Source organism: Fictibacillus sp. 7GRE50, from assembly GCF_015903875.1.
GTDB lineage: Bacteria > Bacillota > Bacilli > Bacillales > Fictibacillaceae > Fictibacillus > Fictibacillus phosphorivorans.
In genome coordinates this window covers 631593-746935 of sequence record NZ_JACZDW010000002.1, presented here as the reverse complement: position 1 = coordinate 746935, position 115343 = coordinate 631593, and the positions used below count along the sequence as shown (strand labels likewise).

The 115343-nt window shown below is 39.0% G+C and carries 114 protein-coding genes and 1 riboswitch (1 of these 115 only partly in view); of the genes, 69 read left to right on the top strand and 45 right to left on the bottom strand.

What is annotated here, in order from left to right; translation table 11 throughout:
- The 9 genes from IHV12_RS10960 to IHV12_RS10920 all read left to right on the top strand — a co-directional run.
- On the top strand, window positions 1-779 hold the 3' portion of the coding sequence (locus IHV12_RS10960; RefSeq protein ID WP_197126799.1) for a SpoVR family protein. 631 nt of this gene lie to the left of the window's left edge; only the last 779 of its 1410 coding nucleotides appear in the window; its start codon lies off the left edge, out of view; it ends in the stop codon at window positions 777-779.
- 258 nt (window positions 780-1037) lie between these two features.
- Window positions 1038-1613 carry a LysE family translocator gene (locus IHV12_RS10955; RefSeq protein WP_197126800.1) on the top strand — a complete coding sequence of 192 codons (576 nt, stop codon included), beginning with the start codon at window positions 1038-1040 and terminating at the stop codon, window positions 1611-1613.
- A 16-nt stretch (window positions 1614-1629) separates the two neighbouring features.
- The gene (locus IHV12_RS10950; protein WP_197126801.1) at window positions 1630-2406 is read left to right on the top strand and encodes an AraC family transcriptional regulator; all 777 of its coding nucleotides are present in this window, start codon (window positions 1630-1632) and stop codon (window positions 2404-2406) included.
- Window positions 2407-2580: 174 nt separating this feature from the next.
- A complete protein-coding gene (locus IHV12_RS10945) occupies window positions 2581-3447 on the top strand; it encodes an ABC transporter permease subunit (RefSeq protein WP_197190856.1) in 867 nt (288 codons plus the stop codon).
- A complete protein-coding gene (locus IHV12_RS10940) occupies window positions 3447-4448 on the top strand; it encodes an ABC transporter permease (RefSeq protein WP_197190855.1) in 1002 nt (333 codons plus the stop codon). Before IHV12_RS10945 ends, IHV12_RS10940 begins: the two co-directional genes overlap by 1 nt.
- Before the next feature lie 329 nt (window positions 4449-4777).
- Entirely contained in the window at window positions 4778-5188 is a 411-nt protein-coding gene (locus IHV12_RS10935) for a MerR family transcriptional regulator (protein WP_197126805.1), read from the top strand.
- Between the two features lie 109 nt (window positions 5189-5297).
- Complete coding sequence (locus IHV12_RS10930) at window positions 5298-6608, top strand: hemolysin family protein (protein WP_197126806.1); 1311 nt, start codon at window positions 5298-5300, stop codon at window positions 6606-6608.
- 91 nt (window positions 6609-6699) lie between these two features.
- Window positions 6700-7311 (top strand): DedA family protein, encoded by a 612-nt coding sequence (locus IHV12_RS10925; protein ID WP_197126807.1) that lies wholly within the window; start codon window positions 6700-6702, stop codon window positions 7309-7311.
- A gap of 82 nt (window positions 7312-7393) precedes the next feature.
- A complete protein-coding gene (locus IHV12_RS10920; protein WP_197126808.1) occupies window positions 7394-8164 on the top strand; it encodes a zeta toxin family protein in 771 nt (256 codons plus the stop codon).
- A gap of 2 nt (window positions 8165-8166) precedes the next feature.
- Here the strand turns inward: IHV12_RS10920 and IHV12_RS10915 are convergent, their stop codons facing one another.
- On the bottom strand, window positions 8167-8982 hold the full coding sequence (locus tag IHV12_RS10915; RefSeq protein WP_197190854.1) for a DUF3990 domain-containing protein: 816 nt from the start codon (window positions 8980-8982) through the stop codon (window positions 8167-8169).
- Window positions 8983-9200: 218 nt separating this feature from the next.
- Here IHV12_RS10915 and IHV12_RS10910 point away from each other — a divergent pair, with 218 nt between their 5' ends.
- From IHV12_RS10910 to IHV12_RS10890, 5 genes are all read left to right on the top strand, one after another.
- Window positions 9201-9788 carry a TetR/AcrR family transcriptional regulator gene (locus IHV12_RS10910; protein ID WP_197126810.1) on the top strand — a complete coding sequence of 196 codons (588 nt, stop codon included), beginning with the start codon at window positions 9201-9203 and terminating at the stop codon, window positions 9786-9788.
- A 12-nt stretch (window positions 9789-9800) separates the two neighbouring features.
- Window positions 9801-10496 (top strand): SGNH/GDSL hydrolase family protein, encoded by a 696-nt coding sequence (locus tag IHV12_RS10905; RefSeq protein WP_197190853.1) that lies wholly within the window; start codon window positions 9801-9803, stop codon window positions 10494-10496.
- 38 nt (window positions 10497-10534) lie between these two features.
- Window positions 10535-11350, top strand: a complete 816-nt coding sequence (locus IHV12_RS10900) for an SDR family NAD(P)-dependent oxidoreductase (RefSeq protein WP_197190852.1) — start codon at window positions 10535-10537, stop codon at window positions 11348-11350.
- Between the two features lie 101 nt (window positions 11351-11451).
- On the top strand, window positions 11452-12147 hold the full coding sequence (locus IHV12_RS10895) for a response regulator transcription factor (RefSeq protein WP_197126813.1): 696 nt from the start codon (window positions 11452-11454) through the stop codon (window positions 12145-12147).
- Complete coding sequence (locus tag IHV12_RS10890) at window positions 12140-13210, top strand: sensor histidine kinase (protein WP_197190851.1); 1071 nt, start codon at window positions 12140-12142, stop codon at window positions 13208-13210. Before IHV12_RS10895 ends, IHV12_RS10890 begins: the two co-directional genes overlap by 8 nt.
- A gap of 176 nt (window positions 13211-13386) precedes the next feature.
- Here IHV12_RS10890 and IHV12_RS10885 read toward each other — a convergent pair whose 3' ends face one another.
- The 3 genes from IHV12_RS10885 to IHV12_RS10875 form a co-directional block, all read right to left on the bottom strand.
- The gene (locus IHV12_RS10885) at window positions 13387-13947 is read right to left on the bottom strand and encodes a YdhK family protein (RefSeq protein WP_197190850.1); all 561 of its coding nucleotides are present in this window, start codon (window positions 13945-13947) and stop codon (window positions 13387-13389) included.
- A 193-nt stretch (window positions 13948-14140) separates the two neighbouring features.
- Window positions 14141-15328: a chromate transporter gene (locus tag IHV12_RS10880; RefSeq protein WP_197190849.1), complete on the bottom strand. Its 1188-nt coding sequence runs from the start codon at window positions 15326-15328 to the stop codon at window positions 14141-14143.
- Between the two features lie 13 nt (window positions 15329-15341).
- Entirely contained in the window at window positions 15342-15650 is a 309-nt protein-coding gene (locus IHV12_RS10875; protein WP_197190848.1) for a PadR family transcriptional regulator, read from the bottom strand.
- A 232-nt stretch (window positions 15651-15882) separates the two neighbouring features.
- Between IHV12_RS10875 and IHV12_RS23075 the strand changes: the two genes are divergently transcribed.
- On the top strand, window positions 15883-16716 hold the full coding sequence (locus tag IHV12_RS23075; RefSeq protein WP_370568797.1) for an STAS domain-containing protein: 834 nt from the start codon (window positions 15883-15885) through the stop codon (window positions 16714-16716).
- Window positions 16717-16736: 20 nt separating this feature from the next.
- Here IHV12_RS23075 and IHV12_RS10865 read toward each other — a convergent pair whose 3' ends face one another.
- The 8 genes from IHV12_RS10865 to IHV12_RS10830 all read right to left on the bottom strand — a co-directional run bounded on the left by IHV12_RS10865 (window position 16737) and on the right by IHV12_RS10830 (window position 25485).
- A complete protein-coding gene (locus IHV12_RS10865) occupies window positions 16737-17858 on the bottom strand; it encodes a Ger(x)C family spore germination protein (RefSeq protein WP_197190847.1) in 1122 nt (373 codons plus the stop codon).
- Entirely contained in the window at window positions 17848-19329 is a 1482-nt protein-coding gene (locus IHV12_RS10860; RefSeq protein WP_197190846.1) for a spore germination protein, read from the bottom strand. The genes IHV12_RS10865 and IHV12_RS10860 overlap by 11 nt, the downstream gene beginning before the upstream one ends.
- Before the next feature lie 10 nt (window positions 19330-19339).
- Window positions 19340-20404 carry a GerAB/ArcD/ProY family transporter gene (locus tag IHV12_RS10855; protein WP_197190845.1) on the bottom strand — a complete coding sequence of 355 codons (1065 nt, stop codon included), beginning with the start codon at window positions 20402-20404 and terminating at the stop codon, window positions 19340-19342.
- A 198-nt stretch (window positions 20405-20602) separates the two neighbouring features.
- Complete coding sequence (locus tag IHV12_RS10850) at window positions 20603-20887, bottom strand: hypothetical protein (RefSeq protein WP_197190844.1); 285 nt, start codon at window positions 20885-20887, stop codon at window positions 20603-20605.
- Window positions 20888-20955: 68 nt separating this feature from the next.
- Window positions 20956-21534 (bottom strand): 5' nucleotidase, NT5C type, encoded by a 579-nt coding sequence (locus IHV12_RS10845; RefSeq protein WP_197190843.1) that lies wholly within the window; start codon window positions 21532-21534, stop codon window positions 20956-20958.
- Between the two features lie 12 nt (window positions 21535-21546).
- Entirely contained in the window at window positions 21547-22635 is a 1089-nt protein-coding gene (ribD, locus tag IHV12_RS10840; protein WP_197190842.1) for a bifunctional diaminohydroxyphosphoribosylaminopyrimidine deaminase/5-amino-6-(5-phosphoribosylamino)uracil reductase RibD, read from the bottom strand.
- The gene (locus tag IHV12_RS10835; RefSeq protein ID WP_191754694.1) at window positions 22628-23383 is read right to left on the bottom strand and encodes a GTP cyclohydrolase II; all 756 of its coding nucleotides are present in this window, start codon (window positions 23381-23383) and stop codon (window positions 22628-22630) included. Before IHV12_RS10835 ends, ribD begins: the two co-directional genes overlap by 8 nt.
- A 635-nt stretch (window positions 23384-24018) precedes the next feature.
- Window positions 24019-25485: a SulP family inorganic anion transporter gene (locus IHV12_RS10830; RefSeq protein ID WP_197190841.1), complete on the bottom strand. Its 1467-nt coding sequence runs from the start codon at window positions 25483-25485 to the stop codon at window positions 24019-24021.
- Window positions 25486-25719: 234 nt separating this feature from the next.
- Between IHV12_RS10830 and IHV12_RS10825 the strand changes: the two genes are divergently transcribed.
- Window positions 25720-26241, top strand: a complete 522-nt coding sequence (locus IHV12_RS10825) for a DinB family protein (protein WP_197190840.1) — start codon at window positions 25720-25722, stop codon at window positions 26239-26241.
- Window positions 26242-26300: 59 nt separating this feature from the next.
- On the opposite strand, the gene IHV12_RS10820 is transcribed toward IHV12_RS10825, so the two are convergent.
- Window positions 26301-27758, bottom strand: a complete 1458-nt coding sequence (locus IHV12_RS10820) for a flavin monoamine oxidase family protein (protein ID WP_197126826.1) — start codon at window positions 27756-27758, stop codon at window positions 26301-26303.
- Between the two features lie 120 nt (window positions 27759-27878).
- Window positions 27879-28235, bottom strand: a complete 357-nt coding sequence (locus tag IHV12_RS10815; RefSeq protein ID WP_191754703.1) for a winged helix-turn-helix transcriptional regulator — start codon at window positions 28233-28235, stop codon at window positions 27879-27881.
- 155 nt (window positions 28236-28390) lie between these two features.
- On the opposite strand from IHV12_RS10815, the gene IHV12_RS10810 reads away from it, so the two are divergent.
- The gene (locus IHV12_RS10810; protein ID WP_197126827.1) at window positions 28391-29599 is read left to right on the top strand and encodes an MFS transporter; all 1209 of its coding nucleotides are present in this window, start codon (window positions 28391-28393) and stop codon (window positions 29597-29599) included.
- A gap of 40 nt (window positions 29600-29639) precedes the next feature.
- Here IHV12_RS10810 and IHV12_RS10805 read toward each other — a convergent pair whose 3' ends face one another.
- From IHV12_RS10805 to IHV12_RS10780, 6 genes are all read right to left on the bottom strand, one after another.
- Complete coding sequence (locus tag IHV12_RS10805) at window positions 29640-30731, bottom strand: GerAB/ArcD/ProY family transporter (RefSeq protein WP_197126828.1); 1092 nt, start codon at window positions 30729-30731, stop codon at window positions 29640-29642.
- 11 nt (window positions 30732-30742) lie between these two features.
- Window positions 30743-30976, bottom strand: coding sequence for a hypothetical protein (locus IHV12_RS10800; RefSeq protein ID WP_197126829.1), 234 nt, complete (start codon window positions 30974-30976; stop codon window positions 30743-30745).
- A 17-nt stretch (window positions 30977-30993) separates the two neighbouring features.
- The gene (locus IHV12_RS10795; RefSeq protein WP_197190839.1) at window positions 30994-32139 is read right to left on the bottom strand and encodes a Ger(x)C family spore germination protein; all 1146 of its coding nucleotides are present in this window, start codon (window positions 32137-32139) and stop codon (window positions 30994-30996) included.
- A gap of 30 nt (window positions 32140-32169) precedes the next feature.
- Complete coding sequence (locus IHV12_RS10790) at window positions 32170-33651, bottom strand: spore germination protein (protein ID WP_197126831.1); 1482 nt, start codon at window positions 33649-33651, stop codon at window positions 32170-32172.
- 197 nt (window positions 33652-33848) lie between these two features.
- Window positions 33849-34634, bottom strand: coding sequence for a polymer-forming cytoskeletal protein (locus IHV12_RS10785; protein WP_197126832.1), 786 nt, complete (start codon window positions 34632-34634; stop codon window positions 33849-33851).
- Between the two features lie 20 nt (window positions 34635-34654).
- Window positions 34655-35275, bottom strand: coding sequence for a YhbD family protein (locus IHV12_RS10780; protein WP_231620704.1), 621 nt, complete (start codon window positions 35273-35275; stop codon window positions 34655-34657).
- A 123-nt stretch (window positions 35276-35398) separates the two neighbouring features.
- Here IHV12_RS10780 and IHV12_RS10775 point away from each other — a divergent pair, with 123 nt between their 5' ends.
- The 8 genes from IHV12_RS10775 to IHV12_RS10740 all read left to right on the top strand — a co-directional run bounded on the left by IHV12_RS10775 (window position 35399) and on the right by IHV12_RS10740 (window position 46063).
- Entirely contained in the window at window positions 35399-36127 is a 729-nt protein-coding gene (locus IHV12_RS10775; protein ID WP_197126833.1) for a TIGR02206 family membrane protein, read from the top strand.
- An 88-nt stretch (window positions 36128-36215) separates the two neighbouring features.
- Window positions 36216-37292, top strand: coding sequence for a hypothetical protein (locus IHV12_RS10770; protein ID WP_197190838.1), 1077 nt, complete (start codon window positions 36216-36218; stop codon window positions 37290-37292).
- 103 nt (window positions 37293-37395) lie between these two features.
- Window positions 37396-38763 (top strand): TrkH family potassium uptake protein, encoded by a 1368-nt coding sequence (locus IHV12_RS10765; RefSeq protein ID WP_197126835.1) that lies wholly within the window; start codon window positions 37396-37398, stop codon window positions 38761-38763.
- Window positions 38764-38817: 54 nt separating this feature from the next.
- Window positions 38818-38965, top strand: a riboswitch (FMN riboswitch).
- 182 nt (window positions 38966-39147) lie between these two features.
- Window positions 39148-39795, top strand: coding sequence for a riboflavin synthase (ribE, locus tag IHV12_RS10760; RefSeq protein ID WP_197190837.1), 648 nt, complete (start codon window positions 39148-39150; stop codon window positions 39793-39795).
- Between the two features lie 11 nt (window positions 39796-39806).
- The gene (locus tag IHV12_RS10755) at window positions 39807-41000 is read left to right on the top strand and encodes a bifunctional 3,4-dihydroxy-2-butanone-4-phosphate synthase/GTP cyclohydrolase II (protein WP_197126837.1); all 1194 of its coding nucleotides are present in this window, start codon (window positions 39807-39809) and stop codon (window positions 40998-41000) included.
- A 16-nt stretch (window positions 41001-41016) separates the two neighbouring features.
- Window positions 41017-41484, top strand: coding sequence for a 6,7-dimethyl-8-ribityllumazine synthase (ribH, locus tag IHV12_RS10750; protein ID WP_066239884.1), 468 nt, complete (start codon window positions 41017-41019; stop codon window positions 41482-41484).
- Between the two features lie 794 nt (window positions 41485-42278).
- Window positions 42279-44036 (top strand): ABC transporter ATP-binding protein, encoded by a 1758-nt coding sequence (locus tag IHV12_RS10745; RefSeq protein WP_197190836.1) that lies wholly within the window; start codon window positions 42279-42281, stop codon window positions 44034-44036.
- Window positions 44037-44038: 2 nt separating this feature from the next.
- Window positions 44039-46063 (top strand): ABC transporter ATP-binding protein, encoded by a 2025-nt coding sequence (locus IHV12_RS10740; RefSeq protein WP_197190835.1) that lies wholly within the window; start codon window positions 44039-44041, stop codon window positions 46061-46063.
- A gap of 58 nt (window positions 46064-46121) precedes the next feature.
- Here the strand turns inward: IHV12_RS10740 and IHV12_RS10735 are convergent, their stop codons facing one another.
- Window positions 46122-46274 (bottom strand): hypothetical protein, encoded by a 153-nt coding sequence (locus IHV12_RS10735; RefSeq protein WP_197128254.1) that lies wholly within the window; start codon window positions 46272-46274, stop codon window positions 46122-46124.
- A 167-nt stretch (window positions 46275-46441) separates the two neighbouring features.
- On the opposite strand from IHV12_RS10735, the gene IHV12_RS10730 reads away from it, so the two are divergent.
- Window positions 46442-47764, top strand: a complete 1323-nt coding sequence (locus IHV12_RS10730; RefSeq protein WP_197190834.1) for a globin-coupled sensor protein — start codon at window positions 46442-46444, stop codon at window positions 47762-47764.
- A 26-nt stretch (window positions 47765-47790) separates the two neighbouring features.
- Here IHV12_RS10730 and IHV12_RS10725 read toward each other — a convergent pair whose 3' ends face one another.
- The 4 genes from IHV12_RS10725 to IHV12_RS10710 all read right to left on the bottom strand — a co-directional run bounded on the left by IHV12_RS10725 (window position 47791) and on the right by IHV12_RS10710 (window position 51221).
- On the bottom strand, window positions 47791-48123 hold the full coding sequence (locus IHV12_RS10725; RefSeq protein ID WP_197126841.1) for a hypothetical protein: 333 nt from the start codon (window positions 48121-48123) through the stop codon (window positions 47791-47793).
- Between the two features lie 364 nt (window positions 48124-48487).
- On the bottom strand, window positions 48488-49009 hold the full coding sequence (locus IHV12_RS10720; protein WP_197190833.1) for a GDYXXLXY domain-containing protein: 522 nt from the start codon (window positions 49007-49009) through the stop codon (window positions 48488-48490).
- Window positions 49002-50240: a DUF2157 domain-containing protein gene (locus IHV12_RS10715; protein WP_197190832.1), complete on the bottom strand. Its 1239-nt coding sequence runs from the start codon at window positions 50238-50240 to the stop codon at window positions 49002-49004. Before IHV12_RS10715 ends, IHV12_RS10720 begins: the two co-directional genes overlap by 8 nt.
- A gap of 198 nt (window positions 50241-50438) precedes the next feature.
- A complete protein-coding gene (locus tag IHV12_RS10710; RefSeq protein ID WP_231618090.1) occupies window positions 50439-51221 on the bottom strand; it encodes an SDR family NAD(P)-dependent oxidoreductase in 783 nt (260 codons plus the stop codon).
- Window positions 51222-51364: 143 nt separating this feature from the next.
- Here IHV12_RS10710 and IHV12_RS10705 point away from each other — a divergent pair, with 143 nt between their 5' ends.
- Window positions 51365-52882, top strand: coding sequence for an aldehyde dehydrogenase family protein (locus IHV12_RS10705; protein WP_197190831.1), 1518 nt, complete (start codon window positions 51365-51367; stop codon window positions 52880-52882).
- Between the two features lie 363 nt (window positions 52883-53245).
- Here the strand turns inward: IHV12_RS10705 and IHV12_RS10700 are convergent, their stop codons facing one another.
- Window positions 53246-53554: an ArsR/SmtB family transcription factor gene (locus IHV12_RS10700; RefSeq protein ID WP_066391336.1), complete on the bottom strand. Its 309-nt coding sequence runs from the start codon at window positions 53552-53554 to the stop codon at window positions 53246-53248.
- A 186-nt stretch (window positions 53555-53740) separates the two neighbouring features.
- On the opposite strand from IHV12_RS10700, the gene IHV12_RS10695 reads away from it, so the two are divergent.
- Complete coding sequence (locus IHV12_RS10695; RefSeq protein ID WP_066239924.1) at window positions 53741-53935, top strand: alpha/beta-type small acid-soluble spore protein; 195 nt, start codon at window positions 53741-53743, stop codon at window positions 53933-53935.
- A gap of 73 nt (window positions 53936-54008) precedes the next feature.
- Window positions 54009-54257, top strand: a complete 249-nt coding sequence (locus IHV12_RS10690; protein WP_197126845.1) for a hypothetical protein — start codon at window positions 54009-54011, stop codon at window positions 54255-54257.
- A 34-nt stretch (window positions 54258-54291) separates the two neighbouring features.
- On the opposite strand, the gene IHV12_RS10685 is transcribed toward IHV12_RS10690, so the two are convergent.
- The 6 genes from IHV12_RS10685 to IHV12_RS10660 form a co-directional block, all read right to left on the bottom strand.
- Window positions 54292-54945 carry an amino acid ABC transporter permease gene (locus tag IHV12_RS10685; RefSeq protein WP_197126846.1) on the bottom strand — a complete coding sequence of 218 codons (654 nt, stop codon included), beginning with the start codon at window positions 54943-54945 and terminating at the stop codon, window positions 54292-54294.
- Complete coding sequence (locus IHV12_RS10680; protein WP_231619394.1) at window positions 54938-55717, bottom strand: transporter substrate-binding domain-containing protein; 780 nt, start codon at window positions 55715-55717, stop codon at window positions 54938-54940. The genes IHV12_RS10685 and IHV12_RS10680 overlap by 8 nt, the downstream gene beginning before the upstream one ends.
- A gap of 317 nt (window positions 55718-56034) precedes the next feature.
- Window positions 56035-57132, bottom strand: a complete 1098-nt coding sequence (locus IHV12_RS10675; protein ID WP_197190830.1) for an ABC transporter ATP-binding protein — start codon at window positions 57130-57132, stop codon at window positions 56035-56037.
- A gap of 137 nt (window positions 57133-57269) precedes the next feature.
- Window positions 57270-58202 (bottom strand): ABC transporter permease subunit, encoded by a 933-nt coding sequence (locus IHV12_RS10670; protein ID WP_197126848.1) that lies wholly within the window; start codon window positions 58200-58202, stop codon window positions 57270-57272.
- A complete protein-coding gene (locus IHV12_RS10665) occupies window positions 58199-59218 on the bottom strand; it encodes a hypothetical protein (RefSeq protein WP_197190829.1) in 1020 nt (339 codons plus the stop codon). The genes IHV12_RS10670 and IHV12_RS10665 overlap by 4 nt, the downstream gene beginning before the upstream one ends.
- Window positions 59219-59394: 176 nt before the next feature.
- Window positions 59395-60291, bottom strand: coding sequence for a PucR family transcriptional regulator (locus IHV12_RS10660; RefSeq protein WP_197190828.1), 897 nt, complete (start codon window positions 60289-60291; stop codon window positions 59395-59397).
- A 130-nt stretch (window positions 60292-60421) separates the two neighbouring features.
- Here IHV12_RS10660 and IHV12_RS10655 point away from each other — a divergent pair, with 130 nt between their 5' ends.
- The 6 genes from IHV12_RS10655 (at window position 60422) to IHV12_RS10630 (ending at window position 66252) form a co-directional block, all read left to right on the top strand.
- A complete protein-coding gene (locus IHV12_RS10655; protein WP_370568796.1) occupies window positions 60422-61039 on the top strand; it encodes a polysaccharide deacetylase family protein in 618 nt (205 codons plus the stop codon).
- Window positions 61040-61059: 20 nt separating this feature from the next.
- The gene (locus IHV12_RS10650) at window positions 61060-61749 is read left to right on the top strand and encodes a diphthine--ammonia ligase (RefSeq protein ID WP_197190827.1); all 690 of its coding nucleotides are present in this window, start codon (window positions 61060-61062) and stop codon (window positions 61747-61749) included.
- 71 nt (window positions 61750-61820) lie between these two features.
- A complete protein-coding gene (locus tag IHV12_RS10645) occupies window positions 61821-62957 on the top strand; it encodes a DUF445 domain-containing protein (protein ID WP_197126852.1) in 1137 nt (378 codons plus the stop codon).
- Between the two features lie 49 nt (window positions 62958-63006).
- Window positions 63007-63375 (top strand): YlbF family regulator, encoded by a 369-nt coding sequence (locus IHV12_RS10640; RefSeq protein ID WP_137790553.1) that lies wholly within the window; start codon window positions 63007-63009, stop codon window positions 63373-63375.
- 156 nt (window positions 63376-63531) lie between these two features.
- The gene (locus IHV12_RS10635; protein WP_197126853.1) at window positions 63532-64383 is read left to right on the top strand and encodes a Cof-type HAD-IIB family hydrolase; all 852 of its coding nucleotides are present in this window, start codon (window positions 63532-63534) and stop codon (window positions 64381-64383) included.
- Between the two features lie 384 nt (window positions 64384-64767).
- Window positions 64768-66252, top strand: a complete 1485-nt coding sequence (locus IHV12_RS10630; protein WP_197126854.1) for an aldehyde dehydrogenase family protein — start codon at window positions 64768-64770, stop codon at window positions 66250-66252.
- A 251-nt stretch (window positions 66253-66503) separates the two neighbouring features.
- On the opposite strand, the gene IHV12_RS10625 is transcribed toward IHV12_RS10630, so the two are convergent.
- Both IHV12_RS10625 and IHV12_RS10620 read right to left on the bottom strand, forming a co-directional pair.
- On the bottom strand, window positions 66504-66938 hold the full coding sequence (locus IHV12_RS10625) for a GNAT family N-acetyltransferase (RefSeq protein ID WP_197190826.1): 435 nt from the start codon (window positions 66936-66938) through the stop codon (window positions 66504-66506).
- Window positions 66939-66967: 29 nt separating this feature from the next.
- Complete coding sequence (locus IHV12_RS10620) at window positions 66968-67153, bottom strand: YhzD family protein (protein WP_197126855.1); 186 nt, start codon at window positions 67151-67153, stop codon at window positions 66968-66970.
- A 147-nt stretch (window positions 67154-67300) separates the two neighbouring features.
- On the opposite strand from IHV12_RS10620, the gene IHV12_RS10615 reads away from it, so the two are divergent.
- The 9 genes from IHV12_RS10615 (at window position 67301) to IHV12_RS10575 (ending at window position 79100) form a co-directional block, all read left to right on the top strand.
- Window positions 67301-68197, top strand: a complete 897-nt coding sequence (locus tag IHV12_RS10615) for an ABC transporter ATP-binding protein (RefSeq protein WP_197190825.1) — start codon at window positions 67301-67303, stop codon at window positions 68195-68197.
- Complete coding sequence (locus tag IHV12_RS10610) at window positions 68190-69464, top strand: ABC transporter permease (protein ID WP_197126857.1); 1275 nt, start codon at window positions 68190-68192, stop codon at window positions 69462-69464. Before IHV12_RS10615 ends, IHV12_RS10610 begins: the two co-directional genes overlap by 8 nt.
- 113 nt (window positions 69465-69577) lie before the next feature.
- The gene (locus IHV12_RS10605; RefSeq protein WP_197190824.1) at window positions 69578-70795 is read left to right on the top strand and encodes a metallophosphoesterase family protein; all 1218 of its coding nucleotides are present in this window, start codon (window positions 69578-69580) and stop codon (window positions 70793-70795) included.
- Between the two features lie 8 nt (window positions 70796-70803).
- On the top strand, window positions 70804-73659 hold the full coding sequence (locus IHV12_RS10600; RefSeq protein WP_197190823.1) for an ATP-binding protein: 2856 nt from the start codon (window positions 70804-70806) through the stop codon (window positions 73657-73659).
- A 20-nt stretch (window positions 73660-73679) separates the two neighbouring features.
- Window positions 73680-74357 carry a response regulator transcription factor gene (locus IHV12_RS10595; protein ID WP_197190822.1) on the top strand — a complete coding sequence of 226 codons (678 nt, stop codon included), beginning with the start codon at window positions 73680-73682 and terminating at the stop codon, window positions 74355-74357.
- Window positions 74354-75718 (top strand): sensor histidine kinase, encoded by a 1365-nt coding sequence (locus IHV12_RS10590; RefSeq protein ID WP_197190821.1) that lies wholly within the window; start codon window positions 74354-74356, stop codon window positions 75716-75718. The genes IHV12_RS10595 and IHV12_RS10590 overlap by 4 nt, the downstream gene beginning before the upstream one ends.
- A 103-nt stretch (window positions 75719-75821) precedes the next feature.
- Complete coding sequence (yhaM, locus tag IHV12_RS10585) at window positions 75822-76781, top strand: 3'-5' exoribonuclease YhaM (RefSeq protein WP_197190820.1); 960 nt, start codon at window positions 75822-75824, stop codon at window positions 76779-76781.
- 596 nt (window positions 76782-77377) lie between these two features.
- Window positions 77378-78688 (top strand): MDR family MFS transporter, encoded by a 1311-nt coding sequence (locus tag IHV12_RS10580; RefSeq protein WP_197190819.1) that lies wholly within the window; start codon window positions 77378-77380, stop codon window positions 78686-78688.
- 64 nt (window positions 78689-78752) lie between these two features.
- Complete coding sequence (locus IHV12_RS10575) at window positions 78753-79100, top strand: sporulation YhaL family protein (RefSeq protein WP_197126863.1); 348 nt, start codon at window positions 78753-78755, stop codon at window positions 79098-79100.
- A gap of 297 nt (window positions 79101-79397) precedes the next feature.
- On the opposite strand, the gene IHV12_RS10570 is transcribed toward IHV12_RS10575, so the two are convergent.
- Window positions 79398-80291 (bottom strand): peptidylprolyl isomerase, encoded by an 894-nt coding sequence (locus IHV12_RS10570; protein ID WP_197126864.1) that lies wholly within the window; start codon window positions 80289-80291, stop codon window positions 79398-79400.
- Between the two features lie 205 nt (window positions 80292-80496).
- On the opposite strand from IHV12_RS10570, the gene IHV12_RS10565 reads away from it, so the two are divergent.
- On the top strand, window positions 80497-80622 hold the full coding sequence (locus tag IHV12_RS10565) for a YjcZ family sporulation protein (RefSeq protein ID WP_305069366.1): 126 nt from the start codon (window positions 80497-80499) through the stop codon (window positions 80620-80622).
- A 101-nt stretch (window positions 80623-80723) separates the two neighbouring features.
- Window positions 80724-80819 (top strand): YjcZ family sporulation protein, encoded by a 96-nt coding sequence (locus IHV12_RS10560; protein ID WP_082861266.1) that lies wholly within the window; start codon window positions 80724-80726, stop codon window positions 80817-80819.
- Window positions 80820-80992: 173 nt separating this feature from the next.
- Here IHV12_RS10560 and IHV12_RS10555 read toward each other — a convergent pair whose 3' ends face one another.
- The gene (locus IHV12_RS10555) at window positions 80993-81172 is read right to left on the bottom strand and encodes a hypothetical protein (RefSeq protein ID WP_066239985.1); all 180 of its coding nucleotides are present in this window, start codon (window positions 81170-81172) and stop codon (window positions 80993-80995) included.
- Window positions 81173-81272: 100 nt separating this feature from the next.
- On the opposite strand from IHV12_RS10555, the gene IHV12_RS10550 reads away from it, so the two are divergent.
- A complete protein-coding gene (locus IHV12_RS10550) occupies window positions 81273-81851 on the top strand; it encodes a YpmS family protein (RefSeq protein WP_197190818.1) in 579 nt (192 codons plus the stop codon).
- 132 nt (window positions 81852-81983) lie between these two features.
- A complete protein-coding gene (locus IHV12_RS10545; RefSeq protein ID WP_197190817.1) occupies window positions 81984-82325 on the top strand; it encodes a DUF1878 family protein in 342 nt (113 codons plus the stop codon).
- On the opposite strand, the gene IHV12_RS10540 is transcribed toward IHV12_RS10545, so the two are convergent.
- Window positions 82316-82897: an HTH-type transcriptional regulator Hpr gene (locus IHV12_RS10540; protein ID WP_066391382.1), complete on the bottom strand. Its 582-nt coding sequence runs from the start codon at window positions 82895-82897 to the stop codon at window positions 82316-82318. The two genes, IHV12_RS10545 and IHV12_RS10540, sit on opposite strands and share 10 nt — an antisense overlap.
- A 211-nt stretch (window positions 82898-83108) precedes the next feature.
- Window positions 83109-83390: a YtxH domain-containing protein gene (locus tag IHV12_RS10535; RefSeq protein WP_197126866.1), complete on the bottom strand. Its 282-nt coding sequence runs from the start codon at window positions 83388-83390 to the stop codon at window positions 83109-83111.
- A 361-nt stretch (window positions 83391-83751) separates the two neighbouring features.
- On the opposite strand from IHV12_RS10535, the gene IHV12_RS10530 reads away from it, so the two are divergent.
- Window positions 83752-84177, top strand: a complete 426-nt coding sequence (locus tag IHV12_RS10530) for a YkvA family protein (protein ID WP_197126867.1) — start codon at window positions 83752-83754, stop codon at window positions 84175-84177.
- 37 nt (window positions 84178-84214) lie between these two features.
- Here IHV12_RS10530 and IHV12_RS10525 read toward each other — a convergent pair whose 3' ends face one another.
- The 3 genes from IHV12_RS10525 to IHV12_RS10515 all read right to left on the bottom strand — a co-directional run bounded on the left by IHV12_RS10525 (window position 84215) and on the right by IHV12_RS10515 (window position 86652).
- Window positions 84215-84733, bottom strand: a complete 519-nt coding sequence (locus IHV12_RS10525) for a tryptophan transporter (RefSeq protein ID WP_197126868.1) — start codon at window positions 84731-84733, stop codon at window positions 84215-84217.
- 117 nt (window positions 84734-84850) lie between these two features.
- The gene (gene serC, locus IHV12_RS10520) at window positions 84851-85930 is read right to left on the bottom strand and encodes a 3-phosphoserine/phosphohydroxythreonine transaminase (protein ID WP_197190816.1); all 1080 of its coding nucleotides are present in this window, start codon (window positions 85928-85930) and stop codon (window positions 84851-84853) included.
- Window positions 85931-86223: 293 nt separating this feature from the next.
- On the bottom strand, window positions 86224-86652 hold the full coding sequence (locus IHV12_RS10515; protein WP_231618092.1) for an HIT family protein: 429 nt from the start codon (window positions 86650-86652) through the stop codon (window positions 86224-86226).
- A 615-nt stretch (window positions 86653-87267) separates the two neighbouring features.
- Between IHV12_RS10515 and IHV12_RS10510 the strand changes: the two genes are divergently transcribed.
- The 5 genes from IHV12_RS10510 (at window position 87268) to IHV12_RS10490 (ending at window position 92515) form a co-directional block, all read left to right on the top strand.
- Window positions 87268-87804 (top strand): PCYCGC motif-containing (lipo)protein, encoded by a 537-nt coding sequence (locus tag IHV12_RS10510; protein WP_370568795.1) that lies wholly within the window; start codon window positions 87268-87270, stop codon window positions 87802-87804.
- A 63-nt stretch (window positions 87805-87867) separates the two neighbouring features.
- Entirely contained in the window at window positions 87868-88611 is a 744-nt protein-coding gene (locus IHV12_RS10505) for an ABC transporter ATP-binding protein (RefSeq protein WP_197126871.1), read from the top strand.
- A complete protein-coding gene (locus IHV12_RS10500) occupies window positions 88608-89825 on the top strand; it encodes an ABC transporter permease (RefSeq protein ID WP_197126872.1) in 1218 nt (405 codons plus the stop codon). The genes IHV12_RS10505 and IHV12_RS10500 overlap by 4 nt, the downstream gene beginning before the upstream one ends.
- Before the next feature lie 475 nt (window positions 89826-90300).
- Window positions 90301-91671 (top strand): FAD-binding oxidoreductase, encoded by a 1371-nt coding sequence (locus tag IHV12_RS10495; RefSeq protein ID WP_197190815.1) that lies wholly within the window; start codon window positions 90301-90303, stop codon window positions 91669-91671.
- Between the two features lie 70 nt (window positions 91672-91741).
- Window positions 91742-92515: an EcsC family protein gene (locus tag IHV12_RS10490; RefSeq protein WP_370568794.1), complete on the top strand. Its 774-nt coding sequence runs from the start codon at window positions 91742-91744 to the stop codon at window positions 92513-92515.
- 32 nt (window positions 92516-92547) lie between these two features.
- Here IHV12_RS10490 and IHV12_RS10485 read toward each other — a convergent pair whose 3' ends face one another.
- Window positions 92548-92979: a ferritin-like domain-containing protein gene (locus IHV12_RS10485; protein ID WP_066391396.1), complete on the bottom strand. Its 432-nt coding sequence runs from the start codon at window positions 92977-92979 to the stop codon at window positions 92548-92550.
- A gap of 217 nt (window positions 92980-93196) precedes the next feature.
- Here IHV12_RS10485 and IHV12_RS10480 point away from each other — a divergent pair, with 217 nt between their 5' ends.
- Window positions 93197-93514: a DUF3243 domain-containing protein gene (locus IHV12_RS10480; protein WP_066399706.1), complete on the top strand. Its 318-nt coding sequence runs from the start codon at window positions 93197-93199 to the stop codon at window positions 93512-93514.
- Between the two features lie 299 nt (window positions 93515-93813).
- Window positions 93814-94521 carry a phosphatase PAP2 family protein gene (locus IHV12_RS10475; protein WP_197126875.1) on the top strand — a complete coding sequence of 236 codons (708 nt, stop codon included), beginning with the start codon at window positions 93814-93816 and terminating at the stop codon, window positions 94519-94521.
- On the opposite strand, the gene IHV12_RS10470 is transcribed toward IHV12_RS10475, so the two are convergent.
- On the bottom strand, window positions 94499-95413 hold the full coding sequence (locus IHV12_RS10470) for a diacylglycerol/lipid kinase family protein (RefSeq protein ID WP_197126876.1): 915 nt from the start codon (window positions 95411-95413) through the stop codon (window positions 94499-94501). The genes IHV12_RS10475 and IHV12_RS10470 overlap by 23 nt on opposite strands.
- Window positions 95410-95901 carry an antibiotic biosynthesis monooxygenase family protein gene (locus tag IHV12_RS10465; RefSeq protein ID WP_197126877.1) on the bottom strand — a complete coding sequence of 164 codons (492 nt, stop codon included), beginning with the start codon at window positions 95899-95901 and terminating at the stop codon, window positions 95410-95412. Before IHV12_RS10465 ends, IHV12_RS10470 begins: the two co-directional genes overlap by 4 nt.
- Window positions 95902-96058: 157 nt before the next feature.
- Between IHV12_RS10465 and IHV12_RS10460 the strand changes: the two genes are divergently transcribed.
- From IHV12_RS10460 to IHV12_RS10420, 9 genes are all read left to right on the top strand, one after another.
- Complete coding sequence (locus IHV12_RS10460) at window positions 96059-98287, top strand: transglycosylase domain-containing protein (protein ID WP_197190814.1); 2229 nt, start codon at window positions 96059-96061, stop codon at window positions 98285-98287.
- A 449-nt stretch (window positions 98288-98736) separates the two neighbouring features.
- Window positions 98737-99765: a uroporphyrinogen decarboxylase gene (gene hemE / locus IHV12_RS10455; RefSeq protein WP_137790805.1), complete on the top strand. Its 1029-nt coding sequence runs from the start codon at window positions 98737-98739 to the stop codon at window positions 99763-99765.
- A gap of 6 nt (window positions 99766-99771) precedes the next feature.
- Window positions 99772-100713, top strand: a complete 942-nt coding sequence (gene hemH, locus IHV12_RS10450; RefSeq protein WP_197126879.1) for a ferrochelatase — start codon at window positions 99772-99774, stop codon at window positions 100711-100713.
- A 5-nt stretch (window positions 100714-100718) separates the two neighbouring features.
- Window positions 100719-102125: a protoporphyrinogen oxidase gene (hemY, locus tag IHV12_RS10445; RefSeq protein WP_197190813.1), complete on the top strand. Its 1407-nt coding sequence runs from the start codon at window positions 100719-100721 to the stop codon at window positions 102123-102125.
- A gap of 151 nt (window positions 102126-102276) precedes the next feature.
- Window positions 102277-103554 (top strand): ATP-binding protein, encoded by a 1278-nt coding sequence (locus tag IHV12_RS10440; protein WP_197190812.1) that lies wholly within the window; start codon window positions 102277-102279, stop codon window positions 103552-103554.
- Window positions 103551-104123 (top strand): TetR/AcrR family transcriptional regulator, encoded by a 573-nt coding sequence (locus IHV12_RS10435; protein WP_197126882.1) that lies wholly within the window; start codon window positions 103551-103553, stop codon window positions 104121-104123. The genes IHV12_RS10440 and IHV12_RS10435 overlap by 4 nt, the downstream gene beginning before the upstream one ends.
- 154 nt (window positions 104124-104277) lie before the next feature.
- Window positions 104278-106416, top strand: coding sequence for a YhgE/Pip family protein (locus tag IHV12_RS10430; RefSeq protein WP_197190811.1), 2139 nt, complete (start codon window positions 104278-104280; stop codon window positions 106414-106416).
- Between the two features lie 210 nt (window positions 106417-106626).
- Window positions 106627-107781 carry an ABC transporter ATP-binding protein gene (locus IHV12_RS10425; protein WP_197190810.1) on the top strand — a complete coding sequence of 385 codons (1155 nt, stop codon included), beginning with the start codon at window positions 106627-106629 and terminating at the stop codon, window positions 107779-107781.
- Window positions 107765-109327 (top strand): glycine betaine ABC transporter substrate-binding protein, encoded by a 1563-nt coding sequence (locus IHV12_RS10420; RefSeq protein WP_370568793.1) that lies wholly within the window; start codon window positions 107765-107767, stop codon window positions 109325-109327. Before IHV12_RS10425 ends, IHV12_RS10420 begins: the two co-directional genes overlap by 17 nt.
- A gap of 255 nt (window positions 109328-109582) precedes the next feature.
- On the opposite strand, the gene IHV12_RS10415 is transcribed toward IHV12_RS10420, so the two are convergent.
- Window positions 109583-110305 carry an amino acid ABC transporter ATP-binding protein gene (locus IHV12_RS10415; RefSeq protein ID WP_144702836.1) on the bottom strand — a complete coding sequence of 241 codons (723 nt, stop codon included), beginning with the start codon at window positions 110303-110305 and terminating at the stop codon, window positions 109583-109585.
- A gap of 210 nt (window positions 110306-110515) precedes the next feature.
- On the opposite strand from IHV12_RS10415, the gene IHV12_RS10410 reads away from it, so the two are divergent.
- The 4 genes from IHV12_RS10410 (at window position 110516) to IHV12_RS10395 (ending at window position 115213) form a co-directional block, all read left to right on the top strand.
- Window positions 110516-111502, top strand: coding sequence for a LacI family DNA-binding transcriptional regulator (locus IHV12_RS10410; protein ID WP_197126885.1), 987 nt, complete (start codon window positions 110516-110518; stop codon window positions 111500-111502).
- A gap of 54 nt (window positions 111503-111556) precedes the next feature.
- Window positions 111557-112864 carry an ABC transporter substrate-binding protein gene (locus IHV12_RS10405; protein WP_197190809.1) on the top strand — a complete coding sequence of 436 codons (1308 nt, stop codon included), beginning with the start codon at window positions 111557-111559 and terminating at the stop codon, window positions 112862-112864.
- Between the two features lie 162 nt (window positions 112865-113026).
- Window positions 113027-114355: an ABC transporter permease subunit gene (locus IHV12_RS10400; protein ID WP_197190912.1), complete on the top strand. Its 1329-nt coding sequence runs from the start codon at window positions 113027-113029 to the stop codon at window positions 114353-114355.
- Window positions 114356-114385: 30 nt separating this feature from the next.
- The gene (locus IHV12_RS10395) at window positions 114386-115213 is read left to right on the top strand and encodes a carbohydrate ABC transporter permease (protein WP_197126887.1); all 828 of its coding nucleotides are present in this window, start codon (window positions 114386-114388) and stop codon (window positions 115211-115213) included.
- Window positions 115214-115343: the final 130 nt, after the last annotated feature.

The following is a 115343-nucleotide window of genomic DNA, read 5'->3' as shown; positions in this document are numbered from 1 at the left end:
CATTTCCACCGCAGCCTGAAAAGGACATTTTGTTATTTATTGAACAATATAGCCGCGAGCTTGAAGAATGGCAGCGCGATATTTTATCCATGATGCGAGAGGAAATGCTCTATTTCTGGCCACAGCTTGAAACAAAAATCATGAACGAAGGCTGGGCATCTTATTGGCACGCGAAGATCCTGCAAGAAATGGATTTGACTTCTCACGAAACAATTGAGTTCGCGAAACTAAACGCAGGAGTCGTTCAACCGTCCAAGACATCGATAAATCCATATTATCTTGGCTTACAGATATTTAAAGACATCGAAGAACGCTATAACAACCCTGATGAAGAGCTGATCAGGCAAGGCGTGAAACCAGGCTCTGGACGAGAGAAGATGTTCGAAGTACGCGAACTAGAATCTGACATGTCATTTATCCGAAATTATTTAACGAAAGATCTTGCTCAGCGTGAAGACATGTACCTATTTCAAAAGCAGGGCAAGGAATATAAGGTAGTCGATAAGCAGTGGGAAGAAGTACGTGATCAACTTGTGAGTATGCGAGTAAATGGCGGATTTCCTTACATCACAGTGAACGACGCCGATTATATGAAGAACGGAGAGCTCTACCTTAATCATAGCTTTGAAGATATGGAACTCGATGTGAAATATCTTGAAAAAGTGCTTCCACATCTTCATTATCTATGGGGTCGTCCTGTTCATATGGAGACGAGGATTGAGCAAAAGCCTGTTTTGTTTACGTATGATGGGAAGACGGTGCATCGGAAGTATCTATAGGTTAAACAAGTGTTTAAAAAGCACTCCATCTGGGGTGCTTTTAACTGTATTTAAAGGGGCTTTTTAAATTCTAATATTGAAATAAAATTTATTTTTCTTTTTACTTAGTCTCTAAAAATTTATTCTATAAACCCACCACATAAAGTGAGATAAAAAATATCTAGCGTTAGCTTTATATGCAACTGCAATAACATACTATATGCTGATTAATTTTAGGATGTATATTTATGAGGAAATAGGTCGGAGGGGGTTTTCTTCATGAATATTACATCTTTTTTAGTATATTGTTTTGTTGTTACGTTTACACCAGGACCGACGAATATCGTTATATTATCCACAGTACATAACTTTGGTACAAGGAAAGCAATGAATTATACTTATGGAGCTACCTTCGCTTTTGGTGTATTACTTGTTGTTTCAGCTATGCTAAACACAATTCTTCTATCAATTATTCCAAGAATATTAATAGTTATGAAGTTAATCGGTAGTTTCTATATGTTCTATCTCGCTTTTCAAATTTACAAAATGGGTTCATCAAAGCCAACCGGAAATCAAACTGCTACCTTTATGTCAGGATTTCTTATGCAGTTTTTGAATCCAAAGGTTGTCTTATTTACAATGACTGTAATCCCCAGTTTTATTTTGCCGTACTATATCTCCAAGTTTGCAGTGGCGCTAAGCGTTTTATCTATTACTCTTATAGGATTTTTAGCATTCTTAACTTGGGTTCTTTTCGGTACAATTTTCAAGGCGTTTTTACATAAGCATAACAAGCCTGTTAATATAATGATGGCGTTATTTTTAGTGTGTTCTGCAACTATGATATGGCTGTAGGTTAGAGGTGAATAAGGTGGATCAATTTATCTATAAAAAATCAGCAGGAATAACTGCGTTGTCAGCAAGTTTCACTGATTTTACTTATAAAAAGCATTCTCACATGGAGTATGCCATTGGTGTAACATTGCGTGGGATTCAACGATATAACTTGGATGGCAGTCTACAATTATCCTATCAAAATGGAGTTATGCTTTTTAATCCAGAACAGGCGCATGACGGAATGGCACATGACGAGACAGGCCTTGATTATGTAATGTTATATATTGAGCCGCAATTGCTTTTAGAGGTTATTGAGAAAAAGGATATCGTACGTTTTCAGACGCCTATTGTGTATGATCGAAGACTTGAACAAAAAATATTGAATCTTTCAGGTGCAATATTAAGCGGAAAAGATGAAGCAGTGTGCAGTGAGTTATTCTTGTCCCTCACCGATAGCCTTATTCAAACTAATCTTTCTACTGACAATAAGAAAGATCACGCAATGATTAAGAGAATAAAGGATAGACTTCATACAGATTTAGAAAAAGTATTTAAACTTGAAGAGATATGTAAGGATCTTAATTTGTCCAAATATCAGTTTATCCGATTATTCAAGGCTCATACTGGCATTTCACCCTACCAATACTTTCTTAACTGCAAGGTAGAGCATGCAAAGCAGTTAATAGAAAAAAATAGAGATGTTTATTCAGCAGTTACTGAGTGTGGCTTTGTAGATTTAACCCATTTAAATAAACATTTTAAAAGTGTATATGGAACAACTGCATTTGAATATCTGTCACATATACATTGAGAGAAGGTCAAGTGAATACTACGTAGATGCAAAAATATTGAAGCTAACAGCTGCAACGTTCTAATACCATATATTCACCAAAAACATTCCTGCTACAGGGATGTTTTTTTTTATGAATAAGAACATACATGACATACGTCTTACTAATAAAGTTTTGTTAGAAAGGATGTGTGAATGAAAGTGGGACTTTTAAAAAATGCTGTTCCAGTATTTCTAACGATTTGTATGATTATATTGTTCGGAGCTTTACCTATCCTGATTGTAGGAACTGAGATTCACGTTAGTGCTTATCTCATAGAAACGAAGAATCTGATTCTTAGTCTGCTGCATCCACATGAAATTACCTATTACATTACCAAACCAGAACGCCTACTATTCCCTGAAATCTTTAATCCATATCTCTATAGCCTGGCAGTTTATTTTTCAGCTTTTTTTCTTTCCATTTTGCTAGGACTACTACTGAGTTTTGTTACTATAAACTTATTTTCTAAGTCGGCAAAAAGATTCGTATCGTTTCTTGTATTTGTTCTAGAATCTTTGCCTGACCTGTTTATCGTTGCCGTGATACAAATGGGGATTGTTTGGTTTTTTAAGAAAACCGGAATACTTGTGATGTCATTTACCTCTCTCCCTGATGAACGATCTTATTTCATTCCTATCATAGCGTTATCGATTCTACCTACCGTCCAATTCTTCAAAATGTTTATGCTTTCTTTAGAAGAAGAAATAAAAATGGACTATGTAGTTTTTGCACGAGCAAAAGGGATTCCGTTCATCGCGATTCTACCTTTCCATGTTTATCGAAACACATTGATGAGCATCTTTTATCAATCAAAATCGATATTATGGATGATGCTTTCAAACCTGTTAGTATTGGAATATATCCTAAATATGAATGGGTTTACTTCATTTCTTTTTATGTACTTGTCTCCTGAACTTTTTGTTGTAGGACTCATTATGCTACTTTTACCAACTTATTTGTTATTGCTTGTTTTTAAAATTTGTATCAAAAAACTCAATAACGAAGAGGTGGTCCTATAGTGAAAACATTTTTTGTGCGTAATTTTTATATCCTATTAGGATCTAGTTTTATAGTTGGGATTTTGCTAGCAAGCTGTATAAATGGGATTTTCTTTGATGGGGAGATTAAACAGACGCAGGCTATTTATATAGATGCTTATCCTGTAGATGCAGCTCCCTTTAAACCGTCGCAGAGTTTCTGGCTAGGAACAGATACGAACGGAAGGCACTTGTTACATGTCATCATAGAAGGAGCAAAGTATACAATCGGTTTGAGTCTATTTATTGCGGGCATTAGAATGTTTTTTTCCTTTGTGTTAGGAACGATTTATGCGTTTTACCTGCAAAAATACCAAAGGGTTCTATCCGCATTAAGTAATGCTTTTCAGTATATTCCGGTTGTGTTATTGGCTTACTTTTTATTAAGGCCGGTCTTGAACCAAGCTTTTGAAGGTTTTCAGTACTCATTTGCAACTAGAGTGTGGTATGAGATCATTTTGTTAACATTATTAGCTCTTCCAACAGTATCTTTAGTAATCGGAAACGAAATCTCGATCATCCTAAAAAAAGAGTTTATCCAGAGTGCTAGGACGCTTGGAGCAAGTTCTTTTTTCATCCTTCGTAAGCATGTCATCGTACACGTATATCGTCGATTGCTGATCATTTTCACTCAGCAAGTTATCCAGGTCTTATTAATTTTAGCCCATCTCGGGTTGTTCGAACTTTATCTTGGTGGAACGAAAATTGATTATAGCATCATGCAAGCTGCTCCGATTACCACTACATATGAATGGTCAGGGCTAATTGGTGATTATTTTGATCTATTCATTGTATATCCGTGGATTCCACTTGTTCCAATCTGCGCTTTTACCTTAACGATTCTTTCCTTGAATCTTATTGTAAAAGGTCTAGAAAAGAATATGAATTCTGAGCCAGCCACTCAAACAAAGAGGTTAAAGCAAAAGGAAATCAAAAAGGTAGCACTTAAAGAATTTAACTTCAAAGTAGTAACACGAGATTAACAAACGTATGCAGTTTTTCTAATATATAATTACTTTCAAAATTTATCTCCTTTGATAGTTGATTGAAGTGGAAGATGCGAGACTCTTGGCTAGGGCAAGTTGCCAGGTGAGACACTTAAGAGTGAAACGAACGAATGTGGCTTACCGCTTGCCCTCGGAAAGCGAGTATCTGAAACGGAAATCAACTTTTTTCACACAAGAAAGTTTACGAAACAGCCATTCTTTTTTGAACGTTTAGTGACATGTAAAACTGTCCAGTTGACTGTATGGTTTTCTCTATTGTACATTGTATGTAATTATCAAGAGGAAGAGGTGAGGAAATTGGGAAGGTGTATCGCATTGGTGAGCTAGCAGAGGTAACAAATGTATCTAAAAGAACCATCGACTATTATTCCCAGATCGGTTTACTCCAGCCTCTTCGAACGGATTCGAATTATCGATTATATGATGAAGAGACGATTCATGTCTTAGGGTTGATTGAACATTATAAGAAACTCAACATGCCCTTACATGAGATCAAGTCTGTGATTGGACTAGTTAAATTGAAAAGTACTGAAAATGAACAGGTCGAGAAGTACGTGGACCAGATTACTGAGCTCATGAAACACCTAGAGGCAGAGATTAAGGAGATCAAGCCGATCATGGAGAGCTTAAACGATAAGCAAAGAGAGCTGCTCTTAAATAAAGTCTCTCCTCAAGGCATGACTTTAGCGCATTCATTACTTTTACTTTTCGGGTAAATAATAGTTGAGAGATATCTTTTGGATTAATGAACTAAAAGAAAATAAAACTATTTATACAACCTGGGAGGTGTATTCCTTGTGGTTAATGTAGCCATAAGGAGAACATTTGGAGATTATTAACTTAATTATGGTAGCTATTTTAATTGCGTTGACTGCTTTTTTCGTAGCTACCGAATTCGCGATTGTAAAGATTCGTACAACAAGACTGGATCAACTCGTTGCAGAAGGAAATACGAAAGCGGTAGCTGCTAGAAAGGTTGTCGGAAACCTCGACGAGTACCTTTCAGCCTGTCAGCTTGGTATAACCATTACAGCATTAGGATTAGGGTGGTTAGGAGAGCCGACGGTAGAGCACTTGTTGCATCCTCTTTTTGTAGAGTTTGATCTGTCTGAGTCTGTTTCAAGTATCTTATCGTTTATTATCGCCTTTGCTTTAATTACATTCTTACACGTAGTTATTGGAGAGCTTGCACCAAAAACACTCGCTATTCAAAAGGCGGAAGCCGTTACGTTAAGAATTGCAAAGCCAATCATGTTTTTCTATAAAATCATGTATCCGTTTATTAAAACATTGAACGGATCTGCGCGTATCTTTACAGGATGGTTTGGTTTGAAGCCTGCATCTGAACATGAACTAGCTCACTCGGAGGAAGAGTTGAGACTCATTCTTTCTGAGAGCTATAAAAGCGGTGAAATCAACCAGTCAGAGTTTAAATATGTAAATAATATCTTCCAATTCGACGACCGTACCGCTAAAGAAATAATGGTACCTCGCGTTGATATGGTAACACTGGATAAATCAGAAACAGTTAGAGAAAGCATTGCTGTTGTAACAGAAGAGAACTATACTCGATATCCGATCATAGATGGAGATAAAGACAGTGTTATCGGTATGGTAAACATGAAGCAAGTATTAACAGACTTCGTTAACGGCAAGAATCCAGATGCTTCACTCGAAGAGTATGTAAGACCTGTTATTCAGGTTTTTGAAACGATGCCTATTCATGATCTATTATTAAAAATGCAGAAAGAACGTGTTCATATGGCGATCTTGATCGATGAATATGGTGGTACTTCAGGACTTGTTACGGTTGAAGATATTCTTGAAGAAATCGTAGGCGAAATTCGAGATGAATTTGATGAGGATGAAGTGCCTGATATCAAAAAGGTTGATGAAAACAGAACAATTCTTGACGGTAAAGTATTGATTTCAGAAGTGAACGATCTTTTTGGTCTAAACATTAACGATGAAGATGTTGATACGATTGGTGGATGGATTCTTTCTGAAAAGATGGAGATCAAAATGGGCGATGAGGTTTCAGTGGAAAACTATCGTTTCAAGATTTTAGAAATCGATGGGTATCATGTTAAGTCACTTGAAGTATTAAATGTGAAGAACGAAGAATTTATTAACTAATCAAAGAAGACGTGCAAGCTCTGCACGTCTTTTTTATAAAAAAGCAGTAGTTGTTCTTAGCAATTTAGATATAGAAACAAAGGAGTTAGTTATGGAGAATTGGTTAATCAATATTATGAACGAATTTGGATACTGGGGGATTCTGCTGTTAATCGCATTAGAAAACGTATTTCCTCCGATTCCATCTGAAATCATCCTAACCTTTGGAGGGTTCATGACGAACTCTTCAGATTTAAATATAGTAGGAGTCATCTTAGCAGCAACAGTGGGTTCTGTTCTAGGAGCGGTGATTCTATATGGTGTAGGATTGCAACTAGATGTTGAACGAATGGAGAAGATTATTGATAGGTGGGGGCATATCCTTCGATTAACGAAAAAGGATATTCATAAGGCAGATGCATGGTTTGATAAATATGGCCCATGGACGGTATTCTTTTGCCGATTCATTCCTTTGATAAGAAGTCTAATCTCCATTCCAGCGGGCATGTCTAATATGAATTTCGGTTTATTCCTTGTACTTACAACATTCGGAACATTGATCTGGAACATTGCTCTCGTTAATTTGGGTGCGTATTTTGGAGCGTCATGGGAAGTAATTGTAGGGTATATGGACGTTTACTCCAAAATCATCTATGCTGTTTTGGCGTTACTTTTTGTATCTGTTATCATTCTTTATGTACGCAAACGCAGACAAAATAGCTAATTTTACTCTCTTTTAAAAACATAATTGGACGTTTTGAAGAATCTCCTAGTGATAGGGGATTCTTTTTTTGGAGGTGAAAAAGATGTGGAGTAGGTTGGTTTCAAAGATTCTATACACTTCGAGGGTTAGAGGTCTCCCGTTCAAAGAAACCAAAGTGGTCTTTACAGACAAAAACAATAAGTATATACAGGAACGAGAAGCTCTGCATCAAAAAATTATAGATACGCTCATTAAACGATCAAAAATGGATAATTTTCAACCTCCGATCGCCGTGTTAGTTGGGGGAGGGAGTGCTTCTGGTAAGACATCTTTGTGTGAAAGTATCGTGAAACAAAACATCAAAAAGAAGAGAAGACATTTGATCACAATTGATCCGGACGAAATAAAAAAATTAATACCTGAGTATCAATCCTTTCAAAAAAAATTCCCTAGTTCAGCCGCTGCACTTGTTCATAAAGAATCGGTTGATGTATCAGAAAAGTTAGTCCAACACATAGTAGAAACAAAAAGGTCGTTCCTGCTAGAAGGAACGATGGCGAAAACAGGAAAATATGTATCTCTTGTGAACAGCTTACAAAAAAGAAGATATGAAGTAGTCGTATATATCGTAGATGTTCCTGTTAATGTTGCAATCGAAAGAGAAGCAATTAGAGCTAAAAAAACGGGGCGATCTGTACCTCGGCATGTTATTGAACATACACATCGGCGTATTCCAAGAACGTTTTTAGCTATTAAAGAGGATGTGTCATTTTTTGAGGGGTATGACAATCAAAATGGATTAAAGCTCTTTATCTCTAACCATTTTACAGATGAAAATAGATATAATGAATTTTTGAGAAAAGAGTACGATTAGAGCTAAATGAAGGAATCGAGACAGCGTTCGTATTCGTCAATCCATATCCGTTTGGATTGATAGAAGGTAGAGAATGCCCAGTAAAGTGCTGTTTCATGGAAATGAAGATCTGAGAATGAATGAGTTATCAAATACTTTTTTATGAAGGAATAGGCTTGTTTCTCTTTCATTGTACTTATTATCATAAGGTTTTTACCGATTTCTGATATAAAAGCTTCTTGATCGTGATTTTTGAATTCTGAACTGTTCATCCACTTTTTTGGTGGGAGCTTGATAATCATCGGACTCGATAAACAATGTAGAGCTCTATTGTTATGAAACGAAAGTTGTTCTTTAAATGGAGATGCTTTTATTTCACCTGTACTGTTAAAATGTCCACTCCAAACAGGACCATATACAAAGTCGTAACCATGCTTAATTCCTTTACGAGATGTTTTTACAAAGTCTTTCCAAGCATCCTTATTTAATTGCCATTTCACCTCGTGTGGCAAAGGGAAAATCCTGCCCTGTAATCTTCGCAGGGCATGTAAATCCACTGAGAATGCTAAATAAGCTGGAATTTTTGTATCTGGGTGGTTTAGATAATCTGACTCAGTGAGGTTTAATAAATTTAGTATATGGGGTGAAAGCTGCTTGTTCTTCGCTCTAAAATAAGACCAGGATTTAGCCTGTTCTCTACTGAAAGTTACGTAAAAGCCTTGGCCAAAATCAGTTCTCAATCTTTGTGCTTCTATCCAGATACCGTTTTGTTGGATAAGCTTAGCAGCAAATAATGTAGTACCATGATAGACTGTACGATATCGATCGTTTGAAAGCAAAGTGATCGCCCCCCTTATACATGTAATATGTAAAATGGAAAAGAAGGTTACAGATGGAGATTTTAATAGTACATATTTGGCAAACACACTCCTTTGGGGTGTTTTTTTGTTAATATTTACAATTTTGTGAATGTGTAAGAAAATGCATTTCATTATCTGTTAAAATATGTATAATAAAATTAGAACGGCCGTTCAAATTAAAGGAAGGAAATAAATCATTGAGCAAAAGAAGATACAACAGTGAATCAGCAAAACTAGAAATCATGGAAAAAGCCTTTTTACTTTTTTCACAAAAAGGGTACACACAAACATCAGTTTCCGATATCTCAAAAGCTTCTGGATATAGCAAAGGACACATTTATTATCATTTTGAGAATAAAGAAAAGTTGTTTGTATTATTAGCTCAACGAACGATGAAGGAATGGTATTTGAAGTGGATGAATAAAGAACCTGAATTTACTTGTGCATCCGATAAGCTTTATGGAATGGCTATGCATGTTCTTTATAATTACCAAACTCCTCTCTTAAAAGGGGGACAGGAACTTGCTTCCAATCCTGAATCTAGTCCAGAATCCATTAAGCAGCTGTATGAATTAGCGGTCATTCCCATGGGTGCCTATCGAGCCATACTCGTTCAAGGGATAGAAGAAGGCGAATTTAAGAAAGGCAACGTGGAAGAATGGACGGTGTTGATCGGCACATGGCTTGGTGGACTTTGTCAGCTTACAAATACTCAAGAACTTCACAGCTTAGAGCCGCTTTTTAAGAATGCTGTACGTATATTTTTAGAGTCCATTCAAAAATAGGGAGGAAATGGTATGAGAATCGGATTAATCGGTGACAGTCTGACAGAAGGAAGACCTGGTGTTTCTTTTTTAAAACTCTTACAGAATCAATATCCACACATGACGTTTGTGAACCTCGGCAAACCAGGGGAGTCTGTTAAAAGCTTGCATAGCCGTCTAACAAAAAAGAAATTAGAAACCTTTGATCTTGCTTTCCTTTGGATCGGTGTTAATGATGTCTATTCAAAATTACTAAGTGTTCAAGCCCAGCCTGTTGCAAAAGATCATGAAGAGTTTAAAGCGTATTATCAAAAAGTTTTAGAGTGTGTCTTGTCTTCCTCAAAAGTTGTAATTACGGTTACCCCAGCAATAGTTGGTGAGGACCTGAATAATGTCTCGAATCAAGAGATTAAACAATTATGTACCCTCATCACATCCATCGCTCACAAACATAGAAATGTTTCCACACTTAATCTACAGACTGTTTTTGAACAACACCTTTCTTCCATAAAGAGTTCCGACTATATCAGTACAAAAGTATTAACCGTTATGAAAGATGTTCTTTTTTATAAAAAACCATCAAGAATCGATCAGTTGTCAAAGAAACGTGGGTTGCATCTCACATTAGATGGCATTCATTTGAACAGTAAAGGCGCTCAAATTGTTGCAGATGAATATGCAGCGATTATCGATCAACATCGATCTACCAATAAGAACGCTATACTTTAAGGATTATAGACTATTTAATACAAGAGGTGGTTGATTTGATGGAAAAACGGAGAGTTGCGATTGTAACGGGTGGAGCTTCAGGTATCGGTTACGCCCTTTGTGAGAAGCTCGTCTCACAAAACGTGTTTGTGGTCATCACAGATATCAATCATGAATTAGGCAGACAAGTTGAAGAAAAGTTAAACAAAGAGACAATAAATGCTAGATATCTACACTTAGACGTAACCGATGCAGAAAGTGTAGAGAATGTTGTCAAAGAAGTATATCAGGAGTTCGGAAGATTAGATTATCTTTTTAACAATGCTGGCATCGCGATGTACGGTGAATTGTATGATACGACCTTGGATGACTGGAAAACAATAATGAATGTTAACCTTTGGGGAGTCATCCATGGAACTAACGCAGGATATCGAGTAATGAAACAACAAGGATTTGGTCATATCGTTAACACAGCTTCAGCTGCAGGCTTAGGTCCATCTCCCGTATCTGCAGCTTACGGAACTACGAAACACGCAGTAGTTGGATTAACAACTTCCCTTCATTATGAGGCAGAAGAATTCGGTATTAAAGTGAGCGCACTTTGCCCAACGTTTGTGGACACACCAATCTTCGAGAAAGCAAAAGCAATTCAGATAGATAAAGATGTGATTATGAAGCAATTTCAAAAACAAAAGATGATGTCTCCAGAAAAACTAGCAAAATTAACAATAGACGGCATACATAAAAATAAGGTTATTATATGCCCCATGCCGATGCGAAGAACGATGGACATTTTTTTCACGTTATTCCCTGTAGCACATAGAGGATTTATGAGGTTGGTCTGTAGAGTAAGCCGAAAAGCTAGGCTAGTTTAAAGAGTTAAGATGAACTGCTAATGTTCTAGGGCAGTTCATTTTTTATTTAATCGTACATACTTCGTTATAATAAAAGTAATCTAAGTTTTGGAGGAGTAATCGTGAAAACCATTTTGATCGTGGAGGATGAACCAAAGCTATTGGAAGTTGTTTCTTCTTATTTGAAGAAGGAAGGGCACAATACGCTAGAAGCTCTTACTGCTAAGGAAGCTATTAATTATCTAATCAATTACTCTATAGATTTCGTAATTCTTGACCTTATGTTGCCAGATATGAGTGGGGAAGCACTCTGTCAGAGAATTAGGCAAACACATACGTTACCGATATTAATGCTGACTGCAAAGGTGAGTGAGGAAGATCGCATCAACGGATTAGCCATCGGCGCTGATGATTATATGGTGAAACCTTTTAGTCCGCGCGAACTTGTTCAACGAGTTAAAACGATTTTACGCCGATCAGGAGATGAGGGCTTGTTGGCTGAGCATATTACCTATAACGAAGGAGAACTTAAAGTCGATGCTCGTAAACAAGAAGTATACATACACGGAAACCTTGTCAACCTTACACCAATTGAGCTTAAGCTACTGCTGACATTTGGCAGGCACCCAAATCGTGTTTTTTCAAGAGATGAATTAGTGGAGAAGATTTTAGGATTCGATTATGAAGGTGACACCAGGACTATCGATCAACACGTAAAAAACTTAAGGTCTAAACTAGAGACTGATCCTAAGAACCCACGCTATATCGTTACAGTGTTTGGGGTAGGATATAAGTTTACTGGAGGCAGCCATGTTTAAAGGTCTGCATGCAAGGCTGACACTCATTTTTATTTTGGCTGCGTCATCCATTCTCATCATTGCAGGTCTTATCATCATGTATGAAGTTCATTATCACTTTACGATGTTTCAAAAAGATGTACCTGAATTTCAAAGTATAGAGCCTTTAACACATCACTTTGAAAAGGCTTTGTTAAGTTCTGTTCTTTGGACGTCGATTGGCGCTATTCTATTAGTCGGCATTATTAGTTATTTCGTCGCGAAGAATTTATCGAGACCCATGGTAGAGATGAGGAAAGCTGCAGAAAAGATGGCGAAAGGCGAACTTCAAGTCAGAGTAAAGGTGCTTGGGAATCATGAACTAAATGACTTGGGAACATCTCTTAATCAACTTGCTGCAAAACTACAATTACAGGAAACTTCTCGTAAGAATATGACTTCAGATATTGCACATGAACTTAGAACACCTTTAGCAACGATAAAAAGTCATCTTGAGGCTTTCGAAGATGGTGTTTTCGAACCAACCACAGCTAGAATTCAGTCACTTAAAACTGAAATTGAACAGTTAATCTCTTTAGTGCAAGATCTTGAGTATTTAACAGCTATGGAATCACCTGAGTTCTCACTTAATAAAAAGTCTGAACAACTAAACGACATCATTATAAAAAGTATAGATGCTTTTTCTGGAGCGTTTGTTCAAAAGGACATTACATTAAGAAAGGAACTGGATAAGGACGTTGTACTAAATTTAGATGCAAAACGTATTACCCAAGTGTTCATGAATCTGTTCAGCAATGCTCTAAGGTATACACCTAGAGGAGGGGAAGTGTTGGTTAACACCTATGTTGATGATGAATCAGTTATTATTTCAATACGTGATACAGGAATCGGCATTTCTGAAGAAGAGATTAAACAAGTGTTTGAACGCTTTTATCGTGGAGAAAAATCAAGAAACAGGGAACATGGAGGCAGCGGAATAGGTCTAACGATTGTAAAAAGAATTGTTGAAGCTCACGAAGGACAGATTTGGGTAAATGGGGAGTACAAGCAAGGTACTGAGATGAAAATAAAGTTTTTCAGATAAGGAAGCCGGCGTGATTTGGGACGCCGGCTTTTTTTGATATTCATGTGTGCTTTTGTCGAAAAGCCTATAAACTTATTTGAAGGACTATAAATGGAGATTTAGGGGCTATAACTGTAGATTAAGGGTCCATAAAATTTTTCCTGGGCCTATAAATCCAAATCGACGGCCCATAAAAATTATTTGTCCTTAGATAACTCGCTTTCTGTTACCCATTTGTGGTTCTTAATGCGTTCTCCACCTGTTGTAGGCGTATAGTCGACCATATAGACGGTCGTTTGTTCAGCAGAATCAATTGTAGCTTTTGCGCCTTTCATACCTTTCATATGGTCTGCTTCAAGAGTAACTTCTGTTCCTTGAGTTAGCGGTTTATCACCTGCATCCTTGATCTCTTCGTGTATGACCCACTTATGATTCTTTACTTTTTTTCCACCTGTTGTAGGTGTGTAACTTACGGTATATACGGTTGTATCATATGCACCTGTGATTGTAGCTTCTGCGCCGTCCATACCTTTCATATGATCTGCTTTTATAACCGTTTTACTTCCAACTTTATATGTTGGGTTTTCTGCCTTTTTTAGTTCTTCAGGAACTTCGCCTGTGCCTGAATGATTCATTTCTCCGTGATCTGCATGGTCTTGACTTTCTTCATTCTTTTTTGTTGGCTCATCTTTTCCACATGCTGAAAGAACGAGTGAGAATGAGAGCAACATCGTAATAAATAGTTTGTTTTTTACCATTAATAAAACCTCCTCTATGGGCTAGTGTTAGTATTCTTCTTCATAAGAACTTTATGAACATATGACTAGCATAAAGGACACTTATGTAGAAGTTGTGAAGAGAGTGATTGTTACAATAGAAAAGAAACTGCTGCGTTCATAAGAACTCAAGCAGTTTCTTTTTCAAAAATTTAAACAAATGTTTAATTAATATTTATATAAATGACATCAATAAACCACCAAGTGCACCAGTTACAACGACCACCCATGGAGGAAGCTTCCAATACACCAACATGCTGAACAATACAGCTGCAAACGCAAAGTCGATTGGTTTTATAATCGTACTTGTCCATATAGGCTGATAGAAGGCGGAGATTAAAATTCCAACCACAGCAGCGTTTACTCCCATTAAAGCACCTTTGATTTTAGCGTTCTGCCTAAGCATGTTCCAAAAGGGGAGCGTGCCTAGAATTAAAAGAAAAGCAGGTAAAAAGATTGCAACCGTAGCAAGTAATCCACCTTGCCATCCATTCATCACTGCTCCAATATAGGCTGCAAACGTGAACAGAGGACCAGGTACGGCTTGTGCTGCTCCATAACCAGCCAAAAATGCTTCTTCACTGATCCAACCAGATGGTACGAATTCTCGCTCAAGTAACGGAAGAACCACATGGCCGCCTCCGAATACCAGTGATCCAGAACGATAGAAGCTGTCAAAAATAGCGATCCAACTGTTAGAAGTCGCATCTCTTAAGAGCGGCAACAGAAGAAGTAACGCAAAGAATAAACTCAAACAGATAACAGCAAACTTTTTTGAGATAGGAAATTCATATTTTGTTTCATCGTTATTTGTCTGATCTTTATATAATAAAAACCCTAATACGCCTGCAAGCAGGATTACGCCTACTTGAGAGAACGCAGTCTGCCACAATAGCGTTCCGATTAAAGCTAACAACGCGATGGTTTTTCTTTTTAAATCTGGTGTTAGTTTTTCAGCCATCCCTAGAATAGCGTGTGCCACAACTGCAACGGCTACGAGCTTTAATCCGTGAATCCAGCTTAGATCAGAAACATTTAATCCCTGCAGAATAAGTGCGAAAACGATGAGCGCGATAACGGAAGGGAGAGTAAAGCCGATAAAGGATACAATTCCTCCTAATACGCCACCTCGCATAACACCGATTCCGATTCCTACTTGGCTACTAGCAGGACCAGGGAGGAACTGACAGAGAGCTACAAGGTCTGCGTAACTTTTTTCATCCATCCATTTGCGCTTTCTTACATATTCTTCATGAAAATAGCCTAGGTGCGCAATTGGACCACCAAAAGAAGTGAGACCAAGCCTTGTTGATACGATAAGTATTTCTATTAATATTTGTAGTCGGCTTTTATTTTGTGTCATTTATGATCACCTCTTACTCTTTTATTTCTTTAAAAAGTTCATAAGCTTTTGTTCTTGCTTCAGTTAAGACAATCTGTCCTTTTTCAGTTGCGGTGTAGTACTTTCTGATCTTTCCATCCACTTTTTTCTCTGCCTTGATTAATAGACCATCTGCTTCCATAGAATGAAGAATGGGATACAGTGTACCAGTACTGATGTTGTATCCATGTTCCTTTAGCTCTTCAAGCATCCATACGCCATAGATCGGGTGTTCAAGCGCGTGATGCAAAATGTGTATTTGAATAAATCCAAGAAACAATTTCCGCAGCACTTTATCTTCCAAGGATGAACTCCCCCTTATACAACTAATATCGAAAGCCAATATCGATTTTCGATATCAATTTAACATGATTAGTGTAGCCTAACAACCCCTTGGAAATAAGCTTTACAAAATCTTAATAATCTTTTTTTGTTACCGTTATTGTTTTAATAATTTCACAGTTTAGTCATTTCCTGTTTTTTTAATGTTACAATTATTGAAGAAGCTGTAACTTGAAACTAAATGGTGAGATGGAGTGAAAAAAGTGAGATCTACATTAACGGTTGCTCATTACTTAAATGAAAACGCTGAATATTTAGCTAATAAAATCGTTGATGATATTATTGAGAAATTCGGTTTTCAAGTAAGTAGGGAAGATATTGAACAAGCTAGACAGATGTATGTGGAATTCTTAACGTTTCTAAGCGATTCAATCGATTGTGATGAAGGATCTATACCCCAGGAGCTATTGAATTGGAGCAGACAGAACGGTGAGAGGTCTGCCGCTAAACATCATCGAATCTCAGAAATATTAATTCGATATCCAGATACTCGAATGGTGTTCGCTGATTTCATTCTGAAGATTAGTTTAGACCACGAACTTTCAACAGCGGATGTTGTTTTAATCCTGAAGCGGGTTCATCACATGTTAGATGTAAGTATTAATGAAACGGTTCTTGCCTTTGAACGAAAGTCAGAGGAAATTCTAGAGAAAACAAGATCTGAACTCCGAGAGCTGTCTACACCGGTAGTCCCTATTGAGAATGGACTAGCTGTACTACCCCTAATCGGTTCAATAGATGCTGATCGCACAGAACACCTGATGAACGCAGTTCTCCCAAAAATTCCTGAACTTCAAGTGGAATATTTGATTATGGACTTTTCAGGAATTGTTGTCATGGATTCAGAGGTTGCGGGACACATCTTTAATGTATACCGTGTTCTTGGATTACTTGGTATCGATGTTTCAGTAACAGGTTTACGTCCAGAGCTAGCTATTAGTGCCGTATCAGAAGGTATTGATTTCTCTTCTATTAAAACATTCGCAAACGTCAAACAGGCGATTGAGAGCATCAAACAAAAAAACTAGCACGCTTTTTGCATGCTAGTTTATTTTTTATACTTTTGACTGCCAGAATGAATGATTTGAACGGATACTTTTACTGAATCTAATGAGTCACTCTGCAATGCATACTTTTTAACGAGTGAGGGTGATCTTCGATAAGTAGAACGAGTTAAATTGTAAAGATCACTATCGATGGAAAGACCATTCGCATACGTTTCTTTAATATCTTTTTTTATCTTTTCTGCGAGCTGCTTCTCAAGTTCTTGTTTAGGGTCCACCTCTAGATTTTCATCAATGGTTGCTTTTGCCTTAACCTCTAAGGTGTATTTCAATTCATTTTTAACTGGCTTTTTCAAACGCACTTTGTATCCTTTTACTTCTAACTCAACTACCGTGTCTCCTAGAGGGATTTCCATCTTGTTCTCTTTCTTTCGTTTCGTTACCCATTCTAACCCGAGTAACTCTGTATGTGTAAGCTTACCTTTTGGCTTCATCTTTTGTACGACAAATCCTCCGCTGATGTTTGGAAAATGCGGGCTGTCCTCATCTTCATTCCACTTACCCTTAGTCATTTTGATGTTAGGAATAATAGCTGACCCAAAAGGCTCGTTTCCATCTCTAAAGAGCATTTGCATACTTATTGGATTTACAGAATGGTTTCGAACCAGCATGTTTTCTGGATGAAACATAACTTTATATAAGGGTGCTTGTTTAAATGGCGCTTTTGTGATCAATACATCATCAAGATCTTCTGATGTTCCAAATATCCAAGAGGTTTGTCTAATAAGCGGATCATGACCTAGGTGAGAAATGACTACATTCAGCTTCTCCTTGATAACTCTTTCGCTCAGTAGGATGAACTGTACATGACCGTAATAAAGAGGATATTGAGAAGTTTTCTCTAATTTTCTGAAAGCCATTGTAATACTGTCCCCTTCTTCTTTACCCACTAAAACTGGCTGCTCACCACTCTGTCCACCACCGCCTTCTTGTTTTGCGATAGAAGAAAAAACAGCAGATTCTGTGTAGACAATAAATTTACCATCTTTATAGTCAATCCCTAGCCCCTCAATATAAAGCTGATCTCCTATTCCTGTCGCGCCCCAACATCCTGTAAGTAGAAGAGTCATAATTGATAGTACAATCAAGATCTTCTTATTTTTCATTGTCATCACCTTGACGTGTTTTGTCTTTTGGAAACATAGATGCTGAACGTTTCTTATTGAGTGGGAATGGAGCTTTTAAAATCGTTTTGAAGGTATCCGCCACGTTCGGTGTAGCAAATGAAGCCAAGTATGGATAATCAAAGGAACGGAGAGAACTCAGCATTAAAAACAAACTTAACATTGCTATAAAAAAACCAAATAGACCGAACATGCCACACATGACTAATGTGAAAATTCTTAAGTATAACAGATTACCGCTTAGAGATTGGTTTACAAAGGTATAGCTTGCAATCATGGTAATCGCAACGATTACGAGTGTTGTAGGAGAGGTAAGCCCCGCGCGAATAGCAGCGTCCCCTACGATTAATCCACCTAAAACGGCGACGGTCTGACCTACGGCTCTTGGTAATCTTGCTCCAGCTTCTTTAAAAAGTTCAAATAAGGTGACCATAATAAACATTTCCAATGGTAAAGATAGAGGAAGCCCTGTTCGGGAAAGGGTCAATGTAGCAAGCAACGGGTAGGGAAGCTGATCTTGATGAAATGTAGTTAAAGCCACCCATAGTCCTGGTAAAGTTATCGTTGTAAACAGACCCGTGAAACGTAACAATCGTTCAAACGAAACCATGTAAAAACTAGCATGAGCATCTTCTGGTGATTTTAAGGTGATCCCAAGTGAAGCTGGACCAATTAAAACAGTGGGTGAACCATCCACAATAATAATAAATCTTCCTTGTATAAGGGATTGGACGGCTAGGTCCGGTCTTCCTGTGTTATGAAGCAAGGGTAAGAGAGAGAACATGCTATCAGACAATTGTTCCTCTAGTTCACTGCTTGAAACTAAAGCATCGATATCGATCTTTGAGAGCCTTTGCTCCACACGTTTAAGCAGATCAGGATCAATAATATCATTTATATAAAGTAAGGAAACAGACGTTTGAGTTCTTCTCCCAATCGTAAAGGATTTACTGTGCAAGGACGATGTTTTAAGGCGTTTTCTAATGAGCGCAAAATTCGTCTCTAAGTCTTCAATAAATCCATCTCGTGCACCTCTGATCGAGATTTCAGTATTGGATTCTTCTGGTGAACGATTAGGTGTTTTCGCAAGGTTTACAGTGAAGAGCGTTTTTGTGTTAGCGATCATGATGAGAACTTGACCTGAAAAAATAGCATGTTCAATTTTTTGTTTGTGTTCAGCATGGATCACCATCTCGTGAACTACATACCGTGCGCCTAGTGTGCTAAGATCCACTGGTTCATTACGGGTTAGCACACTTTTTAAATAGGGAAGCAGGCTTTCTTCGAGTAAATAAATATCTGTTACACCTTTACAGAACATGACGATGAGAGAAGTGTCTATCGATTCATTACATATTTCTTTTTTTATGATGATATCGTGGTTTTCATTAAACCAAGATAAAAGTTCATTTGTTTTTGAAGAATCTTTTTCTTTTTTGTTTAAAAATTTCATGATGGACTCCTCATTTCTTCAGCAATACAGCAATACAAATCGTAGAGATCAAAGGCAAAATGATAAATAGTTGTACAGGAAAAAAGTAATCATATAAAAAGTTAAAGATCGTAATATTTGAAACAGGTGCGAGTGCATATGCAACTGCAGATCCATACATGGCAGCAATGATCCAAATCTTGTGTTTTTTTGTTTCAAATAGCTTCCAAACTAAGAGCATGAGCAAGCTTATCCGGATGAAAGCCCCTGAAATCCATTGGAATATAGACAAAAAATCCATTCGAGTAATTTCTTTTGAGATAGTTAATAGTTTCCATTGTTCAAATGCTGGATAACGCAGGTTATTCGCTTCATACGGACCAAACTCTGCGATGGCTGCCATCGTTGGCCCAAGCATCAAACCCATAAGGACAAAGGCAACAAGAAAGATGTGACGCCACTTTAGTTGCTTTTTTGTTGAATGTACAAGGAACAAGAGGGTACTTAGCTCGGTTAAACCCGATAGAACATATGTCCCGCCTTTCACTATTGGAGTCCAACCATGTTCGGCTATCGGAAGAAGCATTGAATAGTCTTTATGTTGAAGATTTCCAACCGCAATAAAAATACCTAACGTTGCGACCAACGGTAAAAGGAGCATAGACACGATCCCTAGCTCTTGAAGTCCTTTAAAGGTGCCAAAGAAACAAAGAATTCCTAATAATAGGGCAAGAACAATGATAGGCGTATCAGCTAAGTAGTTTGTTTTTGTCCATGTGATTGTGTCCCGAAATGTTATGATTGCATTCAAATAGAAGTAAAGAATAAAAAGAACAGTAAGCAGATAAAAAGTGAACGGACCGAGCTGCGCTTTTACGTATGCTGTAAAATTTTGATTGCCTAACTTCTTTAAAACAGATCCAATAAGCAAAATAAATAATAGATAAGGAACAATGGATATGAGGATACTGACCCAAGCGTCTCTTCCAGAAGCTGAAAGAATAACAGGTATAATCAGCACATGGTTAACTAAACCGGAAGAAAGGATGAGCAGAAAGTAAATATGTATAGGTGCTACACCAGGCTGTATTCTCATGCTTTTCCCACCTCCTTGAATATGAGTTAGTATTCTAAAATCTGTTAAGGTTTATGCGAAATCAAAACTGTCAAAAGAAGTGGAAGTAGAACCAAGCGAAGTTTCCTTTCTAAAGGATTGCGAATTCTCGCTTAAGACGAATAGAAGGGGAAGCTTGGGCAAAAAAAAAGAGGCATAACCTAAATAGGCAGACCTCCTTTAATCCATTTTTGATTTTATGTATTGAATATAACCTTCACGATGCCCGGGTTTGTCTATCACTTTTCGAACGTAATAGGGATCTTTCAATAAACCATTCTTTTTGTCGAGCTCGATCCATTCAGCTATTTCAGAATCTCTGATCAAAATGTTGTACCAATCTTGTTTGTCTAGCTCTTCCCAAAGTGAACGAATATCAGGTTCTTTTATTTTAAGAATGTGTTTTTGAAAGATTTCTATAAAAAAACCTGCAGTCAGTAAACAAAGCAATAGAAATAGCAGCATACGGTAAACCTCCATTTTTTCTAACATATCAAATATAAGCCAAAAAAAATAGACGCAGCGGCTGCGTGCTATTTTTTGTCAGTATGTTTTTCGATGATCTCTTTTAATTCAGACCAATTCGTCAAACGAGGCATGTCTAAATCTTTGTTGTAATTCTGATGTCTAACATAAAGCTGAACAGGTTCTTCCGTTAGCGTATTTAAGACATTAGGCTTATCATCAAAGTAAAAGTCCAGCTTCAAATCTTTGATCGTATGGATTTTCTCCTCATCTTTCATTCCACAGAAAAAGCGTCCTTCTTGCACAGGGAATCCAGCATTCTCGACCCATTTCTTTGTTTCTTCGCAATGATTGGCAGGTCTCGCTGTAATGTAGAAGATTTCATGGCCCTCTTTATGAAGTTCTTGCAACACTTCAATGGCATCAGGATAAGCAGGACAATCTGTAAAATAAATCTCTTCCATAGAATCAATCCACATCTGATTGCCTTCCTTTTTGGAAAGACCAAACGGTTCGTGAATCTCCAGAGTTTCAATCGTGTCAAAAACATCGATCGGAACATCTTTCTTTAATTTTTTATTGTAGATACGAAAAGCATGTTGTCGTAGGTTAATCAGTGTATCATCAATGTCAAAACCAAATCTCATTATATATACCTCTTATTCGTATTTAGGATAACTTGTAAATTTATAGTCAGGTCCAATAGGGTTAACCGTAAGATCGTGCAGCTGGATGGCATCAGACATCTTTTCGATCCCAGTCCCACCAAAAAATGAAGGTGAATCCTGTCCGCCGATCAGCTTAGGTGCGATGTAGAAAACCGCTTTATCAACAAGCTTGTTTTCTAGAAAAGCTGCGTTAATCGTACCTCCACCTTCGATTAAAAGGGAAGAGATCAAATTGCTTCCTAGTATTTTTAAAACTTCGAGCGGGTTAACTTGTGATTCACCAGCAATAAAGACTTTTACATCATGAGCTTCAAGTTGAAGCTTTTTTTGCTTGTCATACTTTTCGGTAGTAAATACCCAGGTTTCAGCTTGATTGTCGCTTACAACTTTAGATTCTATAGGAATCTTAAGTGTCGAGTCCATAATCACTCGTAGCGGATTTCGACCATTCGGAATTCTAGTCGTTAGTTCAGGGTCATCATGAATGACCGTATTAACACCAACAAGTATAGCTCGATTTTCATTTCTCATTTTATGCACATCTTCACGCGATTCTGGTGATGTAATCCATTTGCTGTTGTTCGCATGGCTTGCAATCTTTCCATCAAGCGTGATGCCTGACTTTAAAGTTACAAAAGGAACCTTCTGGACAATGAACTTGTTGAACACTTCATTCATTCTTTCTGATTCTTCTTGAAGCACTCCAGTCTCTACTTCAATTCCAGCTTCTTTTAAAATCTGCACGCCTTTTCCAGAGACAAGAGGGTTCGGATCTAATGCGGCGATAACCACTTTTTTAATTCCTGCTTCTACAATCGCTATAGCACACGGTCCCGTTCTCCCATGGTGAGAGCAAGGTTCTAGTGTAACATAAATCGTACCACCTTTCGCCTTATCTCCAGCCATACGAATGGCATGGATTTCTGCATGTGGTTCTCCTGCCTTTAGATGTGTACCTACTCCGACGATTTCATTGTGGTTTACGATCACAGACCCTACTAACGGATTAGGGTCTGTTTGACCTTTCATTGCTTTAGCATTATTTAAGGCGAGCTGCATGTAGAATTCATGACTACTCATTTGTAAATACTCCTTCATCTAGATGCCCAGATCGATTGATCTTGGTTTGCAAATACTTCTCATTGTATTCAGATACATCACCCCAGATGGGTGCTCGTGCTGTAACAGAAAGACCCGCCTGATGGAGTGCTTCTAATTTTTTCGGATTGTTTGTAATAAGTGTAACAGGCTTTGAACGAAGTGCTTTCAGTACTTCTATAGCATCTTCATAATTCCTAGAATCATCTACAAATCCAAGGCTTTCATTAGCCTCAACTGTATCTTGTCCATTTTCCTGAAGCAGATAAGCCATTGCTTTACTAAATAGACCGATACCACGGCCTTCATGGTTTGCTAAATAAAAGAGTGCACCTGTACCATGTTCTACGATCATTTTCATCGACTGCTTGAGCTGATAACCGCAGTCACATCGCTTGCTGCCGAATATATCACCAGTATGGCAAATCGAGTGCATACGAATAAGAGCTTCCTCATTGTATGCAAAGTCACCATAAACCAAAACGCTGGACTGCTGATATTCTGCTAAGTTGGCAGAGGAAAGCTTATCGATCACTTCTTCAAAGTTTTCAGTCTGCTCACAGCCTTCTAACCAGCAGTACCAATTGAAAACAACGGTTTCTCCATATAGGTTAACAGGAAGTTTGATAGGTCCTACCAAATAGATAGCACCTTCGTCTTTTTTTATGAGTTGTATTTTATCTTCAAGGATAGAGAGAACTTTTTCTTTTAAGTTTTTACTTTGTAACATACTTATACCCCTTTTATAGTTCATACGTATTTTGTCGGTTACTTAGGTGAATATGTTTATTTTATACCAGATAAATCAATTGAAAGTAGTCTTTTGCTCTCAATGGAAAAAAAAAGCATCGAACTCATCAGAAGATGGTTCAATCCTTATGTTTAAGTAGGGTTAAGAGAAAATGCCGACCTCTATATGACAGACATAGATTTCTTCATATATTATATGGAATAATTCAATGATAGCGTGTATGTTAGACTATTCTGCTTGAAAATTTTGGTATTGATTTAAAAGTCAGAGCGATTAAGCGAACAGAAAACTCAAGATTCTCTAGAAATATTTAGTAAGAATGATAGTGAGTACTCCTAAAAGGGCAATGCCATAATTGAAGATCAAATGATTATTATCGTTTTTCTCCACTTCGGGATGGAAGAGCTGATCAAAGGCTTTATGACGATATTTTGTTTCGTTAATCATCAAGTGCTCAGCGTCCTTTCAACGTTTTAATGGCAGTTCTACCTAAAAGTATACGCCTTCAACAATAATTATTCAAAATATTCAAACTATTTAAGGCGGCAATAAAGGTACACCATGAAGTGTACCTTCTTGAAGATTTTTGTTTATGTTTATTAAGAACACGTTTTTTAGTGTGCTGTCATTTTTACCTCTGTTTTATCATGTATGGCAAGTTTCTTTATCAGTGATTGACTAGATGCATTGAGTCCAGTGATTTGAACTTCTGTTCCATTCTGGCGATATTTTAAGATAACTTTATCGATAGCACCTACTGCAGAATCATCCCATACATGAGATTGCGACAAGTCGATTGTAACAAGCTCTACATCTTCTGAAAAGTCAAACTGTGAAACAAAATCTGTTACAGATGCAAAGAATAACTGTCCTTTTACGATATATAATTTATTATTGTTATCAACCTTAGAGGAAATCTCAACTTTTGAAATTTTAGCGGCAAAGAACAGTGCACTTAAGATAACACCGGCTAGAACTCCTTTTGAAAGATCATGAGTAAGCACCACTGTAACGACGGTCACGATCATAACAGCAGCATCAGTTCTAGGCATTTTATGAAGCTTTGTTAAAGAAGACCAATCAAAAGTGCCGATGGATACCATGATCATAACTCCTACTAACGCGGCCATTGGAATCATCGATAGCAGGTCGTTGAGCAGGATGATTAGTATCATTAAGAATGCTCCAGCAACAAATGTAGAAAGTCTTCCTCTGCCACCAGATTTAACGTTGATAACCGATTGACCAATCATTGCACAGCCGGCCATCCCTCCAAAGAATCCTGTAACAATATTCGCGATTCCTTGTCCTTTTGCTTCTCTATTTTTATCGCTATCCGTATCTGTCATATCATCTACGATCTGAGCAGTAAGTAGAGACTCTAAAAGTCCAACCAGAGCTAAAGCAAATGAGTATGGAAAAATGATCTGTAATGTTTCAAATGTTAATGGGATATCAGGTATTAAAAACATTGGAAGAGCTTGAGTTAATTTACCCATATCGCCTACCGTTCGTACCGTTGAACCTGACATAACAGCTATGATGGTGATCACGATAATGGCGATCAGAGGAGAAGGCACAGCTTTTGTGACTCTCGGGAAAAGATAAATAATAGCTAAAGCTCCTGCAACCATAGCGTACATTACCCATGACTCTCCAACAAAATGAGGAAGCTGGGCACTAAATATTAGAATGGCGAGTGCATTAACAAATCCGACCATCACTGAACGAGGTATGAACTTCATATATTTCCCGAGCTTTAATACTCCGATCAGTATTTGGATTACACCTGTCAGCACGGTTGCTGCTAAAAGGTATTGCAGTCCGTGTTCTGCAACAAGGGTGACCATGACAAGAGCCATAGCTCCGGTTGCGGCTGAAATCATTCCAGGTCTTCCGCCTAGAAAGGCAATTACAACGGCAATACAAAATGAGGCGTATAAACCTACCATAGGGTCTACACCTGCAATGATGGAGAAAGCGATCGCCTCTGGAATAAGAGCCAATCCGACTACAAGGCCGGCAAGAACATCTCCGCGAATGTTCCCAAACCACTCCTGTTTTATTTTATTAAGATCCAACAGAAACACACCTCTTTCTTTATGATGAAAACTGTTTTTTGACTTTCAACTCTCATGAAAGTCGGGGTCCGATGTCAACGCGTTTGATTATAACATGGATAGTAAAAATGAAGTAACAGAATGTAAGCGTATAAATAAGTTTTATTCTTTCATTTTTATTGAATTTCTTGTTTTTTTGGAGCATTAGTAGAAAAATACAATTATATGATTTGCATAAGGGGAAGGGATGAGGATATGGAGAAGATAACAGAAGGTTATGATTACGCCGATTACTATAAGGCGTATGTAAGCTTAGTACCTGAAGGGGATATCGTTCAAGTACTAACGAATCAAATGCAAGAAACAGTTGGAATCGTAAGCATGTTAAATGATGAACAGCTTTCCTATCGCTATGTAACAGGGAAGTGGAGCATTAAAGAAGTGATCGGCCATATTACAGATACGGAGAGAATCATGAGTTATCGTTTACTTTCCATCGCACGAGGAGAAACAACCTCACTTCCTGGATATGATGAAAATGCTTATGTACAGGAAGCCGGCTTCGATGAAATCGAGGTGAGAGATTTGCTAGAAAATTTTGTTGCAGTGCGTTTGGCTACCATACAACTTATTCAAAGTTTGAACAAGAAGGCTTTAGAAAGGAAAGGAACGGCAAATGGGCATCCTGTTACCACTCGTGCTCTAATGATGATCATAGCCGGTCATGAGATACACCATCGTCATATTATTGTAGAGCGATACTTAACCAAAAATTAAACACATGTTTAAAAGAGAGTCGATGTCATCCTGATATCGGCTCTCTTCTGTGAATAGAATTACTCATTCATCTCAATTGCAGCTCTGATGCCTGACTCCACAGCTCCTTCAACCCAGCCGTGCTTGAGTGTAGTATGTTCGCCGGCAAAGTGCAGTCTTCCCTCCGGAGCTTTAATCGCTTCAAACAATTCTAATTCCTGGTATGGCTTAAACATTGTAAAGCATCCACCTGCATTTGGATCTGTGGACCAATCGTGGCTAAATCCTGTAACAAAATGCTGATAGATGGAGTCACCATGAAACTGAGCAATATATTTTAATGTTTCTTTAATCTTCATTTCGTTGGATGAGCTTCTCCAAGGGAACGTATCATCTTCCCACGTATAACTTCCGATCACGACACCTGAAGGGATGTCTTCTCTGATACGGCTCGGATAATGAGTGAAGCGCGATGCCAGGTCCGTGACGGTTTTCCCTCCAGATAGACCGTTCTTTTCCCAGAAACGATGTTTGAATTCAATTCCGATCTTAATCGAGGGCACATAATGAAGCTCCCGAATAGCTTTCCTTTTAAGATAGGAGAGGGAATTATATGGTTCGAATTCAACAAAATTAAGTACCGAGAACGGAAGTGTAAGTAATACCTTGTCAGCTTCAAAAGAAAAACGATGTAAGGTTTGCGGACTTTCTGTATACAGTTTAACGGATGATTCTGTCTGCACTAGTCTTGTTAACTTTTGACCAAAATAGATGTGGTGCCGTAAATCTCTAAGAAAAGCACGAGGTAGCTGGTCGTAACCACCTGTAACTTCAAAGTATTTAAGAGGAGGTTTTTTGAAAATGATTAAGATATCTCGAAGCATCTCTAAAAGTGAGAGCTCGGGAAGACCTTCTAGTGATAGAAGCACTTTAATCATATCAATCGCTCCAGCAGATAATGATCTTCCGTAAGGGTTGTTGCGCAAATAATTATCAAGTGAGTATGATTGAAAATTTTGAATGATGATCGGCCAGTTTTTATCAGGATCACGATCAATAAAATCTGCTATCGGCTGTACAGCATAAGCGATAAGCTCTTCAGCAGTTTTTCCTTTTTCATTTTCTAAGACAGGAAAACCTAAGATATCAGGATTTTTCTCATAAGCATCATAAGTGGTTCGAATGCCATTGACCAAAAGAAGGTCATGAGGATTGCTGTTAACAAATTCATTAATGGCAAGGTTGTATTTCTTGATATATGCCAAAACAAGCCTATGCATCTCAGGGATACGCATAGCACCTGCTTCAAAATAGTTACCGTGGGTAAAAGGTGATCTGACTGTGTAAATACGCCCACCAACTCTGTGGGTAGATTCTAGAAGGATGATCTCGTGTCCAGCGTTCTTTAAAAGTGTGGCTGCAACAAGTCCAGCCATTCCTGCACCGACGACAATCATCCTCTTTGGAGAGCTTGTCATGGGTAAACCGTTCTGTATAATATCCAGCATTCCCTCAACTGTTAAACGGTTCGAATTCATCACAAATCCCCCTAAATGAACGTTCATTCCTTTTAACAATGTATTAAAAATTATTAAAGAATATTATTTTGTAATTAAAACTAAAAACGACAGCCAATGATGGCTGCCATTTCTCTAAATTTATACTAGTTCTTCTGTCTGAACTAAAACATCCTCTTTATTCGGATAAGTCTTCTCAATATGCTGCTCACCCCAAGCGCATAGTGAATCTAATATTCCTTTTAACGACCAACCGTAGTCAGTAAGAGAATATTCAACTCGTGGAGGAACCTGATTGTATACTTCTCGGAGGATAACTCCATCATCTTCAAGTTCTCTAAGCTGCTGTGTGAGCATCTTTTGTGTAATTCCTGGCATTAACCGCTTCAACTCACCGGTTCTTCTTTTATCTTTAATAAGATGGCAGAGGATGACGACTTTCCACTTTCCACCGATCACTTCAAGTGCAGCTTCTACAGGTATATTGTATTTTTTCATCCCAAAATCACCTCTATATCGTAATTGTTACTTTTAAGTACCTACATTACTTTAAAGTGCGTACTTACTTTTAGTTTGCGTATATTTCATAATAACATCAAGTCAACCGAATGACTAGTTCATTCACCAACTAAAATCAATGGAGGGATTTATAGATGAATTCAACAGCCGTTCAAACGGAAAGCGGGTCGAAGTCAAAAGGTGGTTTTCCGGCATTATTAGCATTAGCCATTTCGGCATTTGGTATTGGTACAACTGAGTTTGTACCTGTAGGACTTTTATCTTCATTAGCATCTGATCTAAACATATCGATCACATTAGCAGGTTTACTCATATCAGGATATGCGATGGGTGTTGCATTTGGAGCACCGGTCCTTACAGCGTTAACGAATAAAATGAACAGAAAGTCGTTGTTACTTCTGTTAATGGTCGTTTTTATCGCAGGTAACATGGTTGCAGCAGTTTCAACAAGTTTTACGCTGCTTCTGATCGCGCGATTCATCACAGCATTTTCTCACGGTGTATTCTTTTCTATAGGTGCAACAATCGCTGCGGATCTAGTTCCCGAACATAAACGTGCAAGTGCGATCGCATTCATGTTTACGGGGCTTACTGTTGCAACCGTAACAGGGGTTCCGCTTGGAACATTTATCGGACAAACCTTCGGATGGAGAGCTACGTTTTGGGCAGTTGCACTCTTAGGTGTTGTTGCCATCATCGCTAGTGCCATCTTAGTTCCGAAGAATTTGAAAGAAGCACCACCATCAAGTTTAAAAGATCAACTCAAGATTATTAAAAACGGTCGATTATTATTAGCATTTGCGATCACAGCTCTTGGTTACGGTGGAACGTTTGTAGCATTTACGTATTTAGCACCGATCTTAGAAGATGTAACAGGCTACGCTCCTAAAGCGGTCACCTGGATTTTGTTAGGCTACGGTATTGCTGTTGCGATTGGGAATACAGTAGGAGGCAAAGCGGCAGATAAAAATCCGATCAAAGCTTTGTTTTGGATGTTCGTTATTCAAGCTGTTATTTTAGTGATCTTAACATTTACAGCACCTTTTAAAGTAGCTGGAACGATTACTATCTTCTTATTAGGACTTTTAGCGTTTATGAATGTTCCGGGTCTACAAGTTTATGTTGTGAAACTTGCTGAAAGATATGTACCTTCTGCAGTAAATGTTGCGTCAGCTATTAATATCGCCGCATTTAATTTAGGTATCGCTATTGGTGCATTTGTTGGAGGGCTCATTGTCGATTCCATCGGCATCATTCATACACCTTGGATCGGCGGAGTAATGGTGTTTGGTGCAGTTCTCTTAACGGCATGGAGCGCGTCACTTGAAAAAAGAACAATTTAAGAGTGGAAAAGAAGGCAGCTACTTTGGTTGCCTTCTTTTTTTAAGCAGTTTTTTTATTTTTCACTTTAGCTATTATGACTACAAGTAAAAGGGGCAAGAACCCAAAGAAAAATGTTACAGTGGTCTGCAAAAAGGATCCAGATTCTCCTAGTTCAATTTCGTTTTTGTACATCGTAAGAGAGAGTAAGAGCACAACCGCTGAGATTATATAAATAAAATGTGTAGCTTTTACTTTAAATAGAGTGGAGAGAGCTTGATCAAGTATGAACAACAATAAAGAGATCTTCATGTATGTTCCTAGAATTAGTGCGATGCCAAAGATCGCTTCTACACGCTCAACAATCTCTCCAATGCTAATCAGCTGAGCCAGAACATGAAGCGGGAATTTCTTAAGAAATACTAAAGGTCCGAGCCCCATTAATGAACAGAGAATTGTTAATGTGAGTACGATTCCATTTATGAACAAACCTAAATAAAGCCATTTATTAATGGACTGCCCGGGCTTTTGCTTTACCAAGTATATAATCATAGCGAAGAATAATACATCCATGTAAGGAAATCCAAAACCGACATAAACCCCATGTAATATCGGCTTAAAGCCTTGTGGAGCTAAAGGAAGCAGATTAGTGATCTCATACGTGTTGTAGGGCAGGATTAACATGATGATAAAGATGAAAAACAGAATATACATCAATAGGTGAAACATGCGACCCATTACTTCAATTCCAGCTTTTGCAGTTAGACTGGAAGTGATTAAGATGAGTAGATGAAAGATGAAGAGCGGTGTTTCTCTCATCATCGAGGTTGTAAAATATTGTCCCATTCCATATACAATGTTTGCTGTGATATACAACATGACTAAGAACAGAGGGATGATGAGTAGATAGGTCATCACGTTTCCGAGTGTTAGGCGAACTTGGTTCACATAACATTGATCAGGATATTCGTTGTGAAGAGTTAATACGAGATATAAGATGACAAAACCAACTAAGTTAGCAAGAAGCATGGCGATCCAAGCACTGTTTTGAGCAGCAGCCAGCATCGGCCCTTGGATATTGATAAGGGCTGAACCCGTCATATACACTTGAAATAACACTGCCATTTGCCAATAACTAATTTTTCCTGTGTGCATAAAGGGACTCCTTATGATTTTACTTGCAGCCATGAAGTGATAACTTCAGCAATAGGACCAAGTATTAACTGAAATCCTTCATCTAAGTTAGGAAGGTTCCGCCCGGAAAGATAAGAGTAGAGCATGTACCCTGCCGGAATAGACATCATTAAATAGATTTTTTTTGACTTTTTATCTTGTTTCAACGTTTGATAGTCGAAGTATAATAATACGACTAAGCTCCCTAAAATGAGTTTTTCAATCATAGTGATTCCTCATCATCCTATTGTTTTTTATGAAAAGGTTTGCTTATATCAGTTCCTGTGTTTAGGATGTTAACTTCCGATTTAACATGAAATACGACGTCTTTGTAATAAGGTATCTTTTCTTTTTTTATTCTCTGCCATTCTTTCGGATTACTGCGATAGATATGGTTTCCTAATCCGATAATATCTATATTCTTTTTTTGTGAGTGCTTTAATAATGTCATTAAGTTACTGTTCACTTGTTTTTCTAACTTTGCATGAAGAACTTCTAGTTGTTGTTTTGTTTCAATGTTTGTACATTCTAATTCACCTATACTAGCTTGAAGCTTTGGTCTAAGTGAGTAATGTATAACATCGTTTTTTATCGCAAAAGATGTGTTTGTATGTGATTCTGTGATTTCAAATGACTCCTGCAGCTTACTCCCTTTACAAGGAATACCAATGATTCCATACTGAAAATTATTAAGAGCGAGCATGAGCGATTTTGTGTCTTTGTTTGTAATAGTCGTCTTCAGCTTCCCACCTAGAAAGATAGAAAGCCCATCTACAAAGATACTGTTCTCTTTTTCTTTTTCCTTTCTTAGATAGGGAGCATACACCGTATCCACCTCGCTATGTAGCTGTTTTCCAATTGTAAATAAATTAGCGGGATAGGTTTTCGCACTAAATTTGCTCCCTGTTTTAGTGACTTCGTTTAATTGTTCACTCACCGTATTTTCTACATGTGGTTTTTCTTTTAAATAGTCTGCCGCAGCTCCTTCAGTTACTGCAACACCTGTTAAGAGTCTCGGTTCATGATCACGGTAAAAGAAATCTAAAACAGAACCGAGATAATATTTTTTGGCGACTTTCTCACTAATCACAATAAAACGAACATGCCCCCAGTTTGCTTTTCTTCCCAAATGAATGGTCACATCTCTTATAGCATCAAAAACGGATTTTGCTTCCGTTTCAAGGTTAAAGTATGATTCACCGCCACCACCAGCAGAAGCGATCTTAGGAGCAGGCTTATAAAATTGTGTGGTGAGTTTAATGGTTCCATCTTTCTTTTGGTCGACAGCTAGCGATTGAACGAAAACATACTCGGTAAGCTCGGCATGATCCCAGCAACCAGATAAAAAAAGGAGGGAGGAGGCAACGATGTATTTAATTAGCTTTTGCATAGTAATCCCTCCCTTTATAAGATATTGGCGTTATAAACCTTTTCCAGTACTTCGGTGCTTTAATAATTTTTTCAATGACAAACGAAAGAATCCGTCTTTTAGTAGTGACGTACTGTTAAGAGTGAACGTACCAAGATAAGGTTCCTTCAGAACGTGTAATTTAGACAGGTGCAGGAAGATAAGAATAAATCCAAGAAACAGACCGAAGCCTCCCATAATAGCTGCTAGAAACATTAATGGTATTCGCAACAAACGTGCAGCAAAGCCAAAATCATAATAAGGGATAGAAAAGGATGCGATTCCCGTCAATCCAATAACAACAATCATGATCGGTGAGGCGAGTCCAGCGTTAATGGAAGCTTCTCCGATAATTAGTGCTCCAACGATACTTACAGTTGATCCAATAGGTTTAGGTAGCCGGACCCCTGCTTCTTGTAAGAGTTCGAAAAAAAACAGCATGATTAAAGCTTCTATGATTGCAGGAAAGGGTATCCCTTCTCGTGTATCTAAGAGAGCGATCAATAAAACGGTCGGTATTAATTCAGAATGAAAAGTAGTCAAAGCGATATAGATACTAGGTAAAGCCAGGCTCAAAATAAAGCCAATAAATCGTACCAACCTGATGATGGATGAAAAAACAGATCGTTGATAATAATCGGAAGCAGATTGGAAAAATTCATTAAACAATCCAGGACAGATAACGATCGTTCCTGTTCCTTCCATTAGAATTATAATCTTGCCTTCTAATAACGAGGCTGAAGCAACATCTGGTCTTTCGGTAAATCGATATTGAGGGAAGGGAGTAACGGACGATTCCTCAATTAATTCAGCGATATAGGATGTTTCTAAAATTTCTTCGTTTTTAATTTTGTTGATTCTTAATTCAAACTCTTCAAGCATTTCCTTTTTAACAGTTCCATCTAAATAGCCATAAACAAATTTCGTATTAGACTTGCCATCCGTTTGTTTAAAAATAAATTTAAGATTGGGTGTCTTTACTCGAGAGCGAATCAAACCAAGGTTCTTTTGCAGGTTTTCGATCGTACCTTCTCGAGGGCCAACAACAACTACCTCGTTCTGTGGTTCTGCAACACTTCTTTTTTCTACAGAAGATGCATCAAAGCTTAGAGCTAAATCCCATTTATCAAAAATCAAAACAATATGGCCATTGACGATATTGGCATTTAATTCATTGTAGTTTTTTAGTAACATAACAGGTCTTGATGAGACGCCCTTGTTCTCAAAAAAGACCTTTATCTGTTGAACCGAAACATCAAGTGAAAGGGCTGCCTCAAAATCGGGCATATCCTTAAGTACCTGGTGAAGCAGGTTGGACTTTTCTTCTTGGACGAGAGAGTCACAATGTACAACAAGAGCTTCTTGTTTGTAATCTGAACCAAATTGAAAGTGCCTGATCTTAATATCATCACAGTTCTTATAAAGATTACGCATATATTCATCATTTGCTTGAAGATCTTTGTTAATAGGAACTTCTACTTTGGTTGTATCCATGATTGCTAACACCTGCCTTATCCTATAATGTTTGATGAAGGATAAGAATCTATACATTATTTACCATGAAAGACATGAAGGGTGGATGAAAGCTGTGGATTTCCTTTTCAGATGAGGGAAGATTATAGAAACGTGCGAAATAAAAAAGCTACCAGATAAACAAGGTAGCTTTTACATATTGAACGAGAGAGTCATGATTAAATCTTTTCCTGAGTTTCCACTTTGGCATTTTGATCAATTTCTAAACTTGTTTTATATTCAATTCTTTTTATATTACAGCCGGGACCGATTTCTATCGTGTTTCCGCGTACTACTTCAGCGTGTGTGTGTTCAAGATATAAGTAGTCGCCTTCGATCACTTCTGCCGTTAGTTGATCCGTGTGGTTGCTCATAAAAAATTTAATCAGCTTTTTAAAGCCAGATGCATCCCGGGTCTTTTTAACTGTGATGTTCTCGCCGCCAATTTCTTTAGCTTCACAATGACGTAGCAGTTCTACGTCGATCGTCCCTGCATTTAAGAGACCATCTATCTTAAAATTGCCGCGTGCTTCAAAAGATTCAGCTTCACAATCTCCCTTTATTTTAATTTGTCCTTTTACGTCTACTTCGTCGCTTGATACATTTCCTTGTACAGAGGCAGAGCCGCGAACGATGATTTCTTTTCCTTTTACATCCCCCTTAATAGAAGAGGAGCCTTGAACCTTTAATTCGTCGCAAAGAAGGTGACCATCGATGTCTGTGCTACCGTTAATCGTCATTTCCTTCACTTCTACATCGCCTTCGAAATGGGTTGATCCATTGATTTTGGCCGTATCAGTAGTAATGTTTCCCTCTAAATGTGCACTTCCGTTGCATTTAAACTCTTCACATATGAGATCGCCATATATATGTGCACTTCCGTTAACCTTTACTTGATGAAACTCGCCACCAGAAGAAGTTCCTGATCCGGAAATACTAATATTCTTTAACTGAGTTCGTTCCATTGCTATTCCTCCTCCAATTATTAAGAAAGCTTAAGTTTTAGTTCTTCCATGCACTGACTCAGTTTATAGTGAACGATTTTCTTTGCTTGAGGCTCTAATAGAAGGTTGGCCGGTTCTGGTGTGAGGATAAAAAATGAAACGCCCATTTTTCTAATAAAGATTAATTCACTTTCGCTGTTCTTTGTGCTCTGTGCATGTTCATCAAAAAGCTTCAACAGGTCTACGCCTTCTGTTCGATTTACATCGCCCGTTTGCAGCAATGAATTCAATACATATAAAGTTAATAACTGATTAAATGAAAACGAATGAGTAGGACCATGAAAGTTGTTATACATCTCTACTGCTGTATGAGAAACAATGTTACGTTTGGTGAGCTCTTCTGCTGATAATGAAGTGAGTGTCGGGGAAGGAGAGAACATATCAGCAAGTTCATCGAGTGATAAATCATCTTTTAAAGTTTTAATTTTTTCAATGCGCAGCAATATATCATCTTTAGGAAAGAATGTTTCTTGGCCTGTAAAGGTAGATTTTCGAATGAACCAGTTTTCAGGAATCAAGTTCTTTCTTTTCCATCTGTATAGCTGGCCGTAAGATATATTTGCTTCTTCTAATAGATCTTTCTTTGAGATTAGATTTTCCATGATTAACCTCCTTATTAGTAATGTAACATAACACTGTTACGCTACGCAATAAAATTTAAAAGTATACAAAGGAAAGTGCACGAAGATTTTTGAATAATAGTAGGTAGAAGGTGGAGGGGTTCAATGGAAAATTGGTTTGGTGCAGGAGCTTCTGGTTTTAGGATGTTCCAATGGGAGCATGTGCTTTTATTAATGTTAATCCTTTTTGTGAGTATGGGTATGTACCGCTATCGGATACGTATGAGGAAGATGCAATTATGGAAGAAAGTCTTGATCACAGGGCTTGTAGTCTCAGAAAGTTCATATCACATATGGGCCGTTCATAATGACTTATGGGACCTTCATATTTTCCTTCCTTTGCAGCTATGTAGTTTTAACATTCTGTTGTCCGTGTTGTTACTCTTAACGGATAATCGGAGACTTTTTGCTTTTGTCTACCTTTTTGGTTTAACAGGTGCCATACAAGGATTACTTACACCAGAGTTATTTCAAGAGCCTTGGCATTTTCGATTCATCCAATATTTTATGGCTCATGCTTTTATTGTTTGGACAGCTCTATACTATGCGATTGTAAGATCTTATACCATTAGCTGGCATCTTCTTTTTCAGTCATTCTTATGGCTGAACATTTATGCTATAGGTGTCTATGTTGTAGATGTGACTATTGATGCAAACTATATGTTCTTGCTAGAGAAACCAACGAATGCTTCGCTTCTAGATTACTTAGGACCGTATCCGTGGTATATCCTTTCACTAGAACTAGTCGCTTTCTGTTTATGTCTGCTTGTTTTTATTCCGGTTAAAGAAAAGCTAAATCACACGAAAGAGGACCATCCACCGTTTGAGGTGTAGGGTCCTTTTTTTGTACCTTTTGTGACAAAATCATGCAAAGGAAGAAAGAAATGGTATTTATTGTATAATGGAAGTGAGGAGGGATTTTATGATTGAAACCATGAACAGGCCGATCAGGTGGATACCTTATCTATTTCTTAGCTTATTGGTCATTGGCAGCAATGTACTTCTTTATCAGACAACTTATTTCCAACCCATACCTACTTCTGTGCTCATTGGCTCTATGTTTGATTTTCTTCTCGTTATTCCTCTACTTACCTATTACTTTATTATTCGTAAAAGATACTCATGGAAGCTGACACTGCTTGTCGCATTAGTGAGTTATGCTTTCGCTTCATTTATCATTCCAGATGATCTGTTGAAATCTGTATCATTTATTCCGAAAGCTCTACTTCTTTTAGAAGCGGGTTTTATCTCTATTGAGCTTTATTTACTATTTATCGTGTGCAGAAAGTTACCTAAAGTAAAGAAGTCGTACCGTGACTTAGCTGTTGATCTACCGTTTTTATTGAAAATCAAACACGCTGTAAATCTTCATTTCGCACAAAGTCGCTTGATCGATTCTCTCGTCAGTGAAGTTACGATGTTCTATTATGCTTTCTTTTCCTGGCGAAAAGCACCTGTGATGACTGGACAAACATTTACTCTCCATAAGAATACAAGTTATGTAGCTCTCCAGCTCATGTTGATCCATGCGCTTATCATCGAATCAGTCGGTCTTCATTATTTCTTCAGTCAATGGAACCATACAGTCTCTTTGATTTTATTATTTATAAACATCTACTCTATTCTTTTTCTCATCGGTCAGATGCAAGCTGTAAAAAAAGTCCCTTTAATCGTTACGAATCAATCGTTGATATTGAATATAGGATTTATTAAAAGCCTTGATCTGCCGTTTAAATACATCCAAGAATGGAAAACGTATGAAGGACCAGATGAGTTGAGTGCAGCAGAAATGAAGTATACCTTTGAAGCCCGAGTAAGTGATTTTATTCCGGAAAAACCGAATATTGAGTTGCTGTTGAAAAAACCTATAAGGTCAGATATCATATATGGATTTAAGAAGAACGTGACAAGGGTAGTTATTAAAGTAGATAACCCCACTGAATTAATGAGGCTTATTGAAAAGAGAATGGCTGATGAAGAATGTAACTTAGAAGATTAACAGTCTTTTTTTAGCAAATGTTCAATTTCACCTTGTTAAATGGAAATGCTATTGTTAAGATTTCAGAAGGTTACAGAAAAATCCTTTCGACAGGTGAAAATATATGTTTAAAAATACAGCAACTTCACAACAAAAAAAATCATTTCTTACTTCCGTTCAGCTAATCGTCATCTTTTATTTATTGTCCGTTTTAGTAGCGACTATTCTTTTAAGCTTGCCGGTCGGTCATAACGAAGGAGTAGAGTTGAAATTTATCGATGCCCTGTTTACCGCCGTGAGTGCAGTTAGTGTAACAGGTCTAACTTCTGTTAATATCTCAGAAACGTTTAATCAAGTTGGAGTCGTCCTTCTTGCCATCATCGTGCAGATTGGTGGAATCGGCGTTATGACGCTCGGTACAGCCATTTGGCTTTTAATCGGTAAACGTATTGGGATGAGAGAGCGTCAATTGATTATGACAGACCAGAATCAATCTACACTTGCTGGGCTTGTCCAGTTGATGAAGCAAATACTAACACTCATTATTGGAATTGAAATCGTAGGAACAGTATTGTTCTTTATCTTGTTTCAGCCTTATTATGATACAGAAATAGAAGTGCTCTATCACGCATTCTTCGCAGCAGTTACAGCAACGACGAATGCAGGTTTTGATATAACGGGAAGTTCATTGATCCCGTTTCGTCATGATTATCTCGTTCAGATCGTTACGATGTTTTTGATTACATCCGGTGCTATCGGATTTCCTGTATTAGTAGAGATCAATAACTTTATTAAAGAGCGTAAGTATTTAGAGCGTTATACGTTCACTCTTTTTACGAAAGTTACAACAACTACATTTGCGTTATTAGTTATTACAGGAGCCATAGGGATTTATGTACTAGAGATGAATGCATTCTTCGAAGGTAAGTCTTGGCATGAAACAATCTTTTATTCGTTGTTTCAGTCTGTTACCACACGAAGTGGAGGCCTATCCACGATGGACGTCTCGGAATTCACAGTACCAACACTTCTCTTCTTAGGAGTCATGATGTTTATTGGTGCTTCTCCAAGCTCAGTAGGAGGGGGGATTCGTACGACGACTTTTGCTGTAGCATTATTAGCAATCCTCTTTTATGCAAAGGGTAGAAACACGATAAAAATCTTTAAGCGTGAGATATACCCTGAAGATATACACAAGTCGTTTATTGTTATTATCGTTGCGATGGTGCTCTGTACGACATCCACTATTATCTTAGCGATTACTGATCCTATGCCGATCGAGTACTTATTCTTTGAGGTATGTTCAGCTTTCGGAACTACAGGGCTTTCCACTGGAATTACAGGTCAGTTGAGCTCAACAGGTAAAGTGATCTTAATGCTTCTGATGTTTATTGGAAGAATTGGCGTACTTTCATTCTTGTTCATTATCCGAGGGAAAGTGGTTACAGAGCACATTCATTACCCGAAAGAAAAATTAATTATTGGCCAATAAAAGTGATCACGTTTGAATTCACGCTGCTGTTTACTTATAATGAACATAAGTAAATAAGTCCTTCGGGGTCGGGTGAAATTCCCAACCGGCGGTGATGAGGTTTCAGCCTCTCAGTCCGTGACCCGGTTTTGCATGTAGCAGAAACGGTGGATTCGGTGCAATTCCGAAGCCGACAGTATAGTCTGGATGGGAGAAGGAACGTGAACACTTTTAGAATACCTGTGTTTGAAATAGGTATATTTAAAGGTTTATTTCGTTATATTCTTAACATTTAAAACCCCGGAAGCAATCTGTTTCCGGGGTTATTTGTATTAAGAAAAAAAGGACTCCTGCTTATGCATATTTACGATGATACTTACGTCATACGAGGGGAGGGAAAGCTTTTTGTTTACAGGCATTATCGAAGAAAAAGGTACGATAAAATCAATTTCTAAAGGCAACGAAACGATTGTTCTTACTGTTACAGCCCAAGAAGTATTAAAAGATGTAAACCTTGGAGACAGTATCGCAGTTAACGGTGTTTGTCTAACCGTAACTTCTTTTAGTAAAAGAGAGTTCACGGTAGATGTTATGCCAGAGACGTTTCGTTCATCCACATTGAGATTGTTAAACAACCGTGATTTGGTCAATCTTGAACGAGCGATGGCTGCTGGTGGCCGGTTCGGTGGACATTTTGTTTCCGGGCATGTGGATGGGACAGGAACAATCATTGAAAAGCGTCCAGAGAGAAATGCCATTTATTATACGATTGTGTTACCTGACCATCTGATGCGTTATTTTATGTTGAAAGGCTCTGTATGTGTAGATGGAACGAGTCTCACTATATTTGAAGTGACCGAAAGTAAAATTACTGTTTCATTGATTCCTCATACAGCAGAACACACGATCTTAGGGTCGAAAGGAACGGGTGACATCGTGAATATAGAATGCGACATGCTCGCAAAGTATGTACACAATATGTTGTCGCCGAAAGAAGAAACTACACAAAAGTCGAAGCTGTCTCTTGATTTCTTACAAGAGCACGGATTTTAGGAGGAGAGTTCATGTTTCACTCCATAGAAGAAGCAGTGGCAGATCTTAAAGAAGGAAAAATTGTGATCGTAGTAGATGACGAAGATCGTGAAAACGAGGGTGACTTTGTAGCACTCGCAGAAGGTATAACTCCTGAAACCATTAATTTTATGGTGACACATGGCAGAGGTTTAGTGTGTACACCGATCTCAGAAGAAATTGCGTTAAAGCTTGATCTTTCACCGATGGTAGTTGCCAACACAGATTCGCATGGCACGGCTTTTACGATAAGCGTCGATCATATTTCAACTACAACAGGTATTTCGGCTCAAGAGAGAGCGTCTACGGTACGTGAGCTTGTGAATGCAGATTCCCTGCCTTCTGATTTCAAACGACCTGGTCATATTTTTCCGTTGATCGGAAAAAACGGTGGTGTGTTGCGAAGAGCAGGCCATACGGAAGCAGCCATCGATCTTGCACAAATGGCAGGCAGCAAATCGGCTGGTGTTATCTGTGAAATCATGAAAGAAGACGGAACGATGGCTCGTGTTCCTGAACTAGTCGAGCTTGCGAAACAACATAATATGAAGCTGATTACGATTAAAGACCTCATTACGTACCGAAACAAAACTGAGCAGATGGTAAAGCGTGAAGTAGAGATTAATCTGCCTACAGAGTTTGGAGATTTTAAAGCGATCGGTTTTTCGAATGTATTAGATGAGAAAGAACATGTTGCACTCGTTAAAGGTGAGGTTGCAACGGGAGAACCAGTTTTAGTCCGCGTTCATTCGGAGTGCTTAACAGGTGATGTATTTGGTTCAGCTCGTTGTGATTGTGGTTCACAGCTTCACGCAGCTCTTTCACAGATAGAAAAAGAAGGCCGTGGCGTTTTGCTGTACATGAGACAAGAAGGACGCGGCATCGGACTCATCAATAAGATGAAAGCTTATAAACTTCAAGAAGAGGGTCTTGATACGGTTGAGGCAAATGAGCAGCTCGGGTTCGCTCCAGATCTGCGTGATTATGGCATAGGAGCTCAGATTTTAAAGGACCTTGGTATCAGTAAGATGAAACTGCTGACAAACAATCCAAGAAAGATTGCTGGATTAAAAGGGTATGACTTAGAAGTGACCGATCGTGTGGCGCTTCAGATGCCTCATAACAAGAACAACGAAGATTATCTAAAAACAAAAAAGAGCAAATTGGGGCATATGCTTCATTTTTAAATCAGGAGGAATAGTCATGGCAAAATTATTTGAAGGACATTTAGTTGGTACAGGATTAAAAGTAGGTATCGTAGCAGGACGTTTTAATGACTTTATTTCAGATAAATTAGTTTCAGGTGCACAAGATGCATTCAAGAGACATGGTATTTCTGAAGATGATGTAGATATCGCTTGGGTACCTGGAGCGTTTGAGATACCGCTGATCGCTAAAAAGATGGCAGATAGCGGTAACTATGATGCTGTGATTACGTTAGGAGCAGTTATCCGCGGATCCACTCCGCACTTTGATTACGTATGTAATGAGGCAGCGAAAGGAGTCGCTCAAGCATCCATGACGAGCGGTGTTCCTGTAATCTTTGGCGTTTTGACAGTGGATTCAATTGAACAAGCGATTGAGCGTGCAGGAACGAAAGCAGGAAACAAAGGCTGGGAAGCTGCTGTGTCAGCTATTGAAATGGCAAACTTAACGCGTCAGTTAGGATAAATTGTATGTGTGTGAAAGCCCGTCACTTTTTTAGTGACGGGTTTTTGTTTGTTTTATAAAATCGATGGTGTACGAGTTTGTCGAGTGGTGTCGACTCGTGGATAACTTTTGGATTGAGAGCATGAACTCGTGGATTAAGTGTGAAAACTCGTGGATTGAGAGAAAAAACTCGTGGGTTGAAAGTGAAAACTTCTGGATTGAAAGTAAATAATGATAGGTACATATGAAAACGCTGTAGATTGAAGCGGCAACCTCACTTCAAGCACTCTTCTAAAGCAAAAATTAACAGCGTTTTAAATAATTTTAAGCATATCTAAAAGCAATTGACATAGTTATTAGAATAGTGTTAAGATTACCAAAGTTACAAACTACAAAATTATGGAAAGGATGGTTGTGTCATGGTGAAAGAAATGATTGTTACTCAAATTGCGGTCACTGTTGTAATCAACGATGACTCTACAATTTCATACCATGGCCTGCCGGAAGAGATGTATTAGGATTATCAATCTATATATCTGCCTTTTCTACATACATGTTTGTACGCAGGTCACCCCAGTCGTGACGTGTGTTTTTTTGTGATTTTAAGCATACCGAGTTCGAATGGTATGCTTTTTTATTTTCGTTTGCACAGAAGAGTCAATCTTCTTTTTGCAATAGATTCACGAAACAATAGGAGGAGAAAAAATGAAAAGAAAATCATTTAATGTGTGGCTAGAACGCAAGGATCATACACTTTTTGGGTAGCTTCGTTAAACAACTGTTTAAGAGGATGGTAGATCGAGAGGAGAGACATTATGTTTTCAGTTTTAGGAAAATTAGCTTGGTTTTTTAAGAAACATTGGATACGTTACACGGTTGCGGTAGTGCTGCTGACTGGTGTTGGGATCATTGAGATCATCCCACCGAAACTCATCGGTAATATTATTGACTCCATTCATATGGGCACGATCACAAAAGAAGACATGATGCGGACTCTTGGAATCTTTGTAGCTGTCCTAATTTCGATGTACATTACGATGTACATCTGGATGTATCAGCTTTTTGGAGGCGCTTTTATTATCGAGCGTTCGATGCGATCAAGTTTTATGCGTCACTTATTAAAGATGACTCCTACATTTTTTGAGAAAAATCGAACAGGAGATCTGATGGCACGTGCTACAAACGATTTAAAAGCAATCTCTATGACTGCAGGATTCGGAATTTTAACACTTGTAGATTCGAGTTTGTTCATGTTAACGATCCTGTTTGTGATGGGATTCATGATCAGTTGGAAATTGACGTTTGCAGCGCTTATTCCACTGCCGATCATCGCGTTTATTATTAAAAAATACGGAAAAAAAGTACATCAGCGTTTTACCATTGCCCAAGATGCCTTTGGAGAAATGAACGATTCAGTTCTTGAAAGCATTCAAGGAGTACGTGTTATTCGTGCTTATGTTCAGGAAGAAGAAGATGTAGCACGCTTCAATAAGGTAACAGAAGATGTATTTGAAAAGAACTTGGCTGTATCGAGAATTGACGCCTTGTTCGAGCCAACGATAAAAGTATTGGTAGGAATGAGTTATTTAATCGGTTTAGGATATGGAGCATACATGGTCTTTCATAAGACGATCACACTTGGTGAGCTTGTTACGTTCAACGTGTACTTGGGCATGCTGATCTGGCCGATGATCGCGATCGGTGAGCTCATTAATATTATGGAACGTGGAAGTGCATCACTTGATCGTGTTAATGAAACGCTTAGCTATGAACCTGATGTAAAAAACGCAGAAGACCTTGTCCCATTAAAAGATCCAGGAACAATAGCATTTGAAGATGTGACTTTCCGTTATCCTTCTTCTGAAACAGATAACTTAAAAAACATCAACGTTAAGGTGGAAAAGGGAGCAACGCTTGGGATCGTTGGCCGAACAGGAAGCGGAAAAACAACACTTCTTAAACAGCTTTTAAGAGAGTATCCAGCTGGAAAAGGGAATATTTCGTTCTCTGGTGTGGGCATTGAAGATATCGCTTTAGAAGATCTACAAGGATGGATCGGATACGTACCGCAGGATGCTATTCTTTTCTCCAAAACGGTGGAGGAAAATATCCTGTTTGGGAATAGCACGGCAGGTGTTGATAAATTGAATCATGTTATGGAGATGGCGTCCTTTAGAAAAGATGTTCAGCACCTTCCTGAAGGATTGAACACGCTCGTCGGTGAAAAAGGTGTGGCGTTATCAGGAGGACAGAAGCAGCGTGTGTCTATTGCACGAGCATTATGTGTGGATCCAGAAATTTTGATATTAGATGATGCGCTTTCTGCTGTTGATGCGAAGACGGAGACTGCAATCATCGGTAACATCCGTAAAGAACGCGCTGGGAAAACAACTTTTATAACAACACACCGACTGTCTGCAGTTGAACACGCAGACTGGATCATCGTTATTGATGACGGAGCGATCGTTGATGAAGGCAGACATGAGGATTTAATAGCTAGAGATGGCTGGTATAAAGAACAGCACGAACGTCAGCAGATCGAACAAAACTTAAATGATAATAAGGCGGTGTAGCCATGAACGTTGGAAAACGCCTGTTTCAATACGCACTTCACTATAAAAAGAACTTTATTCTCGGGCTTCTGATGCTGACCGTTGCCATTGGGGCGGAGCTGACCGGACCGTTTATCGCAAAGACGATGATCGATGACCATATTCTTGGGATCGAAAGGCCGTGGCATCAAGTAGATAATGAAGAAAAAGCAGCAGTGAAATACGATGGAAACTGGTATAAACGAAGTGATCATTTTGATCCAGGAGAAGATAAAGGAAAAGAAATACGAGTTATACAAGTGAAACGAGACTATTTTGTTGTACCAAAGAAAATATCTTTTGATGGGGAACGAAAAGCGAATTACAGTAAGGTGACGATTTCTTTTAAAGGAAAATCAGAAACCTATCAGGCAGATAAATTAAGTACGAGTGAAACATTTGCTTTTTATAAGCCTGAAATCGCGGGGATCATGAAACTAACCATGATCTACTTAAGCCTTCTCGTTTTTGCATCATTCTTTCAGTATGGTCAGCGCTATATGCTGCAGCGCTCGTCAAATCTGGTTATCAAGAAAATTCGTCAAGATGTATTCGCCCACGTTCAGCGTGTAGCGATCACATATTTTGATAATCAGCCTGCTGGGAAAATCGTTTCTCGTATTACGAATGATACGGAAGCGATCAAGGAATTATTCATTAACGTACTAGCTAACTTTTTTACAGGAATCATCTATCTGACGGGAATTTTCATCGCGTTGTTCTTGCTTGATCCTAAGCTTGCAACGATCTGTTTGATTCTTGTACCGATCCTCGTCGTTTGGATCATCGTATACAGGAAATTCGCGTCTAAATACAATCATAGAATTCGTTCTACGCTTAGTGATATTAACGGAATGATAAACGAATCAATCAACGGTATGACAATCATTCAAGCATTTAAGCGCCAAAAAGAGACTTCTGAAGAATTTGAAAAGATGAATAAAGAATACTTCACCTTTCAAAACAAGCTGTTAAGTCTTAACGCGATGACGGGACATAACCTTGTGTTGTTATTAAAGAACCTTGCGTTTATGGCATTCATCTGGCATTTTGCAGGTCAGGCACTCGGTGTAGGTTCTGTTATTTCGATCGGTGTGCTATACGCCTTTGTTGATTATTTAAACCGTATGTTCCATCCGGTAACAGGTATGGTTAATCAGCTTGCACAGCTTGAGCAGGCACTAGTATCTGCAGAGCGAGTATTCGTTCTGATGGATGAGCCAGGACAGAAAGTGACGGAGACAGAGATTGAACGTTACAAAGGAAATGTTGAGTTTCAAGATGTTACGTTCAGTTATGTAGAAGGGGAACCAGTCCTTAAAAATATAGCTTTCGAAGCAAACCAAGGTGAGACGGTGGCACTTGTCGGTCACACTGGTTCTGGTAAAAGCTCTATCATGAATCTATTATTCCGATTCTATGACATCAAACAGGGAAAAATCATGATCGATGGCCAAGACATTATGAAGCTATCTAAACAGGAGCTTCGACAGCATATGGGTATCGTCTTGCAAGATCCTTTCTTGTTCACAGGAACGATTGCATCCAACGTGAGCTTGGATAATCCTGAGATCACGCGGGAACAAGTTGAAAAGGCACTCACCGATGTAGGCGCGATGCCATTTATCAACAACTTGCCTAAAGGATTAGATGAGCCGGTTATTGAAAAAGGAAGTACCCTTTCATCCGGTCAGAGACAATTAATCTCTTTTGCAAGAGCGCTAGCTTACAATCCAGCTATCTTAATACTTGATGAAGCAACGGCAAGTATTGATACAGAAACAGAAGCTGTGATTCAAGAGGCACTAGATGTCCTGAAGAGAGGAAGGACCACTTTCATTATTGCTCATAGACTTTCTACGATTAAGAGTGCGGATCAAATTCTCGTTCTCGACCGTGGTGTGATCGTAGAACGTGGCAGTCATGAAGACCTGATGAAAGAAAAGGGACGATACTTCCAGATGTACCAGCTTCAACAAGGAAAAACGGAAACAAGAGCAGTAAGTTAAACGCTAAAAGGAGCCTAATGGGCTCCTTTTTTTTTGATATTTTTAAGAAGGCTGCTTATCATCCTTCTTCTTTATTTTTTTCATCCATCTCATCGTTTTGTTCGCCGTCGTCTACACCGTTGTCTTGGTCAACGCCGTCACCGCAAGCAGTTAATCCACCTAACGTTAACATTGCTGCCAATGTTCCGGCTGCCCATTTCTTTTTCCACATGTGAATCACTCCTCTTTTCATTTTTTTTTAAAATATTTTTGTTTAGTAAAAGATTCCCGTAAAGAAGTCGATAAAACATATGAATCAATAAAATGAGCGTATAGTCGCATGTAATTGCATGATAATGGATGAAATGTAACTGATGATCAAGAAAGAAGGAAATCGAAATGGCATCTATTTTAAGCATCTTAACAAAAAAGAAAAGTAAAGCAGAAGTGCTTGATCCAACGGAGAATTTTAAAGAAGACGTGAAAATTTTAGTATCTCCTAACAGTGAATGGCAAAAGCAATTGAATATGATTTCATTAACAGTTGAAGATTTACGGATTATTCGCTCGATCAAACCGTTGCTCTCTGAGAATATAGAAGAGATCGTGAACCAATTTTATAAAAACATTGAACATGTTCCTGGCTTGATGGAAATTATTCAAAAACACAGTTCAGTTAATAAGCTTCAAGTGACGTTGATCAAACATATACAAGAAATGTTTAATGGGGTTATTGATACAGCATACATAGAGCAAAGAAAAGTGATTGCTCGCATCCATTTTAAAATCGGTTTGCAGCCGAAATGGTATATCTGTTCTTTTCAGGACATGCTGCTTTCCTTTTTGTCTATTTTGGACAAACATATTCAAGATAAAAATGAGTATCAGCTTGCCGTTAAAGCTGTAACGAAGATTTTGAATTTTGAGCAGCAGATTGTCTTAGAAGCATTTGAACTAGAACAAGTAAAACAGAGAGAACATCATGAAGAGCAAAAAAGGCAGATTGCGGTTTCAGTTGGGGATTCTGTGGAAGAACTAGCGAGTATCTCAGAAGAGACGAGTGCAGCCCTAGAAGAGTTAACATCAAAAGCGGATGAAGTGGTTGTTTTTGCAAAGAACACAGCAGAATCAGCTGTAGAGGTATCCAATAATTCGTTAGCAGGTAAGAATAAACTAGACGATCATCAGCAAATGATTCTGAAAGTAAAAGACCAATCAGAGCAGATTACAGCTGAATTGATCAATTTGGAACAAGCAACAGTAAAAATTAACGATGTTGTCGATATCGTAACAGCGATTGCGGAACAGACGAACCTTCTATCCCTTAACGCAGCGATAGAAGCAGCTAGAGCGGGGGAAGCTGGAAAAGGATTCTCTGTCGTCGCTCATGAAGTTAGAAAGTTAGCAGACCAAACAAAGACTTCTGTTTCAGGTGTTTCAGAACTTGTGAAAAATACGCATAAACGCATAGAAGCTGTAACTACATCCGTTGAAAGTATTCACCAATATATAAACGATAGTGTAAGTGAAGCTACCGAAATATCAGATTTCTTTGTAGCGATTCTCTCCAAGATGGATGAGAGTACAGATCGAAGCGGAAAGCTAGAAAAAGAAGTAGAAGTGATGGCTGAAGTTATAGAAGAACTTAGTCATGCTGTTGGTCAGATCGCGGTTTCAGCAGATTCGTTAACAGACGTTACAAAAAGTATGCAACAAGAATAAAGAAGGGATCCCGCGGGATCCCTTCTTTATTTATTGATAACATATTGTCCTCTATTGGTTTCGAATGAGACGATGTTATCGTCGGTTCGAATGTCATTAATTCCATCAATCGGTATTTCGTACGTAATTGTCGGCAGCTCTACTTGTGAACCTTCTTCAGCTGCATAAGCTGTACCGTGTAAAAACAATATGTGGTCACCTAAATAGTCGTCATGTGCGTCTCTTTGTTCAAAGGTTACTTTATCTAGTGAGATTCTGATTTGATCTAGATCTCCTGCTTCTTCTTTACGTATAGAAATCTGGTTACCAGCCCACCCATTTAGTACATCTTTTAGTTCGATAATTTTAGTATCTGACATTGTTTTCACCTCATTATTCAATTTTCCCGTAATCCACAAACTTAAACCGAAGAATAATGAGTAATTAGTTATAAAAATATTAGTATTTTCATGTTAGAGATTTTTAGATGACGATTGATCTAGTTGAAATGCTGTTGTGTGTATGTGCAGGACATTTTTGAATAAGATGTCCATAAGAGCAGGACGGAAACATTTTATACGAGGTAATCTCTATTTATTACGAGGTAATCTAATATTTATACGGGGTAATCCACAATAATTACGTAGATAAAAATATTTATCCGATTTTCGACAAACACGATACATTTATTAGCGAAAAAAAACTCATAAAAAGCTCTTCAGCTCTTTATGAGTCAATGATCACTTAAGGTTTCAGCTCAACGATCTTATGAGCTCCCCAAGGTGCAACACTTATAATTACATCCATGTCTTTTGCTTGTTGTTCAAGTTCTTTTCCCGTGTTCTCCTGCACATAATAGCGTTCGAATCCGTAGGTAAGCTGAATATTATCAATTGAACCTGCTCCCCAGACTTTTTCAGCTTTTGCAGTTAACACAACCTGTTCACCCGTTACATCTGGCTTTTCTGAATAAACATTCTTAACCACATAATAACCATCTTTGTTTGGCTTTAGAACTACATAAGCTTTTTGCTCACCCCGATCGAGTTTTGCTGCATCTCCTTTATAGCTTTTGAGAGGAGCTGTACTGATATCATAACGAAGTGTCACATAGTCACCATACAAAAGATCTCGAGGATCTACGGGAACAGTCTTTATCTTGATCTCTTTTCCAAAATAATCGATGCTGTAATAGCTTCCTGCGATAAAGATTAAAAATAAAACTTGCAGAAGGGCAGCGATCATCCATCCTCTTTTTTTAATCATGATGCGGACCTCCGTTCTTTAAGATCTGCTTTTTCTTACGTTGAAGAAACGCATTTAGTATGAACAAAAGAACTCCGCCAAATAAGAAGAATATCGACTTTGGCATAAAGGACCACGCCAGGTTGAAGTATCCCATTAAGCAAACGAGTAAAAATAGTACGATTCCAAAATTGATTTGCGAACGACTTTCGTTACGATAGCCTTCAGCAAGCTTGAATCCTGAAAATACGAACATGATGATCAAATAAAGGATGCCTACTATTAATGGATCCGTCACTCTGACCAAGTAAAAGAACGGTAGGAAAATTAATAGTTCCCAAGCATGCAAATATAAATTCTCCTGACGTTTTCCGATGATTGATAAAGCGAATAGGATGATCAATACAGGAATGTACACATAAGAATGGGGCAGCTCGAAATCAGAAGAAAATTCATTTGTAAGCAAGAAATATAATCCGTAAGCAAAACCAAAGCCAATGAGTGTTCCTAGGCGATTAAACGGTTGTTTAAATACGTCCTTATCAACCCATAGTCCGCTTGTGAATAAGGCGAATCCAAATAAGAAAAACCAGAGTAGATTAATATCTTTAACCATAATAAACATCAGGACTTGAATACTGAATCCAATCGTAAGTATCCAAGACTTTTGAATGGTTGGGTATAAGAAAACAAAGCCTCCAACAGCTAATGTAAAAAGAATAAATAAAAGATAACTAAAGCTTTGGAACTCATTTATACTGTAAAGTTGTCCTCCGACTGTTAATAGTCCAAGAAGGAAGAAATAGAGCTTGTTACGATCCCTGAATAAATAAAAAACGGCAGGCAGGCTCCAAAAAACGAATAATCGAGCATCGACAGCATTCAAGTGAAAAGTCTGACCTAAAAGAATGATGCTAGCTCCAAATGTAATGATCCCAAGAAGATTAAGAGAAGTACCTAATGAATGATGGCCAGCTTTTAAATACCGTTCACCAGAAAAATAAAATCCGAGCATAAACACGATAAGTAAGGTTAGTCTGGCAATTGGTGAGATTTCTCCCCAATTTGAAGCGATGAAAGATAAGATTCCGATGCCGATTAATATACTGGCTAAAATAGGTAATATACCAGTAACTTTTCGCTTGTCTTCGGAATCAGGGTATCTTGCAGTGATTAAATCCAACTGATCTTCAGTGATGATGTTGTCAGCGATCCATTTTTGACCTTCTTTTCTTATCCATTGTTTGTTCATGTTTACCACCTCAATTCATGTATATGTAAAGTCCTTTTAAAACAGGACGAAACACCAATATTCTCTTTTAGTGTAATATTACACAACGAAAATGATGTTATCAAGCAATAAATTGAAAAGAGTATACGAATCCTTATGTTTAGATAAGGTAAACAAAAAGAGAACAGCTATCATAAGCTGTTCTCAAAATTATTACATTTATTTTTTGTCTTGTACATAATGCACGATTTTTAATACGGTCTTTCGAGGCAAGAATCGAACGATGTTAGCTAATGCTTTATTTTTAAATCCTGGAATAGACAATGAATCTTTAGACATCAATGCTTTATAACCTGACCGCGCAACGTCGCTCGCATTCATCGCACCAGATTGAAACAAGCGAGATGATTCAAGGCTTGCACGTTTTTCGAAGTTTGTAGCTGTAGCACCAGGACAAAGAGCTGTAACGCTAACATCGGTATGACGTAATTCATAGTTGATGGCTTCTGAGAAGGAAAGTACATAAGCCTTTGTTGCGTAATAGACAGCCATTAATGGTCCAGGTTGAAAAGCTGCAGTCGAGGCAACGTTTAAGATTTTACCTCGATTACGCTTAATCATTCCGGGAAGAAGCTGTTTTGTCAGTGTTGTAAGAGCTGTTATGTTTACTTGTATCATATCTTTTTCATCTTTCCATGATGTCTCGTTAAATGGTCCGTAAGCAGCGAATCCTGCATTGTTGATGAGAACATCAACCTCAATACCTTTTGCAATGATCTCTGCTGTCAGTTCTTCTGCAGCGTCTGTTTGGCTTAAATCTTTTGCAATTACCGTTACTGAAATACCGTATTTTTTAGACATCTGTTCAGCAATCTCATTAAGCTTTGACTCATTTCTAGCTGTAAGCACTAAATGATAACCGTCCTTCGCAAAGAGATCGGCAAATTCAAGACCAATTCCGCTTGAGGCTCCTGTAATGAGTGCAATTTTATTATTTATCATAAGAAACATCCTTTCTTATATCGTGTTTATATGTTTAAGAATATCAACATGATAACATATCTTTTAAAATAAATAAACATGAACTCGTCAAAAAAGGTATGATGAAAGAAATATGAAAATTTTGACAAAGGAGGTGCGCTTGAATGAAAAATGTAATGATTGCAAAACATCCTGCAACAGGCGAAACCATTGATCAGTGGTTAGAAACGGGAGAAAATCACATTCCTGAAATGTATGAGAAAGCTTCTGCTGCTTTTCAATATTGGTCCACCCGTTCGTTAGAAACTCGATTAACGTTTATAAAAAAGATAAAGCAGCATCTATTAGATAACATGGATGAGATCGTAGATGAAATTTGTGCTGCGACTGGAAAAGTGAAGACAGAAGCTTTAACAGCAGATCTTATGCCAGTAATTGATATCATCGCGCATTATGAAAAGCGCGCACCAAGAATTTTAAAGAGGAATAAGGTTTCCACACCGATTCTTTTTTTAGGTAAATCTTCATATGTAGATTATTTTCCTCTTGGAACAGTACTAGTCATCTCACCATGGAACTATCCTTTTCAACTATCGATGACACCTGTAATCTCGGCACTGATCGCAGGGAATTCTGTTATTGTAAAACCTTCTGAGGTCACACCTACGATCGGGTTGTTGATTGAAAAAATTGCGAGAGAAGTGAATCTGCCGAAAAATGTTCTTCAAGTTGCTCATGGCGGAAAAGAATTGGGACAAGCTTTGGTTTCTGGAACGCCAGATGGCATTTTCTTCACAGGATCTGTTGAGACAGGACGGAATATTGGTATTGAAGCAAGCAAGAGCTTTATTCCTTATACCCTTGAGCTTGGCGGAAAAGATCCAATGATTGTATTTGAAGATGCTCACATGATAAGAGCAGTGAACGGTGCAGTTTGGGGTGCGTTCACGAATGCAGGACAAGTTTGCATGTCGATTGAAAGAGTGTATGTACAGCATGCCATTCATGGAGAATTTATCGACCGGCTTGTAGAAGAAACGAAGAAACTGAAGCTTGGTGAAGATATTGGCTCTTTAACTTTTCCTCATCAAAAAGAGATCATAAAAAATCATGTGAAGGATGCATTAGAGAAAGGAGCTCTTCTGCTTACTGGCAAAGACCCAGATCAGTGGGGAGAAAGCATGTATTTGGAACCAATGATCTTAACGAATGTTACGGAAGATATGAAAATCGTTAAAGAAGAAACGTTTGGACCAGTACTGCCTGTGATATCCTTCTCAACAGAGGAAGAAGCGATCGAAAAAGCGAACAGCACTGAGTTTGGTTTGAACGCAAGTGTATGGACAAAGGATGCTAAAAAAGCGAACCGTGTGACATCAAAGCTTGTAACAGGCAGTGCGGTGATTAATGATGTACTCGTTTCAGTAGCAAATCCGCATCTTCCATTTGGTGGAGTAAAAAACAGCGGGATAGGCAGGTATCATGGAGAAGAAGGCTTGTTTACTTTTACCCGTCAGATGTCAGTGATGAAAGATGCGGGAATCAAAAAACGAGAGATAAATTGGTACCCGTATGAAAATAAGTACTCAAAAATAAGAACATTGATCAAAGCCTATTTTTCAAACAGCAAACAAAGGGTGGAATTGATGCGTTCAAGCATTAAACAACTTCGGAAAAAATAGGGGTTATTTTTGTTTTGCAAGTTGCTTTTGAATGCAGTTTTACAGATGCTCGCTTTCCATTTTTTCTTTACTGTTTTTTCAAAACAAAAAGCGATTCAGCAATAACAAACATGCTGAATCGCTTTTTTTTATTAGCCTTTCACATTAGGCTGTTTTCTAAAGGTTAGTTACTTTGAATGTTTTTTCTCACTTCTGCATTGTTGATTGGAGCGGAAGGTTGCCGACTCCTATGGGACGAGCGGTCAGGTGAGATCCTTAAGGGCGCGGAGTGGCAAGGGGCTCACCGGTCACCCCATGGAAAGCGTGCAACCTGTAGCGGAAATCAACTACTATCAAGTACAACAGTGAATAAAAATAAAAAATCTAAAGAATACATTCCTCTTCAATAATGTGAATGAGCTGTTTGAGCTGAACTACGGTCTGATCAAGAGTTAAGAAATAAAAAATCTCTTTCCCTTTTTTCTCAGTCCCCACAATTCCAGCTTCTCGTAATATTTTTAAGTGATGGGAGACGGTTGGTCGTGACATAGGAGATTGACTGGCAATATCCGTTACATTCATTTTATCTGTTTCCGCTAAAAGCAGTACAAGGTCTTGTCTAACAGGATCACCTAATGCTTGAAACAAAGGAATTGTTTTTCTGAACATCTCTACTGCATATTCATTTGACATATTATTTCACCAACTTTTTCATAATCATCACATGATTTCATCTTACTATAATTCAGTATAAACCAACTAGACAACCTTTTTGAATATCTTACCGATTTGTAGTGGGAACAACGCTATAAATTGCCAATGACTAGAGCGAATATAGAACTCGGTGAGATACACAATAAGTGCAAGGGGGTGAAACACATGGCAAGAAGAAACAAATTAGTTGTCCCAGGAGCACAGCAAGCAATTGATCAAATGAAATATGAGATCGCATCTGAGTTCGGTGTTACACTTGGCCCAGATACAACTGCTCGTGCGAATGGCTCGGTTGGTGGGGAAATGACTAAACGTTTAGTCGCAATGGGTCAGCAACAGTTAAGTGGCGGTAACCGCTAACTTAGCTCGTAGTTGATACAAAGGGGGTGGAGGAATCCACTCCCTTTTTTAAATCATACAGGAGTTGATAGTGATGGCGATGTGTCCAATATGCAATAACTTTCACACCATAAACGTTCGCTGTCCAGAATGCGGAAGAGCAGTTCAAGATCAGGGAAGAGTGAGCGACTATTTCGATGATTACAGTCCCTATATGGAAGTAGATGAACTGAAGCTTGAAGATGGTTATCCGAATAATTTCAAAGAGAGCCAATGCCCACACGTGTTTTACTGTGATGCTTGTCATCAAGAAGTTCTTTTTTTTATTGGTGAGTGGGAATAGAAAAAACCTTCATATCTTATAAAGACATGAAGGATTATTGGCTAATTTTAATTCTTCTTTCAAGCAATACTCGAAGGCCGTCCAGAAGGGAAGTTAAAATCCAATAGATGACTGCTGCTTCAAGTAGAACAGGCAGTACGATTAGTTGTGACGCACTGATCTGATCTGCCATCAAAGTTAGCTCTGGTACAGTAATTACAGAGGCTAACGAAGAGGCCTTAACAATATCAATCAATGAATTCCAAACGGATGGAATAGAAATTCTCCATGCTTGTGGGAGAATGACTTCTTTATACGTAAGATATTTGTTCATTCCAAGTGAAAAAGCGGCTTCCCATTGCCCTTTTTCGATCGACTGAATAGCCCCACGATAGGATTCTGCAATATAGGCACTAAAATGAAGTATGAGTCCAGCAAGCGCTGCCTGCCATCCTTCAGGTACATAAATAAACGTGAAACCGTTATAAAGAATTAATAATTGAATTAATAATGGCGTTCCTCTGAAGAAAGAAATATACCCCTTAGCAATCCCTGACAAGAATTTATTCGATGACATCCTGCATAAAGCAACGACTAATCCGAATATGAGCGCTCCGAAAATCGAAACAAGACTTATGACGATAGTAAAAACAGCTCCCTCCAGTAAATAGGGGAGGGAGTTGATCAGAATTTCAGATAAGTTATTCACTTACGTTTTCTCCAAAATATTTTTCGGAGAGCTTTTTCAGTGTACCGTCATTCTTCATTTCTTCAAGCGCTTTGTTTACGTCTTTAATTAAATCTTTGTCATCTTTTCGGAATGCAAATGCCATTTCGTTTTCGTTAAAAGGCTCACCAACAGCTTTAACGTTATAATCTGTTTTCTTTAATTCTGTCAGGATAAAAAGCTGATCATTCATCGCAGCATCTACGCGATTAACATCAAGATCTGTTAATACTTGAGCAGCACCTTTATAGAACTTTGTTTTTGCGCCAGCTTTTTCAGCTTCAGCAGCATAGTTACTTCCTTGAGTCGTACCTACTACTTTGCCTTTTAGATCTTCAATCCCTTTAATGTCTTTGTTGTCTTTGTTGACGATAACTTGTCCGCCAGAAACGGTATAAGGAGTAGAGAAATCATATTTAGCTTTTCTTTCATCTGTAATCGTTACTTGGTTCGCTACAAGATCAAATCGTTTGGAGTCTAGCGAAGTAAACATGTTCTTCCATTCTGTTGCTACAAACTTTGGCTCCATCTCAAGGCGTTTAGCTACTTCCTTAGCTACTTCTACGTCATAGCCTGTGATTTCATTTGTCTTTTTATCACGGTATGAGAAAGGTGGATATGTAGCTTCCGTACCAATGGTAAGTACTTTTTTATCTGAACCTGAACCTGATTTTGACTCGTCTGAATTTCCGCATGCTGACAAAAGAATGACAGAAAGGGCGAGAGCTGACAGGAATTTAAATGTGTTTTTCAATTGAAGTCCTCCTCGTCAGGGTAATCCCGACAATTTTTATAGAATTTATTGTATAAACGAACGACGATTTCGTCAATCATTTAACATTTTCCCCGATAAAGAAAAAAATAACAGCGGATTTTTTTGTGAGTACACAATATCACATAAAAAGGAGGCATGATCACATAATTTTAGTGTACGATCATATAAAAATTAAGTGCTATCATATAAAAATGTAGTTGCAACACATGAAATTCCATATTTTGATGCTAGGTAGTCAAAAAAATGGACAACAAAAAGCTCTGCTTAATCAAGCAGAGCTTTTTGTAACATATGAATTAACGAATACGTAGTTCTGTTTCTTTATCAAAGAAATGTGATTTGTTCATATCAAACGCTAAGGAGATGTTCTGACCGTTGCGAATGTCTGTACGAGAATCTACACGTGCGATAAAATCTTGACCGCTAACTGTAGAGTATAAGAATGTTTCAGCACCCATAAGTTCAGCAACGTCGATCTTCGCTTCAATCTTCGTGTTTGAAGAAGACTCTAGGAATACAGGCTCGTCATGAATATCTTCAGGACGAATACCTAGAACAACATCTTTGTTGTTGTAGCCTTTTTCTTGAAGAATCTTCATTTTACCACCAGGAACGGCAATCTTCGTGTCACCCACTTTGAAGAATCCGTCTTCAAGGGTACCGTTCAAGAAGTTCATAGCAGGGCTACCAATAAATCCGCCAACGAAGATGTTCTCAGGCGTATCGTATACTTCTTTCGGAGATCCAACTTGCTGGATACGTCCGTCTTTCATAACAACGATACGTGTTGCCATTGTCATCGCTTCTGTTTGGTCATGCGTTACATAGATCGTAGTCGTTTGCAGGCGTTGGTGAAGCTTTGTAATCTCGGCACGCATCTGAACACGAAGTTTCGCATCAAGGTTTGATAAAGGCTCATCCATTAAGAATACTTTTGCATCACGAACGATTGCACGCCCTAGTGCAACACGTTGACGTTGTCCACCTGAAAGTGCTTTTGGTTTACGATCTAAGTATTGCTCAAGACCAAGAATACGTGCTGCTTCTTTAACACGCTTTTCAATTTCTTCTTTACTGAACTTTCTTAGTTTAAGTCCGAATGCCATGTTGTCATAAACGTTCATATGAGGATACAGGGCATAGTTTTGGAAAACCATCGCGATGTCACGATCTTTTGGAGCTACGTCGTTTACAACGCGCTCATCGATGATCAGATCACCTTCAGAAATTTCTTCTAAACCAGCGATCATACGAAGAGTTGTTGATTTACCGCAACCAGATGGTCCTACGAATACGATGAATTCTTTATCCGAGATATTAAGGTTGAAATCATGTACAGCTGTTACTTTGTTATCATATCGTTTAACGATGTTATTTAACTTAATTTCTGCCATTTTAATGAATCCCCTTCCGATGTAAACGTTTTCTTAATGTTTTAAGTTTACGCTTTCATGTCCTATATCGTAAATGGACGACTTGCCTAAAATAAAACAACCTCTTTATGCAATGTGCACAAAAAGGCTGTTTGAGATTAACGTGGGTCTAATTTTCGAATGAGCAGGCTGCCCGTTGCAAAAATAATAAAAAAAGGAAGAAAGATAGCGATCATGCATATGGCTGCAAGGTGAGGGTTTTCTACACCATATTCAGCTATAAAACGCATGATGCCGTAGATGTTAAAAATAATCTCAAGGATCAAAAGGTTTGATAAAAGGATCCAAAAGATGGTCTTTGTTTGTCCAAAAAGAGAGGGAGCTGTATTTTTCAACATATAAACAATGATAAGATATATGCTTTTTAAACCCTTTCCTCTTGCGAATTCGATATAACTCTTATTTGATTCGTCTTCCATGCTTAAGATTAAGTATTTCGTTACATATAGAGTAGGAAGTATGGAAATCGTGAATATCGGCAAAAAGTATGCCTCTGTTTTGTATACATTTACGATGTTAAACATAAGTAACCCGGTCGTTTTATAAAACCAGATCACTGTCAGCTGTACTAAGATGATGATAAAGACATCAGGCAACGTTTCAATCGCAAGTATTATTTTTTTGATGATTAACCTGATGTGGTATGGAAAGATCATATATATAACAGCAAAACTGATCCCAACTAGGAGACTGGCTAAAAGCCCTCCCATAAAAAACGATAAAGATTGGGGATACACCTCTAAAAAGGCAGGCAAGAGCTGATAGTCACTCCCGTTAGAGTAATAGGTGGTTTGTGTAAGGTCCATGATCTGCTGAACTGTAAATTTTAATTGTTGCAAATACGCGTGTAGTTCAAACTGTATGCTATTTGTTAAAAAAGAATTGTTATCGAGTTGCCCAGTATCAATTAATCTAGTGTTATTCATTAGCACCGAATAGTCATAAATAAGGACAGGCAGTGAAGTGAAAAGGAGAATCCCTAAAATAGATAACAAAAAGAATGAAAGTAACTTTCCAGCCGTTTTGATCATGCGTTCAGCCTCCCTTTCTTCACTGGCAGAAATGAAGCTGATGGAAGGGTTTCTTCAGAGGTCGTTATCTTTTTCTTCTGCATTGTGGATGAATGATTCTCACTTTTAGTCATGCCGGAGACCATTAAATTTATTGCGATGGAACATAGAACAAAACAACATACGGGAGCGATTACGAGTATTGGAGCCCCATAATAAAAGTCCCAGTTCTGAACGATCAAACCACCCCATTCATGAGAATCTGAGAACGTTCTTTCATACGTTACCGGTGTGCCTGATACACCAGGAAGTGTGTACGTAATCTTTGAGAATCCACCAACGAAGATTTTTAAAAAAGCAAGATGGGCGAGTATAGCTAAGGTTTGGCCGGCTTGCTGAACGGTTAAGAGCAGAAGCTTAGGTGATAGACAGGGTAGGATATGCTTCATGAACACGTGAATCCTTCCACCTCCTAAAAGAGGTGCGTGCTGAATGAATTCTTCCTTTGATAAGATAGAGACTTCATTCGCAATTTGTACGGATAAGACGGGCACAGTCAACAATACGAGTACACAAGTAGTGATCATAAATTGTGTAAAGTCAGAATAGCTCCAGCTGAAAGCAATTAAAGCTGGTGCGATGAGCAGGTAAGCAAAAATGGACAGAGGTGCAAAATAAAAAATTTCTGAAATTCTATTGATTAGTTTCTTTATAAAGCTAGGAACCACGAGAAGAATAAATGATACTAAGATCGATAAAATCATTCTGCTTATCGTGATCAACACTACAAAACCGAGCGTGTATTTTGCTCCTTCAAGCAGGACGTAAACGTAATTGTTTCCAAATTGATCTGAACCCAGTGGGTATTCCGCACTTCTTTCAAAAGGTGCTCGGTCAATCATTTTTCCTTTTTCATCATAAAGAATATTTGACGGAGTACTTTCTTCCTTCAAAAGTGAATAGGCAAAACTCCCACTAAGAAGTAAGACTAGAATCGTTAATCCGATTAAAAAAGAAGGTTGTTTAAAATACTTCATTAGAATTGAATCCCCCTGTTACTCACGTTATCTCTATTTTTTAGAAATAATTCGACATAAGGTGATTTATTCCTTTATTTGTAAATAGACATTTTCTCATCCCTGCTTGTTTTCCATAGGTGATGAATCTACGTTTGTAGGTATAAAAAAGCTGCTTCCGAAAATGGAAGCAGCTGTTACATATTTCTCTCTTTTTGCTCGATAAGAAGAATCGCTAAGTACACGGTGAGTGCGTTTTTAAGTTGTTTCACATCAATGCCTGTTTTGTCGTAAAACTTTTCCACACGATATTGAAGGCTGTTTCGGTGAATATATAATTGTTTCGCCGCTAACGAAACGTTGAGGTTGCATTCAACAAATACTTTGATGCTTTTTAAAGTTTCTTCGTCTTCTTCCTGCCATTCTTCTACTAATGCAGTTAATGTTTGATCGGCCATAGGACTAGCAGACTGAAGAAGGATATACGGCACGATATCAGCTACCGTATATACGGATTTCGGCATCAAAAGATTCCTCACATTTAAAAATTGTTGCTGTTCTCTGTCATAGGTTTCTTTTGCGCGATTCAGTTGACTGTTATAGCACCCTATATAAATAGAAATATCCATATAAAAGTCTGTTGAAAGCATATCTTTTAACGCTTCATAAGGTGTTTCACTAAATTCCTGTTTCGATGTTTCAATAATAACGCCACTCTTAAGATCCCTGTTCAGAAGGAGAACAGCATCTTCAGGAAAAAGTCCGTTTACCGCTTCAGAAAAAGAAGCATAATCGGTAATAGGCTGTTTGCTAAAAAAATGGACAAATCGGTAGAAACCTTCTTCAGTTGTTAGTTCATCATCAAAAAGGAGCGATTTCCATTTTAACTGCTGTGAAGAAAAAATATTTGCCTGATTATCATTTTCATATATGTTAAACATCGATTGAAGTAATGTAAGTTCGGATCCAGAAACGGCAGATTTAGAAATCCCAAATGGCTCGCTATCATCAGTAAGGAACCAGTAAAAGCCTGTCTGCTGTGACAGGTCTGTTGTGAATAAATTCTTATAGTGCTTCTTTAGCTTATCAAGCATCCATTTTCATATCCTTTCAACGAAAAGCTTGCTATTATTATAGCAATGTTAAGTGTTTAACTAAACTAACAGATTTCCAAGAGGAGGAGACACCATGAAAACGTGTCCTTGAGTAACTTCTTCAACGGTCGTGTACGACTGGGAAAATAAAGATATATGGACAAATATAAAAAATTGGGACAAGCACTATAAAACAAAAGGTTCGAAATCTCTAATTCTAACTTTTGATGATGGGCCATCTTCTGTTTTAGTTGAACTGCTGGATATTCTCAAAAAATATAATGTTAAAGCGTTGTTCTTTTGGCAGTCGAAGTTGCTGCATAAAAATCGTCCGTGGAAACGTGTGATAGAGGAAGGCCATATGATCGGTGGGCATTCATTGCGCCATCGTGTTTTAACGAGACTTTCTTATCGTGATCAGATGCATGATATTTCTACGAATTTGAAGCATCTAGAGGTTCTTACAGGTCAAGAAGTTAAATACTTTCGTCCGCCTTACGGACAGTTCAACGAAGATACATTGAATGTTCTTAAAGAGCTCTGCAAAGTTCCTTTCTTATGGGAAGTCGCAGGTCTTGACTGGGAACACAAACATGATCCCATACACATTGTTCATAACATCTTGAATCATGCAGAGGATGGCTCTGTTATCTTGTTGCATGAATTAAAGCAAACCGTGAGAATACTAGACGAATTGATTTCTGAATTAAAACTAGAAGGCTATGAGTTCGTATTGCCTCCTAAATAGTTAACTATGGAGGGTTCTATATGAAGAGAAAAATTGTAGTTTCATTTAGCGGAGGAAAAGATTCCATTTTAGCTTTGTATCGATTGCAGCAGTCTGAGGAATGGGAGATCGATTCTTTACTAACAACGTTGACAGAAGACTATGAGCGGACAACCATGCATGGTGTTCGCAATGAACTCCTAGAAATGCAGGCACAATCACTTGGTTTACCGCTTCGAGTTGTTTGGATACCTAAAGATTGTCCGAATGATATGTACCAGCAAAGAATGAAAAAAGCCGTTGATGATATTAAAGCTGATGGTATACAGTACATCATGTTTGGCGATATTTTTTTAGAAGATGTAAAAAAGTACCGTGAAAAAATGTTAAACGGTACAGGGATTACACCTGTATTTCCAATATGGGGCGAGAGTACAGAGCATATTATAGATGAGTTCTTACGTAAGGGGTTTAAGACTGTGGTATGCTGCTCGGATACTTTAAAAATAGATGCCTCTTTTACTGGCCGGGTCATAGACGAGCAGTTTAAAGAGGACTATCCAAAGAAACATGACATTTGTGGCGAGAACGGAGAATTTCACACATTTGTTTTTGATGGACCGAACTTTTCCTATCCTATTACGTATACGTTAGGTGAGACTCGAATCGTAAAGGATATGATCAGTAAAGAAGACCGCTTTTATTATGTAGACATCCTTCCAAGTGTGTAGTCCAAATTGCTAGCACAATTCAAAATGACGTATACTAGGAAAATAGAATCTAGAGTAATGGAGATAAAAATATGAACGTATGGATTTCAATTTCAATCATGGCGATCGTCGGTGCGTTTATTGGAGGATTAACAAACTCCATTGCAATCCGAATGTTATTTCGACCGTTTAATACATTATACATTGGTAAGTATAGAGTTCCGTTTACACCGGGACTTATACCGAAGCGAAGAAAACAGCTCGCTGTTCAGCTTGGTGAGACTGTAACCAATCACCTCCTGACCGCAGAAGGTGTGCAGGCAAAAATTAACGATGCCGATTTTCGCAAAGAAATGACCGAGCTCGTTCAGGTTGAAGTAAAACGCTTTTTAAAGAGTGACATGACGATCAGTGAACTGCTTAAAAAGGATTTTGGAGTAGACGATGTTCAGAACAGAATCCAAACGACAACTGAAGCATGGCTGAGCACGCGTATGAAAAAAATGCTGCAGGAATCAAATGGCAAGGAAATGAAAGATATTTTACCAGAAAAGTTTGTTGCTAGAGGGGAAGAAAAGCTGCCAGAAGTCGTTGATTGGCTCTTAAACAAAGGCGTTCTATATTTAGAGAGCGAAGACGGCCGAAAATCTCTGGCAAGTGGCATCGATGCATTTCTAATGGATAAAGGAATGCTCGTAAATATGGTGTCTATGTTCTTTGGCAATGTGAGCATCGCGGAAAAAGTACAGCCGGAACTGATCAAGTTCATGAAACATGAAAATACACGTGATACGGTGTTGAATCTGCTTCAGGAAGAATATCGCAGCTTCATGGATAAAAGAATGGATGAAGCCCTTGGATTGCTGAACATGCCTGAAATGACGACAGGTTTAGCAAAAGAAATCACGGCTAGACTTCCAATCGAAGAGTATCTAAATACACCTGTTTCTTCGTTAGCTAGTTCGGTTGAAAAATGGATTGTAGATGATCTAACTCCAAAAGCAGTCGCTGCGGGACTTGATCTATTTGTAGCACGATTAGAAATGTTGCTTGAGAAGATGCATCTTGCGAAAATCGTGGAAGAACAAGTTGAGACCTTTTCTCTAGAGCGTCTAGAGGAAATCATCATTTCGATCGCAAAAAGCGAACTTAAGATGATTACATGGCTAGGAGCTTTGTTAGGCGGAGTTATCGGTGTTTTTCAAGGTATCCTTGTACTATTTTTGTAGAGTCTGTTATAGTGGGTACCGTAGTTAATCAATAGGAGGTATTTTACCAATGTCAAACGTATACGATGTTGCTTACGACTTAGAAAAAGCACTACGCAATAGTGAGGACTTTACAGCTTTAAAACAAAGCTATGATGAAGTAAATAACAATCCGGAAACGAAAGAACTTTTCGGTAAATTCCGTGATATTCAAGTAAATCTTCAACAAAAACAAATGAACGGCCAGGAAGTGACTCCTGAAGAGATTGAAGAAGCTCAAAAGCTTTTTGCTGATGTACAGCAGAACGAAACAATCTCAAAGCTTATGGCTGCAGAGCAACGCATGAGCATGATCATCAATGATCTAAATAAAGTGATCACAAAGCCACTGGAAGAACTTTACGGACCAATGGTTGAAGAAGACGGACAACAGCAATAATAATGTACTGATTTAACCCTCTGTTACTTTTGTAGCAGGGGGTTTTCTTTTTGCATTGTATTTCTTAGGTTTGTCCGCGTTCTAAAGCATGTTTCAAGGTCATAAACTTAACACGAGTTCTTATACTATATTTTCGCGAAATGGGGGGAGCGCATCATGGTATACCGTTTACTAGCGATTGACATCGACGGAACCCTACTGCGAAGCAATTTCCGTATCGATAAAGAAACGAAAGAAGCCATTGATTATGTGCAGCAAAAAGGGGTCTATGTCACACTCGCTTCGGGCAGGAGTTTTCCATCTACACAAAAAATCGCCAAAGCTTTAAAGATCGACAGTTATCTGATCAGTCATAATGGTGGATTCATTGCTTCATCTCTTGATGAACCTCTTCAAGAAAAAAGGTTATCGGTCGAGGATACTTACAGGATAGTAGAAGTGCTTGGAAATTACGAATGCCACATGCGGGTAGTCCATGAGCGCTTCTCCGTCGGAAATCAGCTTAAGCAAAAAAGTCAGCTCGTCGCCAAGTTAACATTAAGTACGGGGGATCCGTTGTTCTATCCTGTTTCTTTCACAGAGAATTTAGGAGATTATGTTCTCGCGCAAGAAGTGGCACCGCCAAAGATGGATGTACAGTTTTTTGATGAAAAAGAATGCGAGTCTGCTATGAAGTATCTAAATGAACATATGCCAGACTTTGAATATTCTTCTTCAGCCAAATGTCAGTTAGAGATCACAGCTAAAAAAGTAACAAAAGGCAATGCGTTAAGGTTCCTTGGTGAGAAACTTGGCATCGCACCAAATGAGATGGTAGCGATCGGGGATTCTTATAACGATTTAGATATGATCGAGTTTGCAGGGCTAGGTGTGGCGATGGCAAACGCACCTGATGAAGTGAAGAGAAAAGCGAAGTGGATCACGCGTACAAACGACCAGCTAGGCGTACCGTACATGATTAAAGAAGTGTTCCGCAAGCAGATGCGTTTCCAGACGTTGAAACGATAGTTTATTAGTGATAAAGAGAGCTCTTTTTAGACATTTTGTCTGAGAGGAGTCTTTTTTTGTGTAGGTAAAAGTGGAAAGGTGCATTTGTGGGCAGTTGTGAGCGATTCTTGAGATTTGTGAGCGATTCTTGGGATTTGTGAGCGATTCTTGAGGTTTGTGAGCGGTTCTTGGGATTTGTGAGCGATTCTTGGGATTTATGAGCGATTTCTAAATCCTGATGACCTGTCCATTGGGATTACATACTAATAGAGTTCTTTCGACAACTCCCGTCGAATTTCGTAAAAAACGTTTCAGTTTTATTACAAATGTAGAAAATGAAAGGGTTTACATGAATCGTGACGAATAATATTTATGTAAGAACCACAATGCAAAGGGAGGATTCAAATGGAAAAAACTTTAGACCTTCAATTAAAACCAAAGGTGGCCGAGTTTCTTAACGGAACGAAAAAGCATTTTATCAATGGGGAATGGGTCAGCTCAGCTAGCGGAAAAACATTTGAAACATTAAACCCTTCAACTGGAGAAGTTTTAGCAGTTGTATCAGAAGGTGGAACTGAAGATATCGATAAAGCGGTTAAAGCGGCAAGAGCGGCTTTTGAAACAGGTTATTGGTCAAAGATGCCTGCTTCAAAGCGAAGTTACTTAATTTACAAATTAGCAGAATTGATGGAAGAGAATAAAGAAGAATTAGCACAGCTTGATACATTGGATAACGGAAAGCCGATTCGCGAAACGATGAATGCGGATGTTCCGCTTGCGATTGAGCATTTCCGCTATTATGCTGGTTGGTCAACAAAAATCGTGGGGCAGACGATTCCTGTAGCAGGAAGCTTCTTCAACTACACGCGTCATGAAGCGCTAGGTGTAGTCGGACAGATCATTCCTTGGAACTTCCCACTATTGATGGCAGCTTGGAAGCTTGGTGCTGCACTTGCGACGGGATGTACGGTCGTACTGAAGCCGGCAGAGCAAACACCTCTATCTGCACTTTACTTAGCAAAATTAGCTCATGAAGCAGGGTTCCCTGAAGGTGTGCTAAACGTTGTAACAGGTGCTGGTGAAACAGGTGCGGCGCTGGTTGATCATCCGAACGTGGACAAGATTGCATTTACAGGTTCCACTGAAGTTGGAAAACTGATCATGCGTAACGCGTCTAACTCTTTGAAGCGAGTAACACTAGAGCTTGGTGGTAAATCACCAAACATCATCTTGCCTGATGCTGACATGAGCCGTGCAGTTCCTGGTGCATTAAGCGGAATCATGTTCAACCAAGGACAAGTTTGCTGTGCGGGATCACGTTTATATATTCAAAAGAAATCATTTGATAATGTCGTAGCAGACCTTGTGTCTCATGCGAAGAAAATCAAGCAAGGTCCTGGGTTAGATCCAGATACAACGATGGGGCCGCTCGTATCTCAAGAACAGCATAACCGTGTTCTTGGTTACATCCAAAAAGGACAAGATGAAGGTGCAGAATTGTTAACAGGAGGAACAACTCCGTTTGACAGAGGGTACTTTGTCGAGCCGACAATCTTCGCCGATGTTGATGATAAGATGACGATTGCAAAAGAAGAGATCTTCGGTCCAGTTGTGGCTGCAATGCCGTTTGATGACTTGGATGATGTAATCGCTCGTGCAAACGACTCAGAATATGGTCTTGCTGCAGGACTATGGACAGAGAATTTAAAAACAGCTCATTATGTATCGAACAAGCTTCGTGCTGGTACGGTTTGGGTGAACTGCTATAATGCATTTGATGCTGCTTCACCATTCGGCGGATACAAGCAATCCGGTATCGGACGTGAAATGGGATCTTATGCATTAAATAACTACACAGAAGTTAAGAGTGTGTGGGTGAACTTAAAATAGACAACAAGATATAACGGGGTCAAAGAAGAATTGAGCGGATAAATCGGGAAAACCGGGTGCTAGATCCAGCATCCGGTTTTTTCTTTGTTCATTGATAAGCGGCGAATCTCTTCGTCAGTTTTGTTTTTTCGGTGCTCATGTAGGAGAACTACACTCCGCTCCTCAAAAACTTCACTTCCTCGACCTTCTTGCTTCTGAATGAACAATTTAACATTGATAAGCGGCGAATCTCTTCGTCGCCCAGCTGATTATTAAAGCATCACCTTAATAAATCGCAGTCCTGTGTCGTCATAATCTAAACTTCGATAGAACTCATGCGTGTCTGTTCTTTGTTTTCCACTATTAAGCAAGATTGCCGTACAGCCTTCCTCTTTTGCCCATTCTTCTCCATAATGAACGAGCTCCTTGCCGATGCCGTTTCCTCTGAATTCTTCACTTACCACGAGAGCAGTAATGCGTGCATAGCAGCCGTTTTTCTCAAAATATATACCTTTTGCAAGGCCGATCATCCCAATTACTTGGTCGTTTACACAAGCCACAAAACAAGCATAAGCAGAATTAGGAAGCAGTGTCTCTAATCGCTCTGTCATTTCCTCGGGCTTTGTTGGATAACCGAGTTCACCCATTAAATAAGAAAGTTCGTAACTGTCATCGTATCGAGCTTCACGTAGAATTACTTCACTCACTGTTTTCTCCCTCGTTTCCATGAGTTTCATTAGCGATGGAAAAGAAGCAATTGTCCCTTTGGTGAAGTCAGACGATGCGCTTTTTCTTGCATGTTCAGTTCAGCCAAACGGGCTTCTCCTTGCTCTTTTGCTACAGAGTCGTTCGGAGCGGAAATCGTTTCATCCAATATTTTTTCCCCGTTACTTTCGTATGCAGTTAGTGCGTATGTATTCATGATGATCGAACTCCTTTCGTATCTAAATTTGATTTCAACATTCGACGAATTTTTCCTGCCATAAACTTAAGAATTTGTATGAAACTTAAGGTATTACACTACGTACTAGGAATATATGGTATATTTTACAGCGGGAGGGATATAGTCATGTTGACCATTAACGAGGTAAGAAAACAGTTTGGTAGTTTTACAGCCGTTGACGGAATTAACTTACAGATTCCTAAAGGCGAGATCTTTGGATTGTTAGGTGCAAACGGTGCAGGGAAAACGACGACATTTCGAATGATCTTAGGATTGTTAACACCATCACAAGGAAGAATTACGTGGAACGACAAAGAGATCTCTTATGAGACGAGTGACCTTATAGGATATCTACCCGAAGAAAGAGGATTATATCCAAAACTGACCGTAAGAGAGCAGTTGATCTATCTAGGACAGTTGCGCGGTATGACTCGTTCACAAATTCAAGAACAAACGAATAAGTGGTTGAAGCGTTTTGGTGCTGAGGAGTATTTAAACAAGAAGGTAGAAGCATTGTCTAAAGGAAATCAGCAAAAAATACAGTTCATTGCGGCTGTTCTTCATCGTCCAGAACTTTTAATCTTAGATGAACCGTTTAGCGGATTAGATCCCGTAAATGTTGAACTTTTGAAGAGTGCTGTTCATGAGCTGAAAAAAGAAGGAACGACGATTGTCTTCTCATCTCATAGGATGGAGCACGTAGAAGAACTATGTCAGCATCTGTGCATCATGCATAGAGGAAAGTCAGTTGTTCAAGGAAACCTAAAAGAGATCAAACGATCTTTTGGGAAAAAGAATGTATCAGTTAAAGCAGATTTTGATCTAACTTATTTGAAAGACACATCAGGAGTTCTTAAACATCGTCCAACGGGAGATGGGATCATTCTTCAAGTTGAACGAGAAGAAGTGGCTCAAGATTTGTTCCGAGCTATTCAGTCAAAAGGATTTGTAAGAAAGTTTGAACTTGAAGAACCTTCATTAAATGATATCTTCATCGAGAAAGTAGGTGTTGTTCATGAGTAAATTTATGACTGTAATGATGCATACATACCGATCTAAAATTAAATCAAAACCATTCCTGATCACTACATTGATTACAATCGGATTGTTATTTGTCATAACGAATATGAACGAGATCACAAAAATGTTCGGTGAAGATGAGGCTTCTAAAATTGGGGTTATCGATAGAACAGGAGAGACACTTCCAGCTCTTCAAGCACAACTTAAGCAAACAAATGATGATTTGAAACCTGAAGCGTTTACGAAATCGGAAAGTGAAGCAGAAAAAGCAGTACTTGATGGTAAAATCGAAGGACTTTTAATTCTGGATAGGGATGCTTCAGGCATTATCACAGGAACTTATAAAGCAGAAGATGTAACACAGCAGAGCCTGATCGCGGATGTAGAGTTGGCCCTGCAGCAGATTAAGAACAAATCTGCCGCCGAGTCCATTGGATTGAACCAAGAACAGCTCGCTGCTATTTATTCTCCGGTTACTTTTGCTAAGGAGTCATTGTCAGATTCAGCGAAAAGTGAGGAAGAGGCAGCTCAAGTATACATCCTAGTGTATGTGGTCCTATTTTTCATGTATATGGCCGTCATGATGTATGGAAGTATGATCGCCGTAGAAGTGGCAACAGAAAAATCTTCACGTGTTATGGAAATACTGATTTCTTCTGTATCGCCAGTGACACAGATGTTTGGGAAGATCTTTGGGATCGTACTCGTCGCTTTAACTCAGCTTGCGTTGTTTGTTGCAGGAGGGTTTCTAGCTGTTAAATTAAACGGACAGCTTAGTGGAAGTGAGAGTATCATCAATGAACTAAAGTTGAACGAGATTCCAACGTCACTAATCATCTATGCTCTTGTGTTTTTCATTTTAGGATTCTTCTTATACGCTACTCTATTTGCGATGCTGGGATCATTGATCAGCAGAGTTGAAGAAGTAAATAATTTGATGACACCAGTAGTAATCGTAATCGTGGCAGCATTTATGATTGCCATGTTCGGCAGAGAAAATCCAGAGTCTGGCTTTGTTGCAGCGGCATCATACTTCCCGCTGTTCACACCAATGCTCATGCTGCTTCGTGTAGGGATGCTTTCATTACCGGTTTGGGAAGTAGCACTTGGAATCAGCGTCTTAGTCGGAGCCATCTTCTTGTTTGCCATAATTGGTGCTCGTGTATATCGTGGAGGGGTTTTGATGTACGGAAACGCACCTTCCTTGAAATTGTTTAAGCAAGCCCTCCTTTTATCCAAACAGGAGAAGAAAAATACAACCGACGTTTAATACTTTGAAAAGAGAGCCATTGAGCTCTCTTTTTTTACACATTCACAAGCGAACGTGCTTTCGTATATATGTTAAAATGAAGGGAAGAATGGTAGAAAAAGAGGATGAGTGAAATGATAAAGTTTTTACATTGTGCAGATCTCCATCTAGATAGTCCGTTCAAAGGACTTTCCTCGTTGCCTAATGGGCTTTTTCAGCGGCTTTCTGATAGCACGTTCGTATCGTTTAAACGTCTGATCGATCTTGCGATTTCAGAAGAAGTAGATTTTGTAGTGATTGCAGGAGATCTTTATGACAGCGGAAACCGAAGCTTAAAGGCTCAATCATATTTGAAAAACTGTTTTATGAAACTGAAGAGTTATGACATAAACGTATATGTTGTTCATGGTAATCATGATCCATTAGATGGACAATGGGTAGATCTTGATTGGCCGAGCAATGTGCACTTTTTTGGCGGGAACCATGTTCAGACTATTTACTTTGAAAAAAAGGGAAGACAGGTAGCGGCTTTGCACGGATTTAGCTATGAAACTGCAGCGGTGACAGATGATCGAACGTTACATTATCCTGACAAAAGAGATGATTTGTATCATATTGGCATTTTGCATGGACAGGCTGATGGTTATAGCGGACACAGCAGATACGCGCCTTTTTTGTTAACAGAGCTTCTAAAAAAAGGCTACGATTATTGGGCGCTCGGACACATTCATAAAAGAATAGATTTAAACATAGATCCACCCGTTCGTTATTCAGGGAATATACAAGGCAGACATAGTGGAGAACTAGGTGAAAAAGGTGGCTACATCGTTACTTTAAACCATAATGAAGTCGAAAGTCAGTTCTACTCCACGTCTGAAATCAGTTGGCAAGAAAGCAGCATTGATTTAACTGAGGTTGATAGTCTGCAAGAAGTGATCCTTTTGTGTGAAAAAAAGATCAACACGCATCAACAAGGTAATAAAGGTGTCCTTCTTGTCTTAAAGTTGACGGGTCAAACTCAGCTTTATCATGAGCTTTTGGATGGAACGTTCATTGAAGATTTAGAAGAAATCTTGCGTGAGGAAGATTATGATTCTTCGTTTGTGCATGTTGTTTCGATTAAGAATGTAACGACCCCTTCTCTTCAAGAGGAACAATCCATGAAACAATCTGCCTTTTTTCAAGATTTACAGTGTGTTCTAGAAGATGATTCAGAACTGCAACAAGCGATTTATGAATTGTCTACACACCGAACAGCCAGAAAATACATAGAGCTGAATGAACAAGATTATGAAGAGATTAAACAACAAGCTGAACAATTATTATTATCAGAACTTCATAAAAGCAGGTAGGTGAAAATATGAAACTCGTTTCCCTTCATATCTATCACTTCGGTGGTTTAAAGGATTGTAGAATCAACTTCGAAAATAAGGGGCTACAGATTCTTTACGGAGAAAACGAAGCAGGAAAAACGACACTGATGGACTTTATTAAATGTATGTTCTACGGTTTTCCTACAAAAAGTCAAAATCAACGCCGCTATGAACCTAAAGACGGAAACAGAATGGGTGGTAAGATCACCATTCACCATCAAATACACGGCACTTGGACGATTGAGAGAATAGCGCGATCTACTGTAATTGGTGATGTCACACTTTTTGATGAAACGGGGCAGCAGAAAGAAGAAGCATTTCTGATACAGTTGTTAGATGGAATGGAACAATCCTTGTATACGGGTGCATTTTGCTTTGGTCTTGATGGCTTACAAAAATTAGACAAGTTATCATCTGAAGAACTCGGTAATTTTTTACTAAGCACCGCGATTTCAGGTGACCGTGATCTATTAGACATCGAACAGACATTTGAGAAGAAACAAGCTCTTTTATTTAAAAAAGCAGGCAAAAAACCAATCATTAATGAAAAGTTAGAACAGCTTTCTTCATCAGCAAAATCACTTCAACTCTTAAAAGAAAAAAACGAGAGTTATCAGGCGTTAACGAACGAAAAAGAAGCTCAACAAAAGGTTCTTGAAAGAATTAGACAAGAGTTGACGGAGATCCAAACAGAACTTCGCTCAAACAAGAGGCTACTCGAATTAAAGCCTGTACTGCAAAAATATAGACAGCTTGATGTAGAGATAAGCTCTCTGGATTCTGACCAATTTTATTTTCCAGAAAACGGACTTCAACAATATGACGAATGGCGAAAAGAGTATTCAGGCTTAAAAAGTGACTTAACGTACACAGATAGCCGTATTCAAGATGTTGAAACCGAGCTGAAATCAGTGATAAGTAATGAAGTAATAATAAAATACGAAACAGAGATTAAACGTTTGTTTAATCACCTTCCTGAATATGAACATCTCTTCAACCAGCTACAAGAGCTTCAACGTCACATACAGGCTTTAAAAAATGAAGAAAGAGAGCTCGTTGATGAGATCGGAGAAACGTGGTCTGAAGAAGAGCTTAAGAAACTTTCACTGTCTTTATCTTCTCTTCATCTTCTAGAAGATTTGATCAAGCAGCATGAGCAGGTTAAAGATAAACAAAGTAGGTTAGAAGACGAGCTCGAGGACTCTAGAATGAATCTCGAGCGTTTAGAAGCGGAAGAAGCACAACAAAAAGCGAACCTACTATCTGAAGAAGAATATGCAAAGTATCAGCATTCAAATCATAAGCAAACAAGAAATATTCCTTCTTATACAATACTATTGCCCATATTTTCTTCCGTATTACTTCTTTGGTCTGGTTGGATTTCAAATCATCCACCAGTCATGTTTGGGGGAGTTCTTCTGTTGATTACGTCGCTGGTTTTAAGCTTCATGTATTTGAGGAAAAATCAGTCAGGTGAAGAAATGCCAAAACACGTACATCATCGATTGTTAGAAGATGAGGTCAATCGTAAACAATGGATGCAGCTCTCTCTACAGCTTTCTAACGAAAACAACATCTATGTACAGCTTGCTAAACGGCTGGATTATTTAGAAGTGGAAGAAGCAACTGTCCTTGATCGTGCGCAACGATGGGCGTCAGATAACGGGTACAAAGGGCAGTTGGACCGGCTTTTTGTATCAGGTTATATGAAGCGAGTTCTTCAGCTTAAGGATTTGTTAAGACAGCGAAATGAAGCAGAAATAAAAGTAAAAAATATAACGCTAAAACAGAATAATTATGAGAAGAAAGCCGGTTCACTATCACTTGTATTGGGAGAAGAACCCCAAGAAGATACGAGATACTGGATCAACTCTTGTTATGCCGAATTGGAGAAGCAACTTAAAAATCAATCGCGATCACTGCACCTTCAGCAAAATAGAAGGGAACTCATCGAGCGAAGGGAAGAGTTTGAGAAAAAAATCACCTTTTTAGATGATCAGATGCAAAGTTTGTGGAATGATGCCAAAGTTAGCAAGGAAGAAGACTTTTATGTAAAAGGTAAAAACAAGGAACGGTTTAGCAAGTTAAAAGAAGAACGTGAAACGCTATTAAATCAATTGATATCGTTAGGGTTTTCAGAAGATGAAGTCGTTGTGATGGCGGAGAAAGTAACGGTACACTTTGAAAAAACGCTTCATCATATATCATTTTTGGAAGAAAAAGAGGAAGAAAAACAAAAACATTATGCTGAGAAGGTTGAAGCAAAAGGGAAACTGGACTGGGAGTTAGCGAAACTGCTTGAAGATGGCAGTTACTCAGAGAATATGCATCGTTATGAGATGCTTAAAGATGAATGGAACACGCTCGTTAAGAAATGGGCAAGCGTGCGCCTTGCACAGCATGCTCTTTTAAAAGTAAAAGAAGAATATCAAAAAACAAAGCTGCCAGCGGTTTTAGAGACTTCGAGTGTTTATTTTAGTAAAATAACAGAAAGTGAATATCAATCTATTACGTTCACAGACAAAAACGAACTAATGGTTGTAAACGGGGAAGGAATAGGTTTTTACCCGCATGAGTTAAGCCGGGGGACTGCAGAACAAGTGTATTTAGCTATCCGATTATCAGTAGCTTACCATGCAGGACCGAAAGACTTTCCGATTTTAATGGACGATATTGCGGTTAACTTTGATGGCTTAAGGACAAAACGAACATTACAACTGATACAAGAAGCTGCGTTTGATCGGCAGGTACTGTTCTTTACTTGCCATAAACATATTGCTTCTACCGTTCCATCTGTCCCTGTCATACATTGGCCACACCAATCCGTTATCGCTGAAATGTAACCAAAGGAGGGGAATGGCTCATGTCAAATGAGTATTCCATTTACTTAGTCGAAGATGAACAAGATCTTGCTCAAGTGCTGAAGGCCTATATGGAAAAAGAAGGTTGGAGCGTTTCGGTTTTTCACAATGGAGAAGATGCTTTGAAGAATGCTGAAGAGAAGAAGCCTCATCTATGGATATTAGATATTATGCTGCCTGGTATGGATGGCTATGAAATTATTAAAGAGATCAAAAAGACTTCAGACATCCCTGTTATTTTTGTTTCTGCTCGAGACCAAGACTTGGATCGAATCGTTGGACTTGAGCTGGGCAGTGATGATTATTTAGCAAAGCCTTTCATGCCAAGAGAGCTCGTTATTCGAGTTAGAAAACTGTTAACGAGAATATATGAAACTGGTAACCGCCTGCCTCAAACCATTGAGATTACGGGGTATATGATTGATCCGATCTCAAGAAAGATCACACGTGATGGAGAGATGATTAATCTTACAGGAAAAGAGATCGACGTTCTTCTTTATTTAATCGAGAACAAAGGGAAATCTCGTAAGCGAGAAGAGATCTTAGAATATGTTTGGGGAGACGATTATTTCGGATCTGAACGCGCTGTGGATGATGTGATCAGACGTGTGCGTAAGAAGATGCCTCGATTGAACTTAGAGACCGTTTACGGAGCTGGTTATAGGATTATACCATCATGATACGTTTAAACCTAACTCAGCGTATATGGCTTTCATTCGGGCTGCTGATTTTTACGATTGGTCTCTTAACCGCGATCATCTATCCGCTATCCATTAAAGACACGCTGACTGAAGAAACGTATCGAATCATAGAGAACGAGCAGCAGAATGTATGGGATCCCAACAATCAGCTTCCTAGAGAAGGGGAATCTCCAACTGATTTTATTGAAAGAAGGAATGCTGCTCGTGATGTTGGACATGTAGTGATTGTTGACAAGTACGCCAACTCACAAGGTGATCCTGTACCTGAAGAAGTTCTTTATGAGATGGCTGAAAAAGCATACAAACAAAAGAAGAATAAAGGACGTTACGAGCTAACGTATGAAGATGCGACCTTATTTTATGCAATCACAACAAAGACCAACGTAAAAGGCGAAAAGGTGTATTTAATTTCCTATATGTGGGATACGTATCGCGATCAAATGGTTAACCGATTATGGCTAAGGCTTGTTTTGATTTTGTTGTTTACAGGTATATTCTCTATCATCCCTGCGATTTGGTTAGCACGGTATTTGCGTTCACCACTCACCATCTTAGGAAAGCGGTTCGAACAGATCGCCAAACGCAACTGGCAGGAGCCGTTTCATTGGAAGGGTGATGATGAATTTTATATTCTTTCCAAACAATTTGAAGAGATGCGTCAAAACTTGTTAAGACATGATCATGCACAAAAAACATTTATTCAACATGCGTCTCATGAATTAAAGACACCTATCATGACGATCAAGAGTTACGCTCAATCTGTAAAAGATGGCATCATGCCAAAGGATACAACAGAAGATATGATGGACGTGATCTTAAAAGAGACGGAAAGAATGGAAAAGCGTGTTCAAAATATGCTGTATTATACAAAGCTCGACGCTATGAAACTCGATGTTTTTACAAAAGAGAATTTTAACTTTGGTGATCTGGCAGAAGATATTGTTGAACGATTTAGGTATCAGCGTGAAGACATAGATTTTGAGATTACAGGTAACCATTACAATCTGAATGGTGATAAAGAGCAATGGAGTATTCTGCTGGATAATTTAGTTCAGAACGCATTACGTTATGCACACGAGACGATTCGACTCTCAGCTTTTAATAACGAATCTGACTTTGTTATTGAAGTATTTAATGATGGAGAGAGTCTCACGGGTGTAACAGGAGAAGAAATCTTCCAGCCGTTCAGAAAAGGAAATAAGGGTCAGTTTGGACTAGGGCTTGCTATTGTAAAACGAATTGCGGAACTGCATGGAGGAAAAGTGGTCGCCGAGAATAGAGCAGAAGGGGTAGCTTTTCAGATTAAGATTCCGATAACTAACCCAAAAAGAAAGGGTTAGAAGAGAGTCATTCACTAGGCGTAAATTTTACCAACTTAGTGTTATGACAAGTAGTTAAATAGACGGATATGCTATACTAAAGCAAAGAAAGGCGGGGTGAAAGATGAAAAAAGGACTTGCGTTTTATAAGGTAGGAGAGATCGTAGATGGTTTCTTTCTTGTCAAATCATCTGTTAAAGGAACGGCAAGTAATGGTAAACCCTTCTTAACGTTGATCCTTCAAGATCAAACAGGTGATGTGGAGGCAAAACTATGGGATAGTTCACCAGAAGATGAAGAGCTCTACGCAGCTCAAGCTATCGTAAAACTAGCTGGTGAGATGGGGAACTACAGAGGAAAAATGCAGTTAAAGCTTAAAGCCATTCGCCCTGCAACGGAACTTGATGGTGTTAAAGTAAGTGATTTCCTAGAAACAGCTCCATTATCCCAAGACGTGATGGTAGAGACGATCACCAAATACATATTTGAGATGAAGAATCCAAATATTCAAAGAATCACAAGGCATTTGTTAAAGAAACATCAAGCTGAGTTTCTGGAATATCCTGCAGCGGTTAAGAACCACCATGAGTTTGTATCAGGTCTTGCGTTTCATGTTGTATCCATGTTGGATATGGCAAAAGCGTTCAGCAAGCTTTACCCTTCTCTAGATACAGACCTTCTCTATTCAGGAATCATTCTGCACGATCTTGGAAAAGTCATCGAGTTGTCAGGCCCAGTTGCTGCGTCTTATACACTCGAAGGGAAGCTTCTCGGTCATATTACAATCATGGTGAACGAGATCGGCAAGGCGGCAGATGAGTTAGAGATTGAAGGAGAAGAAGTAACTGTCCTTCAGCATCTCGTTTTAAGTCACCACAGTAAACCGGAGTGGGGAAGCCCTAAAGCGCCGTTGATTCGTGAAGCAGAAATCCTTCATATGATCGATAATTTTGACGCTAGAATGAACATGATGGACCGCGCACTCGAAAAGGTGCAACCTGGAGAATTTACAGATAAGCAGTTCGCTCTAGAAAATCGTTCGTTATATAAACCGCTGTTCCAAGGGGAATTTGCGAAAAGTTAAAGCCATATTTTAAAAGAATTGTTACTTTAAAAACATCATTGATAAGTTGATTGAAGCGTAAGGTGGCGAGACTCCTACGGGACGAGCGGTCAGGTGGAGACTCCTAATGGCGCAAAGCGGCAGGAGGCTCACCGCACGCCCCGTGGAAAGCGAGCTACCTGGAGCGGAAATCAACTACTTTCAAAGCAACGAAGCAACCAACCAAATAACAAAAACCCATTGTGTAAAAATGGGAGTTATGGTAAATTTGGAATTGGAAGTTAAGAAACGAAATTTTAGGAGGCAATGACTCATGGTTAGCATTGTTCAAGGTAAGGTAAGAAAGCAAGCTAAATAACGTCTAGTCCCATTTGGGAAGGCTTATTTTGCTATGCAATCTACTTACTTTTGAGCAATCTTTCCATGTGCCATTCAAGAGCCTTTTTAACGAAAAGCTTATGGTATGCACATGTAACGGTGTATACTCATAGGCTTTTTTCTATGTTCTCATTGAAAAAATTGCTGTATTCACTGCTTGCTTATGAAAGTGACTGCTCAAAAGTCGGATTAGATAAATCAACAGTGTCGGAAATTACAAAAAGGAAGAAGTGAACAGCATGAGATGGAAAGATTGGGATGCGAATCTGAAGGTTCGTTTAATAGGAGAATTTTTTGTAAATCTATTGTTTTGGATGTTCTTCCCGTTTATGGCGATCTATTTTTCGGATGAAATGGGAAAAACAACAGCTGGAATTTTATTAGTCCTATCACAAGTTGTAGGTGTGATCACAAATCTTGTAGGTGGCTATTGTGCGGATAAATATGGACGAAAGAAGATGATGGTGATCTCGGCTTGGGGTCAGGCAGCAACGTTTATCTTTTTCTGTCTTGCTAACTCGCCGTGGATGGATTCACCGATCTTAACGTTTATTGCGTTTTCAGCGTTAGGGCTATTTGGTTCTCTATATTGGCCAGCTAGTCACGCGATGATCGCAGATGTTGTAGAAGAGAAGCATAGAAGTGAAGTGTTTGCCGTATTTTATACATCGATTAACATATCGGTGGTCTTTGGTCCTGTATTGGGAAGTATCTTCTTTTTCTCTTACCGCTTTGAATTATTACTGGCGTGTTTACTCGTGAGTGTTGTGTTAGCGATCGTGCTAGCGAAATACATTCGTGAAACAGTTCCTGTAAAGAAAGAAGTATTAGAACAAGTTGGGACTGATAAAAATTGGTTCCAGGCGATCGGTGAACAGTTGAAAGACTATCGAGTGATCGCGAGTGATAAGCTATTCTTGCTATTTATCTTAGCTGGTATTCTTGTAGCTCAAACCTTCATGCAGATGGACCTGCTCTTAGCTGTGTATACAACGGAAAAAGTACCAGAACAATCGCTCTTTGCAATTGGAAATTGGGACATTTCATTAACCGGTGAAAAAGTGTTTGGTTATTTGATCTCCCTTAACGGATTGATGGTTGCGTTATGTACGGTTTGGATGGCTAAATGGATGAACCGATTTAAAGAAGGGAGAGTCTTTATCCTTTCTGCACTTCTATACGGTGTGTCGATGCTTGTGTTCGGCAGTACGACGATGATGTGGATTCTTTTTGGTGCCATGGTCATCTTTACAACAGCTGAGCTGATGGTAGTTGGAATCCAAGAAAGCTTTATTTCAAAGCTTGCGCCAGAAAACATGAGAGGGCAGTACTTTGCAGCAGCGGGTCTGCGTTTTACAATCGGACGTACAATCGCACCGATCTCTATTCCATTAACGATGTGGATCGGTTTTGAAAATACGTTTTTTCTTCTCTTTGTCTTAGCGGTGATGAGTGCCGGACTCTATTACGTGATGTTCCGTGCGTTTGACAAAAAAATGGAGTCCAACAAAACGGATAAAGAATCTAAAGCTGAACCTGCACTTTCATGACATAACTTCCTATCATCCCTCATAGACTGTATTAAAAGCTTGTCTAATAAGGGGGAGTTAATCGATGAAAGGATACGCTGCTTTATTCTTCGGTGCCATACTCATAGCTGCCTTTGTGTTAAAAGAATATTCAGCTGGAGTGGGCAACTTCTTTACTATGACTCCATGGTGGATGTATTTCGTGCTTTGCGGCATTATCTATAGCGGTTATCGGATCGTTACATTGTTCCAAGAAGATAAAGAAATCGAGCAAAGAGTAATTGAAGAAGAGGGCAGAGTATACATGGAGCGTATCGAGAGAGCAAAAGCTCAGGAATCAGCTCGGCCTTCCGCTGAAGATGATGATGCAGAGGATTTAGTTGCAGCAGCAGGGGATGAAGATCATTATAATGATGATTCAAATCGTCTGTAGAATAGGAAGTAAGGAAAAGACCTGCTAAGAGCAGGTCTTTTGATTGTCTTTTTGGGATAGACAAGTTTTTTCTGATCTCATATTTTTATATGATGATCCGCCTTTTTTATGTGATGACGTGTATTTTTTATATGATAATGAATATTTTTTATGTGATGGTGCTCATTTTTTATGTGATCTGTGAATTCCTCAGTTTTTTAGAAGCTTTTTGCAGCCTACTGTGGTGCAAAAGCCTTCTGCATACGTTCAAAACAAAAACCAGACCCATAAAGGGTCTGGTTTTCGTATTTCATGCCATTATTGTTGAGGCATCTGTGGCATTTGTGGTTGTTCTGCTTTCTTTTCCATCTTCTCTTTTAATTCTTTATCTTTTACTTTAACATCAGCTTTTTTCTTCAAGCTCTCTAAGATCTCAGTGATTGGCTTCGCTTTTTGCTGCTTAAGCTCTTGCTCGATCTGTTCTTTTTTGTCTTCAAACTTGTTTTCACGCTTGTCCGTTACTTTAATGATGTGGTAACCGTAATCAGACTTAACAAGTTCACTTGTTTTACCTTTTTCAAGTGTAAACGCAACTTTATCAAACTCTGGAACCATTGCGCCTTTACCGAAGAAGCCAAGGTCTCCACCTTTAGATTTTGAACCAGGGTCTTTAGAGTATTCTTCCGCTAATTTAGCAAAGTCTCCACCTTCGTTCAATTTCTTCTGAACTTCTTTAGCCGTCTTCTCATCCTCTACAAGAATATGGCTCGCTTTAACTTCAGTTTTGTATTTTTCATCAAATGTTTTCTTCATTTCATCTTCAGAAATCTTAACGCCTTCTGTTGCTGCTTTTTCATTTAAAAGCATAGACTTGATGCGCTCTTTTAGCTGCTTTTCATCAGATAAGCCGTTTTGCTCAAGTGCTTGTTTGAAAGCATCTTCGCCGCCAAGTTCTTCTTTGATCTTTTCTGTTTCTTTCTCGATTTCTTTATCTGTTACTTTATATTTATCTTCAAGCACCATTTCGTCGATCATTTGGTTTAGGACTTGGTCGCCGTATTGTTCCTTCATCTTTTTGTAGAATTCTTCTTTCGTAATATCTCCTGCTTTAGATTCTACGATGGCTTCTGAATCAGCACCACCAGCATTATTACAAGCGGATAAAGAAATAAGTCCCGCTGTGAGCCCTACTGATAACATCCATTTTTTCATTTTCAAACACTCCTACTGTGAAGTAATAATTTAACAACTCTTACTATAGCATAAACGTTACGGGTATTCCTATTCAATAAATGAAATATGAGAAAATTTACACATTATAAAACCCTTGTTTTCGGGTATTCCACACGATTTTTCAAAAAAAATTTTAAAAACCGGGTCATTCGTCTAATCAAAACAGGGCGTATCACTATATGATATGGAGAAAGAAAAGGGAGGTATGATGATGGGTTATGGTTACGGTTACGGTCATGGGGGAGGAATAGCATTAATCTTAGTTCTTTTTATCCTTCTCATCATTATTGGAGCTTGTTACTGCTATTGATGGTGAATAGAAATTTAAATTAATTTAAAGGGCGAATGCCTATGCGTGAATTACGGGTCATGCATAGGATAGTGTACAGAATATCAAAGGAGGTGGCTTTCATGGGTTACGGTGGATACGGGCATGGAAAAGGCTTCGCATTGATTGTTGTGTTGTTTATTCTTTTGATTATCGTAGGAGCTGCATGTTTCTGCTAAAATAAATGACAGTCTAAGCAGGACCTTTTCTTATGAAGGGGGACTGATCAGGCTTGACGTTTATAAGCAGTTTCGTTAATGTGTGTTTTACTACTCTTGATCAAAAGGTGCAGCATGTGTATGGTACGGTTACTCAAGGGGGAATGCAATTTAGGTTCCCCCTTTTATATTTTTTATAGAACGTTTGAAATATAGGATGAAATGAGCAGAATGGTAATAGAAACGTTAATCGTACGATAAACCGAGTCTTGCTGCTTTGAGGACAAGTTCTTTTTGTCACATAACTTGTGTGTAAGTGAATTAAATACAAATAAAAAGATTGGTGCTAAAAAAACGAAGATATAGCCTGCCATATGAAAACCTCCAACATGAACTACTTGTTTAACTTTACCAAAATATGTGGAATATGAATAGGAAAATAACTTCTAAGAGATGAGAGAGGGAGAGAAAATCATGAATAAGTGGAAAACGGCTTTTTTTACACTGCTGCTGCTATTTTTAATCATACCGATCGCCATAGCCGTTGTGCTTTTTAAAGACCCTGCTGGTGGTCAATTAGATCGTAGTTCACTAGATAATAATATTGAGGACAATCAAAAGTTGTTGAGCATACATACAGAAAAAGAACAAGTGGAAGATCTATTAAATAAAGAACTGCGCAAAAGGGCACCTGATGTGAACGTATATGTGAATTTGCGAAATGATGAAGCCGTTCTTAATGGATCCTTTATTGCTTTCGATCAAGAGCTTCCTTACCAAGTTACATTTGAACCTGAAGTTCTTGAAAACGGTGATCTGTTATTGAAGGAGAAGGACATGCAAGTGGGACGTTTTCCACTGCCTGGTGACGAGGTGTTTACCCTTATCCAAAAGACCGTTGCGTTTCCTGAATGGGTAGATGTATATCCGAAAGATGAAAGCATTTTGATGAGAGTGACCGAAATGCCAACAAAGCCAGGTTATGCGATTAAAGCTGAAGAATTTGATTTAAAGAAAAACTCTATTAAATTAGGAGTTTATACAAAAAACTAAAATAAAGCGCTTCTTCCCATCCTTGGTTGGGAGAAGTGCTTTTATCATTCTTCATCAATTATTCATACCCAAATGGAGAAAGTTGGATTATAATTATTATAGACAGACAATGACTAGAAAGCAGGGTTTTGTATGGAGACGGTGGAAGAACGACTAGAACGACTAGAATTTTATAATCAGCTAACGATTGAGAGTGTCGATCTTACAGCGTATCCGTTTTTTAGACTAGTCATGGAAAAAAAGCTCACCGAGCAGGAAGTGAATAAGGTCTTCCTTCTTTGCGATGAGCTTCAACGAAAGTATGAAATGCAGAGTGAAGAAGGCTTCGTGCATTACACGCCGCTTCTGTTGCATTTTGCAGGCATGTTAACACCAAAGCTTTCCCCGAGAGAAACGATTACGGCATTGCTTCAACAAGAAAAGTATATTACTTTGATGGAGAAGCTATACGAGTTATCGGTACGTTACGAATGAGAAGAGGCAATTTCCTCAGCTGCTATCACGGGTGATGCAGGCTGATCATCTAATGATGCTTCGATCTTTTCTTCGAGTTTGTTGAAAATTGACATAAAGTCATCGCCATATAAATTGCGGATGATCGACATCAATTCAGGAAACTCTGGGAACCTTCCAAACAACTCTTTAATCGGCATAGAAGCACTAAAAACACCAAATTTTGAAGGATCATACGTATTTAATGTTTGAAGTAAAAGCTCTTCACCTTTAGGTGTTAGACAAATATATGTATTTCGCTTATCATCTTCTTTTTTAGAAAATGTTAGATAGCCTTGTTCTTCAAGCTTTTTTGAAAAGTTAAAAGCAGTGGACACGTGCATAACGCCAAACTTTGCAATATCAGAGATTGATGCACCCTCAAGATGATGAGCAATCCAAAGAATATGGTGTTCATTGATGTTTAAACCATAATCCTTAATCCAATTTTGCCAGTCTTTTTCTACACTTTTCCATAAAGCTTTACTAATCTGTGAAAGTTTGTGACTATAGATCATGGCTTCTTGAAAACTATATAATTGATCTTTGTTCATTTTTAAAATGCCCCTCCATCTTATAAAACACATCCTATTCCTCATTATGCCAGTATTTCCTATAATAAGAAAGTAAAATTTTTCAATTTTTCCTTATTTTTTAGTAAAATAGTTATATAACTTTTAGCTGATATGGTGTTAACGTAAGTGTTCTCACACGTTCGTAAGTAAGATAAAAAAAATTCTCCAAAAAGGGAGAATTTTTTCGAGATTATTTAATTTCTTGTTCCATTTCCTCTGGTGCTTCTTCAATTGTCGAAGCAGCAGTTTCTTGTAGTGCCTCTTCTTTTTCTTTATTAGCAAATCTGATCTTTGCTCTAAGCTGAATGCCATCACGCTTGATGCTGGAGAATGTAGATTTCATTTTATCCATATTTACTTTAAGATCTTTTCTTACCTCTTTACCTGCTTTAGGTGTTGAAAGTAACGTAGCTGCTGCTGTAACCACCGTACCTAATGCGAAACCTACTACCATGGATTTTTGTTTAGACATCTTATAATTCCTCCTCATTCTTTTATTATCTAATGAATTCGTGAATTTCTCTTATATTCCTATGAAAAATAATGACGAATATAAAAATATTTCCCGATAGATTTCGTCATGTTTGGACAACTAAAATCTTACTTTAAAAGAACAGTCGAAATTTGAAAACATTGATGTGATAGGCAATCGAGAGAAATATCGATACAATGTGAGCCATATTAAAAAAACGTCATACTTGTCTAAAACAGAAGATATTTGACTGACTTTGGAGAAAGATCATATAAAATAAATGAAAAGTAAAAAAAGGTTCATAATTGACGAAGAGGTTTAAAAGAGGGTATACATAAGAAAAAGAATGGAGGGATATGGGTTGAAACAAAACACAATCGGCAACTACTTTAATAAAATGAAGGAAAAAGCGAATGCTGTGCTTGAAAGTTCTACTCAAACGGGTGAACTCGTTACAGAAGCTGAGAAAAAAAGTTCGCAACCAGATAAACAAGGTTTAAGTAACCTAGGCTCTCAAGTAAAAGCGTTAGTTCGAATGGTGAAGTCATATAAAAGAGGCGACTATCGTGATGTCTCTAAAAAATCTTTAGTATTAGTGGTGGCAGGTCTTCTGTATTTTGTTAGTCCTATAGATGCAGTTCCTGATTTTTTGATCGGAGCAGGTCTATTGGATGATGCTACTGTCCTTGCTTTTATTTTTTCAACGTTATCAACCGAGATTTCAGCTTTTCAAACATGGGAAGAGGAAAAAGAAGAAGAGGATAAATACGTAAAGCCAACTCCATAGTAGGAGCTGGCTTTTTTTATATTACTGTCTATTATAATTAAGCTGTTAAATTCGATCGTTTAGATAATCGTTCTGCGATCGGGTAGATAAAGAACATGATCAAACCGCTAACAATACTTGTTGGTACAACGATCATTCCAATAAAGCTGAGTAATGTACCAGGTAATCCAGCGACGATCATTGCCACCATGAGGAACAATGTTCCACTGATAATCGTTCCGACTACCGTTAGAAGAACGGCGCTAATCGCGTTTACTTTAACTTTCTTAGCTAGTAAGAACAAAGCCAAAAAGATAAAAGCTGTAATGGGCTTTTCTACGATATTGGCGATCTGTCCGCCTGCCATACCTGTTGTTAGTGCTGAAATGACACCAGCTGCCATACTTGCAATAATTACGTTTTGTTTTGTTGGTGATAGCATAATGGCTAGAAACATCATCACTAGTAATAAATCAGGTTTCATTCCAAAAAATAATGGGGGTACGACTGTGTGAAACACATACCCTAATGCAATAAGTACAGATGTTAAAGCTAATGATTTGGTATTCGTATTCATTTTCTCATCTCTCCTCAGCTACTCTTAGCCTAATTTCTTTCCAATAGTGCCCTCTTGGCCTAATGCGAAAGTACCTTTATGTTACCAGATGTACGTACAACTGAAAAGGTTTGTGATCTATTTTCCGTATTTTTCCTGAAAATGTATCATGAACTGTGCAAGGCTATCACATGATTCTTGGGGAACTGCATTATAGATTGATGCTCTGAAACCACCGACCGACCGATGTCCTTTTAATCCATAAATCCCGTTTTCTTCACTTTCTTTAATAAACTGCTTTTCCAGTTCATCATTAGCAAGAGTGAATGTGATATTCATGTTTGAACGTGACTCTGGTGTTGCAAAGCCATTGTAAAAGCCTTTACTTTTATCAATCGTGTCGTAGATGACACCAGCTTTACTTTGATTTCTCTTTTCCATTGCTTTGACCCCACCGGACTTTTCTACCCAACCTAGTACAAGGTTTAGTAAATAGATGGAGTACACAGGGGGAGTATTATAAAGAGAATTATTCTTCGCATGAACAGAATACGACAAGATCGATGGAACAGATTTGTTATCTTGTAGCAGGTCTTTGCGGATGATAACTGCTGTGACTCCTGAAGGTCCAAGGTTCTTTTGTGCACCCGCGTAGATCAATCCATAGTCTTCAACTGAAATAGGTCTGCTCATAATATCACTAGACATGTCGGCAACAAGATTTTGATGTTTGAAGGATTGCAAGTCTCGCCATTGTGTACCATAGATCGTGTTGTTAGATGTGATATGAAGGTAAGCGTCATTCTCACTTGGTACATAATTCATCTCAGGAAGGGTACGATACGCCGACTCCTTACCTGTAATGACTGCTTCACACGACCCAATTTTTTGAGCTTCTTTATATGCTTTTTCAGACCAAGACCCGGTAAGTACATATTTCGCGGTCTTTCCACCTTGTATAAAATTCATCGGAATCATGGCGAATTGAAGACTTGCTCCACCTTGTAAAAACAACACTTCATTTGTATCTGGTATATCGAGTAAACGTTTCATGCGCGTTTTTGCTTGCTTATGAATGCCTTCATATTCTGAACCCCTGTGGCTATGTTCCATGATATTTAATCCAGTACCTAGAAAGTCATCCCATTCTTCCTTTGCTTGCTGCATGACCTCTTTAGGCAATGTTGTTGGTCCTGCTTGAAAATAGATGCGTGTCATCGTTCTCCTCCTTATAAAATAACGCTGTTTTTAGCAAACTCTGAGAGCATTTGAAAGTTGTTGATTTCCGTTCCAGGTGCTTCGCTTTCCGCGGGGCGACCGGTGAGCCCCTTGCCGCTTTGCGCCATTAAGGGTCTCACCTGACCGCTCGTCCCGCAGGAGTCTCACACCCTACACTCCAATCAACATTTCAGTGATGTCTTATAAGCAAAGATCTTTTAGAATATTGCGAAACAAAAAATGAATATGAAAAAACTGCCCAGATTAAAAGAAGGCAGTTTTAATATGTAACGTTAGCTTTTAACGTTTTCTTTAATATGTTGAGCCATTTCAGTCATTTCGTTGGCAGGGGTATCCTGTGTTTTCCAGACTGCTCCAAAACCGTCACCTTGACCGTAACGTGGGATAAAATGCATGTGATAATGGAAAACTGACTGTCCGGCAGCTTCACCGTTGTTGTTTAGTATGTTCAGGCCGATTGGATTAAACGTTTGTTTAATTCCAGAGGCAATTTTAGGCACGACAGAATAAAGTTTGGCTGCTGTTTCTGCAGGCAGTTCGAATATATCTGTTGAGTGCTCTTTAGGAATAATCAGCGTATGTCCTTTTGTGACTTGACTGATATCTAAGAAGGCTAGAACGTTCTCGTCTTCGTACACTTTGTAGGATGGAATTTCACCCGCAACAATTTTACAAAAAATGCAGTTTGAATCGTGGGACAAGTGGCTCACCTCATTTTTTTTACTTATCATATCACACATGACCAACCTAAAAAATATGGTATTCTTTTTATCTTATCAAAAGAATCTTTTCTATAGGATAGTTGCTTTTCATTGTTTATTCTTTTTTTCATTGACAAGTTGATTGGAGCGCAGAGTGAGAGATTCCTAATGGCGCGTAGCGGCAGGAGGCTCACCGCCACGCCACGTGGAAAGCGAGCAACCCGGAACGGAAATCAACACTGCCAAAAGCAACGAAATTTACGAAAACAGGCAATAAAAAAGAAGGGTCCTATTCAAAAATAGAACCCTTCTTCTTATAGAGGTTAGAGAAGAAAGGAGAACACGAAAACAAAACAATACGATTTTTTAGCCATGCACCTCAATAGTAAGAATTTGTAATTGCTCAAGCACTAAATAGTCCAAGAGAACCATCTCCTTAAAATTTAGCATATCTGAAAAAATCTAATACCTTGCATCTTTCTCCCTGAAGAAGGGGGGATACCTTCTTCTCTTATATCTTGTCCATGAAGTCTTACTTGTTATACATATAAAATTGGTAAAGGAAACGGGAATTGAGCTATTATAAGGAAAGAATGACAAAAAGGAGGATTCTCCGTGAAAAAAAGACAACTTGTATTAACAATGACTCTAGGTGTTTGTTTCCTTATCACAGGCTGCGGGAATAAATCAGATGATGAACATAAAAACCACCAAGAGGAGTCACAGGGAAAACAACAGGCTTCGCATGAAGGACATGAAAATCATCTGCCGAACGGTGATATTCAAGAACTTACAGCTTCGATAGATGTAATGCCCAGCTTTTTAGATAAACAACCTGATGAGATTGCTGCAATTTATGCAGAAGCCCCTAAATATAAAGAACTGCTTGAATCTATGCCTTGTTTTTGTGGATGTGGTGATTCTGCAGGTCATAAAGACAATTATGATTGCTTTGTCGCCGAAAACAAAGAAGATGGAAAAATTGTATGGGATGATCATGGCACAAAATGCGGGACGTGTCTGGAAATCGCTGCGATAAGCATGAGTGCTTCTGCAGATGGAAAGACTCCTCTTGAGATCAGAAAGATGATTGATGAGAAATATAAAGAAGGTTATGCAAAGCCAACTCCTACACCGATGCCTGCTTCATAAGGTGTAAAACAAGAAAAATGGCAAACAATAATGAAAATGCTGGATTGCAGAAGGAGGTATTGTATGAAACCAATCCTTGAAGTTACGGATTTAACAGGGGGGTATCTGCCTAATCAGCCTGTTATTCATCACTTAGATTTCACGGTGAAAGAAAATGAGATAGTAGGATTGATCGGTTTGAATGGAGCCGGTAAAAGTACAACTATAAAGCATGTGCTCGGCCTTATGGAACCCATGTCAGGCACTTCAAAAATCGAAGGGCAGACCTTTAGGGAAGAACCAGAAAATTATCGAAGTCAGTTTACATACATACCAGAGATGCCGATTCTCTACGAAGAGTTAACATTATGGGAACATCTAGAACTAACAGCAATGGCATATGGACTAGAAGAACAAACTTTTTTAACACGAGTTCGACCATTGCTTGAAGAGTTTCGCATGGATAACAAGATCAAGTGGTTTCCGAGTCAGTTTTCCAAAGGGATGAAGCAAAAAGTAATGATTCTTTGTGCGCTTTTGGTTGAACCAAAGCTTTATATCGTGGATGAACCGTTTGTTGGGCTCGATCCGCTTGGCATTCAATCTTTTCTCGAGTATATGGTTAAATTTAAAAATAACGGTGCTGGCGTCTTGATGTCGACTCATATCTTGTCCACGGCAGAAAGATATTGCGACCGCTTTTTGATCATGCATGAAGGAAGGCTGGTTCTAAGCGGGACATTAGAAGAATTACGTGTGAGAAGCGGGTTGGAGAATGCGACATTAGATGATATCTACCTTTATGTAGCAAGAGGTAAAGTAACATGATCGATGTAAAAAAATTATGGACAAAACGACGCAATGCTCATGTTACGCAAACACTGAAATACTTTAGTTTAATGGCTAACAGCGGACTCATTGTTTCCTTAATTTTGCTCATCGTCATCGGCAGTGTGTATTATGCTAAGCTTCTGCAAGCACTTCCTGAGAATTTCCCTGCCGTCTTTATTCTAACGATTGTTTTTTCGTTCTGGTTGACCAAAAGTCCGATCCGTACGTTGTTAAAAGAAGGCGATCTCGTATTTTTATTGCCTGTAGAATCAGGCATGAAACAATATTTTTCAAAAGCCATTTCTTCAGCTACAGCAACTGGCTCTTTTTTTACCCTATTCATTTTTACTCTGCTATGGCCGATCGTCCAGGTGTTTGTTCATGATGGATGGAAGATGTATGTCACATTTGGATTCTTTTTGATCGCTGCAAAAGTATTTAACATATATGTATCGTGGGAAGAAAGAAGGTTGCCTTACAAGAGTCATCAAACGAACTATAAAATCATGAGGTTCATTGTAAACTTTGTATATGCGTATCTGCTCTTTAATGAAGCTTACCTCTTTTTGATCGCTATTTTTGCGATCATGTACGTACTAAAGAACTTTGTTTTCGGTGTCTTTAAAAAGCAGCATGGTTATCAGTGGGAAATGCTATTAGCGGAAGAACAAGCATTAAAAATGAAAGGGTACCGAATGGTCAATTATTTTACGGATGTACCTGCGCTCAAGCAGACCGTACATAAGCGACCGTTGTTTAACAGCGTAGCATCTTTCTCCTTTAAAAAGAAAAATGCACTTTCTGCTTTGTATATGAAGACATTTGTGCGTTCAGGGGATTACCTTGGCTTGTATGTGCGATTGATTTTAATCGGCTTTCTGTTCATGTATTTAATTCCTGCAGGTTGGTGGCAATTAATCGTAGTGTTCTTGTTTTTTCAGATGTTTGCACTGCAATTGTTCACACTTTATACGCAGTACAGATGGAATGTTATATTCATGATCTATCCGATCAAACAAGATACAAGAGTAAAAGCTTTTCAAAATTGGCTGAAAAACTTGCTGATCATACAAGGTGTATTCTATGGTATTTTCTATGTGTTGCTTACTGGGGACTGGATGATCGCCATTCTTATGCCTGTCGCAGCAATACTTTATAGTGTAGTTCGACTGCCTAGTATGACAAAAAAACATATCATGTTGACTTCCTAGCTCATTACGGGCTGGGAAGTTTTTTTAAAAGCGCTTTTTTCTAAAAGCTTGTCTCCTTTGACAGTTGGTTGGAGTGGAAAGTGCGTGCCTACCACCTGAAATACATCTCGCAAGGCATGCGACGAGGAAGCTTACTACGGTAGCATAAACTTGTAGACGCAGGAGCAAGGGACCTATAAAAGGCGTGCAGTCCGAAAAGTGGAAGTGGCTCGTTCAGCCCCGACCAGCAAAAGTAAATGGGCTTTGAAGGCGCACTATGCCTTCTGGACCATTTAACTTTTGACCTCGAGGGGCTAGCCACTGCAACTAGACAGGTGAGACACTTAAAAAGTGAAACGTACGAATGTGGCTCACCGCTTGCCCCGTGGAAAGCGAGCATCCTGGAATGGAAATCAACGACTTCCAAGTTTGTAAACAAATTTTGGGCATCTTTCATAGCTTATGCATATAAGTTTTATGGAAGGGAGCGGGGCTCATGAATACTTATGGATTAACAGGAAGGATTGTCACACCCGGAAGTCCTGACTATGATCTGGCACGTGAAGAGTTCAATACTCGTTTTAACTTATTTCCTTTGATTATCAATTTTTGTGCAACTACTAAGGATGTTTCAAACGCGATCCGTTGGGCAAGAAAGAAGAATATTAAGTTTCGGATCCGTACAGGAAGGCATAGTTATGAAGCTTATTCATCATTAGATGGAGGTTTAGTAATAGACATCAGCGATATGAATGAAGTAAAGGTGGATCGCAAAACAAAAACGGCCGTACTTGGTGCGGGGGCATTGCTTTTTCCACTATACGAAAAATTGTATGAAGCAGGTTTCACGATTCCAGGAGGTACTTGTCCATCAGTAGGACTCTCAGGCTTAACACTTGGTGGAGGGTGGGGGATGTTAACTCGTCCATATGGTATGCTGATCGATCAGCTTCTGGAGCTTGAGATGGTAGATGCAAACGGAAAGATTATCATAGCCAATAAACATAAGAACGCTGATTTATTTTGGGCATCAAGAGGGGGTGGAGGTGGAAACTTTGGTGTGGTTACATCCTTTCGTTTTCGAGTTGTTTCAGTCGATGATGTTGCCATCTTTAAAATTACTTGGGACTTTAAAGGGTTTGAAAAAGTCGTGGATTCATGGCAAAAATGGGCTCCGTACACAGACGATAGATTAACTGCCATTATTGATCTCTTAACAAAAGACATTGGTGAGCTGCGTGCATTAGGTGAATTTCTTGGCACAACGGATGAACTGAAAAAACTTTTAAAACCCCTTTTAACCGCATATCCACCTAAAGTAGTTGAAGTGAAAAAGGTGCCTTATATCGATGCCGTTAAGATATTTGGAGGGATGATGCCGGGTATGATGGAGTACGCTGTTAACCATGGTGATCCTGATGCACATCCGTTTAAGAATACAGGTGCGTTTGCGAAACAGCAGTTACCGATTAGAGCAATAAAAAAGCTTAAAGAATATCTATCAAACTCACCTAGTATTGAGAACAAAGTGCAGTTGCAAGCCCTAGCTGGAAAAGCAGCTTGTACAGGACCTACTGAAACGGCTTATGTTCATAGAGAAGCATTATTCAGCTTGTTATATATTACGAAGTGGCAGAACGAAAATGAAGCTAATGTAAATACGCGATGGGTGGAGAGCTTAAGAAATTCTCTACTTCCTTATGCGGATGGAGCTTATGTGAATTTTCATGATAATTGTATTAAGAACTGGCTTGAACAATGTTACTTTGTTAACTTGCCTCGCTTAATTGAGGTGAAAACTAAATACGATCCTGAAAATGTGTTTAAGTTCCCATTAGGCATTCCGACTGCAGATCCTATTAAGTAAGCTTTCAAATCGTGAGGGCAAAATAGCGAAACTAAGATCTAAATACAAACGTATAGATGAAAGGAGGTAGATGATGAAAACGTATGAAGAAAATGTAATGGAAGAACTAAAAAAATGGGAAACAGAAATGTGCAAACGGCCCTCACTTTGGAACAAAACAACGAAATCTCTTCAAACGAAGATCAATGAGAAAATTCCACAAAAAGTGCATGATGTTATAACATCAAGTATGAAACATATGATCAAAGCCACTTTAATCGGTTCTGAATATACGACTAAAAAAACGATTAAGTTTACAGCAGATCTACGAGAGCGTGATTTTAAATTTGAAGATCGACTCTCTTTTTACAAAAGAACAGCAGCAATAGAAGGAGCGGGAACAGGTGCTGGGGGGATTTTCCTCGGCATTGCTGATTTTCCTTTATTGCTAGGTATAAAAATGAAGTTTCTGTTTGAAGCAGCAAGTATTTATGGATTGGATGTTAAGGACTACAAAGAACGAATCTTTATTCTTCATGTATTTCGACTTGCTTTTGCTGATCCGCACAAGCGAGAAGAGGCATTTCAAAGAGTAGTCTCATGGAAAGAGACGGTTCAAGAATTTCCTGAATCTCCTGAGTCGATCAACCAAATGAATTGGCAAGAACTACAACAAGATTACCGAGATCATATCGACCTCATAAAAATGCTACAGATGGTCCCAGGTCTAGGGGCGATTGTCGGTGCATATGCGAATTATCATTTTCTCGATGATTTAGGTCAAGTGGCAAAAAATTGCTTCAGGTGGCGGTTGTTAACAGATGAAAAAAAGAAGAGGATCATAAACAACAAGCACCCGCATTAAATGGCGGGTGCTTGTAATAATTATATGAGGATTTAGAAGCGGCTGTCGCTTAATAGGCGGTCCATTTCTTCTTTATGCTTCGTCTCATCAGCAATCATATCTTCTAATTGAACGACAAGTTCAGTTAGTTTTAGGTTGGATGCTTGCTCTTTACGTTCCTCGTAACGTCTGATCGTATCTTCCTCAGCGTTTCTAGCTTCTTCTAACATTTCACGCACACTCTCTACTTGTTTAACCGGTTTTGGTTGAGTAGTCGGTGTACCTCCAAGCGTTTTGATCTTTTCTGCTAAATAAAGAGCATGTCCTTGCTCATCAGCAATTTCACTTTGGAAGAAAGGTTTTAGGATTTGACGGTACAAACCAGAAACCGTAGCTGCATTATGGTTGTACATAATGATTGCTGAGTACTCGTTTGCAAGATCCTCATTTAGTCCATCGATTAGTGCTTGTAAGTCTTTTTCCATTTGTATAACCTCCTGAATCTTGTTCTACAGAGATATCCTTCCCCTTTTCCCTTTACCATAAACCAAATTTATAGGATAGATGAACTAAAAAAAACAGGAACTGCAGAATGAGGTTTAGGGATTGGTAAAATCGGTAAAAGACTACTATGCGTGAAACAAATATTGAACAAAAGTGATACAAAATTCTAAGGAGGTAACAAAAATGGATAGCAGACACATGGTTGATGAAGAGCGTAATGTTGACACAAGTAAGGTTGAAGAAACAGCAAGCCGAATGAGCGAGAGCAAAAAAGACGAGATCTTATCAAACTTTGAAGAGTTTAAGAGCTACTTGCATGGGAAAGTGCAAATTGGTGAAAAAATGGGCATGAGCGAAGAAACACTTGCAAAAACTGCAGAGAAAGTAGCAGATTACTTAGCTAACCATGAGGAGCCTCGTAACTCAGAAGAGAACCTCTTAAAAGAACTATGGAAAGTTGGAGAGCAAGAAGAGCGTCATAAGCTGGCTCATATGTTAGTTAAGCTTGTTAAATAGTATACATGTAAAAGCTGCTCATCTTTGAGCGGCTTTTTTTATTACACCATTATTTAGAAGTAGTCTACACATTTGGTTGAAGTGTGATGTTTCGTAATGTATGGAAGCAAGTCGTTATATACAGCTTGTAAAATCAATAAAGTTTGCTAAAACGTCAATAAATTCACCTCAATGACCGTTTACAAAGACCCTTAAAAAAACGACAATGTTTTAAAGTGGTTTATTCAACGATAAAAGAGTGAAAACTTAGCTTTAATAAGAGTTTAAAAAAGAGAAAACTGATATTGAGGAGAATCTTAATGTTACGAGAACTGGCCAATAAACTACCCTTTCCGATCCTTCCTCTTATATATATCATAAGCGGATTAGGTCTTTCTTTTTTATCATTAAACGTGTTTTTTGAGTTGTCAGAAGACTTAATGGAAAATGAGGTATTTGAGTTTGATCAAGTGATCATCCAATATGTAACCGATATTAGAAGCGACAGATTAACTGAAGTGATGAAAGTGATTACGTTTTTCGGATCTAAAGACATTCTAACCACCTTATTAGTAGGAAGTTTGATATGGCTTATCGTAAAACGTAAGAATTATTGGGGTGCGATTTTCTATTTAATTGCAGTTGCTGGTGGAGGTCTTTTAAACCTCGGACTAAAACATTGGTTTGGAAGAATACGACCAGAAGATAGCTTGATTGTCGAGCAAGGCTTCAGTTATCCGAGCGGGCATGCCATGGGAAGTCTTATTTATTATGGTTTCCTTGGTTACTTGGTCGTAAGAAGCAGAAGAGGGAAGCCTCTTAAAATTATTCTTACGGTCGGGTTTATATCAACGATTCTTCTTATTGGTTTTAGCCGTGTCTACTTAGGCGTTCATTATCCGTCCGACATAGTAGCTGGATTTAGTGCTGGAACCGTTTGGCTTCTGCTATGTATAGGTGGACGTGAATCGATAAGAGCCTATCAAAAAAGGACGCTTCCTTTTTTTAAAAGGAAACATCCCCAGTAAGTGTGAGTAGTTGATTTTGTAAACATTTAACAACTGAAGGTGTACGATGTTGTCGCTCTCCATCACAGTCAATAAGCTGTTGGGGAGCTGTTTTTATGCTTATCTCTGAGCTTTGAAAATAATGATACCCTTGTCCTTCTTTTGAAGTATCGGATAAACGGTTCAAAAGGACGTCCCAAATAAACGAAGTGGAAGGCTCTTCGATCAGCAAACAATCGAGCTTACCGTCTTGTATATCAGTATCCGGAAAGAAGGGACGGATACCACCGGTAAAGGGCCCGTTCACAGCAAGAAACATGGCAGCTTGTCCATCAAATTGGAACTCCTTAGATGAGATGGAGATATCAAAGGGTTCCCATGTTTGAAATGATTTTGCCGCAGATAAATAATAAGAAAGACGTCCGAATTTTTCTTTTGTATCTGGGTCGATGGATTCGGAGACATGTGTGATCAATCCAACACCCCAGAAATTTGTAAAGAAATGTCCATTAAACTCTCCAACGTCAATGTTACGAAACTTTTTTTCACTAAGCTGTTCCGCGGCTTTTACAGGATTTTGATTCATGCCTAGCGCTCTAGAAAAATCATTGCACGTTCCACCTGGTAAGATTCCGAAAGCTGGCTGATTCTCTGTTAAAGACAGTACAGCATCTGCAATTTCATGTACCGTGCCGTCACCGCCAGCAGCAATGATGAGATCAGTCTTACCTTGCAGCTCTTTAACAAAGGAAGCACCTTCCCCAGGAGCGGTTGTCTCATAAACTTGAACGTCTTCGAAACCATTTTTCAGCTGTTCGAGCACGGCGTTCCACTGATTAAGCAACCTACCTTGTCCGGCGGAAGGATTTAATATAACAGATGCTCTTTTTATTGTTGATGGATTTATAGTCATTTGGCTACCATGTATTCTTTAACAAATGATTTTCCTGTAAAGAGTGTTTCTGGCAAGCCTTTTGAAGTGCCTCTATTTTTGTGTGCTTCCTCGTAGGCATTGGATTGTTGCCAATTTGTAAAATCAGCATGTGATTTCCAAAGTGTCATAACGATATAAGGATCTTGGTGAAGAGGTCGAAGAATACGTATGCCACTAAAGCCTGGTTCACTCTCAACAAGCCCAGCACGGTTTTGGAATCGTTCTTCAAAAAGAGATCTTCCTTCTTCTGATACCGGGATGTGATTCATAACAACAAAGCCAGCTCCACTTAAGGATCCTCTTTGGTTTATCACTTCGTACTCATGTTTTTCGGTAAATGGGTTTTCTCTATCTGTTTCGATTACTAAAGCAGAATTAGAGTCACCTTCAAGCAGGAGAGCTCCATCGTATTTTTCTTGATATGTCGCTAAATAGTCTAAAGTCCCATAAGTAATGTATATGTTCATAGGAATCCCTGCCCTTTTTTATTGATTTACCTTTGTTTTACCCAACCGTTCAGCACATTAAACAGTGTAAGAAGTTGGTTACTTGTAATATACTTTCCAACTAAGGGAAAATTATATAAAATGTACTTTTCGACCTAGAAGGAAATGAGGGTTGGTTATGGTAAAAAGAAGTCTCGTCGCACTCGGTATATTAGTGGGTTCACTTATAATAGGTTTTTTTGCCTATCTATTCATAATTCTAGCTGGAGACTATGTAATCGATGAAAAGGATCTTGTTATGGATTCAGCCACAGTTCTAGTTGCCGAGAACGGAGAAAAAATAACAAAGATTTATGATGAAAATAGAGAGATCGTCGACATTGAGGATATTCCGAAACATGTTCAAGAAGCTTTTGTAGCGGTAGAAGACAGCCGTTTTTACAAACATAATGGAATAGATGTTAAAGCGATTTCGCGTGCCATCTATAAAGATATTTTAGCTGGAGGAAAAGTTGAAGGCGGCAGTACGATCACTCAGCAGCTAGCAAAGAATGTTTTTTTATCTCATGAGAAGTCATGGCTAAGAAAAACAAAAGAAGCTGTCATTGCTATCAATCTAGAAAGAAGATACCCGAAAGATAAAATCTTAGAGATGTATTTGAATCAAATCTATTTTGGTCATGGCGCATACGGCATTCAGCTTGCTGCTAAAACGTATTTTAATAAGGATGTTAGCGATTTAACAGTAGCAGAAGGTGCGATGCTTGCCGGTCTTCCAAAAGCACCAAACTATTATTCTCCACTGAAGAATCCAAAGGAAGCAAAGGAACGGCGTGATCTTGTTCTTTCGCTAATGGAGAAGCAAGATTACTTGACGCCTTCTGAAACAGTCAGAGCACAAGGTAAAACGATCGCTCTTGATTTTCAGCAAGAGAAACGAAACCCGGCTTATACAACGTATATTGATATGGTTATAAAAGAGGCGAAAGAAAAGTATCAACTTTCAAGAGAAGAGCTGCGACAAGGCGGTTATAAAATCGTTGTACCTATGAATTTGGCAGCACAAGATTCTGTTTATAAAAGCTTTCAAGACGGACGTTATTTTGTAGGGACGGGTCAGGAAAAGCCTGAAGGTGCCATGGTACTGATGAATGGAAAAACGGGTGGTTTGCTCGCTGTTCAAGGCGGACGGAATTATGTGACAGAGGGACTTAATCGAGTGCAGGTGAATCGTCAGCCGGGTTCAACGTTTAAGCCTTTATCCGTATATGGTCCTGCTCTGGAATCCGAAAAATACAAACCCTATTCTATGCTGCGTGACGAAGAACTTAGCTTCGACGGTTACGAACCAAAGAATTATAACGGCAGATACGAAGGTGAAGTTTCGATGGTAGATGCCATTGCACACTCTGTAAATTCATCTGCAGTTTGGCTGTTGAACAAGAACGGAATATCTGATTCGAAAAGTTACCTTGAACAGCTTGGTATGCCGATTGAGGACAAAGGACTCGGAATCGCACTTGGCGGTATCAATCAAGGGGTAACACCATTGCAGATGGTAAAAGGATATCGCAGTTTTCTTCATGAAGGTAAGATGATCGAGCCTTTCGTGATCAGCAAGATTTATAACAATGAAGGAGAACTGATCGGTAAAGCAAAAAAGGAAGAAAAGAAAGTTTGGAAAAAACAGAATGCATGGTACATGACTCGTATGCTTCAACAAGTCGTAAAGAACGGTACAGGATCAGATGGAAAAGAGAATATGGAGATTGCAGGAAAGACGGGTACAACAAATTATCCGAACGTAGATAAAGGAAACAAAGATACATGGTTTGTCGGATATACGCCAGAAGTAGTTGGTGCAGTATGGGTCGGTTATGATCGAACAACCAAAGAATCGTATCTAAACAGCGGCAGTTCTTTACCTACTCTCCTATTTAAACAAGTGATTAACGAAATGCCGTCGCAACAAGGTCTCACGTTTAAAAAACCTGATGGGGTAAAAGATTTACCACCTCCAATCGACCTTATAGAGTTAAATGATCTGCGTGCTTCGTTTGGTATGGGGGATTATGGAGTTCCTTCCGTTCAATTGAACTGGACTCCGTCACAAGATGAACGTCTGCAATATAAGGTTTATGCGGTCAATGAAGGAGAAACTACTCTTTTAGATACGTTAAAAGGCAAAGGAGAGTATAGTGCTTCAGGTAAGAATCTCTTCACGCTGCCAGACTTTTATGTTGTTCCATACAATCCTCTTACAAAACAAGAAGGAGAGCCATCTAATGTAGTTTCTATCTCTCTCTTCCCAAGTTTTGGTGACGATGATAAAAAAGACGTAAGAGATAAGATTCGTAAAGATCGTGAAAAAGAGAAGAAAAAGAAAAAGAAGAAAAATGATGAATAAACGGTGGAAGATGGCCAAGGTGGCCGTCTTCTTTTTGGTGAGAGATTGGAGATTGGAAGCAGAGGGAGAGAGGGGGGCGGAGTCGAACTGTGTCGGAAAGCCTATATTTTTCATTTTCGACTTAATTGTGGCGTGTTTAGGCTTAATGGATGCTCATTTCGACTTAATTGTGGCCTCTTTTGACTTAATCAATGCGTCGCTAGACTCAATCCATCATTTACTCATCTCATACGGGTATAGCAGCATGCACCTGTAAAGGCTTTCAACATTCAGTGAACATCCATTTTGCCAAAATCATGACAATTAAGCTTATCTTCTATACTTTTATTATGAATTCCCTTACAATGTGTATGGATATTGACGTTAAAGGTTTTAAGTTTCAGCAGCTAGGAGATAACAATAGTGCTGCAGCTTTTGGTCTTGTATAGAAAGGTGTGTACGTTTTGACTATGAATGAAGAGTTTTTGAAAGCGTGTCGTAAGGAGAAAAATTCACATATTCCTGTATGGTACATGAGACAGGCGGGCCGTTCCCAGCCAGAGTACCGTAAATTGAAAGAGAAGTATTCACTATTTGAAATCACACATAGACCAGAGATGTGCGCTGGCGTTACGAAGCTCCCTGTAGATCAACACGGAGTGGATGCTGCGATTCTTTATAAAGACATTATGTCTCCTGTACCAGCGATTGGAGTAGATGTAGAGATTAAATCAGGAATCGGACCCGTGATCGATAAGCCTGTACGAACGCGCGAAGATGTAGAGCGTTTAGGGACGATCAATCCTGAGAAAGACGTACCGTATGTTCTGGATACAATCAAAATTTTAAGACAACAGTTAGAAGTGCCGCTTATCACATTTGCAGGTGCACCATTTACACTTGCGAGCTATATGGTTGAAGGTGGACCTTCCCGCGATTATCATAAAACTAAGCAGTTAATGTATTCTGATCCTGAAAGCTGGTTCATGTTGATGGACAAGCTAGGCGATATGACGATCGCTTATGCAAAGGCACAGATTGCTGCTGGCGCACAAGCGTTTCAAATTTTTGATTCATGGGTCGGCGCATTAAATGCAGCTGATTACAGAAAATACATTCAGCCTGTCATGTACAAGATCTTCTCATCACTAAGAGAAGAAAATGTTCCGTTGATTCTATACGGAACAGGTGCAAGACACCTAATCATGGAGTGGAACGAGCTTCCGATTGATGTGATCGGACTTGATTGGAGATTATCTCCGAGAGAAGCGCGTCAGATGGGTGTGACAAAGGCGCTGCAAGGAAACTTAGATCCTTCCATTCTATTGGCGCCATGGGAAGTAATTGAAGCACGAACAAAAGAAATTTTGGATGAAGGTATGGAAGAACCAGGCTTTATCTTCAATGTCGGAAAAGGCATTTTCCCTGAAGTAAACATTGCAACATTAAAGCAGTTGACCACCTTTGTTCATGAATATACGTCTAAAAAACTAGGGTGATAAAGAGTGAGTAACAAGAAAACAGGTCTGTTGATCATGGCGTACGGTACGCCAAGAAGTCTAGATGAAGTAGAAAGCTATTACACACACATTAGAAGAGGACGTAAGCCTTCTCCTGAACAGCTGCAAGAACTTACGGAACGCTACGAACAGATTGGTGGAATCTCACCACTTGCTAAGATTACAGAAGAGCAAGCGCAAAAAATTGAAGCTGAGATGAATCATCGTTACCCAGATCGTGAGTTTAAAAGCTATCTTGGTCTGAAGCATATTGATCCTTTTATTGAAGATGCTGTGCAAAAGATGAAGGAAGATGGAATTGAAGAAGCAGTAACGCTTGTCCTTGCTCCTCACTACTCGACGTTCAGTGTTAAATCGTACAACGGACGTGCTGTGGAAGAGTCTGCAAAAATTGGTGGACCATCATTTACGACGATCGACAGCTGGTATGATGAGCCGAAGTATGTACAATTTTGGTCGGACGGAATTAAACAAACGTTTAATGCCATCCCTGAGAACGAGCATGACAAAACCGTTGTGATCTTCTCCGCACACAGTCTGCCAGAAAAGATTCTTCAAATGGGAGATCCGTATCCGACGCAGCTTCAGGAAACAGCTGATCTTATCGCGAAAGAGGCGGATGTTCCTCATTATACGATCGGGTGGCAGAGTGCTGGGAACACGCCTGAACCGTGGATCGGACCAGACGTTCAGGATTTAACTAGAGATCTTTATAACGAGCATGCTTATAAACATTTCATCTATTGTCCTGTAGGTTTTGTGGCGGATCATCTGGAAGTTCTGTATGACAACGATTATGAGTGTAAAGTTGTTACAGATGAGTTGGGCGTGAATTACTATCGTCCTGAGATGCCTAACGCAAAGCCGGAATTTATCGATTGTTTGGCAACGGTCATTGAAAATGCACTAGCAAAAGAAAGAATGTGAAAGAAATGAGCGAGCGAAAGCACGTTATTATATTGGGCGGCGGCATAACAGGTTTAGCCGCTGCCTTTTATGTTCAGAAATATGCAAAAGAAACAGGGGATCCGATAACATTTACAGTGGTCGAAGCGAGCAATCGTCTTGGCGGCAAGATCGATACGATAAAAGAAGATGGTTTTGTGCTAGAGCGTGGGCCAGATTCCTATCTTGCTAGAAAAACAGTAATGACAGAATTAGTTAAAGACGTTGGCCTAGGCGACGATTTAGTTTCTAATGAAACGGGTCAAGCTTATATTTTGCATAATATGAGGCTTCATCCTATTCCAGAAGGAGCAGTGATGGGGATCCCGACTAAAGTGATGCCGTTTGCGACGACACCTTTATTCTCTATCACTGGAAAGGCAAGAGCGGGGTTAGATCTTGTCCTTCCTAAACGAAAAGATGCACAACAAGATGTTTCGGTTGGTCACTTTTTTAGAAGACGTCTTGGTGATGAAGTGGTTGATCGACTGATCGAACCCTTGTTATCCGGGATTTATGCTGGAAGGATCGATCGACTTAGCCTGCAATCTACGTTTCCTCAATTTGTGGAAACGGAAAAGAAATATAGAAGTTTAATCTTAGGAATGAAAAAGACGCAGCCTAAACAAGAGAAAACGCTGAACACGAAAAAGAAAAAAGGTGCTTTTTTAACACTCAAAGGGGGACTATCTTCTTTCATTGAAGCTCTGTCTAACGCAGTGCCAAAAGAAAGCATAAAAACAGGTGTTCACGTTAAAGCTGTCGAGCGTTTAGTAGACGGGACATATTCTGTGGTGATGGAAGATGGCTCGGTTATGAACGGTGATCAAGTTATTGTTACTACACCTTATCCTGTTACGAAAAAACTTTTCGGTGAATCTCTGTTTCCGGCTGGTTTTCACGACACGAAGCCAACCTCAGTAGCAACGGTTGCGATGAGTTTTAATGAGGCAGACGTGAACTTCAGTCTTGATGGGACAGGGTTTGTGATTGCTAAAAGTGAAAAGACATCCATAACGGCGTGTACGTGGACGAGCCGAAAGTGGCCGCATACGACTCCACAAGGTAAAGTGGTCCTTCGTTGTTATGTAGGACGTGCAGAAGATCAAGACATCGTTCAACAACCTGATGAAGTTATTTTAGAAAAAGTATTGGATGATTTGAAGAGAATCATGGGTGTAAATAGCCGTCCGGAATTCTACCATGTTTCTCGTATGATTGATTCGATGCCACAATATGAAGTCGGGCATAAAGAGTATGTAGAAAAGCTCAGAACTGCGTTTCAAAATGAGCTGCCTGACGTGAAACTAGCCGGAGCTCCGTATGATGGTGTGGGATTGCCAGATTGCGTGAATTCAGCAAAAATGGCTGTTGATTCTTTGTTCGGCCGATAATGATTTTGGACGTGAAAACTTCAATTTAAACAAAAAAATAATAAATATGTTAAGAATTAAACGACAAATGGATATGTTTGTCGTTTTTTATATTTTCTTGTAGAATGTTTCTGCTATACTGTAGGGAGAAAAAAAGGAAGGGGGAAGCGCTGTGCAAGCATTTATTGAGCCGTTATTTGTAAATATTGCAATCATATTTTCGTTTACACATCTTTTGAACATGTTCTTTCCCCTTCATCCTGGTGTTATTCCGAGCTATAAGAATCAAATCGTTTTTGGCTTGATCAGTGGTGCGGGTGCTCTGGTTTGTATGTTGTTTCCCATTGAAACGCTGAAGGATTCTTTTTTTGATCTTCGAAATGTTCCCATCATGATCGTCACATTGTATGTCGGCTGGCTTCCGGGGGCAATTTGTTCGTTGATTGTTGCCATCGCAAGAATAGCAGTGGGTGGAGAGTTAGCTTGGCTTGGTGTTGTTTTAATCCTTTTAGCTTATGTGGTTTGCTTGATCTATCATGGATTTTTTGATGAAGATAAGCGCAGATGGATTTCAGCCATTTATATTGCGCTGGTTTATACATTATTTTATATGCTTTTCATTCATACATATCTTGATTTTCTAACGATCGATTTTTATCTCGTCTATTTCTCGAGCTTTTTGATCGCGTTCTTTTCTTGTATCTTCTTAATTGAGAGGCTTGTTAAGATCAACATGCAGTTGAAGGAAACCGTTTACTTGGACAAGCTGGCAGTTGCGGGACAGATGGCAGCAGCAATCGCGCATGAAGTTAGAAACCCGATGACGACCATTCGTGGAATGATTCAGTTTCTTGGCAGCACGACAACAGATGCTAAGCTAAGGGAACATTCGCCACTCTTAATTGAGGAATTAGATCGAACGAACAAGATTATCACAGACTATTTGTCCATGGTTAAGCCGGATGTTCCTAAGCTTGAGACCGTTTCACTCGAAAAAGTGTTAAGAGATGTTATTGCGCTTACTGCACCATACGGAGCGATAAATAATGTCGAAGTTACCGCTAGTCCATTAGGCTCTTATAATGTGTGCATTGATGAACCAAAACTTAAGCAAGGTTTAATAAATATTATCAAAAACGGGATAGAAGCGATAGAAGAAGGCGGCACGATCCATCTGTATCGCTATAAAGTTACAAAGAGCCGGATTACGATAGCGATTGAAGACAATGGTAAGGGTATGACAGAAGAGGAACTCGAGCAGATCGGGTTGCCTTTTTATACAACGAAAGCAAAAGGTACGGGTTTGGGTATGATGGTAACATATAAACTCATTCAAGATATGGACGGAAAACTTCGGTATGAGAGCGTACTTAATGAAGGCACGCGAGTTCTTTTAACCTTGCAGTTATGTTCGAAACGAAATATGGTTAATGGTGAGGAGGTGGGATGATGGATCGCAGAAAAAGTATTTTAGACGCAGCAGAGCGTTCTTTTTCTATGTTTGGTTATAAGGCGAGTACAGTGGATCAAATCGCTAAGATTGCAAATGTAGGAAAGGGAACGATCTATACTTTTTTCGCAAACAAAGAAGAATTATTTTCGGAAATTATCACAAACTTAGTAACAGAGACGAAATTAGCGGCATCTTCTGCAATAAAAGAAGATCGCCCTTTTTACGAGAACCTGCATAATGCCCTATATGAAGTCGTTGAACTTCGGAAAACGCACAAGTTAGCCGTTAAACTTTCTCAAGAAGTGAAAGAGTTAAACACTTCACCTGTAACTGAGGCTTTGCAGAGAATTGAAAAAGCAGTTTTGAATTTTGTTCAAAAAGAGCTGGATAAAGCAGTCGAGAAAGGCGAGATAAAAGAATGCCATACAGATATTGTGGCGTTTATGATGGTCAAGGTATATATCGCTCTTATTTTTGATTGGGAACGTGATCATGAAGCTCTTCAAAAAGAAAAGATGCTTGAAGTTCTTGAGATGTTTGTAATGGATGGTTTAAGGAAACCATAGTATTGCAGAAGCAAGAAAAACGTGTTACATTAAGTTGTGACCAAATTTCTATTTCGGTCATTTTCGAAAAAGCGGACTGTAAGAGTCTCTTTTTTTACCTACAAATGACCAAATGACTAAATTAGTCATTCAGTATTAGGAGGAGTGAACAACTGTGCTAAAAAGTATCGGAGCTCAATTTAAAGCAGTTTTTTCAAACAAAAAAATTGCTGTACCGGTCTTAGCAGTTCTATTTATACCAGTGTTATACAGCGGAATGTTTCTATGGGCGTTCTGGGATCCGTATGACAAGATGGAAGATCTGCCAGTGGCCGTAGTCAACCAAGATGAAGGGTACGAATATAACGGTGAGAACTTAACTGTAGGAGATGAGTTTGTAAAAAAACTCAAAGAAAATCCACAGTTTGAGTGGAAATTCGTTAGTGAAGAAAAAGCAAAGCAAGGTTTGGAACATAACGATTATTATATGATGATCGAGATTCCTGAGAACTTTTCTGAAGAGGCAACTGCTCTATCAGGAAAATCGAACAAAAAGCCTGAAATCATTTATACACCGAACGCTGGCTTTAACTTTCTAGCAGCACAAATTGGCGGAACAGCCGTAGATAAAATGAAAGAAAGTTTGTCTAACGAACTGACAAAAACATATGCAGAAGTCATGTTCGACCAAGTCGAGCAGTTGGCTGGTGGGTTGGAGAAAGCAGCTGATGGCTCCAATCAAGTAACAGACGGATTGAAAAAAGCATCTTCTGGCAGTGGTGAACTAGCTTCAGGAATGGAAGCAAAAACACCACAGATTAATGAGCTAAAAAATGGAGCTGTGCTTTTTAATTCAAAAATGACCGAGTTCGATAGTGGAATGGATAAATTGCTTGCTGCTCATAAACAGCTAGCAGACGGACAAGGTCAACTAAGTAACGGTGCACAAGCTCTAAAAGGTGGACTTAGCCAAGCGACAGCTGGTTCTGAAAAAATTAAGAACGGAAGCTTAGCCTTACAAGGCGGTGCATCTAAATTATCGACTGGAGCAAGTACGCTCGCAGGTTCAGTAAATGAGTGGAACGCTGGTGCACAAAAAGCAACAGCAGGCTCGAAACAACTAGAACAACAGATTAATGCACTCATTCAAAACCAAGGAAACATGTCAGATGAGCAGATGGCCGCATCCTTAAAACAGCTTGCTGCAGCTAGTAACGGCATAAACAATGGTTTAGATAGCTTGACTGCAGCAACAGGAAAGATCGCTGGCGGAGCGAACGAACTTTCTGCAGGAGCTAAAAAGCTAAGTGATTCACAAACAGCTTTAGCAAATGGAGCAGAAGAGCTTCATAACGGTCAGCTAAAACTAGTTGACGGAGTCGATCAGCTCGCAAGTGGTCAAGCAAAAGTAAACGAAGGTACGCAAACGTTCCAATCTAAATTGGGAGAAGCGGCTAACGGTAGTCAGCAGCTGTTAGGTGCGAGTGGCAAGTTAGCAGACGGAACTTCCACAATTGCAACAGGCTGGCAGGAAGTTACAGGTCATGTAAAGGAAATTCATAACGGAGAACAAAAGCTGCTTGATGGAAGCGGGAAACTAACCTCATCATTAAGTGATGCAGCGGACAAAACAGGTGAGCTTGATCCAGACAGTGACATGTTTGAACGAATTGCAAACCCTGTTTCTGTTAAAACAAACAGCTTTTCCGATGTTCCGAACTACGGAACAGGCTTTGCTCCATACTTCTTATCACTAGGTCTTTTCGTAGGAGCATTGTTAATGTCGATCGTGTTCCCATTACGTGATAAAGCTGGACACCCTCGTTCAGGTTTCAGCTGGTTTGCTGGTAAGTTCACGTTCTTAGCGGTGGTTGGTGTAATTCAAGCACTGATTGCCGATGCGGTATTAATATATGGTCTAGGAATTGAAGTGAGTAACTTAGGAGCGTTCCTTGGACTTAGTATCATCACGAGTCTTACTTTCTTAGCACTCGTACAATTGCTGGTTACAGTGCTTGGAGACCCGGGACGTTTTGTAGCGATTATCATCTTAATCTTACAACTTACAACAAGTGCAGGAACATTCCCGTTAGAGCTCATTCCGAACGGACTACAAGGATTCAATGCTTGGCTTCCTATGACATATTCCGTTTCAGGCTTTAAAGCAGTAATCTCAAGCGGAGACATGGAAAGCTTTAGCTTTAATCTATGGATTTTGGTAGGTTTCATGGCGATCTGTATGATCGGTACATGGGCTTACTTTGCAAGTCAGTTTAGAAAAAAGAATAACGCAGATGAAGGTTCAGTAGCATAATTTTAGTTAACACCTGAGGGGACAACATCCCTTCAGGTGTTTTTTCTAGTTTTGCAGAGGGGGATACCCGGTCTGTTTGAAGCAATAGCAACAATGTTAACAAAAAACTTTTAGAAAAGAAGTTTTCAAGCAAGCAAGCAAGGGAAACATAAATTATGGACATTCTAATGGATGCAGCTTATTTTATGTAAAAAAAGGAGAGAACCGAACTTGATAACTTTCAAAAACGTAGGGAAAACGTACCCTGACGGTTTTGAGGCCTTGAAAAATATTGACTTTCAAATTAATGAAGGGGAGTTAGTAGCTTTAATCGGGCCTAGTGGTTGTGGTAAGACAACAACCATGAGAATGATAAACCGTTTGATCGAGCCATCAAAAGGAACGATTCTCATTGATGGAGAAGATATTGCAAACAGAAACCCCGTTGAGCTGAGAAGGAATATTGGATATGTAATTCAACAAATTGGTCTATTGCCTCATATGACGATAGAAGACAACATCTCACTCGTACCACGTTTAAAAGGGTGGGAAAAAGAAAAGTATGAGGGCAAAGTTGATGAATTGCTAGATTTAGTTGGATTAGATTCTAAAACATTCAGAACGCGATATCCTTCTGAGCTAAGCGGTGGTCAGCAGCAGCGTATTGGTGTAATTCGAGCACTTGCTGCAGAACCTCCTATCATTTTAATGGACGAACCATTCTCCGCGCTTGATCCGATCAGTCGTGAACAGCTGCAAGATGAACTTGTTAAATTGCAAGATACGATCAAGAAAACGATCGTATTCGTTACGCATGATATGGATGAAGCTATTAAGATTGCTGACAAGATCGCGATCTTAAATAAAGGTGAGATCATTCAGTTCGATACACCAGAACGGATTCTACGTCATCCAGCGAATGACTTTGTTAAAGGGTTTATCGGTGAGAACCGATTGTCTGCTGATGAATCATCCATGCCAGAAGCCGTAGATCTTATGAGACCGAATCCAGTTACGGCAAAAGTAACGAGAGGACTTGCAGAATCATTAAAAATGATGAAGCGATATGGTGTAGACAGTCTCTTGATCACAGATCAGCAAAACAAGCTTCTTGGGATCACCACACTTGATAAAATCGAACAACATTACCCTGAAGAAGATAAGACCATCGGTGATCTCATGGAAAAAGAAATCATTACGGTCGATGTTTCCTCTACGTACACGGAAGTTGCAGAAATCTTTGCAACCCATGGTGTTCATATGATTCCTGTACTTGATAATGAAAAATTAGTTGGCTTAATCACACGTGCATCCATGATGCGTGGTTTAGCAGGGTTAAATATTTCCGCACAAAAACCTATTGAGGGAGGTGCGGGCATTGAATAACTTTTTAATCACGATGAAAGATACGTTTGTGAACAGATGGCCAGAAATTCTTACCGGCCTTCAGCAGCACTTATTCTTATCCCTTGTATCAATCTTGATCGCGGCAGTTATCGCCGTTCCTCTAGGGATTTTTATTTCAAGAAGAAAAAAGGTTGCCGAACCTGTTATTGGGGTTACAGCCATTTTTCAAACGATACCGAGTTTGGCATTGTTCGGTTTCTTATTGCCTGTATTCGGAATCGGTAGTACAACTGCCATCATTGCACTTACTGTTTATGCACTCTTGCCTATCCTACGCAACACGTATACAGGAATTACGGGGGTAGATAAATCAGCTGTTGAAGCAGGTAAAGGAATGGGTATGACAAATACTCAAATTTTACGAATGATCGAACTGCCGTTAGCGCTGCCCATCATCATGGCTGGTCTGCGTACAGCAACCGTATTAACCATTGGAGTGGCAACACTTGCTGCGTTTATTGGAGCAGGTGGACTAGGTGATCTTATCTACCGTGGATTATCTACTACTCGTAATGAGCTCGTCTTAGCAGGTGCGATTCCCGCCGCATTACTTGCTATCGTATTTGACTTTATTCTGCGACGAATTGAGTTAGCTACTGAACCTAAAGCATCAAAGAAACGTGGTTCATGGAAACTGCCAGTCCTTATCGGGGTTCCAATCGCTGCTCTCGTTCTTTTCTTTGCACTACGTGGCGGTGGTGAAGAAGATGCGATTGTGATCACGGGTAAGAAGTGGACTGAGCAATATATCCTGCCTTATGTGATTTCTGAATATGTAAAAGACAAAACAGATTACCCTGTTATCGTTAAAGAAGCGATTGGCGAGACGCCTATTCTTACGGAAGCGATTAAAAAGGGTGATATCGATCTTTATGTAGAATATACAGGTACAGGTTACTTAACGATTCTAAAAGAAAAATATGATCCAAGCATGAAGCCTGAAGAGATTTATGATGCTGTAAAAGAAGGCTATTCCAAAGAGTATGACCTGAAATGGACGAAGCCGCTTGGTTTTGAAAACACGTATGCGCTAGCTTTAAATCCTGATACGGCGAAACAAGTTAATGTAAAATCGATTTCTGAACTAGCGCCGAAGTCGAACCAGATTACTTTCGGTGGTCCAACAGAGTTCTTTGAACGTGAGGACGGCTATACGCCATTTGTGGATACGTATAACCTTAACTTTAAGGATAAGAAGAGTTTGGATCCAAACTTGATGTACTCTGCTGTAAAAGAAGGTAAGGTGGACGCGATTCCAGCTTATACAACAGACGGAAGAATCGTTCGTTTCAATTTAAAAACGTTGGAAGATGATAAGAAATTCTTCCCTCCGTATTATGCAGTCCCTGTTGTAAGGGAAGATACGCTGAAGAAGTATCCGAAACTTGAAGGTGTTCTCAATGAGCTTGAAGGGAAGATCTCAGAAGAAGATATGGCAGAAATGAACGCGAAAGTGGACCTAGATAAAGAAGATCCGCGTGAAGTAGCGCAAGATTTTCTGAAAAGTAAAGGATTAATCAAATAAGATAGAAAAATGGACTCCTTCGGGGGTCCATTTTTTGTTATGTAGGGTGGTTTGAGAGGTGGGGAGCAGGTTCGGTTAAGTCTTAAAGTTAACTAATTAAGTCAAAACAGCATCCAATTAAGTCGAAACTGCAACCAATTAAGCCGAAAACCAGACCAATTAAGTCTAAAAGTAAAAATAAAGGCAATTCGACAATCTCGCATCCCGTAGAAATCAAAAAAAGCCGGTCCCTCAAAATCAGGAACCGGCATCATCTTATAAAACCTTACTCAAAAACGACTTCGTGCGTTCATGCTGTGTGTTGCCAAACAATTCAGATGGTACGTTCTCTTCCACAATATAACCGCCATCCATGAAGATCACGCGGTCACCTACTTCTCGTGCAAATCCCATCTCGTGCGTTACGACGACCATCGTCATTCCTTCACGCGCAAGGTCTTTCATTACTTCCAAAACCTCACCGACCATCTCTGGATCGAGTGCCGAGGTTGGTTCATCAAAGAGCATGATCTTCGGGTCCATCGCGAGTGCACGGGCGATGGCCACACGCTGCTTCTGACCACCGCTAAGCTGGGAAGGATAGGCATTCGATTTGTCTTGCAGTCCCACTTTTGCGAGCAGCTTCAACGCTTTGTCACGAGCTTCCTCTTTATTTGCGCTTTTTACTTTAAGAGGAGCAAGTGTTACGTTTTCTAAGACGGTTTTGTGAGGGAAGAGGTTAAACTGCTGAAAAACCATACCTACATCTTCCCTAATTTTATTAATATTCGTTTTTGGATCTGTGATATCCGTTCCGTTCACGATCACTTGCCCACCTGTTATGTCTTCAAGTTTATTGATACAGCGGAGAAATGTACTTTTGCCTGAGCCAGAAGGGCCAATCACACAAACAACTTCTTGTGCTTTTATTTCTGCATTGATATCCTTCAATACCTCGAGATCACCAAAGGACTTTTTTAAATTTTTTACTGTAATCATGGTCCGGCTCCTTTCACGTTAAAAACAAAATCGTGTATGTATTTTATCATAAGTTCGTTTGAATCGTTGTATTTCCTGCCTCTGATGATATCTTTAATTACAAAACTTTCTGAAAAAAGGATTGACCTGTGAATATTCGGTGAACTATACTCTGATTATGAAAACGATTTCATGAATTCGATTCCACAATTGTTTTAAGAGGAGAATCTGATGGCAACCATTCAAGATGTGGCGAAGAAAGCAGGATTATCCCGCACAACTGTCTCTAGGGTGATCAATGAACATCCGTATGTGACAGAAGAGAAGAAGCGTCTCGTAACACAGGCGATGCAAGAACTAAATTATGTACCTAATTCATCAGCAAGACGATTGAGGCGGCAGCAGACAGAGACGATTGCTGTCTATGTGCCTCGTATCACGAATCCATTTTTCAGTCATCTAGTTGAAGTGATGGAGAAGGAAGCCGCGAAAAAAGGCTATCAGCTGATACTGTGCCAGACCCGTTATAAGAAAGAGCAAGAGCGGAATTTCTTAGAGCTTTTAAAAACAAAGCAAGTAGATGGTCTGATCTTAACATCCATAGAAAACGATTGGAGTGAGTTTGAACCATACTTATCGTTCGGCCCCATCGTCGTTTGCAACGAATACTCAGACTCTGCGCAAGTACCTTCCGTCTACTTAAACCAGATCGAAGGAAGCTATCTAGGAACGAAGCACTTGATCGATCAAGGCTATACAAAGATCGGGTATTGCACCGGCAACCACAAAAGCTCCAGAGTTTCTAAAGACAGAAAGATCGGATTTTTACAAGCGCTAGATGAAGCGGGAATCATGATGAAGGAAGAGTGGTTCTTTTACAACGCTTATAGTGTACAAGACGGCTTTGCTGCATTTAAAAAATTGAGTGAGCTGGATGATAAGCCACAAGCGGTTTTTACCGGTAGTGATGAAGTGGCAGCAGGTATTGCGAAAGCAGCGTTTGACGCGGGTTGGAGAGTACCTGAAGACCTCGCTATCATAGGGTTTGATAATCAGCCTCTAGCAGCATTGATGGATCTGACGACGGTCGAACAGCCGATTGACACCATTGCAAAGCAGGCTATGAATTTGATGGTAGAAGCGATTCAGGCAAAGAAACCTTTAAGTCGAAAAGAAGTGATTCTGCCATTTCAGTTGATCAAACGATCCTCAACGTAACTTTTTGTGGTGAAATGTAATCGTTTACAAAACAGGAGATTAGGGGGAAATACAATGAAGAAGCTTAAGAAAATCTCAAAAGTGATTTCTACTTCACTAGCATTGTCACTTGTACTTGCAGCTTGTTCGGACAAAGAAGAAGGAAGCAGCAACAGTAACAATTCCGGCGGTGATAAAGACGAAAAAGTAACGATCGTCTATGCACGTGGTAAGGATGATACACAAGGTACAACAGCCATGGTGGAAGCTTTTGAAAAGAAATACCCTAACATTGATGTGGAATTTAAAGAGATGCCTGCGGATACGGGTAAGCAACATGACGCTTATGTAACTGCATTTAACGCGAACTCTGATGAGATCGACGTTATTGATCTAGACGTAATCTGGCCGGCAGAATTCGCACAAGCAGGATTCTTGATGCCGCTAGACCGCTTTATGGAAAAAGACGGGATCAACCCAGATGATTATAACGAAGGTGCGATCACAGCATCTAAATTTAAAGGAAAACAATGGGCTCTTCCTAAGTTTATCGATGCGGGAATGCTTTTCTACCGTACAGACTTAGTTGACGAAGGTTCTGTTCCAAAGACGTGGGACGAGCTTTTAGCGAAAGCGAAGGAAACGAAGGGCCAAGGTGGAACACAGTTTGGTTACTTGATGCAAGCGAAGCAATATGAAGGTCTTGTATGTAACGCCGTTGAATTCATCGCATCCTACGGTGGTCAGATCATCGACGAAAATGGAGATGTGAAAGTGGATTCTCCTGAAGCGATCAAAGGAATCGCTAAGCTTGTAGAAGTTGCAAACTCTGATGTTGTTCCGCAAAATGTTACAACGTTTGCCGAGCCAGAGTCACATACAGCATTTATCAATGGTCAAGCAGGTCTGATCCGTAACTGGCCATATCAATTCGCATTAGCAAATGATGAGAAGCAATCTAAGATCGCAGGTAAAGTTGGAGTAGCTCCACTTCCAGCAGGGGATGCAGGAACTGCTGCAGCACTTGGTGGCTGGATGGCTGGTATCAACAAAAACACGAAGCACCCTGAAGAAGCTTGGAAGTTCTTAAGCTTTATGGCTGGTAAAGAAGGACAGAAGATCGACGCGATCAAAGGTGGACACGCACCAACGATTCTTTCTCTATATGAAGACCAAGAAATTTTAGATGCAAACCCTTACTTTAAGGAAGAAGGATTTGTAAACGCACTTGAAGCAGCTGTATCTCGTCCTGTAGCACCAAACTACCCTGAGATCTCTGACATCATTCAAGTACAAGTTTCTCAAGCTGTAGCGAAAAAGATTACTCCAGAACAAGCAGCTAAAAACATGCAAAAAGAAATCTCTGAAAAACTAGTAAAGTAAGAAACGTAAAGTGATAGGGGTACGCCTTTCCAAGAGAAAGGCTCCCCTTACTTTTATAATTGGTATCGATTCCACAAAGAGTGAAATGGATGGACGTAACAGCGCCCGTCCGTCGATTGCATTCGAATAGTAAGGAGCTGACACGTTTTGAAACCTGATCTAATGCCTAACAACCAAAAGCAAACTGCACCAAAAACGAAACAAAAGGCGAAGAAAAAGCGCTCTGATCGTTCGCTAGGCTACATGCTGATCGCCCCGTCGATGATCTTGATCTTGATCATTGCCATATGGCCCGTTTTTCAATCTTTCTATTACAGCATGTTTGATCTGAGACTGAACAATCCAGTGAAATCTGAAGCGTATGTGTCTTATAAAGTGAATCTGCAAACCTATCTAGATAACTATCCGTTCTTGATCAGTTCACTAGAAGATGAAGTCGATCAAGCAACAGGAAAAACGAAAACAGAGCTTGAAGCAATCAAAGCAAATCTTGAAAAAGTAGATGCAGAATTAAAAGCTGATGGAGAATTGAGTAGCAAGTATGACGAAATAGATGAGAAGCTTACCGTGATGGAGCCGATCAGTGAAGAGCTTGCTGTTTCTGATTTGGACAAAGAGGTAGCGCTCAATCTGGAGAAAGCTGTAACAAATTCTTCTGAACGACTTAGAGAGTTAAAGAGTGAACTGCAAAACCCTGAAGACGTAATCGGACTTTCAGCATCATTAAAGGATTCCGTCATCACGCCTAATTTTATCGGGCTGAAGCATTATAAAGAAAATTTAACAGATAGCCGTATGTGGAAGGCGATTCAAAATACGACTGTTTTTACGGTAATCTCTGTATTTGCAGAGCTCGTTATAGGTCTTGCGATCGCACTCCTTATCAATAAAGCTTTCTTTGGTAGAGGACTCGTGAGAGCAACCATTCTCATTCCATGGGCGATTCCAACCGCTGTATCGGCATTCATGTGGAAGTATCTATATGATGGCCAAAATGGAATCGTAGCCAAAGCTTTTGCGGAGATCGGATTGTTTGACCAGATGACTGATATGCTGACGACCAGTACAGGCGCTATGTTTGCCGTCATTTTCGCAGACGTATGGAAAACGACGCCTTATATGGCACTCTTGTTATTAGCGGGGCTTCAAACGATTCCGAGTTCATTGTATGAAGCAGCAGCGATTGACGGAGCAAGCAAGTGGAAGCAGTTCTTAAAGATCACGCTGCCTCTGCTAAAGTCTAGCATTCTCGTTGCCTTGTTGTTCCGTACATTAGATGCGTTCCGTGTGTTCGACTTAATCTATGTACTCACAGGTGGAGGTCCTGCAAACTCTACGGAAACGATATCGATTCTCGCTTACAAAGTAATGTTTAATCAGACAAATTTTGGTGAAGGTTCGGCGCTGTCGGTTATCGTCTTTGTCTGTGTAGCCATTATCTCTATGATCTACATCAAGTTCCTTGGACGAGACCTTTTAAATGATAAATAAAAACGGAACAGATAAAGGAGTGAATAGGAAATGAACAAAAAAGCGGGCCCAATGTTTTACGTATTCTTAACATTGTTTGTCTTCCTTGTCATGTTTCCGTTTTTATGGGTACTGGCAAGCTCAATTAAACCGGTTGCTGAGCTGTTTGGCGACCGTGCGTTCATACCGTTTACAAACAACATGACAGGTGAGAACTATGAATCTGTATTTGTTAACTATCCATTTTTAAAATATTTATGGAACAGCTTAGTCGTGTCGTCGATCACTACCGTCTATGCAGTCCTAGTAGCGAGCTTTGCGGCTTATGCGATCGCACGATTAAACTTTAAAGGAAAAACAGTCATCCTTGGATTAGTGTTATCGGTTTCCATGTTTCCGCAGATCGCAACGATCTCACCAATCTATATCGTTTTAAAAAATCTTGGATTAACGAATAGCTATCTAGGTTTGATCATTCCATACACAACATTTACATTGCCATTATCCATCTGGCTGCTCGTCACGTTCTTCCGAAAGATTCCGTTCGATCTTGAAGAAGCAGCAAAAATGGACGGGGCTTCACCGATGCAAACGTATTGGCGTGTAATCTTACCACTAGCGATACCAGGAATTTTCACAACAGCGATTCTTGTGTTCATATCAGCGTGGAACGAGTTTCTGTTCGCGTTAACGATCAATACCGATGATGAGTTCAAAACCGTTCCGGTCGGGATCGCGATGTTTGAAGGACAATTCACGATTCCTTGGGGAGAAGTTACAGCCGCGACCGTTATCGTAACAGTGCCGCTTGTAATCATGGTACTGCTTTTCCAACGCCGAATCGTGTCTGGGCTAACTTCAGGTGCGGTAAAAGAGTAGTTTGGAATGTAAACCCTCGCAAAAAGCGGGGGTTTTTCTCATGTCATCTTTTCAAGATGTTCATTCTTTATTAATAAATATATTTATAGATAGGATTACATTTTCTAATTTGTATTATGGGTTTTGGAAG

Excerpts from the sequence above, each read along its gene's own strand:
- IHV12_RS10645 (WP_197126852.1), top strand. The coding sequence starts at position 61,821 with ATGAACGTATGGATTTCAATTTCAATCATGGCGATCGTCGGTGCGTTT.
- IHV12_RS10880 (WP_197190849.1), bottom strand. The coding sequence starts at position 15,328 with ATGACACAAAATAAAAGCCGACTACAAATATTAATAGAAATACTTATC.
- IHV12_RS10905 (WP_197190853.1), top strand. The coding sequence starts at position 9,801 with ATGAGAATCGGATTAATCGGTGACAGTCTGACAGAAGGAAGACCTGGT.
- IHV12_RS10670 (WP_197126848.1), bottom strand. The coding sequence starts at position 58,202 with ATGATCAAAACGGCTGGAAAGTTACTTTCATTCTTTTTGTTATCTATT.
- IHV12_RS10730 (WP_197190834.1), top strand. The coding sequence starts at position 46,442 with ATGGCATCTATTTTAAGCATCTTAACAAAAAAGAAAAGTAAAGCAGAA.
- serC (WP_197190816.1), bottom strand. The coding sequence starts at position 85,930 with ATGACACGCATCTATTTTCAAGCAGGACCAACAACATTGCCTAAAGAG.
- IHV12_RS10535 (WP_197126866.1), bottom strand. The coding sequence starts at position 83,390 with ATGTCTAAACAAAAATCCATGGTAGTAGGTTTCGCATTAGGTACGGTG.
- hemE (WP_137790805.1), top strand. The coding sequence starts at position 98,737 with ATGAATGAAGAGTTTTTGAAAGCGTGTCGTAAGGAGAAAAATTCACAT.
- IHV12_RS10720 (WP_197190833.1), bottom strand. The coding sequence starts at position 49,009 with ATGATTAAAAAAAGAGGATGGATGATCGCTGCCCTTCTGCAAGTTTTA.
- IHV12_RS10545 (WP_197190817.1), top strand. The coding sequence starts at position 81,984 with ATGGAGACGGTGGAAGAACGACTAGAACGACTAGAATTTTATAATCAG.
- IHV12_RS10920 (WP_197126808.1), top strand. The coding sequence starts at position 7,394 with ATGTGGAGTAGGTTGGTTTCAAAGATTCTATACACTTCGAGGGTTAGA.
- IHV12_RS10620 (WP_197126855.1), bottom strand. The coding sequence starts at position 67,153 with ATGAATACATACGCACTAACTGCATACGAAAGTAACGGGGAAAAAATA.
- IHV12_RS10405 (WP_197190809.1), top strand. The coding sequence starts at position 111,557 with ATGAAGAAGCTTAAGAAAATCTCAAAAGTGATTTCTACTTCACTAGCA.
- IHV12_RS10635 (WP_197126853.1), top strand. The coding sequence starts at position 63,532 with ATGGTATACCGTTTACTAGCGATTGACATCGACGGAACCCTACTGCGA.
- IHV12_RS10600 (WP_197190823.1), top strand. The coding sequence starts at position 70,804 with ATGAAACTCGTTTCCCTTCATATCTATCACTTCGGTGGTTTAAAGGAT.
- IHV12_RS10615 (WP_197190825.1), top strand. The coding sequence starts at position 67,301 with ATGTTGACCATTAACGAGGTAAGAAAACAGTTTGGTAGTTTTACAGCC.
- IHV12_RS10695 (WP_066239924.1), top strand. The coding sequence starts at position 53,741 with ATGGCAAGAAGAAACAAATTAGTTGTCCCAGGAGCACAGCAAGCAATT.
- IHV12_RS10845 (WP_197190843.1), bottom strand. The coding sequence starts at position 21,534 with ATGAGATTTGGTTTTGACATTGATGATACACTGATTAACCTACGACAA.
- IHV12_RS10650 (WP_197190827.1), top strand. The coding sequence starts at position 61,060 with ATGAAGAGAAAAATTGTAGTTTCATTTAGCGGAGGAAAAGATTCCATT.
- IHV12_RS10660 (WP_197190828.1), bottom strand. The coding sequence starts at position 60,291 with ATGCTTGATAAGCTAAAGAAGCACTATAAGAATTTATTCACAACAGAC.
- IHV12_RS10765 (WP_197126835.1), top strand. The coding sequence starts at position 37,396 with ATGTTTAAAAATACAGCAACTTCACAACAAAAAAAATCATTTCTTACT.
- IHV12_RS10855 (WP_197190845.1), bottom strand. The coding sequence starts at position 20,404 with ATGAGAATACAGCCTGGTGTAGCACCTATACATATTTACTTTCTGCTC.
- IHV12_RS10955 (WP_197126800.1), top strand. The coding sequence starts at position 1,038 with ATGAATATTACATCTTTTTTAGTATATTGTTTTGTTGTTACGTTTACA.
- IHV12_RS10885 (WP_197190850.1), bottom strand. The coding sequence starts at position 13,947 with ATGGTAAAAAACAAACTATTTATTACGATGTTGCTCTCATTCTCACTC.
- IHV12_RS10735 (WP_197128254.1), bottom strand. The coding sequence starts at position 46,274 with ATGTGGAAAAAGAAATGGGCAGCCGGAACATTGGCAGCAATGTTAACG.
- IHV12_RS10485 (WP_066391396.1), bottom strand. The coding sequence starts at position 92,979 with ATGGAAAAAGACTTACAAGCACTAATCGATGGACTAAATGAGGATCTT.
- IHV12_RS10710 (WP_231618090.1), bottom strand. The coding sequence starts at position 51,221 with ATGATAAATAATAAAATTGCACTCATTACAGGAGCCTCAAGCGGAATT.
- IHV12_RS10865 (WP_197190847.1), bottom strand. The coding sequence starts at position 17,858 with ATGAAAAATAAGAAGATCTTGATTGTACTATCAATTATGACTCTTCTA.
- IHV12_RS10400 (WP_197190912.1), top strand. The coding sequence starts at position 113,027 with ATGCCTAACAACCAAAAGCAAACTGCACCAAAAACGAAACAAAAGGCG.
- IHV12_RS10555 (WP_066239985.1), bottom strand. The coding sequence starts at position 81,172 with ATGGCAGGCTATATCTTCGTTTTTTTAGCACCAATCTTTTTATTTGTA.
- IHV12_RS10800 (WP_197126829.1), bottom strand. The coding sequence starts at position 30,976 with ATGATTGAAAAACTCATTTTAGGGAGCTTAGTCGTATTATTATACTTC.
- IHV12_RS10770 (WP_197190838.1), top strand. The coding sequence starts at position 36,216 with ATGATTGAAACCATGAACAGGCCGATCAGGTGGATACCTTATCTATTT.
- IHV12_RS10745 (WP_197190836.1), top strand. The coding sequence starts at position 42,279 with ATGTTTTCAGTTTTAGGAAAATTAGCTTGGTTTTTTAAGAAACATTGG.
- IHV12_RS10820 (WP_197126826.1), bottom strand. The coding sequence starts at position 27,758 with ATGAATTCGAACCGTTTAACAGTTGAGGGAATGCTGGATATTATACAG.
- IHV12_RS10435 (WP_197126882.1), top strand. The coding sequence starts at position 103,551 with ATGATGGATCGCAGAAAAAGTATTTTAGACGCAGCAGAGCGTTCTTTT.
- IHV12_RS10575 (WP_197126863.1), top strand. The coding sequence starts at position 78,753 with ATGAAAGGATACGCTGCTTTATTCTTCGGTGCCATACTCATAGCTGCC.
- IHV12_RS10525 (WP_197126868.1), bottom strand. The coding sequence starts at position 84,733 with ATGAATACGAATACCAAATCATTAGCTTTAACATCTGTACTTATTGCA.
- IHV12_RS10550 (WP_197190818.1), top strand. The coding sequence starts at position 81,273 with ATGAATAAGTGGAAAACGGCTTTTTTTACACTGCTGCTGCTATTTTTA.
- hemY (WP_197190813.1), top strand. The coding sequence starts at position 100,719 with ATGAGCGAGCGAAAGCACGTTATTATATTGGGCGGCGGCATAACAGGT.
- IHV12_RS10775 (WP_197126833.1), top strand. The coding sequence starts at position 35,399 with ATGGAAAATTGGTTTGGTGCAGGAGCTTCTGGTTTTAGGATGTTCCAA.
- IHV12_RS10810 (WP_197126827.1), top strand. The coding sequence starts at position 28,391 with ATGAATTCAACAGCCGTTCAAACGGAAAGCGGGTCGAAGTCAAAAGGT.
- IHV12_RS10580 (WP_197190819.1), top strand. The coding sequence starts at position 77,378 with ATGAGATGGAAAGATTGGGATGCGAATCTGAAGGTTCGTTTAATAGGA.
- IHV12_RS10825 (WP_197190840.1), top strand. The coding sequence starts at position 25,720 with ATGGAGAAGATAACAGAAGGTTATGATTACGCCGATTACTATAAGGCG.
- IHV12_RS10415 (WP_144702836.1), bottom strand. The coding sequence starts at position 110,305 with ATGATTACAGTAAAAAATTTAAAAAAGTCCTTTGGTGATCTCGAGGTA.
- IHV12_RS10725 (WP_197126841.1), bottom strand. The coding sequence starts at position 48,123 with ATGTCAGATACTAAAATTATCGAACTAAAAGATGTACTAAATGGGTGG.
- IHV12_RS10480 (WP_066399706.1), top strand. The coding sequence starts at position 93,197 with ATGGTTGATGAAGAGCGTAATGTTGACACAAGTAAGGTTGAAGAAACA.
- IHV12_RS10900 (WP_197190852.1), top strand. The coding sequence starts at position 10,535 with ATGGAAAAACGGAGAGTTGCGATTGTAACGGGTGGAGCTTCAGGTATC.
- IHV12_RS10790 (WP_197126831.1), bottom strand. The coding sequence starts at position 33,651 with ATGGATACAACCAAAGTAGAAGTTCCTATTAACAAAGATCTTCAAGCA.
- IHV12_RS10605 (WP_197190824.1), top strand. The coding sequence starts at position 69,578 with ATGATAAAGTTTTTACATTGTGCAGATCTCCATCTAGATAGTCCGTTC.
- IHV12_RS10395 (WP_197126887.1), top strand. The coding sequence starts at position 114,386 with ATGAACAAAAAAGCGGGCCCAATGTTTTACGTATTCTTAACATTGTTT.
- IHV12_RS10565 (WP_305069366.1), top strand. The coding sequence starts at position 80,497 with ATGGAGAAAGAAAAGGGAGGTATGATGATGGGTTATGGTTACGGTTAC.
- IHV12_RS10705 (WP_197190831.1), top strand. The coding sequence starts at position 51,365 with ATGAAAAATGTAATGATTGCAAAACATCCTGCAACAGGCGAAACCATT.
- yhaM (WP_197190820.1), top strand. The coding sequence starts at position 75,822 with ATGAAAAAAGGACTTGCGTTTTATAAGGTAGGAGAGATCGTAGATGGT.
- IHV12_RS10590 (WP_197190821.1), top strand. The coding sequence starts at position 74,354 with ATGATACGTTTAAACCTAACTCAGCGTATATGGCTTTCATTCGGGCTG.
- IHV12_RS10595 (WP_197190822.1), top strand. The coding sequence starts at position 73,680 with ATGTCAAATGAGTATTCCATTTACTTAGTCGAAGATGAACAAGATCTT.
- IHV12_RS10780 (WP_231620704.1), bottom strand. The coding sequence starts at position 35,275 with ATGGAAAATCTAATCTCAAAGAAAGATCTATTAGAAGAAGCAAATATA.
- ribH (WP_066239884.1), top strand. The coding sequence starts at position 41,017 with ATGGCAAAATTATTTGAAGGACATTTAGTTGGTACAGGATTAAAAGTA.
- IHV12_RS10785 (WP_197126832.1), bottom strand. The coding sequence starts at position 34,634 with ATGGAACGAACTCAGTTAAAGAATATTAGTATTTCCGGATCAGGAACT.
- IHV12_RS10465 (WP_197126877.1), bottom strand. The coding sequence starts at position 95,901 with ATGAACATATACATTACTTATGGGACTTTAGACTATTTAGCGACATAT.
- IHV12_RS10700 (WP_066391336.1), bottom strand. The coding sequence starts at position 53,554 with ATGTCAAATGAATATGCAGTAGAGATGTTCAGAAAAACAATTCCTTTG.
- IHV12_RS10815 (WP_191754703.1), bottom strand. The coding sequence starts at position 28,235 with ATGAAAAAATACAATATACCTGTAGAAGCTGCACTTGAAGTGATCGGT.
- IHV12_RS10470 (WP_197126876.1), bottom strand. The coding sequence starts at position 95,413 with ATGACTATAAATCCATCAACAATAAAAAGAGCATCTGTTATATTAAAT.
- IHV12_RS10715 (WP_197190832.1), bottom strand. The coding sequence starts at position 50,240 with ATGAACAAACAATGGATAAGAAAAGAAGGTCAAAAATGGATCGCTGAC.
- IHV12_RS10560 (WP_082861266.1), top strand. The coding sequence starts at position 80,724 with ATGGGTTACGGTGGATACGGGCATGGAAAAGGCTTCGCATTGATTGTT.
- IHV12_RS10630 (WP_197126854.1), top strand. The coding sequence starts at position 64,768 with ATGGAAAAAACTTTAGACCTTCAATTAAAACCAAAGGTGGCCGAGTTT.
- IHV12_RS10495 (WP_197190815.1), top strand. The coding sequence starts at position 90,301 with ATGAATACTTATGGATTAACAGGAAGGATTGTCACACCCGGAAGTCCT.
- IHV12_RS10475 (WP_197126875.1), top strand. The coding sequence starts at position 93,814 with ATGTTACGAGAACTGGCCAATAAACTACCCTTTCCGATCCTTCCTCTT.
- IHV12_RS10665 (WP_197190829.1), bottom strand. The coding sequence starts at position 59,218 with ATGAAGTATTTTAAACAACCTTCTTTTTTAATCGGATTAACGATTCTA.
- IHV12_RS10505 (WP_197126871.1), top strand. The coding sequence starts at position 87,868 with ATGAAACCAATCCTTGAAGTTACGGATTTAACAGGGGGGTATCTGCCT.
- IHV12_RS10740 (WP_197190835.1), top strand. The coding sequence starts at position 44,039 with ATGAACGTTGGAAAACGCCTGTTTCAATACGCACTTCACTATAAAAAG.
- IHV12_RS10805 (WP_197126828.1), bottom strand. The coding sequence starts at position 30,731 with ATGCACACAGGAAAAATTAGTTATTGGCAAATGGCAGTGTTATTTCAA.
- ribD (WP_197190842.1), bottom strand. The coding sequence starts at position 22,635 with ATGAGTAGTCATGAATTCTACATGCAGCTCGCCTTAAATAATGCTAAA.
- IHV12_RS10755 (WP_197126837.1), top strand. The coding sequence starts at position 39,807 with ATGTTTCACTCCATAGAAGAAGCAGTGGCAGATCTTAAAGAAGGAAAA.
- IHV12_RS10925 (WP_197126807.1), top strand. The coding sequence starts at position 6,700 with ATGGAGAATTGGTTAATCAATATTATGAACGAATTTGGATACTGGGGG.
- IHV12_RS10610 (WP_197126857.1), top strand. The coding sequence starts at position 68,190 with ATGAGTAAATTTATGACTGTAATGATGCATACATACCGATCTAAAATT.
- IHV12_RS10675 (WP_197190830.1), bottom strand. The coding sequence starts at position 57,132 with ATGGCAGAAATTAAGTTAAATAACATCGTTAAACGATATGATAACAAA.
- IHV12_RS10690 (WP_197126845.1), top strand. The coding sequence starts at position 54,009 with ATGGCGATGTGTCCAATATGCAATAACTTTCACACCATAAACGTTCGC.
- IHV12_RS10460 (WP_197190814.1), top strand. The coding sequence starts at position 96,059 with ATGGTAAAAAGAAGTCTCGTCGCACTCGGTATATTAGTGGGTTCACTT.
- IHV12_RS10850 (WP_197190844.1), bottom strand. The coding sequence starts at position 20,887 with ATGCTGCTATTTCTATTGCTTTGTTTACTGACTGCAGGTTTTTTTATA.
- IHV12_RS10640 (WP_137790553.1), top strand. The coding sequence starts at position 63,007 with ATGTCAAACGTATACGATGTTGCTTACGACTTAGAAAAAGCACTACGC.
- IHV12_RS10410 (WP_197126885.1), top strand. The coding sequence starts at position 110,516 with ATGGCAACCATTCAAGATGTGGCGAAGAAAGCAGGATTATCCCGCACA.
- IHV12_RS10945 (WP_197190856.1), top strand. The coding sequence starts at position 2,581 with ATGAAAGTGGGACTTTTAAAAAATGCTGTTCCAGTATTTCTAACGATT.
- IHV12_RS10795 (WP_197190839.1), bottom strand. The coding sequence starts at position 32,139 with ATGCAAAAGCTAATTAAATACATCGTTGCCTCCTCCCTCCTTTTTTTA.
- IHV12_RS10890 (WP_197190851.1), top strand. The coding sequence starts at position 12,140 with ATGTTTAAAGGTCTGCATGCAAGGCTGACACTCATTTTTATTTTGGCT.
- IHV12_RS10540 (WP_066391382.1), bottom strand. The coding sequence starts at position 82,897 with ATGAACAAAGATCAATTATATAGTTTTCAAGAAGCCATGATCTATAGT.
- IHV12_RS10570 (WP_197126864.1), bottom strand. The coding sequence starts at position 80,291 with ATGAAAAAATGGATGTTATCAGTAGGGCTCACAGCGGGACTTATTTCT.
- IHV12_RS10835 (WP_191754694.1), bottom strand. The coding sequence starts at position 23,383 with ATGTTACAAAGTAAAAACTTAAAAGAAAAAGTTCTCTCTATCCTTGAA.
- IHV12_RS10490 (WP_370568794.1), top strand. The coding sequence starts at position 91,742 with ATGATGAAAACGTATGAAGAAAATGTAATGGAAGAACTAAAAAAATGG.
- IHV12_RS10860 (WP_197190846.1), bottom strand. The coding sequence starts at position 19,329 with ATGAAATTTTTAAACAAAAAAGAAAAAGATTCTTCAAAAACAAATGAA.
- IHV12_RS10500 (WP_197126872.1), top strand. The coding sequence starts at position 88,608 with ATGATCGATGTAAAAAAATTATGGACAAAACGACGCAATGCTCATGTT.